The sequence below is a fragment of the Streptomyces sp. NPDC085596 genome (assembly GCF_044541565.1).
Taxonomy (GTDB): Bacteria; Actinomycetota; Actinomycetes; order Streptomycetales; family Streptomycetaceae; genus Streptomyces.
In genome coordinates this window covers 166179-279118 of sequence record NZ_JBITTC010000010.1, presented here as the reverse complement: position 1 = coordinate 279118, position 112940 = coordinate 166179, and the positions used below count along the sequence as shown (strand labels likewise).

General features: G+C 72.3%; 100 protein-coding genes (2 of these 100 cut by a window edge). 28 read left to right on the top strand and 72 right to left on the bottom strand.

Going from position 1 to position 112940, the window contains the following annotated elements; genetic code table 11:
* The 5 genes from ACIGA3_RS26905 to ACIGA3_RS26885 form a co-directional block, all read right to left on the bottom strand.
* Positions 1-432: the start of a GMC family oxidoreductase gene (locus ACIGA3_RS26905; RefSeq protein ID WP_399720488.1), read on the bottom strand. The gene continues 1101 nt to the left of window position 1, outside the view; the window shows 432 of its 1533 coding nt (coding positions 1-432); the start codon lies at positions 430-432; its stop codon lies off the left edge, out of view.
* Positions 433-490: 58 nt separating this feature from the next.
* The gene (locus ACIGA3_RS26900) at positions 491-2011 is read right to left on the bottom strand and encodes an aldehyde dehydrogenase family protein (RefSeq protein WP_399720485.1); all 1521 of its coding nucleotides are present in this window, start codon (positions 2009-2011) and stop codon (positions 491-493) included.
* Between the two features lie 222 nt (positions 2012-2233).
* Positions 2234-3613: a hypothetical protein gene (locus tag ACIGA3_RS26895; protein WP_399720483.1), complete on the bottom strand. Its 1380-nt coding sequence runs from the start codon at positions 3611-3613 to the stop codon at positions 2234-2236.
* 24 nt (positions 3614-3637) lie between these two features.
* A complete protein-coding gene (locus tag ACIGA3_RS26890; protein ID WP_399720480.1) occupies positions 3638-3985 on the bottom strand; it encodes a hypothetical protein in 348 nt (115 codons plus the stop codon).
* Positions 3975-5696, bottom strand: coding sequence for a hypothetical protein (locus tag ACIGA3_RS26885; RefSeq protein WP_399720478.1), 1722 nt, complete (start codon positions 5694-5696; stop codon positions 3975-3977). Before ACIGA3_RS26885 ends, ACIGA3_RS26890 begins: the two co-directional genes overlap by 11 nt.
* A 237-nt stretch (positions 5697-5933) precedes the next feature.
* Between ACIGA3_RS26885 and ACIGA3_RS26880 the strand changes: the two genes are divergently transcribed.
* A complete protein-coding gene (locus ACIGA3_RS26880; protein WP_399720475.1) occupies positions 5934-6620 on the top strand; it encodes a siderophore-interacting protein in 687 nt (228 codons plus the stop codon).
* A 65-nt stretch (positions 6621-6685) separates the two neighbouring features.
* Here ACIGA3_RS26880 and ACIGA3_RS26875 read toward each other — a convergent pair whose 3' ends face one another.
* From ACIGA3_RS26875 to ACIGA3_RS26860, 4 genes are all read right to left on the bottom strand, one after another.
* Complete coding sequence (locus ACIGA3_RS26875; protein WP_399720472.1) at positions 6686-7675, bottom strand: malate dehydrogenase; 990 nt, start codon at positions 7673-7675, stop codon at positions 6686-6688.
* A 308-nt stretch (positions 7676-7983) separates the two neighbouring features.
* Positions 7984-8976: a helix-turn-helix domain-containing protein gene (locus ACIGA3_RS26870; RefSeq protein WP_399720470.1), complete on the bottom strand. Its 993-nt coding sequence runs from the start codon at positions 8974-8976 to the stop codon at positions 7984-7986.
* A 309-nt stretch (positions 8977-9285) separates the two neighbouring features.
* Complete coding sequence (locus ACIGA3_RS26865) at positions 9286-9750, bottom strand: DUF3017 domain-containing protein (RefSeq protein WP_399720467.1); 465 nt, start codon at positions 9748-9750, stop codon at positions 9286-9288.
* Entirely contained in the window at positions 9740-10594 is an 855-nt protein-coding gene (locus ACIGA3_RS26860; protein WP_399720465.1) for a bifunctional methylenetetrahydrofolate dehydrogenase/methenyltetrahydrofolate cyclohydrolase, read from the bottom strand. The genes ACIGA3_RS26865 and ACIGA3_RS26860 overlap by 11 nt, the downstream gene beginning before the upstream one ends.
* Positions 10595-10855: 261 nt before the next feature.
* Here ACIGA3_RS26860 and ACIGA3_RS26855 point away from each other — a divergent pair, with 261 nt between their 5' ends.
* Positions 10856-11452 (top strand): RDD family protein, encoded by a 597-nt coding sequence (locus ACIGA3_RS26855; protein ID WP_399720462.1) that lies wholly within the window; start codon positions 10856-10858, stop codon positions 11450-11452.
* Between the two features lie 78 nt (positions 11453-11530).
* Here the strand turns inward: ACIGA3_RS26855 and purH are convergent, their stop codons facing one another.
* Together purH and purN are read right to left on the bottom strand one after the other, a co-directional pair.
* On the bottom strand, positions 11531-13102 hold the full coding sequence (purH, locus tag ACIGA3_RS26850; RefSeq protein WP_399720460.1) for a bifunctional phosphoribosylaminoimidazolecarboxamide formyltransferase/IMP cyclohydrolase: 1572 nt from the start codon (positions 13100-13102) through the stop codon (positions 11531-11533).
* On the bottom strand, positions 13099-13737 hold the full coding sequence (gene purN / locus ACIGA3_RS26845; protein WP_399720458.1) for a phosphoribosylglycinamide formyltransferase: 639 nt from the start codon (positions 13735-13737) through the stop codon (positions 13099-13101). The genes purH and purN overlap by 4 nt, the downstream gene beginning before the upstream one ends.
* Positions 13738-14006: 269 nt before the next feature.
* Here purN and ACIGA3_RS26840 point away from each other — a divergent pair, with 269 nt between their 5' ends.
* Positions 14007-14756, top strand: coding sequence for a hypothetical protein (locus ACIGA3_RS26840; protein ID WP_399720455.1), 750 nt, complete (start codon positions 14007-14009; stop codon positions 14754-14756).
* A gap of 40 nt (positions 14757-14796) precedes the next feature.
* Here ACIGA3_RS26840 and ACIGA3_RS26835 read toward each other — a convergent pair whose 3' ends face one another.
* Entirely contained in the window at positions 14797-16551 is a 1755-nt protein-coding gene (locus ACIGA3_RS26835) for a DUF6350 family protein (protein ID WP_399720452.1), read from the bottom strand.
* A gap of 96 nt (positions 16552-16647) precedes the next feature.
* Here ACIGA3_RS26835 and ACIGA3_RS26830 point away from each other — a divergent pair, with 96 nt between their 5' ends.
* Positions 16648-17541 carry a sigma factor-like helix-turn-helix DNA-binding protein gene (locus tag ACIGA3_RS26830; RefSeq protein WP_399720449.1) on the top strand — a complete coding sequence of 298 codons (894 nt, stop codon included), beginning with the start codon at positions 16648-16650 and terminating at the stop codon, positions 17539-17541.
* Positions 17542-17622: 81 nt separating this feature from the next.
* On the opposite strand, the gene sucD is transcribed toward ACIGA3_RS26830, so the two are convergent.
* The 5 genes from sucD to ACIGA3_RS26805 form a co-directional block, all read right to left on the bottom strand.
* Positions 17623-18507, bottom strand: coding sequence for a succinate--CoA ligase subunit alpha (gene sucD / locus ACIGA3_RS26825; RefSeq protein WP_399720446.1), 885 nt, complete (start codon positions 18505-18507; stop codon positions 17623-17625).
* A gap of 28 nt (positions 18508-18535) precedes the next feature.
* Positions 18536-19717 (bottom strand): ADP-forming succinate--CoA ligase subunit beta, encoded by a 1182-nt coding sequence (gene sucC, locus ACIGA3_RS26820; protein WP_399720443.1) that lies wholly within the window; start codon positions 19715-19717, stop codon positions 18536-18538.
* Positions 19718-19982: 265 nt separating this feature from the next.
* On the bottom strand, positions 19983-21161 hold the full coding sequence (locus ACIGA3_RS26815) for a VWA domain-containing protein (protein ID WP_399720440.1): 1179 nt from the start codon (positions 21159-21161) through the stop codon (positions 19983-19985).
* A complete protein-coding gene (locus ACIGA3_RS26810) occupies positions 21158-23545 on the bottom strand; it encodes a DUF5682 family protein (RefSeq protein ID WP_399720437.1) in 2388 nt (795 codons plus the stop codon). The genes ACIGA3_RS26815 and ACIGA3_RS26810 overlap by 4 nt, the downstream gene beginning before the upstream one ends.
* Positions 23503-24633, bottom strand: a complete 1131-nt coding sequence (locus ACIGA3_RS26805; protein ID WP_399720434.1) for an AAA family ATPase — start codon at positions 24631-24633, stop codon at positions 23503-23505. Before ACIGA3_RS26805 ends, ACIGA3_RS26810 begins: the two co-directional genes overlap by 43 nt.
* Positions 24634-24765: 132 nt before the next feature.
* On the opposite strand from ACIGA3_RS26805, the gene ACIGA3_RS26800 reads away from it, so the two are divergent.
* Both ACIGA3_RS26800 and ACIGA3_RS26795 read left to right on the top strand, forming a co-directional pair.
* Positions 24766-26121: an SWIM zinc finger domain-containing protein gene (locus ACIGA3_RS26800; RefSeq protein ID WP_399720431.1), complete on the top strand. Its 1356-nt coding sequence runs from the start codon at positions 24766-24768 to the stop codon at positions 26119-26121.
* Positions 26122-26162: 41 nt separating this feature from the next.
* Entirely contained in the window at positions 26163-27779 is a 1617-nt protein-coding gene (locus ACIGA3_RS26795; RefSeq protein WP_399720428.1) for a DUF5691 domain-containing protein, read from the top strand.
* Between the two features lie 7 nt (positions 27780-27786).
* On the opposite strand, the gene ACIGA3_RS26790 is transcribed toward ACIGA3_RS26795, so the two are convergent.
* Entirely contained in the window at positions 27787-28206 is a 420-nt protein-coding gene (locus ACIGA3_RS26790; protein ID WP_399720425.1) for a cobalamin B12-binding domain-containing protein, read from the bottom strand.
* Between the two features lie 239 nt (positions 28207-28445).
* Here ACIGA3_RS26790 and ACIGA3_RS26785 point away from each other — a divergent pair, with 239 nt between their 5' ends.
* On the top strand, positions 28446-29300 hold the full coding sequence (locus tag ACIGA3_RS26785; protein WP_399720422.1) for an esterase/lipase family protein: 855 nt from the start codon (positions 28446-28448) through the stop codon (positions 29298-29300).
* A 342-nt stretch (positions 29301-29642) separates the two neighbouring features.
* The gene (locus ACIGA3_RS26780; RefSeq protein ID WP_399720420.1) at positions 29643-31118 is read left to right on the top strand and encodes a M23 family metallopeptidase; all 1476 of its coding nucleotides are present in this window, start codon (positions 29643-29645) and stop codon (positions 31116-31118) included.
* Positions 31119-31170: 52 nt separating this feature from the next.
* Here the strand turns inward: ACIGA3_RS26780 and pcrA are convergent, their stop codons facing one another.
* Positions 31171-33660: a DNA helicase PcrA gene (pcrA, locus tag ACIGA3_RS26775; protein WP_399720418.1), complete on the bottom strand. Its 2490-nt coding sequence runs from the start codon at positions 33658-33660 to the stop codon at positions 31171-31173.
* A gap of 163 nt (positions 33661-33823) precedes the next feature.
* Here pcrA and ACIGA3_RS26770 point away from each other — a divergent pair, with 163 nt between their 5' ends.
* Positions 33824-34831, top strand: coding sequence for a hypothetical protein (locus ACIGA3_RS26770; RefSeq protein ID WP_399720415.1), 1008 nt, complete (start codon positions 33824-33826; stop codon positions 34829-34831).
* Here the strand turns inward: ACIGA3_RS26770 and ACIGA3_RS26765 are convergent.
* Positions 34809-35162: a hypothetical protein gene (locus ACIGA3_RS26765; RefSeq protein ID WP_399720413.1), complete on the bottom strand. Its 354-nt coding sequence runs from the start codon at positions 35160-35162 to the stop codon at positions 34809-34811. The two genes, ACIGA3_RS26770 and ACIGA3_RS26765, sit on opposite strands and share 23 nt — an antisense overlap.
* 437 nt (positions 35163-35599) lie before the next feature.
* Here ACIGA3_RS26765 and ACIGA3_RS26760 point away from each other — a divergent pair, with 437 nt between their 5' ends.
* The gene (locus tag ACIGA3_RS26760; RefSeq protein ID WP_399720410.1) at positions 35600-36709 is read left to right on the top strand and encodes an NlpC/P60 family protein; all 1110 of its coding nucleotides are present in this window, start codon (positions 35600-35602) and stop codon (positions 36707-36709) included.
* Positions 36710-36765: 56 nt separating this feature from the next.
* On the opposite strand, the gene ACIGA3_RS26755 is transcribed toward ACIGA3_RS26760, so the two are convergent.
* Together ACIGA3_RS26755 and ACIGA3_RS26750 are read right to left on the bottom strand one after the other, a co-directional pair.
* Positions 36766-37527 carry a LuxR C-terminal-related transcriptional regulator gene (locus ACIGA3_RS26755; protein ID WP_399720407.1) on the bottom strand — a complete coding sequence of 254 codons (762 nt, stop codon included), beginning with the start codon at positions 37525-37527 and terminating at the stop codon, positions 36766-36768.
* Entirely contained in the window at positions 37524-38816 is a 1293-nt protein-coding gene (locus tag ACIGA3_RS26750) for a PspC domain-containing protein (protein ID WP_399720404.1), read from the bottom strand. The genes ACIGA3_RS26755 and ACIGA3_RS26750 overlap by 4 nt, the downstream gene beginning before the upstream one ends.
* A 254-nt stretch (positions 38817-39070) precedes the next feature.
* Between ACIGA3_RS26750 and ACIGA3_RS26745 the strand changes: the two genes are divergently transcribed.
* Entirely contained in the window at positions 39071-40675 is a 1605-nt protein-coding gene (locus ACIGA3_RS26745) for a PspC domain-containing protein (protein ID WP_399720402.1), read from the top strand.
* Complete coding sequence (locus tag ACIGA3_RS26740; RefSeq protein ID WP_399720399.1) at positions 40662-40877, top strand: hypothetical protein; 216 nt, start codon at positions 40662-40664, stop codon at positions 40875-40877. The genes ACIGA3_RS26745 and ACIGA3_RS26740 overlap by 14 nt, the downstream gene beginning before the upstream one ends.
* A 99-nt stretch (positions 40878-40976) precedes the next feature.
* On the opposite strand, the gene ACIGA3_RS26735 is transcribed toward ACIGA3_RS26740, so the two are convergent.
* The 4 genes from ACIGA3_RS26735 to guaA form a co-directional block, all read right to left on the bottom strand.
* Entirely contained in the window at positions 40977-41495 is a 519-nt protein-coding gene (locus tag ACIGA3_RS26735) for a DoxX family membrane protein (protein ID WP_399720397.1), read from the bottom strand.
* Between the two features lie 140 nt (positions 41496-41635).
* Positions 41636-42922, bottom strand: coding sequence for a hypothetical protein (locus ACIGA3_RS26730; RefSeq protein WP_399720395.1), 1287 nt, complete (start codon positions 42920-42922; stop codon positions 41636-41638).
* 207 nt (positions 42923-43129) lie between these two features.
* Positions 43130-43924: a class II aldolase/adducin family protein gene (locus ACIGA3_RS26725; RefSeq protein ID WP_399720393.1), complete on the bottom strand. Its 795-nt coding sequence runs from the start codon at positions 43922-43924 to the stop codon at positions 43130-43132.
* A gap of 145 nt (positions 43925-44069) precedes the next feature.
* On the bottom strand, positions 44070-45650 hold the full coding sequence (gene guaA / locus ACIGA3_RS26720) for a glutamine-hydrolyzing GMP synthase (RefSeq protein ID WP_399720391.1): 1581 nt from the start codon (positions 45648-45650) through the stop codon (positions 44070-44072).
* 279 nt (positions 45651-45929) lie between these two features.
* Here guaA and ACIGA3_RS26715 point away from each other — a divergent pair, with 279 nt between their 5' ends.
* Entirely contained in the window at positions 45930-46238 is a 309-nt protein-coding gene (locus ACIGA3_RS26715) for a chorismate mutase (protein WP_399720515.1), read from the top strand.
* Positions 46239-46937: 699 nt separating this feature from the next.
* Here the strand turns inward: ACIGA3_RS26715 and ACIGA3_RS26710 are convergent.
* From ACIGA3_RS26710 to ACIGA3_RS26690, 5 genes are all read right to left on the bottom strand, one after another.
* Entirely contained in the window at positions 46938-48758 is a 1821-nt protein-coding gene (locus ACIGA3_RS26710) for a GMC family oxidoreductase N-terminal domain-containing protein (protein WP_399720388.1), read from the bottom strand.
* Positions 48759-48814: 56 nt separating this feature from the next.
* Positions 48815-50428 (bottom strand): succinic semialdehyde dehydrogenase, encoded by a 1614-nt coding sequence (locus ACIGA3_RS26705; RefSeq protein ID WP_399720386.1) that lies wholly within the window; start codon positions 50426-50428, stop codon positions 48815-48817.
* Positions 50429-50561: 133 nt separating this feature from the next.
* Positions 50562-51419 carry a serine/threonine-protein kinase gene (locus ACIGA3_RS26700; protein ID WP_399720383.1) on the bottom strand — a complete coding sequence of 286 codons (858 nt, stop codon included), beginning with the start codon at positions 51417-51419 and terminating at the stop codon, positions 50562-50564.
* Positions 51420-51484: 65 nt separating this feature from the next.
* Positions 51485-53101, bottom strand: coding sequence for a serine/threonine-protein kinase (locus ACIGA3_RS26695; RefSeq protein ID WP_399720380.1), 1617 nt, complete (start codon positions 53099-53101; stop codon positions 51485-51487).
* An 84-nt stretch (positions 53102-53185) separates the two neighbouring features.
* Complete coding sequence (locus ACIGA3_RS26690) at positions 53186-54775, bottom strand: serine/threonine-protein kinase (protein WP_399720377.1); 1590 nt, start codon at positions 54773-54775, stop codon at positions 53186-53188.
* A 149-nt stretch (positions 54776-54924) separates the two neighbouring features.
* On the opposite strand from ACIGA3_RS26690, the gene ACIGA3_RS26685 reads away from it, so the two are divergent.
* Positions 54925-55182, top strand: coding sequence for a hypothetical protein (locus ACIGA3_RS26685; RefSeq protein WP_399720374.1), 258 nt, complete (start codon positions 54925-54927; stop codon positions 55180-55182).
* Positions 55183-55187: 5 nt separating this feature from the next.
* On the opposite strand, the gene ACIGA3_RS26680 is transcribed toward ACIGA3_RS26685, so the two are convergent.
* From ACIGA3_RS26680 to ACIGA3_RS26670, 3 genes are all read right to left on the bottom strand, one after another.
* On the bottom strand, positions 55188-56759 hold the full coding sequence (locus ACIGA3_RS26680) for a serine/threonine-protein kinase (protein WP_399720371.1): 1572 nt from the start codon (positions 56757-56759) through the stop codon (positions 55188-55190).
* Positions 56760-56927: 168 nt separating this feature from the next.
* Complete coding sequence (locus tag ACIGA3_RS26675; protein WP_399720368.1) at positions 56928-59360, bottom strand: protein kinase; 2433 nt, start codon at positions 59358-59360, stop codon at positions 56928-56930.
* A 160-nt stretch (positions 59361-59520) separates the two neighbouring features.
* Entirely contained in the window at positions 59521-61473 is a 1953-nt protein-coding gene (locus ACIGA3_RS26670) for a protein kinase (RefSeq protein WP_399720365.1), read from the bottom strand.
* A 171-nt stretch (positions 61474-61644) separates the two neighbouring features.
* On the opposite strand from ACIGA3_RS26670, the gene ACIGA3_RS26665 reads away from it, so the two are divergent.
* The gene (locus ACIGA3_RS26665) at positions 61645-62805 is read left to right on the top strand and encodes a serine hydrolase domain-containing protein (protein WP_399720362.1); all 1161 of its coding nucleotides are present in this window, start codon (positions 61645-61647) and stop codon (positions 62803-62805) included.
* 87 nt (positions 62806-62892) lie between these two features.
* Here the strand turns inward: ACIGA3_RS26665 and ACIGA3_RS26660 are convergent, their stop codons facing one another.
* Positions 62893-64599, bottom strand: a complete 1707-nt coding sequence (locus ACIGA3_RS26660; protein ID WP_399720359.1) for a glycerol-3-phosphate dehydrogenase/oxidase — start codon at positions 64597-64599, stop codon at positions 62893-62895.
* 293 nt (positions 64600-64892) lie between these two features.
* Here ACIGA3_RS26660 and ACIGA3_RS26655 point away from each other — a divergent pair, with 293 nt between their 5' ends.
* On the top strand, positions 64893-66101 hold the full coding sequence (locus ACIGA3_RS26655; protein ID WP_399720357.1) for a nucleotide sugar dehydrogenase: 1209 nt from the start codon (positions 64893-64895) through the stop codon (positions 66099-66101).
* A gap of 68 nt (positions 66102-66169) precedes the next feature.
* On the opposite strand, the gene ACIGA3_RS26650 is transcribed toward ACIGA3_RS26655, so the two are convergent.
* The 4 genes from ACIGA3_RS26650 to ACIGA3_RS26635 all read right to left on the bottom strand — a co-directional run bounded on the left by ACIGA3_RS26650 (position 66170) and on the right by ACIGA3_RS26635 (position 71322).
* Positions 66170-67294, bottom strand: coding sequence for a GuaB3 family IMP dehydrogenase-related protein (locus ACIGA3_RS26650; protein WP_399720355.1), 1125 nt, complete (start codon positions 67292-67294; stop codon positions 66170-66172).
* Between the two features lie 137 nt (positions 67295-67431).
* Complete coding sequence (gene guaB, locus ACIGA3_RS26645; RefSeq protein WP_399720353.1) at positions 67432-68940, bottom strand: IMP dehydrogenase; 1509 nt, start codon at positions 68938-68940, stop codon at positions 67432-67434.
* A gap of 247 nt (positions 68941-69187) precedes the next feature.
* Entirely contained in the window at positions 69188-69775 is a 588-nt protein-coding gene (locus tag ACIGA3_RS26640; protein WP_161149924.1) for a sigma-70 family RNA polymerase sigma factor, read from the bottom strand.
* A gap of 935 nt (positions 69776-70710) precedes the next feature.
* Positions 70711-71322 carry a response regulator transcription factor gene (locus ACIGA3_RS26635; RefSeq protein ID WP_003948568.1) on the bottom strand — a complete coding sequence of 204 codons (612 nt, stop codon included), beginning with the start codon at positions 71320-71322 and terminating at the stop codon, positions 70711-70713.
* A 381-nt stretch (positions 71323-71703) separates the two neighbouring features.
* Between ACIGA3_RS26635 and ACIGA3_RS26630 the strand changes: the two genes are divergently transcribed.
* A complete protein-coding gene (locus ACIGA3_RS26630; RefSeq protein ID WP_388996764.1) occupies positions 71704-72027 on the top strand; it encodes a WhiB family transcriptional regulator in 324 nt (107 codons plus the stop codon).
* Positions 72028-72080: 53 nt separating this feature from the next.
* Here ACIGA3_RS26630 and ACIGA3_RS26625 read toward each other — a convergent pair whose 3' ends face one another.
* Positions 72081-72980 carry a LysR family transcriptional regulator gene (locus ACIGA3_RS26625; protein WP_399720349.1) on the bottom strand — a complete coding sequence of 300 codons (900 nt, stop codon included), beginning with the start codon at positions 72978-72980 and terminating at the stop codon, positions 72081-72083.
* A gap of 80 nt (positions 72981-73060) precedes the next feature.
* Between ACIGA3_RS26625 and ACIGA3_RS26620 the strand changes: the two genes are divergently transcribed.
* Both ACIGA3_RS26620 and ACIGA3_RS26615 read left to right on the top strand, forming a co-directional pair.
* Entirely contained in the window at positions 73061-73729 is a 669-nt protein-coding gene (locus ACIGA3_RS26620; RefSeq protein ID WP_399720346.1) for an MOSC domain-containing protein, read from the top strand.
* Between the two features lie 42 nt (positions 73730-73771).
* Complete coding sequence (locus tag ACIGA3_RS26615) at positions 73772-74545, top strand: SDR family NAD(P)-dependent oxidoreductase (RefSeq protein ID WP_399720343.1); 774 nt, start codon at positions 73772-73774, stop codon at positions 74543-74545.
* Positions 74546-74660: 115 nt separating this feature from the next.
* Here ACIGA3_RS26615 and groL read toward each other — a convergent pair whose 3' ends face one another.
* The 4 genes from groL to ACIGA3_RS26595 all read right to left on the bottom strand — a co-directional run bounded on the left by groL (position 74661) and on the right by ACIGA3_RS26595 (position 78745).
* Positions 74661-76289 carry a chaperonin GroEL gene (gene groL, locus ACIGA3_RS26610; RefSeq protein WP_399720341.1) on the bottom strand — a complete coding sequence of 543 codons (1629 nt, stop codon included), beginning with the start codon at positions 76287-76289 and terminating at the stop codon, positions 74661-74663.
* A 118-nt stretch (positions 76290-76407) separates the two neighbouring features.
* Positions 76408-76716 carry a co-chaperone GroES gene (gene groES, locus ACIGA3_RS26605; RefSeq protein ID WP_388996779.1) on the bottom strand — a complete coding sequence of 103 codons (309 nt, stop codon included), beginning with the start codon at positions 76714-76716 and terminating at the stop codon, positions 76408-76410.
* Between the two features lie 284 nt (positions 76717-77000).
* Positions 77001-77822, bottom strand: a complete 822-nt coding sequence (locus ACIGA3_RS26600) for a polysaccharide deacetylase family protein (protein ID WP_399720338.1) — start codon at positions 77820-77822, stop codon at positions 77001-77003.
* Complete coding sequence (locus ACIGA3_RS26595; RefSeq protein WP_399720336.1) at positions 77819-78745, bottom strand: polysaccharide deacetylase family protein; 927 nt, start codon at positions 78743-78745, stop codon at positions 77819-77821. Before ACIGA3_RS26595 ends, ACIGA3_RS26600 begins: the two co-directional genes overlap by 4 nt.
* On the opposite strand from ACIGA3_RS26595, the gene ACIGA3_RS26590 reads away from it, so the two are divergent.
* Positions 78728-80020 (top strand): methyltransferase domain-containing protein, encoded by a 1293-nt coding sequence (locus ACIGA3_RS26590; protein WP_399720334.1) that lies wholly within the window; start codon positions 78728-78730, stop codon positions 80018-80020. The two genes, ACIGA3_RS26595 and ACIGA3_RS26590, sit on opposite strands and share 18 nt — an antisense overlap.
* A gap of 26 nt (positions 80021-80046) precedes the next feature.
* Here ACIGA3_RS26590 and ACIGA3_RS26585 read toward each other — a convergent pair whose 3' ends face one another.
* Positions 80047-81075 carry a LacI family DNA-binding transcriptional regulator gene (locus tag ACIGA3_RS26585; protein ID WP_399720332.1) on the bottom strand — a complete coding sequence of 343 codons (1029 nt, stop codon included), beginning with the start codon at positions 81073-81075 and terminating at the stop codon, positions 80047-80049.
* Positions 81076-81193: 118 nt separating this feature from the next.
* On the opposite strand from ACIGA3_RS26585, the gene ACIGA3_RS26580 reads away from it, so the two are divergent.
* From ACIGA3_RS26580 to ACIGA3_RS26565, 4 genes are read left to right on the top strand one after another with little or no spacing between them, the layout of a single operon-like run.
* Positions 81194-82501: an ABC transporter substrate-binding protein gene (locus tag ACIGA3_RS26580; protein WP_399720329.1), complete on the top strand. Its 1308-nt coding sequence runs from the start codon at positions 81194-81196 to the stop codon at positions 82499-82501.
* The gene (locus ACIGA3_RS26575) at positions 82498-83358 is read left to right on the top strand and encodes a carbohydrate ABC transporter permease (protein ID WP_399720326.1); all 861 of its coding nucleotides are present in this window, start codon (positions 82498-82500) and stop codon (positions 83356-83358) included. Before ACIGA3_RS26580 ends, ACIGA3_RS26575 begins: the two co-directional genes overlap by 4 nt.
* 4 nt (positions 83359-83362) lie before the next feature.
* Complete coding sequence (locus tag ACIGA3_RS26570; RefSeq protein ID WP_399720323.1) at positions 83363-84181, top strand: carbohydrate ABC transporter permease; 819 nt, start codon at positions 83363-83365, stop codon at positions 84179-84181.
* A 33-nt stretch (positions 84182-84214) separates the two neighbouring features.
* On the top strand, positions 84215-86524 hold the full coding sequence (locus ACIGA3_RS26565) for a glycoside hydrolase family 3 N-terminal domain-containing protein (protein WP_399720320.1): 2310 nt from the start codon (positions 84215-84217) through the stop codon (positions 86522-86524).
* 211 nt (positions 86525-86735) lie between these two features.
* On the opposite strand, the gene ACIGA3_RS26560 is transcribed toward ACIGA3_RS26565, so the two are convergent.
* From ACIGA3_RS26560 to tsaB, 4 genes are read right to left on the bottom strand one after another with little or no spacing between them, the layout of a single operon-like run.
* Complete coding sequence (locus tag ACIGA3_RS26560) at positions 86736-86990, bottom strand: hypothetical protein (RefSeq protein WP_399720318.1); 255 nt, start codon at positions 86988-86990, stop codon at positions 86736-86738.
* A complete protein-coding gene (tsaD, locus tag ACIGA3_RS26555; RefSeq protein WP_399720315.1) occupies positions 86987-88084 on the bottom strand; it encodes a tRNA (adenosine(37)-N6)-threonylcarbamoyltransferase complex transferase subunit TsaD in 1098 nt (365 codons plus the stop codon). The genes ACIGA3_RS26560 and tsaD overlap by 4 nt, the downstream gene beginning before the upstream one ends.
* Positions 88077-88559 carry a ribosomal protein S18-alanine N-acetyltransferase gene (gene rimI, locus ACIGA3_RS26550; RefSeq protein WP_399720513.1) on the bottom strand — a complete coding sequence of 161 codons (483 nt, stop codon included), beginning with the start codon at positions 88557-88559 and terminating at the stop codon, positions 88077-88079. Before rimI ends, tsaD begins: the two co-directional genes overlap by 8 nt.
* Positions 88560-88576: 17 nt before the next feature.
* Entirely contained in the window at positions 88577-89233 is a 657-nt protein-coding gene (tsaB, locus tag ACIGA3_RS26545) for a tRNA (adenosine(37)-N6)-threonylcarbamoyltransferase complex dimerization subunit type 1 TsaB (RefSeq protein WP_399720312.1), read from the bottom strand.
* A gap of 131 nt (positions 89234-89364) precedes the next feature.
* On the opposite strand from tsaB, the gene ACIGA3_RS26540 reads away from it, so the two are divergent.
* Positions 89365-89922 (top strand): hypothetical protein, encoded by a 558-nt coding sequence (locus tag ACIGA3_RS26540; protein ID WP_399720309.1) that lies wholly within the window; start codon positions 89365-89367, stop codon positions 89920-89922.
* A 16-nt stretch (positions 89923-89938) separates the two neighbouring features.
* Here the strand turns inward: ACIGA3_RS26540 and ACIGA3_RS26535 are convergent, their stop codons facing one another.
* From ACIGA3_RS26535 to ACIGA3_RS26495, 9 genes are all read right to left on the bottom strand, one after another.
* Positions 89939-90112, bottom strand: a complete 174-nt coding sequence (locus ACIGA3_RS26535) for a hypothetical protein (protein WP_399720306.1) — start codon at positions 90110-90112, stop codon at positions 89939-89941.
* A gap of 128 nt (positions 90113-90240) precedes the next feature.
* A complete protein-coding gene (gene tsaE / locus ACIGA3_RS26530) occupies positions 90241-90762 on the bottom strand; it encodes a tRNA (adenosine(37)-N6)-threonylcarbamoyltransferase complex ATPase subunit type 1 TsaE (RefSeq protein ID WP_399720303.1) in 522 nt (173 codons plus the stop codon).
* Positions 90719-91969 (bottom strand): alpha/beta fold hydrolase, encoded by a 1251-nt coding sequence (locus tag ACIGA3_RS26525; protein WP_399720301.1) that lies wholly within the window; start codon positions 91967-91969, stop codon positions 90719-90721. Before ACIGA3_RS26525 ends, tsaE begins: the two co-directional genes overlap by 44 nt.
* 87 nt (positions 91970-92056) lie before the next feature.
* A complete protein-coding gene (alr, locus tag ACIGA3_RS26520) occupies positions 92057-93223 on the bottom strand; it encodes an alanine racemase (RefSeq protein WP_399720298.1) in 1167 nt (388 codons plus the stop codon).
* A gap of 82 nt (positions 93224-93305) precedes the next feature.
* Positions 93306-94739 (bottom strand): NAD(P)H-hydrate dehydratase, encoded by a 1434-nt coding sequence (locus tag ACIGA3_RS26515; protein ID WP_399720295.1) that lies wholly within the window; start codon positions 94737-94739, stop codon positions 93306-93308.
* 46 nt (positions 94740-94785) lie between these two features.
* On the bottom strand, positions 94786-95157 hold the full coding sequence (locus ACIGA3_RS26510) for a holo-ACP synthase (RefSeq protein ID WP_217461876.1): 372 nt from the start codon (positions 95155-95157) through the stop codon (positions 94786-94788).
* 23 nt (positions 95158-95180) lie between these two features.
* Complete coding sequence (glmS, locus tag ACIGA3_RS26505; RefSeq protein ID WP_399720292.1) at positions 95181-97028, bottom strand: glutamine--fructose-6-phosphate transaminase (isomerizing); 1848 nt, start codon at positions 97026-97028, stop codon at positions 95181-95183.
* 146 nt (positions 97029-97174) lie between these two features.
* Entirely contained in the window at positions 97175-98386 is a 1212-nt protein-coding gene (locus tag ACIGA3_RS26500; RefSeq protein WP_399720290.1) for an acyltransferase family protein, read from the bottom strand.
* Positions 98387-98594: 208 nt separating this feature from the next.
* Complete coding sequence (locus tag ACIGA3_RS26495; protein ID WP_399720288.1) at positions 98595-99383, bottom strand: hypothetical protein; 789 nt, start codon at positions 99381-99383, stop codon at positions 98595-98597.
* A gap of 222 nt (positions 99384-99605) precedes the next feature.
* Between ACIGA3_RS26495 and coaA the strand changes: the two genes are divergently transcribed.
* Both coaA and ACIGA3_RS26485 read left to right on the top strand, forming a co-directional pair.
* Positions 99606-100595: a type I pantothenate kinase gene (coaA, locus tag ACIGA3_RS26490; protein WP_399720286.1), complete on the top strand. Its 990-nt coding sequence runs from the start codon at positions 99606-99608 to the stop codon at positions 100593-100595.
* Positions 100596-100616: 21 nt separating this feature from the next.
* The gene (locus ACIGA3_RS26485; RefSeq protein WP_399720284.1) at positions 100617-101573 is read left to right on the top strand and encodes a DUF389 domain-containing protein; all 957 of its coding nucleotides are present in this window, start codon (positions 100617-100619) and stop codon (positions 101571-101573) included.
* On the opposite strand, the gene glmM is transcribed toward ACIGA3_RS26485, so the two are convergent.
* The 3 genes from glmM to rplM form a co-directional block, all read right to left on the bottom strand.
* Complete coding sequence (gene glmM / locus ACIGA3_RS26480) at positions 101570-102928, bottom strand: phosphoglucosamine mutase (protein ID WP_399720282.1); 1359 nt, start codon at positions 102926-102928, stop codon at positions 101570-101572. The genes ACIGA3_RS26485 and glmM overlap by 4 nt on opposite strands.
* Positions 102929-103107: 179 nt before the next feature.
* A complete protein-coding gene (rpsI, locus tag ACIGA3_RS26475; protein ID WP_399720279.1) occupies positions 103108-103629 on the bottom strand; it encodes a 30S ribosomal protein S9 in 522 nt (173 codons plus the stop codon).
* 42 nt (positions 103630-103671) lie between these two features.
* Positions 103672-104115, bottom strand: coding sequence for a 50S ribosomal protein L13 (rplM, locus tag ACIGA3_RS26470; RefSeq protein ID WP_399720277.1), 444 nt, complete (start codon positions 104113-104115; stop codon positions 103672-103674).
* A gap of 330 nt (positions 104116-104445) precedes the next feature.
* Here rplM and ACIGA3_RS26465 point away from each other — a divergent pair, with 330 nt between their 5' ends.
* The gene (locus ACIGA3_RS26465; RefSeq protein WP_399720274.1) at positions 104446-105324 is read left to right on the top strand and encodes a hypothetical protein; all 879 of its coding nucleotides are present in this window, start codon (positions 104446-104448) and stop codon (positions 105322-105324) included.
* Between the two features lie 19 nt (positions 105325-105343).
* On the opposite strand, the gene truA is transcribed toward ACIGA3_RS26465, so the two are convergent.
* The 11 genes from truA to rplO form a co-directional block, all read right to left on the bottom strand.
* Positions 105344-106198 (bottom strand): tRNA pseudouridine(38-40) synthase TruA, encoded by an 855-nt coding sequence (gene truA, locus ACIGA3_RS26460; protein ID WP_399720271.1) that lies wholly within the window; start codon positions 106196-106198, stop codon positions 105344-105346.
* Positions 106199-106291: 93 nt separating this feature from the next.
* Positions 106292-106777, bottom strand: a complete 486-nt coding sequence (gene rplQ, locus ACIGA3_RS26455; protein WP_399720268.1) for a 50S ribosomal protein L17 — start codon at positions 106775-106777, stop codon at positions 106292-106294.
* A 180-nt stretch (positions 106778-106957) separates the two neighbouring features.
* A complete protein-coding gene (locus ACIGA3_RS26450) occupies positions 106958-107980 on the bottom strand; it encodes a DNA-directed RNA polymerase subunit alpha (protein WP_161182732.1) in 1023 nt (340 codons plus the stop codon).
* A gap of 122 nt (positions 107981-108102) precedes the next feature.
* Positions 108103-108507 (bottom strand): 30S ribosomal protein S11, encoded by a 405-nt coding sequence (gene rpsK / locus ACIGA3_RS26445; protein ID WP_003956432.1) that lies wholly within the window; start codon positions 108505-108507, stop codon positions 108103-108105.
* A 64-nt stretch (positions 108508-108571) separates the two neighbouring features.
* Positions 108572-108952, bottom strand: coding sequence for a 30S ribosomal protein S13 (gene rpsM, locus ACIGA3_RS26440; protein ID WP_388996860.1), 381 nt, complete (start codon positions 108950-108952; stop codon positions 108572-108574).
* A gap of 189 nt (positions 108953-109141) precedes the next feature.
* Positions 109142-109255, bottom strand: a complete 114-nt coding sequence (gene rpmJ, locus ACIGA3_RS26435) for a 50S ribosomal protein L36 (protein WP_003974245.1) — start codon at positions 109253-109255, stop codon at positions 109142-109144.
* A gap of 60 nt (positions 109256-109315) precedes the next feature.
* On the bottom strand, positions 109316-109537 hold the full coding sequence (infA, locus tag ACIGA3_RS26430) for a translation initiation factor IF-1 (RefSeq protein WP_003948620.1): 222 nt from the start codon (positions 109535-109537) through the stop codon (positions 109316-109318).
* Positions 109538-109689: 152 nt separating this feature from the next.
* Positions 109690-110526 carry a type I methionyl aminopeptidase gene (map, locus tag ACIGA3_RS26425; protein ID WP_399720263.1) on the bottom strand — a complete coding sequence of 279 codons (837 nt, stop codon included), beginning with the start codon at positions 110524-110526 and terminating at the stop codon, positions 109690-109692.
* Between the two features lie 104 nt (positions 110527-110630).
* Complete coding sequence (locus ACIGA3_RS26420) at positions 110631-111296, bottom strand: adenylate kinase (protein ID WP_399720260.1); 666 nt, start codon at positions 111294-111296, stop codon at positions 110631-110633.
* The gene (gene secY, locus ACIGA3_RS26415) at positions 111296-112609 is read right to left on the bottom strand and encodes a preprotein translocase subunit SecY (RefSeq protein ID WP_399720258.1); all 1314 of its coding nucleotides are present in this window, start codon (positions 112607-112609) and stop codon (positions 111296-111298) included. Before secY ends, ACIGA3_RS26420 begins: the two co-directional genes overlap by 1 nt.
* Before the next feature lie 189 nt (positions 112610-112798).
* Positions 112799-112940 carry the end of a 50S ribosomal protein L15 gene (gene rplO / locus ACIGA3_RS26410; protein WP_399720256.1) on the bottom strand. It continues 314 nt past the right edge of the window, so only the last 142 of its 456 coding nucleotides appear in the window; the start codon falls outside the window, past its right edge; the stop codon is at positions 112799-112801.

Below are 112940 nucleotides of genomic sequence, written 5' to 3'. Positions count from 1 at the left end.
GATGGCGTTGCGGTCCTTCTCGTCCACCGAGACGATGTTGTTCTTCAGCCGGGCGAAGTACGCCTCCATCGGGACGGCGCCCCAGCCCGTCGCCCCCGCCTGCTCCCACTCGTCCCAGTCGGACGGGAGCGGCTTGAAGGAGATCAGGGTGTTGTGCGAGGAGCAGCCGCCGAGGACGCGGGCCCGGCTGTGCCGGATGTGGGAGTTGCCGCGCGGCTGCTCGGTGGTCGGGTAGTCGTAGTCGAGGTCGCCGCCGAGCAGGCCCATCCAGCGGCGCAGCGTGAGCACGTCGTCGCGGTCGACGTCGCTCGGGCCGCCCTCGATGACGGCGACGGTGACGTCCGGGTTCTCGGTCAGGCGGGAGGCGATGACGGAGCCCGCCGTGCCGCCGCCGACGACGACGTAGTCGTACTCGTGGATGTGTTCGGGCATGGGGTGTCTGACTCCTGGGGGCAGGGAGGTCGTACGAGGAGGTCTCGGGGGGCCGGGATCAGCCCGCGAACCAGCGCACCGGGCTCGGGGCGAGGTTCTGGTACACGTGCTTGGTCTCGCGGTACTCGGCGAGGCCGGCGGGGCCCAGTTCGCGGCCGGTGCCGCTCTTGCCGAAGCCGCCCCACTCCGCCTGCGGCAGGTAGGGGTGGAAATCGTTGATCCACACGGTGCCGTGGCGCAGCCGGCCGGCGACGCGCCGGGCGCGGCCGGCGTCGGCGGTCCAGACGGCGCCCGCGAGGCCGTACTCGGTGTCGTTGGCGAGGGTGATCGCCTCGTCCTCGGTGCGGAAGGTCTCGACGGTGAGGACGGGTCCGAAGACCTCCTCCCGCACTACGCGCATCTCGCGGTGGCAGTGGTCGAGGACGGTCGGCTCGTAGAAGTAGCCGGACTCGGGGCGGTCGGCGGTGGGCTCGGGGCGCTTGCCGCCGCAGACCAGGCGCGCGCCCTCGGCGAGCGCGGAGGCGACGAAGTCCTCGGTCCTGGCGCGCTGCTGCTCGGAGACGAGGGGGCCGCACTCGACACCGGGTACGGTGCCCCGGCCGAGCCTGATCTTCCGGGCGCGCAGGGCGAGTTCGGCGACGAAGCGGTCCCGGACGGACTCCTCGACGATGAGCCGGCCGCCCGCCGAGCAGACCTGGCCGCTGTGGATGAACGCGGCGTTGAGGGCCTGGTCGACGGCGGTGTCGAAGCCCTCCTCGGTGGCGCAGGCGTCGGCGAAGACCACGTTGGGGTTCTTGCCGCCGAGTTCCAGGGCGACCTTCTTCACGCTCGGCGCGGCCGCCTGGGCCACCTTGACGCCGCTGACCAGGCCGCCGGTGAAGGAGACCAGGTCGACGTCGGGGTGGTCGGCGAGGCGGGCGCCCACCGTGTGGCCGGGGCCGGTGACCAGGCCCGCGACGCCCTCGGGGAGTCCGGCCTCCACCAGCAGCTCGATGAGCGCGATGGTGGTCATCGGGGTGATCTCGCTGGGCTTGATCACGAAGGTGTTGCCCGCGGCGAGCGCCGGGGCGATCTTCCAACTTGCCTGGAGCAGCGGATAGTTCCAGGGGGTGATCAGCGAGCAGACACCGACCGGCTCGTGCACGACGACGCTGTGGATGTCGGGCGAGCCGGCGTCGACCACCCGGCCGGGCGCCTCGGCGGCGACCAGGTCCGCGAAGTAGCGGAAGGCGTCGGCGACGCAGTCGATGTCGACGCGGCCCTCCTCGACGGTCTTGCCCGCGTCCCGGCTCTCCAGCAGGCCCAGCTCCTCGCGGTCGCGCACCAGGAGGTCGGCGACGCGGCGCAGCAGGGCGGCGCGCTCGGCGACCGGGGTGTGCGGCCAGGGGCCCTCGTCGAACGCGCGGCGCGCGGCGGCCACCGCACGGTCGACGTCCTTGGCGTCACCCTCCGCGACCACGGCGAAGGGGCGGCCGTCCGCGGGGTCGAGGATCTCGCGGGTCGCGCCGGAGTCTGCTTCCAGCCACTCGCCTCCCGCGTGAATGGTGGCCGTAGCCGGTCGTTCCGTTCTGTCCGCCATGATCGGTTTTGCCTTCCGTTCCTGTTCAGCCGCCCTGCGTGACAGAGCTGCCACGTCCGGGCGGATGACCGCATGCCCTCGGCCGGCGAACCGCATGCGCATTCAGTGGCCGAAAGTGTGCTGCGTCACGGAAATTACGGGAGAAAGGCGGAGGAATCGGACGCGTGAGGGTGGCATAGATCACGACGGCGGTACGCACAGGAGCGAACCGGGTCGATTCGATCAGTCCAGCGCCGCGTTCCCGTCCGGGTCGCAGTTCATGCCGGGCGGGCAGAACCAGGCGAGCGCGGTGGTGAGGAGTTCCAGCTCGTCGTCCCGGCCGTCGGCGTCGGCGCCGTACGCGGCGAGGGCGTAGATCTTGCCGTCCGCCGCGACGAACCGCTCGTCATAGACGTGCCAGGTGCCCACCTCGGGCTCGTCCCGGATGGTGTCGGCCACGTACTCCAGGCGGGAGCCGGTGAAGTCGCCCTCGTCGAGGTTGGTCAGCGCCAGCTTCTCGAAGCCGCGCGGCTTCGCCGTCCCGGCCGACAGATACAGCTCGAAGGAGGCGTCCGGGGACCCCTCCGACACCTCGTACACCTGGAGCCTGCGCTCCCGGTCGGGGCTGCGGAAGTTGACCACGGACATGCCGTACTGGGAGGGCACCTCGGCGCGCGTCCATCCCTCGGGCACCGCGACCCGGAAGCCCTCAGTGTCGTCGCGCACCTCGTATCCGGCGGGGGGTGCGCTGGGCGCGGGGGTGGGTGTGGGTGTGGTGGTGGCGGGGCTCTGACTGCCGGACACCCGGGCGGAGGGGGTGTGCCGGGCGGCGGGACGCTGGTCGTCGCCCTCGTCCTGGCCGACGACCAGCGTCAGCACAAGGCTCACCGCGACCCCGGCCGCCGCCGCACCGACGATCACCGACCAGAGAACCCGGCGACTGGGGCCCTTGGCGGGCGGCACCGGGGCCGGGTCGGCGGGGGGCCAGGGGGCGGTGGCCGGGAGCGCCGAGGTCGAGCCGGCGGGGGGCCAGGAGGCGGTCGGGGGCTCGGCGGGGGGCGCGGGCGGCCAGGCGGAGGTCTGCGGATCGGCATGGTGCGCGGGCGGCCAGGCGGCGGGCGGCGGGTCCACGGGCGCGGAGGGCTCGGCCGGCGGCCAGGGGGCGTGAGGGGGCGTCCGCCGGCCTGCGGGCGGCCAGGAGGATGCCGCCGGGTCGGCCGATGCCGAGGGGGCAGCCGGGGGCAGGGCGGAAGCCGGCGGGTCGGCAGGGGCCGAGGAGTCGGCGGAGGCCGGCGGGTCGACGGAGGCCGAGGGAGCAGTCGGGGGCAGGGCGGAAGTCGGCGGGTCGGCAGGGGCCGAGGAGTCGGCAGAGGCCGGCGGGTCGACGCAGGCCGAGGGGTCGGCCGGGGGCCGGGAGGCGTCAGGGGGTGTGCGTCGGTCTGCGGGTGGCCAGGTGGGGGCTGGGGCGTCGGCGGCCTCCGAGGGCTCGGCCGGGGGCCAGGCGGGAGCCGTGGGCGGGTGGGCCGGGCGGGACGGGGGTGGTGGGGTCGCCCCGGCCCGGGTGGCGGTGCCGTCCTCCCAGCGTTGGGTGTCCTCGTTCCAGTACCGCTCTCCCCCGCTCATCGCGGCCCCCTTCTGGTCTTCCGGTCACATTCCGAGCAGGCCGGCCACGGCGCCCGCCGAGGCGAGCACGCTCAGCAGGGCCTGCGAGTCGTCCAGCAGCTGCCGCAGGCGTTCCCGGCGGGTGGGGCCCGCCTGGCCGGTGCGGGTGATCTCGGTCTCGGTCTCGGCGAGCGCCGCGTCCAGCGCGGCCGTCTGCTCGGTGCCCCGCACCCTCTCCAGGTCGGCACGCAACTCCCGTACCGCACGCAGGAGTTCCTGGTCACCCGAGTCGCCCGAGCCATGGTGGTGACTCTCGGCGTGGGCATGGCTGCCGATGGCGAAGGTGCTCCCTGACACATCGCCGAGGCGTATGTTCGGCTCGTCACCGGCCATTTCCGGCTCCCTTCTGCGGCGCGGGCGCGCTCATGGAGGTGGCGGTGGCGTGGCTGCCGACCGCGAAGGTGCTGCCCTCGACGCGGCCGATGTGCACGTCACCGTTGCGGATGTTGACGATCTTCCGGACGAACTCGCCGGTCTGGTAACCGGATTCGGCGAGCGCGGACCGCACGCCGTCGGCCACCCGGTCCTGCACGCCGCGCAGATAGCGGGCCACGTCCATCTCCTGGAACAGCGAGCCGACGGGCGTGGAGCCCAGTTCGCGCACCGAGAGGGCGGGGCCGTCGGGGAGGGCACCCGCGTAGCCGCCGGTCAGCAGCCGCCAGCCGTGCACCAGGCCCCGGCCCAGCTGGGCGAGCGCCCGGCCCGCCGAGCCCGGTACCAGGACGAGGGCGGTGACGGCCTTGCCGAGGGAGTTGTTGTGGCGGAACCGGTGGGCCATCCGGTCGGCGTCCTTGAAGTCCTCGCGCACCGGAGTCAGCACATGCGGGGCGATCTCCAGCATCAGCATGCCGCCCTGGGTGTGGACGCGGACGTAGACCGTGACGACCAGCTCCTCGTCCCAGCCGCCGACCCGGACGCGCAGGAAGTGCCGCCGCTTCTCGGCCCCCTCCTCCACGGCCCGCGCCCGGTGCTCCTCGAACGCCTCGGGGGTGTACGGCGCCTGGTCGCGGGTGAGGAGCCCCTCCGCCGGGAGGAACACGCACTCGTCGATCTCCAGCCGGCGCAGCCGGTCCCGGACGCCGGGGCCCGCGTACTCGGCCGGGACGCGCAGCTGCTCCAGGCGGGGGCGGATCTTCTCCAGGATCGCCCGGTTGCTCAGCGGCTGCCGCTCCTTCGTCAGCTCGTCCGGCTTGAGTTCCACGGCGAGCACCCAGGTGTCGTACGCGTCTCCGGCACCGCAGAAGGGGCGGGCCTCGTGGTACATGACCAGCGGGGCGTGCTGCTCCAGCCGGATGCGCTGCCTGAGCCGCTGGAAGCGGGGGCTCGGCGCCCGCTCGGCGGGGTCGGCGGTGGCGTCCGGGAAGCGCTGCGGGGACAGCTCGGCGGCGAGGGCCCGGCTGAACTGGGTGCGCTGGGCGTGTACGCACAGCGCGATCAGCGCCAGCACGACGAGCGCGAACCACGCCTGCCAGGTCTCCACGGTGGGGGTGAGCGAGTCGGAGAAGTCCTCGGGGCTGCCGTACCCGTAGGGGTCGTAGGACGGCTCGTCGGCCGCACCCCCGCCGAACGCGGCGAAGACGGTGAGGACGAACAGCGCGGCGAACCACGCGCGCCCCCACCACCGCGCCAGGAAGGCGAAGGCCACGCGGTACAGCGGCGGCCGCGCGGCCCGCCCGCGCAGCCACGGGGCGAGCGCGAGCCAGATGCTGGGCCACAGGTACAGCGCGAGCAGCCCGCCGCTGAGCGGCATGCCCACCAGCCACAGCGCGGCGATCGCGCCCGCCCAGACCAGCTCCTGGCGCCGCGCCCGCAGCGCGTGGGCGAGCACCCTGGCCGCGTCGAAACCGAGCGAAGGCGCCACGATCCGCTGTTCGTTGAGGTGGAGTTCCTCGATGACGCGGTCCCGGTAGCCGGAGTCCAGATAGACGCCCGCGCACAGCAGCCGGGTCGCCTCACTCGCGTGGGGCGGGGTGGGCGGCGGACCGGCCGGCGCCCTCTCGGCCATGGCCCGCTCCGTCTGCGGCGGCACGTGAGCACTGCTCATGCCATCCCCCGATGCATGGAAGTCCCTCGTCCACCAGTGGGCGGACGAGCGCTGAGCATAGAGGGGTGATGGTCGGTCAGGAAACCCGAATCCGCGCTACGCCGGTTTCACCGGGGCGGCCGGAACCGTACCCGCCCCGTGCGCTCCCCCGCCCCGGAGCGCGTAGCATCGCCCTCCCCCCACCGATGATCAACTCCGGTCCGGTAGACCCGAGTTGTCCACTTCTAGGAGCCGTGCATGCCCGCGCTGCTGAACCCTGTCCTCGATCTGCTGATGCTCCGGGGCACCGTGACCGCCGTGGAACGGTTCACCGCGCGGATGCGGCGCCTGCGGATCGAGGGCGACGCGCTGGCCGGGCTCGACGTGCTGCCCGGACAACAGGTCCGGGTGCTGGTGGGCTCCGCGCTCACCCGGCGCACCTACTCGGTGTGGCGCTACGAGTCGTCCGGTGCCGTCGAGTTGTGCGTGCTGGACCACGCCGGGGACGGGCCCGGCGCCCGCTGGGCGCGCGAGGCCACGGTCGGCGACGAGGTGCGGATGGGCAAGCCGGAGGGCTCGTTCACGCTGCGCCCGGACGCCGCGCACCATGTGTTCGTCGGGGACGAGACGGCGTCCGTCGCCTTCGGCGCGATGCTCGCCGCGCTGCCCGCCGGGGCACGGGTCTCGGGCTGCGTGGAGACCGGCACGGCGGCCGACCGGCTCCCGCTGGCCCAGGCGGGACGGCTCGACTGGGTGCTGCGCGGTGAGGTCCCGCTGCCCGAGGCGGTGGGCCGGCTGGCGCCCGCGCCGGGCGGGGTGGCGTACGTCGCCGGTGAGGCGCGCACCGTGCAGGCGGTACGGCATGTGCTGCGGGACGCGGGCTGGGACCGGCGCTCGGTGCTGACCAAGCCGTTCTGGGCGCCGGGCAAGCGCGGCCTGGAGTAGGCGGGACACGGGAACGGGCCCCGTCCGGAAGACCGGAGGGGGCCCGTCACTCGTGCTTATGGGGCTCAGAGGAGGCCGAGACCGCGGACCGCGTCGCGCTCCTCCGCCAGCTCCTGCACGGAGGCGTCGATGCGGGCGCGGGAGAACTCGTTGATGTCCAGGCCCTGGACGATCTCGTACTTGCCGTCCTTGGTGGTGACCGGGAAGGACGAGATCAGGCCCTCCGGGACGCCGTAGGAGCCGTCCGACGGGATGCCCATCGAGGTCCAGTCGCCCTCGTCGGTGCCGTTGACCCAGGTGTACACGTGGTCGATGGCGGCGTTGGCGGCGGAGGCGGCCGAGGAGGCGCCGCGCGCCTCGATGATCGCGGCACCGCGCTTGGCGACGGTCGGGATGAAGTCGTCGGCCAGCCACTGCTCGTCGTTCACGACCTCGGCGGCGTTCTTGCCCGCGACCGTGGCGTGGAAGATGTCCGGGTACTGGGTCGCGGAGTGGTTGCCCCAGATCGTCAGGCGCTTGATCTCGGAGACCGGGGTGCCCGTCTTCTTCGCCAGCTGGGTCAGCGCGCGGTTGTGGTCGAGGCGGGTCATCGCGGTGAAGCGCTCGGCCGGTACGTCCGGGGCGGCGGCCTGCGCGATGAGCGCGTTGGTGTTGGCCGGGTTGCCGACGACGAGGACCTTGATGTCGTCCGCGGCGTTGTCGTTGATGGCCTTGCCCTGCGGCTTGAAGATGCCGCCGTTGGCCTCCAGCAGGTCACCGCGCTCCATGCCCTTGGTGCGGGGGCGGGCGCCGACGAGGAGGGCGACGTTGGTGCCGTCGAAGGCGACGTTCGGGTCGTCGGTGATCGTGATGCCGCTCAGCAGCGGGAACGCGCAGTCGTCCAGCTCCATGGCCGTGCCCTCGGCCGCCTTGAGCGCGGGGGTGATCTCGAGGAGGCGGAGGTTGACCGGCACGTCCGCGCCGAGCAGCTGGCCGGAGGCGATGCGGAAGAGCAGGGCGTAACCGATCTGGCCGGCCGCGCCGGTGACGGTGACGTTCACGGGAGTGCGGGTCATGGCGTTCTCCGTATGACAGCTGGCGGTGGGGCGTCGCTGCCCCGGGCGGATGATCGATCTCTTGGCATCAAGAGAGATCAGCGGTCAGGCTATCGCGCATCCGGCATGCCGGACGTCCGGGGCCCTGTGGCCCGCCCCACAGCGCGACTTCGCGGGCCCGCCGCCACACACGGCGGCGGCCGCCCGTCCGGGAGAGGAGGACGAAGGCGGCCGCCGGTGGGGGTACCGGCTCGCCGGACTCCCGTGGGGGGTACTTGTCCGCGTGCCCCGGTTCCGGCGTCCCATGCGTCCGTCGCCGGAAAACTCGCTCACTTCGTGCAGCCGGTCCGCCCGGCCGCCAGGGTCACACACGCCTCGGCCTCGCCCGCGCCGCCGACGGCGACCATCGGCGTGTACGCGAAGGTGTCCCCGGCGGCGGTGTCACCCCGCTCGGCCGTCCTGCCCGCCGTGATGCGCACCTGGTCGCCCAGGGCGGCGCCGGTGATCCGGCCCCAGGCCGCGCCGCAGGTCCTGCTGTAGCGGACCTCCAGCGTGGCGGCGCCGACGGTGGCGGTCTTGGCGGTGGTCACCAGGTCGCCGCTGCATCCCATGGCCTCGGCGTCCTTGCCCGCGCAGCCGGAGCCCACACACTTCACGCCGGGCGGGAGATCGGCGGCGCCGGTGGCGGACGGCGAGGGGGACTTGGCCGCGTCCGGCTTCTCACCCCCGTCACCCCGGCCGGTGAGCAGGAAGACACCACCGATGACGACGAGTACGGCCACGGCGCCCGCGAGGAAGAGCAGCAGCCGGCGCCTGCCCTCATGAGGCTCGCCGGCCACCGTGCGCGAAGGCCCGGCGTTCCGGGCGTCCCCCTCCCCCGCCCTCGGCTGGGGCGGGATCACCGGCGGAGCACCGGCCGCCCCCGTCCCCGCGCGTGCGGTCCGGACGCCGCCCGCCGCTTCCGCCTCGGCCCGTGCCCCGCCGAAGTCGCCCAGCTCGGCGCGGGCCTGGGTGATCCGGATCTGCTCCATGGTGCGGTCGTGCCGCATCTCCGCGCGGCTCCAGGCGCGTTCGGCCAGCTCCCACATGGTGGTGAGGTGGACCGGACTGGTCCCGGTGACCTCGGCGAGCGCGACGATCGCCCCCTTGGGCGCGAGCAGCCGCCCGTTCAGATACCGCTCCCAGGACGTCTTGCTGTACCCGGTGCGGTCGGCCAGCGCGGCGACGCTCAGACCACCCTGGTCCACGAGCCGCCGCAACTGGCCGGTGAACTCCCCGATCTGCGGATCAAGATCGTCCGGCAGCGCTTTCCAACGAGCCATGGTTCCCCCCTCGTTCCTCCCCCGGCAGGCACCGCGACGCCTCCCCGCGTCACGCCACCGCCCCCGCTCCACGGTAGCCCGCGGGAGGCCGAGGGAGGGGCGCCTTCGTAACGTATCCGGCGAACTGCCCCTGTTCCGGCGTCGATTGCCCGGCTGTGGCAGGGCGCGGACACGGTGGCGGAACGGTCACCTCCGTGCCACAGCGCACGGACAGGCGTTGCCCGGCACGCACGACGGCCGCCAGGGTGAAGTCCCGGTGGCTCGCCCCTGATCGGGGGTGGGGGCGAGCCACCGGCCTTGCCTCAAGGGCTAGTTGGCCACCGTGAAGTGCAGGGTGTCCTTCAGGAACGGGAGCTGCAGCAGGGGATCGGGCTGCGCCATCAGGGCCAGCAGGACGATCACGAGGCCCAGCACCCCGTAGGTGACGATGTCCGTGAACCGGGAGCGGACGGCCAGCATGCCGACGCCGGGGAGCGTCCAGCGCAGGGCGCCGCCCGCCAGCAGGGCGGCGCCCATCAGCAGCAGGCCGACGCGGGTCAGGTCGAAGGCGATCAGCAGCAGGCCGAGGCCGGCCGTGGAGAGCACGACGAGCATGGGCCACTGCCGCGCGGGCGCCGGGGCGTCACCGGCCGCGGCCCGGCCGCCGCCCTCGGGGCGCGCGGTGTCCTTGGTGAACAGCGGGAAGCGGCGGGTGATGCGCCTCGTACGCCCCTGCGCGTCGGGCGCGCTGATCGCGTCCCGCACCTGCGGCTCCCCGGAATCCTCAGCCGGCACGGCGCTCCGCCGCCTCCACGACGTTGACCAGCAGCTGGGCGCGGGTCATGGGGCCCACGCCACCGGGGTTCGGGGAGATCCACCCGGCGACCTCGGCGACGTCCGGGTGGACATCGCCGACGATCTTGCCCTCGGCGTTGCGGGAGACGCCGACGTCCAGCACGGCCGCGCCCGGCTTGATGTCCTCGGCGCGGATCAGGTGCGGGGCACCGGCGGCCGAGATGACGATGTCGGCCCGCTTGAGGTGGAAGGCGAGGTCACGGGTGCCGGTGTGGCACTGGGTGACGGTGGCGTTCTCGCTGCGCCGGGTGAGCAGCAGCGGCATCGAGCGCCCGATGGTCACACCGCGGCCGACGACCACGACCTCGGCACCCTTGGTCTCCACGCCGTACTGGCGCAGCAGGGTGAGCACGCCGTTGGGGGTGCAGGGCAGCGGGGCGGGCTCGTTGAGGACCAGGCGGCCGAGGTTCATCGGGTGGAGGCCGTCGGCGTCCTTCTCCGGGTCCATCAGCTCGAGGATGCGGTTCTCGTCGATGCCCTTGGGCAGCGGGAGCTGGACGATGTAGCCGGTGCAGTCGGGGTCCTCGTTCAGCTCGCGGACGACCGCCTCGATCTCCTCCTGCGTGGCCGTCGCGGGCAGCTCGCGCTGGATGGAGGAGATGCCGACCTGGGCGCAGTCGCGGTGCTTGCCCGCGACGTACTTCTGGCTGCCGGGGTCCTCACCGACCAGGACGGTGCCGAGGCCGGGCGTGATTCCCTTCTCCTTCAGCGCCGCCACGCGGGCGGTCAGATCGGACTTGATCGCGGCTGCGGTGGCCTTGCCATCGAGAATCTGGGCGGTCATGCACCCATCCTCGCGGATGACCGGCCCCCGGTTCCAATCCGGTCCGCGTGGGCTGCGCCACCGTCGCGTCCCAGATGTCCGCCGATGATCGTTGATGTTGCACTTGCACAACACATCGGGAATGCGGCTGGACAAGGAGTTGTGGCTCCACAACGATGAACGGCGCATACATCGCGGTCCGGTGGGGGGCAAACCGCTCAGATCTTGACGTTCCTCCGTGCGTTCCGTGTCGTCCCCGCAGTTCAACGGAGGAAACCAGCCATGAGTTTCGGCTCGCCCCAAAACCCTTACGGTCAGCCGCAGGACCCCCAGCAGGGGTACGGGCAGCCGCAGCAGCCCGGCTACCCGCAGGCGCCGCAGGGCGTGCCGCAGCAGCCGGGTTACGGCTACCCGCAGGCGCCCCCGGTCCCGCAGCAGGCGGGCTACGGCTACCCCGGCTACCCGCAGCAGGCCGGCTACGGCACGCAGCCCCCGTACGCGAACTGGGGCCAGCGGTTCCTGGCCAAGCTGGTCGACATGCTGATCTACGCGGTGCCGTACGGCCTGCTGGTCGCTGGTGCCAAGAACGCGCCGGTGCTGTCGATCATCGGTTTCCTCGCGCTGCTCGGCCTGTTCATCTGGCAGATCATCAGGGAGGGCAGCACGGGCCAGACCATCGGCAAGAAGGTGGTCGGCATCCGCACCCTCAAGGAGGACACGGGCCAGACGATCGGCGGCGGCATGGCGTTCGTGCGCCAGCTGGCGCACTTCCTCGACAGCCTGCCCTGCTACCTCGGCTACCTGTGGCCGGCCTGGGACTCCAAGCGCCAGACCTTCTCCGACAAGGTCTGCGGCACGATCGTCATCCGCAGCAAGTAGGCACCGTACGACAGGCGGCCGCCCGCTCCCCTTCCGCGAGGGGAGCGGGCGGCCGCCTTTTTCACGCCCGGGTGCAGCTCAGTGGAAGAAGTGCCGCGTGCCCGTGAAGTACATGGTCACGCCCGCCTCCTTCGCGGCCTCCACGACCTGCTCGTCCCGGATCGAGCCGCCCGGCTGCACGATGGCGCGCACCCCGGCGTCGATCAGGATCTGCGGTCCGTCCGGGAACGGGAAGAAGGCGTCGGAGGCCGCGAAAGCGCCCTGGGCCCGCTCCTCGCCCGCCCGCTCGACAGCCAGCTTGCAGGAGTCGACGCGGTTGACCTGGCCCATGCCGACGCCGACCGAGGCGCCGTCCTTGGCGAGCAGGATCGCGTTGGACTTCACCGCCCGGCACGCCTTCCAGGCGAAGGCCAGCTCGGCCAGCTCCGCCGGGGAGAGCGCGTCACCGCTGGCCAGCGTCCAGTTGGCCGGGTCGTCCCCGTCCGCCTGGAGCCGGTCGGCCTCCTGGACCAGCACCCCGCCGTCGATCGGCTTGATCTCGACGGTGGCGGCGGGCCCGTGCGGGGCCTTGAGCACCCGGATGTTCTTCTTCCGGGCGAGGGCCTCCAGCGCGCCCTCCTCGTAGTCCGGCGCCACGATGACCTCGGTGAAGATCTCCGCGACCTGCTCGGCCATTTCCTTGCTGACCGGCCGGTTCACCGCGATGACCCCGCCGAACGCGGACAGCGGGTCGCAGGCGTGCGCCTTGCGGTGCGCCTCGGCCACGTCCGCGCCGACCGCGATGCCGCACGGGTTGGCGTGCTTGATGATCGCCACGCAGGGCTCGTCGTGGTCGTACGCGGCACGGCGGGCGGCGTCCGTGTCCGTGTAGTTGTTGTACGACATCTCCTTGCCGTGCAGCTGCTCCGCCTGCGCGAGGCCCTGCGCGCCCGGCTCGACGTACAGCGCGGCCGGCTGGTGCGGGTTCTCGCCGTAGCGCAGGGTGTGCGCGCGGTCCCAGGTGTCCCCGAGGAAGTCGGGGAAGGGGGAGTCGTCGACCGGGGCGTACTCGGTGGCGAACCAGTCGGCGACGGCCACGTCGTACGCGGCGGTGTGCCGGAACGCCTCGGCGGCGAGCCGCTTGCGGGTGGCGAGGTCGAAGCCGCCGTCCTTGACGGCGCCGAGGACGTCGGCGTACCGCTCGGGGCTGGTGACCACGGCGACCGAGGGGTGGTTCTTGGCGGCGGCGCGGACCATGGACGGGCCGCCGATGTCGATCTGCTCCACGCACTCGTCGGGCGAGGCGCCGGAGGCGACGGTCTCCCGGAACGGGTACAGGTTGACCACGACCAGGTCGAACGGCGTGACGCCCAGCTCGTCGAGCTGCTCGCGGTGGCTGTCCAGGCGCAGGTCGGCGAGGATGCCCGCGTGCACCTTGGGGTGCAGGGTCTTGACCCGGCCGTCCAGGCACTCGGGGAAGCCGGTCAGCTCCTCGACCGCTGTGACGGGGACGCCCGCTGCGGCGATACGGCCTGCGGTGGACCCGGTGGAGACGAGCTCCACCCCGGCCTCGTGCAGCCCGCGCGCGAGGTCTTCCAGGCCGGTCTTGTCGTAGACGCTGACGAGCGCCCGGCGAATGGGCCGCTTGGTGCTCTCGGCGGTGGCGGTCACGGGATAACTACCTTTCGTCCCTCAATGCGATGGCCGTTACGGGCGAGCCGCCCCACGACCTCGACGAGCAGCCTTCGCTCGACGTCCTTGATGCGCTCGTGCAGCGCGCTCTCGTCGTCCTCGTCCCGGATCTCCACCACGCCCTGCGCGATGACCGGCCCGGTGTCGACGCCGTCGTCGACGAAGTGGACGGTGCAGCCGGTGACCTTGGCGCCGTACGCGAGCGCGTCCCGTACGCCGTGGGCCCCCGGAAAGCTCGGCAGCAGGGCCGGGTGGGTGTTGACGAACCGCCCGCCGAACCTCGCCAGGAACTCCTTGCCGACGATTCGCATGAACCCGGCCGAGATCACGAGGTCCGGGTCGTGGGCGGCGACCGCCCCGGCGAGGGCCGCGTCCCACTCCTCGCGGCTCGCGTGGTCCCTCACCCGGCACACGAAGGTGGGCAGCCCGGCGCGCTCGGCGCGGGCCAGCCCCTCGATGCCGTCGCGGTCGGACCCCACGGCGACGATCCGCGCGCCGTACGCCTCGGCTCCGACGCGCTCGATCTCGTCCAGCAGGGCCTGGAGATTGGTGCCGGAACCGGAGACCAGCACGACGAGTCGCCGGACCGCTGGACCGGCGGGGTTGGCGGCCACGATGGGGCCCTTTCTCGGGACGGCGATGTGTCCGGCCGGCGTTTGTAGGGTTCTACGAATGCTTCGCGTCCCGCCATACGGGGAAGTCTACGAAGCGGCCGGCCGCCAGCAACGATACCGGCACTCCGGACGGCCCCCACGGGACGGGGGCGTGGCCGGAAGGTAGCGTTCTGGACGAGCCGGCTCGGGAACGCGGTCGTCGTGCGGCGCGTTCACGGGATGACAGCTCACGTCGGACTTTGAACCACCTAGGGGAAGACGCTCCTTTGATGCCCGATCGCAGCCCGCGACTCCTCACGTTCCCGCCGCTGACCGGCCAGGAGGGCGAGCGTGGCGTTGTCCTGCTGCGGGAGCGGCCGACCTCGCCGCCCCAGGCGCCCTCCGGCGGCCGCGACGACGACCGGGGCGGTGACCAGCAGGACGACAACCCCTACGCGCCCCCGCCCGAGGACCGCCCCGACCAGCCCTGGCGCCCGCGCCACCCCGAGGGCGGCTCCGACGACTCGCGCTGGGGCAGCCAGTGGAGCGACCGCCAGCCCGGCGGCGCCCCCGGCGGCTTCGGCGAGCGCCCCGGCTCCGGCCCCGAGGGCCAGGGCGGCGGCAGCGGCAAGCAGCGCTGGGACCCGACGGACCCGGCCCAGCGCCGTGCGCGGTACGCACTGCTGTCCGGAATGTGGGCCGTCTTCTTCGTCCTCCTCGGCTGGCCCTACGTCTCCCTCCTCCTGGGCGCCCTCGCCCTCTACTGGGGCGGCAGCTCCCTGCGGGCCAAGCCCCGCACGCCCTCCCCCGACGAGCCCGCCGCCCTCCAGAGCGTCCGCCCCCGGACCACGGCGGCAATCGCCGGCATGGTCACCGCCGCCCTCGCCCTCGTCCTGGTCGGCGCGGTCTTCACCGTCCAGCTGGTCTACCGCGACTACTACACGTGCGTGAACGACGCCCTGACCCAGCAGTCGAAACAGTCCTGCGACCAGCTCCTGCCGGAGAACCTGCGGGGAGTGCTGGGGTCGACGAACTCCTGAGGGGCGCTGCGCCCGGCTTCGGCGGGGCGGGCCGGGGGGCTCAGGTGGAGGAGTCCGGCTGAGCCGGGTCCGGGGTGCCCTCGGGGGCTTCCGGGGTTCGGGCCGGGGTTCGGCTCAGGGTCAGGGCCTCGGCGACCTCGGGGGCCTCGGGGTTGTGGGGCGCTGCCGCCGCTTCGGGGGCTTCGGGCTCGTCGGGGCTCTGGTGCGGGAAGGTGCCGGCCGGTTCAGGGGGCCGGGGCGGAGACGGGGCTTTCGGGGCTTCCGGGGGTGTCGGGGCTTCCGGAGCTTTCGGGGCTTCCGGGGGTGTCGGGGTGCGCGGCGCGGTCAGGGCGTCGGTTTCGCGGGGGTCCGACTCCAGGAAGTCGTACAGCTCATCCTTCTCGGGCTCCGGGGTGGGCTCGGCGGGCCTCGGGGTCGTCTCCGCCGCTCGGGACGCTTTCGCTCTGGCCAGCCGGCCGGGCTTCTTCGCGGGGCGGGGTCTGCGCGAAGGCAGCGCGCCGCTGCGGCGGAGGGTGTGCAGGCGCCAGGCTCGTGCCGTCAGGGTTACCGGGGTGCCCAGGAGGACGAGCCAGAGGGCGGCTGCCGGGCCGGTCTGCCAGCCGTAGGGGCCGAAGCGGGAGAGCGCGGAGGCGCCCAGTGGGCCGCCGGACAGTTCGGCGAGCAGGGTGAGGACGACGGCGCAGGCCAGGGCCGCCAGCGCCAGTACGCCCATGCTCCGCCCCGCCGACCAGTGCAGCCACGGCCGGGCCGGGGTCACGGCCGCCGACGCCACGAACCAGCCCGCGGTCACCCCGGCCGCGATCGGCACCAGGGCGACCGCCCAGTTCAGCGGGGTGCCGGGGCCCGCGTCGGGGACGGCCGCGAGCAGGGGGAACGGGGGCAGCAGCGGGGCGGGGTCCGAGGTGAGGGGGTGCACCATGTGCCCGGCGCCGAGCGCGAAGCCGGGGCCGAGGGCATAGGAAGCCGACCACACCGCCGCGTTGGGGATCAGGGTGATGGCGAGCAGCAGCACCGTGAACCGTCCGGTCCAGCCCTCCGTCAGCTGGGTGAAGGCCAGCCGGGCGGTGTCCCCGTGCCAGACCAGGGACGCGCCGAGCAGCAGCGCCCCGCCCCCGGTGAGCACGGACGTGGCCGCTCCGGCCGCGCGGGCCGCCGTACCGAGCGCGTCCGCGCCGGACAGCAGCCCGCGTACCCAGCGAGGCAGCAGCCGGGACGAGAGAGGCGGGTGCGGCCGCCCGCAGCCCGCCCAGACACCGACCCCCGCGGCGCCTCCGACGAGCAGCGGCAGACAGACCGTCACCCAGAGCCACTCGGGCCGGGGTTCACCGCCGGACGCGTACAGCGCGGCCGCGGCGCCCACGCCGAGGTAGCCGAGGACGACCCCCGTCCACGCGGTGCGCGCGGGAACCGGCGGCGGGCCGTCGGGTTCGTCGGACGCGTCCATGGCGTCCCGCGCCGCCCGGTACACCAGCCACACCGGCAGCGCGAGCAGCAGCAGCGGGGTCAGCCCGACCGGCTGGGGCACCCCGGAGAGCGTGTCGGCGCGGACCAGTTCGACCCCGTGGGCCAGCAGCCACAGCGCGGCCGCGACATGCAGCGCGCCGCCGGGCCCGCTGTCCGGGTAGGGCGAACTGACCCACAGCACCATCACCAGCGCCGCGCACGCGCCGAGCCCGAGCCCGGCCGCGAGCGCGCCGCCCGCGAGACCGGCGCCCAGGCCTGGTGAACGATCACGCATCCGGGACCGCAGGGACGACGACATGCGACGGAGTGTCAGCTGCATCACGCCCGCCATGCTCCCAACGACACGCGCTTTACCGGCGTAACAGGCGAACCCCGGAAGTGTCGCCCAATATGTGTTTATGTGCCTTTTCACGCAGAGGGGTGAGCTGTGACGCGGAGCACCACCGCCCGCCGGGACCGCACCACGAACCCGACGGGCACTCAGGAAGCCTCCCTCCGGGGCGGGGCGATCCCGAAGACGCCCTCCTTGACCCCCGATCAGTCGTTCGACGCGCTGTACGCGTTCTGCGCCCCCGCCCTGGTCCGGCAGACCTATCTGCTCACCGGGCGGCGGGAGTTGGCCCGCGAGGCGGTGGAGCGGGCCTTCCAGCTGGCCTGGCAGCGCTGGCCCGAGGTGGCCCGCGACCGGGACCCCGGCGGCTGGGTCCGGGCGACGGCGTACGAGTACGCCCTCTCCCCCTGGCACGGCTTCCGCCCCCGCTACCGCACCCCCGAGCCCCCGCCCGCCGACCCGTCCGCGCGTGCCCTGCTGCACGCGCTGCTCCGGCTCCCGCCCTCCTACCGCCGCACCCTCGTGCTGTACGACGGTGTCGGCCTCGACCTCCCCGAGACGGCGGCCGAGACCGAGGCGAGCACCCCGGCGGCGGCGAGCCGGCTGACCCGCGCCCGCGAGGCCGTCGCCGCACAGGTCCCGGAGCTGGCCGACCCGGACGCCCTGCACCGGCGCCTGACCGAACTCGCCGCCACGGAACGGCTCCGCGCCGACGCCCCGAACTCGGTCCGCACCTGCGGCGAGCGCCGCAACGTCTTCTGGACCCGCGCCGCCATCGCCTTCACCGTCGCCATCATCGGCGCGACCGGCCTCACCCTGAGGACGGCGCCCACGCACTACGAGGCGCCCATCGCCCCCGCCCAGGCCGTGCGTGGCGTACCCCCGGCCCCCGCCCTCGGCCCGCTCTCGCGGACCGAGCTGTCGCTGCGCGCCAAGCTGCGCGCGGAGGCGGAGAACGGCCCGGAACGGCTGGTGCCGTCGCCCGGATGACCCCGCGCGCGGAAAACAGCGGCGGGCCCGCCCCCACGAAGGGGACGGGCCCGCCGGTGTGCTGCCCGAAGGGGCCGAGCGTCAGGCGCTCAGGATCTCCCGCGCCAGCTTGGCCGTCTCGGTCGGCGTCTTGCCGACCTTGACGCCCGCGGCCTCCAGGGCCTCCTTCTTCGCCTGGGCGGTACCGGACGAACCGGAGACGATCGCGCCGGCGTGGCCCATCGTCTTGCCCTCGGGCGCGGTGAAGCCCGCGACGTAGCCGACGACCGGCTTGGTCACGTTGTCCTTGATGAACGCGGCCGCGCGCTCCTCGGCGTCGCCACCGATCTCACCGATCATCACGATCAGGTCGGTGTCGGGGTCGTCCTGGAACGCGGCCAGGGCGTCGATGTGCGTGGTGCCGATGATCGGGTCGCCACCGATGCCGACGGCGGTCGAGAAGCCCAGGTCACGCAGCTCGTACATCATCTGGTACGTCAGCGTGCCGGACTTCGAGACCAGGCCGATGCGGCCCGGCTTGGTGATGTCGCCCGGGATGATGCCGACGTTGGACTGGCCCGGCGTGATGATGCCGGGGCAGTTCGGGCCGATGATCCGGGTCTTGTTGCCCTTCTTGCCGGCGTACGCCCAGAAGGCGGCCGTGTCGTGCACGGCGATGCCCTCGGTGATCACGACGGCCAGCGGGATCTCGGCGTCGATCGCCTCGACGACCGCGTCCTTGGTGAACTTCTCCGGCACGAAGATGACGGAGACGTTCGCGCCGGTCTTCTCGACGGCCTCCTTGACGGTCCCGAAGACGGGTACCTCGGTGCCTTCGAAGTCCACGGTCTGACCCGCCTTGCGCGGGTTGACGCCGCCCACGACCTCGGTGCCGTCACCCAGCATGAGCTTGGTGTGCTTCATGCCAGTGGCGCCGGTCATGCCCTGGACGATGACCTTGCTGTCCTTGTTGAGCCAGATAGCCATGGTGTGTTGGTGTCCTCGTCCTGAGTGCTTACTTTGCGGCGTGGGCCAGCTCGGCGGCCTTCGCGGCCGCGCCGTCCATGGTGTCGACGCGCTGGACCAGCGGGTGGTCGGCGTCGGTGAGGATCTTGCGGCCCAACTCGGCGTTGTTGCCGTCGAGGCGGACGACGAGCGGCTTCTCGACCTTCTCGCCGCGCTCCTCCAGGAGCTGCAGCGCCTGGACGATGCCGTTGGCGACCTCGTCGCAGGCGGTGATGCCGCCGAAGACGTTGACGAACACGGACTTGACGTCCGGGTCGCCCAGGATGATCTCCAGGCCGTTCGCCATGACCTGGGCGGAGGCACCGCCACCGATGTCCAGGAAGTTGGCGGGCTTCACGTTGCCGTGGTTCTCACCGGCGTACGCGACGACGTCCAGGGTGCTCATGACGAGACCCGCGCCGTTGCCGATGATGCCGACCTCGCCGTCGAGCTTGACGTAGTTGAGGCCCTTCGCCTTGGCGGCGGCCTCGAGCGGGTTGGCCGCTTCCTTGTCGTGCAGCTCTTCGTACTCGGGGTGACGGAACTCGGCGTTCTCGTCGAGCGACACCTTGCCGTCGAGCGCGAGGACCTCACCGGAGGCGACCTTCGCCAGCGGGTTGACCTCGACGAGGAGGGCGTCCGACTTGATGAAGGTGTCCCACAGCTTGATCAGGACGTTGACGACCTTGTCCCCGACCTCGGCCGGGAACTTGGCGGCCTCGACGATCTCGCGGGCCTTGGCCTCGTCCACGCCGTCGATGGCGTCGATCGCGATCTTCGCGACGGCCTCCGGGCGGGTGGCCGCCACCTCCTCGATGTCCATGCCGCCCTCGACGGAGGCGATGGCGAGGAACGTGCGGTTCGCACGGTCGAGGAGGAAGGAGACGTAGTACTCCTCGACGATCTCCGGAGCGGTCTCGGCGATCATCACCTTGTGGACCGTGTGGCCCTTGATGTCCATGCCGAGGATATCCGTCGCGCGGGCGACGGCCTCGTCCGGGGTGGCGGCGAGCTTGACGCCGCCGGCCTTGCCACGACCACCGACCTTCACCTGCGCCTTGACGACGGACTTGCCGCCCAGACGCTCGGTGATCTCGCGCGCCGCCTCAGGCGTGTCGATGACTTCACCGGCCAGCACCGGTACATCGTGCTTGGCGAAGAGGTCCCTCGCCTGGTACTCGAACAGGTCCACGCGCTTCCGTCCCTATCAGTGATCTCGCGGTCGTTGGATGCGTGGGCGTGCCGCGAAGGGCAACGTGACGTCCGCTTGTCACAAGGGGTGCGCACACGGTGTCCGAGCGCGCGGCATGTCCGTCTCGCAGGTTATCCCTGGTTGCCGGGGGCCTCTAAATCGCGGGTCACACCCAGGCGGTGATACCTGTCACATGATGCCGTTTTCCCTGACACGCCGTGCCTTGTGGGGTGCATTTGTTCGACCGGAGCACGCATCCGCCTTGTCACGCGGTGTCCGGTATGGGCAGCGGCCGCTTCTCGATGGCGGCGGCCATCACCTCCGGGAACAGGTCCGGGGTGCACGCGAACGCCGGTGCCCCGAGAGCGGCCAGCGCGGCCGCGTGCTCCCGGTCGTAGGCGGGCGCCCCCTCGTCGGAGAGCGCGAGCAGGGTCACGAACTGCACGCCGGACGCCTTCATCGCCGCGACCCGCTTGAGCATCTCGTCGCGGATGCCGCCCTCGTACAGATCGCTGATCAGCACGACCACCGTCTCGGCGGGCCGGGTGATCTTCGACTGGCAGTAGGCGAGCGCCCGGTTGATGTCGGTGCCGCCGCCGAGCTGGGTGCCGAAGAGGACGTCCACCGGGTCGTCCAGCTGGTCGGTGAGGTCGACGACGGAGGTGTCGAAGACGACCATGCGCGTACTGATCGACCGCATCGAGGCGAGCACCGCACCGAACACCGACGCGTAGACCACGGACGCGGCCATCGAGCCGGACTGGTCGATGCAGAGGACGACCTCCTTCTTCACCGACTGCGCGGCCCGCCCGTACCCGATGAGCCGCTCCGGCACGATCGTCCGGTACTCCGGCAGGTAGTGCTTGAGGTTGGCCGCGATGGTGCGGTTCCAGTCGATGTCGTGGTGGCGCGGCCGGCTGACGCGGGCGCTGCGGTCGAGGGCGCCGGTGAGGGTGGCCCGGGTGCGGGTCGCCAGCCGCTTCTCCAGATCCTCGACCACCTTGCGCACGACCGCCCGCGCGGTCTCCTTGGTGGTCTCCGGCATCGCCTTGTTGAGCGAGAGCAGGGTGCCGACCAGGTGCACGTCGGCCTCCACCGCCTCCAGCATCTCCGGCTCCAGCAGCAGCGCGGCCAGCCCGAGCCGGTCGATGGCGTCGCGCTGCATGACCTGCACGACGGAGGAGGGGAAGTAGGTGCGGATGTCCCCGAGCCAGCGCGCCACGGAGGGCGCCGAACCGCCGAGCCCTGCCGAACGCTCCCGTCCCGCCGGGCTCTTGCCCGCCTTGTCGCCCCTGCCGTACAGCGCGGTCAGGGTGCCGTCCATCGCCGCGTCCCGGCCGGACAGCGCGACGCCGGTGCCGTCCGCCTGGTCCCCGCCGAGCACCAGCCGCCACCGGCGCAGCCGCTCGGCGTCGCTGTCGTGCAGTGCCGTCCCGGTCGTCATGTACCCACCCCCGCGTAGCTGTTGTCGTCCATCGGTTCCGGCTGCGCGGGCGTCAGGCCGAGCAGCAGGCGCAGCACCGGCAGCACGGCGTCCGCGCGCCCGGTGTCGGGTTCCGGCGCGAAGCCGGGCGAGGTCGCCGGGTGGGCCGTGGCCCCGGTGCCGCTGCCCGGACCGCGCCGGACCAGCTCGCCGAGGGTCCTGCGCACACCGGGCTCGTACGCCGAGAAGGTGCGGCGCAGCAGCGGCAGCACGTCGGTGAACGCGTCGGCGGGTACGGAGGTCAGCCAGGCGTCGACCAGCCCGAGCAGCCGCTCGTCGTGCACCAGCAGCAGCCCTCCCCCGCCGCCCCCGACGAACCCCTCGACCCACGCGGCCGCGTCACCGGGCAAAGTCCCCGGCGACAGCGCCAGCCCCATGAGCCGGGCCACGTCCTCGGCCTCCAGCACCCCGTCGTCCAGCAGCAGCCGCACCGCCCGGCCCCGGATGAGACCGGGCACGGTGTCCCGCCGGGAGAGGGTGCGCAGCACGGCCCGCCAGCGCGGCCGGAGTTCGTCATGCCCGGTGAGCGTCTCGGCCAGCAGCCCGACCGCGCCGTGCACGGCGTCCACATGGCCCCGCATCTCCTGGGCGGCGACGGTGTCCAGGGTGGTGCAGGCGGGCGGGAGGCCGATGAAGACGCGTTCCGCGAGGGCGGCCGCGACGTCGGCGAGGGCGCCGGTGTCGGTGCCGCGTACGTCGCCGTAGCGCAGCGAGCGGACCAGGGCGGGGAGCGCCTGGGCGAGGTGGCCCACGTCGGCGTCGAGGGCCGCGCGGTCGGCGAGCACCCGCATCACCACGGGCAGCGCGTCCGGCAGCCCGGCGAGCAGGCACTGCTCAGCCAGCGCGGTCACCTCGGCGAGGGCCCGCGCGCCGATCGCGTCCGCCTCGGCCTTGGCCGTGGCCGCGCCCAGCACCGTGGTGCCCCACACCCCGGCCTCGGCGATCCGTACCGACAGCTCAGGCTCCCAGCGCAGCCGCCAGGTCTCCCGGAAGGTGCCCGTGCTCCCGCGCGAGCGGGCCGGTTCGCCCCAGCCGACGCCGAGCAGCCGCAGCCGGTGCAGCAGCCGGGCGCGCGCGGCGTCGGTGTCCTTGCGGAGGTCCAGCTCCAGCTCGCGCTCCAGCGCCTCCGGCTTGAGCCGCAGCCGGCGCTGCTCACGGGCCAGGTCACGCTGCAACGGCACGGCGGGCGCGGACTCGGGGACCTCGCCGAGCACGTCCCCGACCACCAGCCGGTCGTACACCAGGGACAGCGGCACGTCCGAGCCCTCGCAGAGCACCGCGCGCACGGCGTCCGTGGTCTCGGTGAGGCCCGGCAGGGGGCGGCCGCGCATCACCGCGAGGGTGTCGGCCAGCCGGACCGCCTCGATGACATGGGCGGAGGACACGATCCGGTCCTCCTCGCGCAGCAGCCCGGCGACCTTGGTGAGCCACCGCTCCACGGGCCGGTCCGGCGCACCGAACAGGTGCGCGTACCAGCCCGGCGAGTCGATCCCGGCGCCGTATCCGCTGGAGCGGGCCAGCCTGCGGTGGGTCCAGGGCACCCAGGTGAGGTCGGTCCTGAGCTTGGGCAGGCCCTTGAGGAGCGCCCGGTCGGCGGTGACGGTGGCCTTCGCGCGGAGGGCGGGCACGTGCCAGGCGCCGCAGACCACGGCCACCTCGTCCCCGGACTCCTTGCGGGCGGCGCGGATCTGGAGCCGCATGTACGCCTCGCGCGCGAGGTCGCGCGGGCGGCCTCCGTCGCCGTACCGCTCCCGCAGGGCGCCCATGGCGTCCTCCAGCGCGGCGAACGGCGCGAACGGCTCGTCCCGGCCCGGACCCCGGTGCTCGACGGCGTCCTCCCACCAGCGCTCGGGGTCGTCGTACCCGGCGGCCTCGGCCAGGGCGGCGAGCGGGTCCACGCGCGCATGCTCGGCCGCCCCCTCCTCGGCACCGGCCGGTTCGGTGTCCTCCTCCCAGGCCAGGCTGTGGGTCGCGGGCAGGTCGATGAAGCGGGCCGGGACCCCCCGCTCGACGGCCCACCGGATCGCCACCCACTCGGGGCTGAACTCGGCCAGCGGCCAGAACGCCGAGCGGCCGGGCTCGTCCACAGCGTGGGCGAGCAGGGCGACCGGCGGACGCAGGCCGGGGTCGGCGGCCAGCGGGATCAGCGGGTCGGCCTCGGGCGGGCCCTCGATGAGGACGACGGCGGGCGAGGCGGCGTCCAGCGCGGCCCGCACCGCCCGCGCGGAGCCCGGCCCGTGGTGCCGGACGCCCAGCAGCAGCGGGCCGGCGTCGAACGCCCCGGCCGGGGGCGGGGCGTCGCTCACGCGCTCACCTCCCGGCAGGCCCGGTAGAAGTCCGTCCATCCGTCGCGCTCGCGTACGACCGTCTCCAGGTACTCCTGCCAGACGACCCGGTCGGCGGCCGGGTCGCGGACCACGGCACCGAGGATGCCCGCGGCGACGTCCCCGGCGCGCAGCACGCCGTCGCCGAAGTGGGCCGCCAGGGCGAGGCCGTTGGTGACGACGGAGATGGCCTCCGCCGTGGACAGGGTGCCGCTCGGCGACTTCAGCTTCGTCCGGCCGTCGGCGGTCACCCCGTCGCGCAGCTCGCGGAAGACGGTGACGACGCGGCGGATCTCGTCCAGGCCCTCGGGCGCCTCGGGCAGGTCGAGCGAGCGGCCCAGCTGGTCGACGCGGCGGCTGACGATGTCGACCTCGGCGTCGGCACTCTCCGGCAGCGGCAGCACCACCGTGTTGAAGCGGCGGCGCAGCGCGCTGGAGAGGTCGTTGACGCCCCGGTCGCGGTCGTTGGCGGTGGCGATGAGGTTGAAGCCGCGCACGGCCTGCACCTCCTCGCCCAGCTCCGGGATCGGCAGGGTCTTCTCGGACAGGATGGTGATCAGGGTGTCCTGCACATCGGCCGGTATCCGGGTCAGCTCCTCGACCCGCGCCGTCATGCCCTCGGCCATGGCGCGCATGACGGGGCTCGGCACGAGGGCGTCACGGCTGGGGCCGTGGGCCAGGAGACGGGCGTAGTTCCAGCCGTAGCGGATGGCCTCCTCCGGGGTGCCGGCGGTGCCCTGCACGAGAAGGGTGGAGTCGCCGCTGACGGCGGCCGCCAGATGCTCCGACACCCAGGTCTTGGCGGTGCCGGGCACGCCGAGCAGGAGCAGGGCGCGGTCGGTGGCCAGCGTGGTGACGGCGACCTCGACGATGCGGCGCGGGCCCACGTACTTGGGTGTGATCACGGTGCCGTCCGGCAGGGTGCCGCCGAGGAGATACGTGGCGACCGCCCACGGCGACAGCTTCCAGCGGGCCGGGCGCGGCCGGTCGTCCTGCGCGGCGAGCGCGGTGAGTTCGGCCGCGAAGGCGTCTTCGGCATGCGGTCGCAACTCCTGCGGCGCCTGGCTCGGGATCGGTTCGACGTTCGTGGGTTCCATGGACACAGTCATGGCTGAGGCCCCCTCCAGCTCGGCCGCGGGTCATCTGGCATCCACCATGCAGCACCCCACTGACAATCACCCTGACCTGCTCAAACGTGCTCGCATGACCGATTGTCAGTGGGGGGTTCTAACGTCGTTGGCATGACTCAGCAGGGGGTGCGCCGGACTGCGGAACAGGTGCTGGCTCTGGCGCCTGACGCGTCGTCGCGCAAAGCGGGAAGCAAACTGGGTGTGGCGGGGCCGTGGTCCGGTGCGGGCAGCGGCCGGGAGGGGGCGGTGTGGGGGCTGTGCAAGGGCAGCGGCAGCAAGCCGTACCAGACGGTGGTGGACCTGTCGGACCCGGCCGGGCCCGCGTACAAGTGCAGTTGCCCGAGCCGGAAGTTCCCGTGCAAGCACGCGCTGGGACTGCTGCTGCTCTGGGCGGGGGACGAGGGCGCGGTGCCCGCCTCGGACGCGGCGCCGGACTGGGCCGAGCAGTGGCTCGCGGGCAGACGCGGGCGGGCGGAGGTCAAGAAGGCGCAGGACAAGGCTGGTTCGGCGGCCGCTCCCGAGGCCGCGCGTCGGCGTGCGGAGCGGCGGGACCAACGGGTCACCGCGGGCGCCACCGAGCTGGAGCGCCGCCTCGCCGACCTGCTCCGCGACGGCCTGGCCTCGGCCGAGCGCGCGGGGTACGGGCTGTGGGAGGAGACGGCGGCCCGCATGGTCGACGCCCAGGCACCCGGACTCGCCTCGCGCGTAAGGGAGCTGGGGGCCATACCGGCGTCCGGTACGGGCTGGCCGGCCCGGCTGCTGGAGGAGTGCGCGCTGCTCCACCTCCTCGACCAGGGCTGGCTGCACCGTGACCGGCTCCCGGACGCCCTCGCGGCCACGGTCCGCACCCGACTCGGCCTGCCCACCTCGGCGGACGGGTCACCGGTGCGCGACCACTGGCAGGTGCTCGCGCAGTACGACACGGCCGACGCCAAGCTGACCACCCGCCGCATCTGGCTGCACGGCGCGGCCTCGGGCCACACCCGCCTGCTCCTCTCCTTCGGAGCGGCGGGCCGTGCCCCCGAACTCTCCCTCCCGGTCGGCCTGTCCCTGGACGCGGACCTGTCCGACTACCCCGGCGCGGGCCGGCTCCGGGCCGCCCTCGGCGAGCGGCACGCCCCGGCGGCCCCCGCCGTTTCCCGCCCACCCGGCATCACCACCACCCAGGCGCTGACGTCCTACGGCGAAGCGCTCCGCGAAGACCCCTGGCTGGAGTCCGTACCGGTCACCCTGGACGCGGTCGTACCCGTCCCGGACGACGCCTCCGGCTCCTGGCACCTGACCGACGCCGGCTCGGACACGGCGCTGCCGCTGGCCTCGGCGTTCCTGTCCCGTCCGGGCCTGTGGCGCCTGGTCGCCCTGGCCGGAGGGACTCCGCTCAAGGTCTTCGGCGAGTGCGGCCACCGAGGCTTCACGCCCCTGACGGCGTGGCCGGAAGGGGCGGCGGAGCCGGTGACCCTGTGCTGAAAACCCCGCCCGCACCGAAGACCTGCCCGGAAGGGAACCCCATGACCCCGGCGCCCACCTGGGACGACCTCCTCACCACCGCCCTCCTCGGCACCGACCGCCGCCCCCTCCCCGTCGGCCCCGTCGCCCCCGCCGGACGCGAGGCCCCGGCCGCCCTGCTGGACGCCGCCGCAGTGGCAGCCGTACAGCGGCGGGCCGGGCTGCGCCCCGGACGGGTAAGCACCCGACCGGACCCAGCGCCCGAAGACACCCGGCCCGCACTCCCGCCCGCCGCGGCCCACCGGCTCACGCTGCTCCTGGCCGACCGCCCCGGCGGAGGCGGCGGCCGCCGTGGCAGCACCCCCGACCTGACCGAGCTCCTCCCCCAGTGGCTGGCGGCGGCCAACGCACAGGGTTACGCGGCACCCCCGCAGACGGTGCCGGCCCTGCTGGACGCGGCCCGCGCCCGTACCGATCTCCGCCCGGCCGCGCTGGAGTTCGCGGGCGCGCGGGCCCTGTGGCTGGCCCGGCTGAACCCGGACTGGCGGTTCGCCCAGCGCTCGGCGTCCGGGGGCACCTCGGCCCTGCCCGGCGCCGAGGACGGGGAGGCGGTGCGACGGCTGTGGCAGGAGGGGCTGTTCGCGGAGCGGGTGGCCCTGCTGACCAGGCTGCGCGCCCGTACGCCCGCCTTCGCGCGGGAGTTGCTCGCGGAGACCTGGGCGCAGGAACGGGCCGAGGACCGGCTGATGTTCCTGGACTCGCTGCGCGCGGGCCTGTCGGCCGACGACGAGCCCTTCCTCGAGCAGGCGCTCGGCGACCGCAGCCGCAATGTCCGGGCCACGGCGGCCGAGCTGCTGTCCACCCTGCCCGGATCGGCGCTCGCCGCACGGATGGCGAAGCGGGCCGCGACCTGCGTGGCCCTGGACCACACCGGCAGCGCGGCCGCGATAGTCGTGGAGGCGCCGGCCGCCTGCGACCCGGACATGGAGCGCGACGGCGTGACCGCCAGACCTCCGGCGGGCCGGGGTGAACGGTCCTGGTGGCTGGGCCAGTTGGTGGAAGCGGCGCCGCTCGGCACCTGGCCGGACCGGCTCGGCGGGCGTACGCCGGAACAGATCGTGGCGCTGCCCGTGACGGACGGCTGGCAGGCCGAGCTGCACGCCGCCTGGTGCCGTGCGGCCGTACGACAGCGGGACGCGCGGTGGGCGCGGGCGCTGCTGGGGTCGCCGTCGGCGCCGGAGGCGGGCGGCCCTGGCGCGGTGTCCCTGGCGGACCGGGCCAAGCTGCTGGCGGCGCTGGAGGCGGACGAACGGGCCGCGTGGGTGGCCGGGTTCATATCCGGGCACGGCCTCTCGGAGGCGTTCCAGCTGCTCGGGGTGTGCGCGCTGCCCTGGACGGCACCGCTGGGCCGCGCGGTCGTGGACGCCCTCGACATCGCGCGGGACGCGGGCAGTTACCCGTGGAGCTTCAGCGGGGTGATGGGCCTGGCCGAGCGCTGTCTCGACCCGGCGGAGACGGCCCGGCTGGACAGTCTGCTGGCCGTACCCGACGAGCGGGAGGACGCCTCCCCCGGCGCCGGGGGCTACTGGGCGGAGGCGTTCCAACGGCTGGCGACCACCCTGCGGCTGCGCGCGGCGATGGCGGGCGAGCTGGCCCCGGACGACCGGGCCGGCCCGTGAGGAGGGCTCAGCCGGAGGCGGCCGGCTGACGCGCGTTCTTCCGCACCCACTCCACGATGGACGTGGTGGTCGCACCGGGCGTGAAGATCTCGGCGACACCCTTCTGCCGCAGCGGCGGGATGTCCTCCTCCGGGATGATGCCGCCGCCGAAGACCAGGATGTCGGCGGCGTCGCGCTCCTTGAGGAGGTCGATGACCGCGGCGAAGAGCGTGTTGTGGGCGCCCGAGAGGATGGACAGGCCGATCGCGTCGGCGTCCTCCTGGATCGCCGTGGCGACGATCTGCTCCGGCGTCTGGTGAAGGCCGGTGTAGATGACCTCCATGCCCGCGTCGCGCAGCGCGCGGGCGATGACCTTGGCCCCGCGATCGTGGCCGTCGAGCCCCGGCTTGGCCACCACCACACGGATCGGACCGGCTGCCACACCCATCACTGCCTCCATCAAGCGACCACCGTCAAGGGACCGCGGAAGCGGCCGCTTCCGTCCCGTACCGACAAGTACCGCACACCTGGCACGTTCCGCCACCTGTCGAGAAGTGAACGAACGTTATCTCCAGCATCCCCCAGCCGACTGTTTTACGGCACGCGGCGAGGGGGAAATCACATGGTGGGACATGAGGGCACGCGGGGGACAGAGCCGCCCCCCTCGTGCCGACAGGAGGTCGGCCAATGAAGGTCACCGGGGTATTGCCACTCTTCCTCCCGATCTGCCGGCGTCTGTGGCCCGGCAGACTGGCCTCCGAGTCCGTCACGCTGGTGAAGGCCACCGCGCTCGAGGCCGCGATCCTGGCCGGTCACATGCTGCTGTACCCGACCGGCCTCACCCAGGAGCGCCGCCAGGCCGCCCTTCCCTCGCCGGCGGGCACGGCGAGGCTCCCTGTCCCGACCGGGCCGCCGGTCGTGCTGCTGCACGGCTTCATCGACAACCGCTCGGTGTTCGTCCTGCTGCGCCGCAGCCTCGCCCAGCACGGCAGGCAGCGCGTGGAATCGCTGAACTACTCCCCGCTGACCTGCGACATCCGCACGGCGGCCGAGCTGCTGGGCAGGCATGTGGAGGAGATCTGCGAGCGCACCGGCAGCGCCCAGGTGGACATCGTGGGTCACAGCCTGGGCGGCTTGATCGCCCGGTACTACGCGCAGTGCCTGGGCGGTGACGTCCGGGTGCGCACCGTGGTCACCCTGGGCACCCCGCACTCCGGGACACGCGCGGTTCCGCTGGCCAACGCGCACCCGATCGTGCGGCAGATGCGCCCCGACTCGCCGGTGATCGAGGAGCTGGCCCGTCCGGCGCCGGGCTGCCGTACGCGGTTCGTGAGCTTCTGGAGCGACCTGGACTCCGTGATGGCCCCGCTGGAGGCGGCCTGCGTCGACCACCCCGACCTGGAGGCGCACAACATCCGGGTGAGCGGCATCGGCCACCTCGCCCTGCCGGTCCACCCCACCGTGGCGGCGGGGATACGGGAGGCACTCGACTCCGAGTCCGCCATGAGGCGACAGGAGGGCGGCGGCCTCACCGTCGCCTGAGCAGACGCCGAGGAGCCTTTCGAGGGAGCGTTTCGGGGCGGATACACACCGTTACGAACTGTGGGCCCGCTGCCCGCTCCCCTCGCATCGCGACTTCCACACTTGGCACGCGGAGTGGCCGGCGGCCCTGTCACAGGCTTCCCATGGGTGACGCAGCGTCACAGATCCTCGAACACTCTTCGAACACAGGGCCAAACTCGCGTCCAGCGAACCCCGAAACACGGCCGAATGCCCGTTTCCCGTCCACATGAAACCAGCGGAAGATTGTCGCGCCCGCATACCGCCGGGTACAGTCGCCGCACTGCTCTGGCAGCCCCTGTTGTCGAGGCGAAAGAGAAGTTGGTGAACGACCGTCACCCGTCGGGGACCATGACCCCGGCTCCGGCTTCCGACGCCTCCCACGCGCACTACGCGCCGTACGGAGCACCGGAAGTCCCGTACGACGACCTCACCACGTACGGCGGTTACGACGCCAACGGTTTCCCTCTGGGCGAGGCGGCCTACGCCGCCGACCCGCACCTCGGCGGCTATCCGGCCGGCCCGCACACCACGGGCGCGTACGACACGACGCACTGGCAGACCGGCGACGGCGGGCACCTCGCCCACGACCCCTACGCGGCCCAGCAGCACACCGGCCACGACACGGGCGCCTACGACACCGCCGCCTGGACCGTCCCCGCGCAGGGCACCCCCGAGGACACCGGCGCCTGGGACCCCAACGCCTGGTCCCAGCAAGGGCAGCAGATCACCCCGGACCCCGCCCAGCAGTGGGACTGGGGCACCCAGACCTTCGACACCGGCGCCTACGACGCCACCCAGTGGAACACCGACGGCACGGCGCCCGAGCACCAGCGGGCCGAGGAGCCGTTCGACCAGCAGGCGACGGCCACCTTCGACCAGGTGACCCACGACCCGTACGGGGACGACGCCGCGTACGCGGAATACGCCGACCACCAGTACGGCGAACACCCCGACGCGGACGACGAGTTGACCGGTACCGGCGAACTCCCCGCCGTGCCCGTCCTCCTGGACGACCAGGAAGAGGTCATCCCGGCACCGCGAGCCGGTTCCCGCGCCGCGGCCCGCTCCCGCCGCCGTACACCGGCCAAGCGTTCCGCCCTGCTGACCGTCGCCGTGCCCTCGGCCTGTGTGATGGGGGTGGCCGGGATCGCCGCCGCCTCGGTCGGTGATCTGACCGGTGACACGCAGGAGGCCGCCGCCTCCGCGGCCGACGCGCACACCGTGAAGCCGTCCGTCGCCAACAGCAAGCTCGACACCCAGCTGCGGACCCTGTCCGCCGGGGCCGACGACTTCACCGACCGGGTGAGCCGGACCCAGGAGCGCATCGACCTCAGGGCGCAGCAGGCGCTGGAGAAGAAGAAGGCCGCCGCCGAGGCCGCGCTCAAGGAGAGACTCCGCCCCAAGTTCGCCATCCCGGTGCTCCAGAAGGGGCTCAGCGCCCAGTTCGGGCAGGCGGGCGTGAACTGGATGTCCGTCCACACCGGCATCGACTTCCCCGTGTCGTACGGCACCACCGTGATGGCCGCGACCGACGGCGTCGTCTCGACCAAGTGGAACAGCGCCTACGGCAACATGCTGGTCCTGACGGCGAAGGACGGCACGGAGACCTGGTACTGCCATCTCTCCAGCTACCGCGTCCCCTCCGGCACCACCGTCAAGGCGGGCGAGCCGGTCGCCTACTCCGGCAACTCGGGCAACTCCACGGGCCCGCACCTGCACTTCGAGGTCCGCCCGGCGGGCGGCGCGGCCATCGACCCGCTCCCCTGGCTGCGCAGCCACGGCCTGGACCCGACCTGATCCCCGCTGTCCTGAAGGACGAGCCCCGCCGGTCCGGCGGGGCTCGTCCTGTCTAGAGCTTCTCCACCGGCGCGTACCGCAGCAGCAGCCGCTTGGCGTTGCCGCCGCCGAAGTCGATCGTGGCCTGCGCCTTGTCGCCATCGCCGGCCACCGCGACCACCGTGCCCAGACCGAACTGGTCGTGGGTGACGCGGTCGCCGATCGCCAGCGACACCACCGGCTTGTCGCCGGTCCTGCGGGTGGCGAACCCGGAGGCACCGGCCGCCGACGAGCGGGACCGGGACGAGGAGAGGGTGGACGCGACCGAGGAGGCGGCCTTGCCGAACGCGGGCGCGGACGAGGCACCGGTCCGCTTCCACTCCAGGTGGGTGGCCGGGATCTCCTCCAGGAACCGGGAGGGCGGGTTGTACGACGGCTGGCCCCAGGCGCTGCGCAGCGCGGCACGGGTGAGGTAGAGCCGCTCCCGCGCGCGCGTGATGCCGACGTAGGCCAGGCGCCGTTCCTCCTCCAGCTCCTTGGTCTGATTGAGGGCGCGCATGTGCGGGAAGACGCCGTCCTCCATGCCGGTGACGAAGACGACCGGGAACTCCAGGCCCTTGGCGGTGTGCAGGGTCATCAGCGTGATGACGCCGTCGCCGTCCTCCTCGTCGGGGATCTGGTCGGAGTCGGCGACGAGCGCGACGCGCTCCAGGAACTCGGCCAGCGTGCCCTGCTCGCCGTCCTCGCGCTCCTGCTCGAACTCCAGCGCCACGGCCGCGAGTTCCTGGAGGTTCTCGATCCGGGTCTCGTCCTGCGGGTCGGTTGACGCCTGCAACTCGGCCAGATAGCCGGTGCGTTCGAGGACCGCCTCCAGCACGGTGGCCGGTCCGGCGCCGGACTCGACGACGGTGCGCAGGTCGTCCATCAGCGCGTTGAACCGCCGCACCGCGTTGGTGGAGCGCGCGGCCATGCCGTACGCCTCGTCCACCCGCTTCAGCGCCTGCGGGAAGCTGATCTTCTCCCGCTGGGCGAGGGCGTCGACCATCGCCTCGGCGCGCTCCCCGATGCCCCGCTTGGGCACGTTGAGGATGCGGCGCATCGGCACCGAGTCCTCGGGGTTGGCGAGGACGCGCAGGTAGGCCAGGACGTCCCGGACCTCCTTGCGCTCGTAGAAGCGCACACCGCCGACGACCTTGTACGGCAGGCCGACGCGGATGAAGATCTCCTCGAACACACGGGACTGCGCGTTGGTGCGGTAGAACACCGCCACGTCCCCGGCCTTGGCGTCGCCCGCGTCGGTGAGGCGGTCTATCTCGTCGGCGACGAACTGGGCCTCGTCGTGCTCGTTGTCCGCGACATAGCCGATGATGCCGGCGCCCTGGCCCGCGTTGGTCCACAGGTTCTTGGGGCGGCGCGACTCGTTGCGCTCGATGACCGCGTTGGCGGCGGACAGGATGGTCTGCGTGGAGCGGTAGTTCTGCTCCAGCAGGATCGTCGTCGCGTCCGGGTAGTCCTCCTCGAACTGGAGGATGTTGCGGATGGTCGCGCCCCGGAAGGCGTAGATCGACTGGTCCGCGTCACCCACGACGCACAGCTCGGCCGGCGGGACGTCGTACTCGCTGGGCGGCACGTCGGCGTCCTCTGCGGCACGGGCACCGGTCCCGACCAGCTCCCGGACCAGCGCGTACTGCGCGTGGTTGGTGTCCTGGTACTCGTCGACCATGACGTGCCGGAAGCGGCGGCGGTAGTGCTCGGCCACGTCGGGGAAGGCGCGCAGCAGGTTGACCGTGGTCATGATCAGGTCGTCGAAGTCGAGCGCGTTGGCCTCGCGCAGCCGCGACTGGTAGAGCGCGTACGCCTGGGCGAGGGTCTTCTCGAAGCCGTCGGTCGCCTGGGCGGCGAAGTCCTCCTCGTCGATCAGCTCGTTCTTGAGGTTGCTGATCTTGGCGCTGAAGGACTTCGGCGGGTAGCGCTTGGGGTCGAGGTCCAGATCGCGGCAGACCAGGGCCATCAGGCGCTTGCTGTCGGCCGCGTCGTAGATCGAGAAGGACGAGGTGAAGCCCAGCCGCTTCGACTCGCGGCGCAGGATGCGGACGCAGGCGCTGTGGAAGGTCATGACCCACATCGCGCCCGCGCGCGGGCCGACGAGCTGCTCGACGCGCTCCTTCATCTCGCCCGCGGCCTTGTTGGTGAAGGTGATCGCCAGGATCTGGCCGGGGTGCACATGCCGCTCGGCCAGGAGGTGGGCGATGCGGTGGGTGAGCACACGCGTCTTGCCGGAACCGGCGCCCGCGACGATGAGCAGCGGGGAGCCCGCGTGGACGACGGCCGCGCGCTGGTTCTCGTTCAGCCCCTCCAGGAGGGCCGCCGCGTCGATCGGGGGGCGCGGGGCGCCGTCGCGGTAGTGGGTGTCCCGGTCCGGGGGCGCGTCGAACTTCCCCCCGAACAGGTCGTCCGGGACCGACTCCGGAGCGTGCTCGTCCTCGGGCGGCGCGGATTCCTCCTCGTGCCCGCGCGGGGGCTGGAGGCTGGCCAGGAAGCTGTCGTCAAAGAGGCTGCTCATCGCTCTACGAGTCTAGGGCGCCCCACCGACAACCGGTCCCCGTCCCGGGAACATGGCCGGATTCCCGGCGGGACGATCTCCGCAGGGGCCGGTCCTCTTTTTTCGAGCCCCACGCGCGCGTGCCCTCCCCGCCGGGGGCGTGCCGCTCCCTAGCATCAAGGACATGTCGGGCATCTCGGGTATGCGCACGTGGGTGGCGGAGCGTCCTCCGGCGGCGGGAACGGCCGTCATGGCGACCGCCGTCGTCTCCATCGGCCTGCGGCTGGCGGGCGTCGAGGTGGTGTCCCGGATCTTTCTGGTACTGGCCTGCCTCGCCTGGCTGGCCCTCGCCGCCACCTTCGCGGTACGGCTGGCGGGACAGCGGGGGCGCTGGGCGGAGGAGGCCCACGACCCGGCCGCGCCCACGGCCGTGGCGGCCACCGCGGTGCTCGGCACCCGGTTCTCGCTGCTCGGCGTCCAGCCTCTGGCCGAGGCCCTGCTGGCCCTGGCGGCACTGCTCTGGCCGGTCCTGATCATCGCCGTCCTACGGCACTGGGGGCAGCGCATGCCGGGCACAGTGTTCATGTGTTGTGTGGCCACACAGGCGCTCGCGGTGCTGGCGGCCACGCTGGCGGGGGCGGAGGCGACGGCGTGGCTCGCGCACACCGCGCTGGTGCTGTTCTGGCTGGGCCTGCTGCTCTACGCGCTGGCCCTGCCCCGCTTCGACACCCGCCAGGTGCTTCAGGGGCCGGGCGACCACTGGATCGCGGGCGGCGCGCTGTCGATCTCGGCGCTGGCCGGGGCCCGGCTGATCTCCGCCGACAGCCCGCGGCTGTATCTGTGGAACAAGGACGACAGCGGCGTCCTGCGCGAGGTGACCGTGATCCTGCTGGTGCTGGACCTCGCCTGCTACGCCGCCCTGGTGCTGGCCGAGCTCGCACGCCCCCGGCCGCGCTACGGCCTGCTGCGGTGGGCGACGGTGTTCTCGATGGGCATGACGGCGGCGGCGACCCTCGCGGTCGCGGCCGCCCTGGACGTGGCCTGGCTGAGCGGACCGGGGAAGGTGCTGGTGTGGGTGGCGGTCGCGGTGTGGCTGGCGGCGGCCCTGGGTGCGGTGCTCGCGGCGCGCGGCGGGAGCACCGGGCCCCAGGGGGCGGGAGCGCCGGACGTCACGTCCACAGCACGGCGATGAAGATGTTCGCCGTGGTCAGGGCGCCGACCAGCCCGAACATGCCCTTGTCGACCGTCTCCTCGTCGCGCTTCACATAGACGAGACCGAGGATCACGATCAGCAGGGCCAGCTTGATGCCGATCTTGATGTTGTTGACGTGGTGGCCGTCCGCCTCGTTGAGGCCGACCAGCACCACGCCGGTGACCAGCATCGTGATCGCGCCGTGCAGCATGGCGGGCACGAAGCGGGCCGTACCCCGGCCCATCGCCTTCATCTGGGTGAGGAAGCCGCCGAGCAGCGCGGCGATGCCGATGATGTGCAGGCCGACGAAGACATGGATGAGTACGGTCATAAAAAGCGAGCCTAGTTCGGGACACCCCGTCACCCCCGTACCGGCCCCGCGTCCGGCTCGCGGCCCCGGTGGATCTCACCCGCTCGCGGGCTGTAGCACCTCCTGCCTCCCTCGGGTCCCGTCTTCCTCTCTTTGATCATCCCGCTGCGGGAAGGCGACTCCTTCACCCCGGTATTCCGGTCAAACACGGTCGCTGCCCGGTCCGTCGAGGACAGTTCCGTACACGCGTTACCGACCCGTCACCATCCGGCCTAGCGTCCTCCCCCAGGTGACCGGCTCCCCACAGCCGCCCGGACCAGGGGCGGCAGCCGGACATCACCGCCGAGGACCGTCCGTCGGCCGCCGTCTCCCCTGTGCGGACGGCCGCCGGACACCGGCCCCGCTGGGGCACGGCGTCCTCGGCCGCACGAGTCCCATGGAAGGACGTGACGGTCCAGGTGGCAGCGCACCGAAAGCTCCGAGCGCGCTCACTCAGCGGCAACACGGCCCGCACGGCCGCCACTCTCGCCCTGGCGGGAGCGGCGACCGCGACGGCCTTCGACGGAACGGGACACGCCGAGCCGCAACTCACCACGGCCCAGGTCAAGAGCAAGGTGGACCGGCTGTACCAGGAGGCGGAGACCGCCACCGAGAAGTACAACGGCGCACACGAGAAGGCGAGCGCCGCCCAGCACCGGCTGAACTCCCTGCGCGACGAGACCGCCCGCCGGCAGACCAGACTCGACACCGCCCGCGGCGCACTGGGTTCCTTCGCCGCCGCGCAGTACCGCGACGGCGCGATCGCCCCGAGCTGGCAGCTCGCCCTCTCCAGCAACCCCGACCGCTACCTGGACGGCGCGGCCTTCGCCGAACGCGCCGGTGACCGCCAGGCCAAGCAGGTGGCCCGCGTACGCGCCCAGCTCCGGGAGATCGAGCAGCTACGCGGTGCGGCCCGCGTCGAGGCGCAGTCGGTACGGTCCCGGCAGGCCGAGCTGAAGCGGCAGAAGGACACCGTCACCACCAAGCTCAAGCAGGCCCGGCACCTGCTCGAACGGCTCACCCCGCCCGAGCGCGCCAAGGCCACCAGCGGCGCCCCCGCGACACTGGCCCGCGCCACCCGCACCGGCACCGGCGGCCGCTCCGCCCCGGCTCCGGCCGTCCCCGCCAAGGCGTCCTCCAGGCGGACGGCCGCGCCCACCGGCCGGGCCACCGCGCCCGACTCCCGTGCCTCGGCGGCCGTCGCCTACGCCTACCGGAAGCTCGGCAGCCCCTACGTCTGGGGCGCGACCGGCCCGAACGCCTTCGACTGCTCGGGCCTGATCCAGGCCGCCTACCGCTCCGCGGGCATCTCCCTCCCCCGCACCACCTACGCCCAGATCAACGCGGGCCGGCGCGTCTCCCGGTCCCAGCTCCAGCCCGGCGACCTGGTGTTCTTCTACTCCGGGATCAGCCACGTGGGCATGTACGTCGGCAACGGCCGCATGATCCACGCCCCCAACCCCTCGGCACCGGTCCGGGTGGCGCCCATCGACCAGATGCCGTTCGCGGGAGCGACTCGGGTGGCCTGAGCGGAGCCGCGCCCCCTGGGGGTTCCGTCGGGGACTTCCGTAAGGGGCCCTCGGGGTCAGACCAGCCTGCGGGCCGTCGCCCAGCGGGTCAGCTCGTGCCGGTTGGACAGCTGGAGCTTGCGCAGCACCGCCGAGACATGGGACTCGACCGTCTTCACCGAGATGAACAGCTGCTTGCCGATCTCCTTGTACGCGTAGCCACGCGCGATCAGGCGCAGCACCTCACGCTCGCGCTGGGTGAGACGGTCCATGTCCTCGTCGACCGGCGGGGCGTCGGTGGAGGCGAAGGCGTCCAGCACGAACCCGGCCAGCCGGGGCGAGAAGACGGCGTCGCCCTCCTGCACGCGGAAGATCGAGTCGATCAGGTCGGACCCGGTGATGGTCTTGGTGACATAGCCGCGCGCCCCGCCCCGGATCACCCCGATCACGTCCTCCGCCGCGTCGGAGACCGAGAGCGCGAGGAAGCGCACGGGCTGCTCGGGGTCCGCCATCAGGGCCGCGCTGCGCCGGAGGACCTCGACCCCGCCGCCGCCGGGCAGATGGACGTCGAGCAGGACCACCTCGGGCCGGGTCGTGGTGATGACCGAGACCGCCTGGTCGACGTCCGCGGCCTCGCCGACCACCTCGACCCCGGTCCGCGCGGTCTGCCCGATCTCCGCCTGCACCCCGGTGCGGAACATGCGGTGGTCGTCCACGAGCACCACCCGGACACGGCGCCCGGCCGTGCCCTCCGCCTCCGCCGGCTCCGCGGTGTCGCGTCCGGGATCGGCCACCTCCGCCTCCCCCGTCGTGCCGTTCGCCTCGGTCGCGTCACTCATGCCGTCTTCTCCGCCCTCTCCATCTCCAACTCGACTTCCGTGCCGACGTCCGGCACCGACCGCAGCCGGGCCGTACCGCCGTTGCGCTCCATACGCCCGATGATCGACTCCCTGACCCCCATGCGGTCGGCGGGTATGGAGTCGAGGTCGAAGCCAGGCCCCCGGTCGCGGACGGACACGAAGACCGTACGGCCCTCGACTTCGGCGTAGACCTGCACGGCACCGCCTTCGCCACCGTACTTGGCGGCGTTCACCATCGCTTCGCGCGCGGCCTGCATCTGCGCGCTCGTCCGGTCGTCCAGAGGGCAGTCGCCCACCACCACGACCTCTATGGGCACTCCGTGCTTGTCCTCCACCTCGGCCGCGTTGCGCCGCACCGCCTCCGCGACCGTGTCCGGTTCGTCGGCCTCGTCCTTGCCGGTGCCCTCCGGCTTGTACAGCCAGGTGCGCAGGTCCCGTTCCTGCGCCCGGGCCAGGCGGCGCACCTCGCCCGCGTTGTCCGCGTTGCGCTGGATCAGGGTGAGGGTGTGCAGCACCGAGTCGTGGACGTGCGCGGCGACCTCGGCCCGCTCCTGGGCGCGGATGCGCATCAGGCGTTCCTCGGACAGGTCCTGGGTCACGCGGACGAGATAGGGACCGGCGAGCAGGGTGATGCCGACGAGGACGGCGAGTGCGGCCTCCAGCACCGCTCCCAGGTGGGCGGCGGAGACCTGCATCACGAAGATGGCGGAGACCCCGGCGGTGACCAGCAGCACGCCCACGCCGGCCCGGAGCAGGGTGAGCGTGCGCCGGTGGCTGCCGACCTCGACCCAGCGGGCCCGGCGGGCGTTGTCCGCCTGACGCCACACCAGGGCGACGCCGGCCGCGACGAGCACGGCCGGCACCAGGTACGCCTTGGCCGTGTTGGTCAGATTGACGCTGCCCAGGAAGACGATGGACACGATGACCATGAGGAGCAGGGCGACCATCTGCCCCTTGTCGGGCTTACGGGCCACCAGTCTGCGGCGCCCGTCCGGCGAGGTCTCGGTGCCGACCAGCGAGGCGGGCTTGTGGTCGCCCACACCGCCCACCCCGAGCGGGACGAAGAACCAGAACGCGGCGTACAGCAGCGCGCCCAGGCCGTTCGCCATGAACAGGCCGGCGAAGGCCAGCCGCACCCACACCACGGGCAGCCCGAGATGCCCGGCGAGGCCCCGCGCCACTCCGCCCAGCCAGCGACCGTCACCGCTGCGGTAGAGCTTGCGCGGCGGCCGCGGGTCTTCGAGTGGGAGTGCTGCGGCTTCCGGCATGCCAACGATGGTCACACGGCGGTGGGTGCCGGGGCATCAGGGTCGTCCCCCGAGACTCCCCTGATCTTCGCCGGGGTTTCCCTGATCTCCGGCAGACCGCACCGGGATCTCCGGCAGACCGCACCGGCCGGAGCGTGGCCCGGAGCGGAGACCCGGAGTCGAACAGATTCCCGTCCCGTCTCAGGGGCGATTTCAGGGTTCGACCAGGGTCGACCCGACTGCCCTGACGGCTCCCGGACCGTCACCATGGACACATGACGGATCACGAGCACGCCGCGACGGGTCCGGGACCCGGCTCCGGCCCACGCCCGGCCTCGGGCACCGGGCCGACGGATGCCGCACCCGCCGCGACGGAGCGGACGGGTCCGGACCAGGCAGACAGTACGGATGCGCAGGAGACGCCCGCCGGAGCGCAGGGCGCGGAGAGAGGAGGTGAAGGAGTGAGGGACTCGGGTGTGAGGGACTCGGGAGCGAAGAACTCGGGTGTGCAGGACACAGCGGAAGCGGGCACCGCGGCAGGGCATCGGCCCGGCACCGCCGAGGCCCCCCGCCGCTTCCGCCGCGACCGGCGGCACAAGACGATCGCGGGTGTGTGCGCGGGCCTCGGCCGGCACACGGACATGGACCCGGTGATCTTCCGCATCACCCTGGCCGTGCTGGCCGCGACCGGCGGCATCGGCCTCGTCTTCTACGGCTTCGCCTGGCTCCTCGTGCCGTGCGACGACGAGGAGGAGAACGAGGTACGCAAACTGCTGACCGGCCGGGTCGACGGGCAGGCGCTGGCCGCCGTCCTGTTCGCCCTGATCGGCTGCGGGGTCATCCTGACCACGCTGCGCAACGGCGGGGTGCTGACCTTCGCCGTGGTGCTCTCCCTGCTGCTGGCCGGGGCCGGGTACTGGTCACGGCACCGGGCCACCACCGACCCCGCCCCCTCCCCGAGTGACGAGCCGAAGTCGCCCAGGGGCCACCCCATAGCCGCGCAGGCGGCGGCAGACGCCCCGCCGGAGACCCAGGCACCGCCGATCTACTACAGCGGGCCCTCCTGGTGGCGGGACCCGATCGTCAAGGACGGCACCCACGTCGGCGGCACCGGGTACTTCTGGGGCCCCGGCGACGCCTACGAAGAGCACGTCATGCCCTCCCCGCCCCTCGACTTCGTCATGCGGCTCCCCTGGCCCCACTCCCTCGCCGGCCGTATACCGGGCGACAAGCGGTCCAAGTCTCGGGGACCACGCTGGATCAGCGGCTGGGTGTTCCTGCTCGCCCTGCTGGCGGGCGGCCTGGGCGGCAGCCGTACCTGGGAGACGCGCCCGCTGGCCACCAGCCTCCAGACCGGACTGGCCTGCGCCCTGGTGGTGTTCGGACTGGGCATAGCCGTCAGCGCCTTCCTCGGGCGCACGGGAGGCGGGTCCGCCTTCCTGGCCCTGATCACGGCGCTGCTGCTGGCCGGAAGTGCCGCGCTGCCGAGCGATGTCACCTCCCACTGGAGGCACACGGCCTGGCGGCCGGCGGCCACGGCGGACGTCCGCCCCGTCTACGAGCTGGGGTCCGGCTCCGCCACCCTCGACCTGACCGAGCTCCACCTGACCAAGGACCAGACGGTGGCCACCAGGGCGGGACTGGGAGCGGGCCGGCTGAGAGTGATCGTCCCGGCGGACGCGACCGCGGTGCTGAGTATCGACGTGGGGGTGGGCGACATCCGGTTGCCCGGTGACGACGGAAAGGACGTGGACGTGCGGCCGGGCAGGCACGAGACGGCGAACCTGGCCCCGGACAAGAGCACCAAGGAGACGGGCGTGCTGCGGATCGATCTGCATGTGGGCGTCGGACAGGTGGAGGTCAGCCGTGCTGCGTCATGAGTTCCAGCCCGGACGGCTGGTCGGCGGAATCTGCCTCACCGTCGCGGGCGCCCTCTACCTGGGGGACGTGCGCGGTCTGTGGGAGGTGCCCTGGTTCACGGCGGTCCCCCTGGCCGTCGGCGGCCTGTTCCTGGCGGGATTGACCACCGCCCTCACCCGCGCCATACGCAGACGGAGCGGCGCGGAGGACGAGAAGGTCTGAGGGCGGCCCGGCCCGGCCCCGCCAGGCCCGGCCCCGCCCGGCCCGGCCCGGCCCCGCCAAGCGCCGCCCAGCCCTATTCCAGCCCCTCCCCGCCCGGCTCTAGCGGTAGCCGCCCGACCGGCGTCGGCGGCGGTCCCGGAGGGAGGCGTCGAGGGAGAGATAGGGGGTGCCGGCGAGGACGAGGGGGAGCCAGGCCATCAGGTAGGCGAGGTCGTTGCCGTAGTAGTAGGGGCTGGAGGCCCAGCTGACGGTCAGCCACAGGCTCAGCGAGATCAGCGCGCCGCCCAGGGCGGCCAGCCGGCCGAGGAGTCCGATCAGGATGCCGATGCCCACGGCCAGCTCACCGAAGGCGATGGCGTAGCCGAAGCCGACGGGGCTCTTCAGGGCCAGGTCGACGAGGGCCGGGATGGCGGAGGAGTCCCGGACCGCGCGCATCGTGTCGCCGAGCGAACCGGCGCCGCCGGCCTTCATGAAGGCGCTGTCGGTGAGCTTGTCCAGGCCCGCGTAGACGAACGTGACACCGAGGAAGATCCGGAGTGGGAGGAGGGCGTAACGGGTGGCGGTGGCCCGCCAGTCACGGTCTCCGTCGAGATGGGAGGTGCGCGTGTCCGTCCGCATACCGTGAGTCATCACTTCATTCGCCTCTCGCCCGCCGTGCCGGACCCCTCACACGACGATACGTATGACGAAGGGAGCCGGTTCAATCCTCCCCCGGAGGTTTTCCGGATATCGGCGCACCGTACGGGGGCGTGGGGGGCTCAGTCCGTCACTTCGATGGGGTAGCGGTTGGTGGCCAGCCCGGCGGCCGTCACCACCTGCACCTCCACCGCGCCGGGCTCCACCTCGACCGGTACCGGGACGGTGAGGATGCTGTCGGTGGGGTTGCGGAAGCCTCCGGCGACCGGGATCAGGGGCACATGGACGTCGACCGCGCCGATGCGGACGACCATGCGGGCGAGGTGGTCGGCGCCCTGGGCGCCGGGCGGGACGAAGCCGGTGCCCCGGATCTCGATGTCGTCCCCGGTGCGGATCGGCCCGTCCAGGTCGCCGGGTTCGCGGGCGCGGACCACGGAGAGGACCACCGGGCGGCCGCCCTCGGCGTACTTGCCCGCCAGGTAGGTGGCCGCAGAGATCAGCACCAGCACGGCCAGCCCCCAGGGCAGGTCGGGCAGTTGGTCGGGGTGGCGGCCGAGGCGGACGGCGGCGAAGACCAGGGCGACGGCGCTGATGACGACGTACTGGATGTCGGCGAAGGCGCCCCGGCCCGCGTCGTCGGTGAGCAGGTCGGCGGCGCGCGGCCGGTGCGCGGGGACCTTCTGGAGCCGCTGACCGAGGACGCGGAGTCCGACCACCCGGCGCACCAGGACGGAGATGCCGCACACCACGGCGAGGACGGTCACCACGCCCGCGCCGCGGGCGAGGTCGAGACCGGCGAGGAGGGCGTCGCGTTCGGCGGGGTGGGAGGCGGCGGCGAGCCGGCCCGCCAGCAGCAGGACGGCGTAGGCGACGAAGAGCACCCAGCAGGCCGCGACCGTGCGGGAGGTCGACATCCGGTTGTCCTCGCCGATCATCGGGGCCAGCGCCCCGCCCCGCGCCCGGTGGAAGAAGCCGGCGAGGGTCAGCGCGCCCGACACGGCCACCGCGGCGAGCAGTCCGGCGGTGCGGGCGCTGCTCCAGCCCGCGCCGATCGCGGTGAGGGCCTGGGCGAGCAGCAGGACCACCACGGCACCCCAGGCCAGGAACGCCGTGCGGGTCCACAGCCCGGCCAGCCAGGCGTCGCCCTCGGCGCGGCCCCGCTCGGCGACCGCCTCGGCCCGCTGGGCCAGTTCGGCGGAGATCCACTGGCGGGACGCCGAGGCCGAGTGCGCCACGGCCGGGGGCAGCCCGCGTCCGGCGGCGAACTCGTCCCGGCCGCGCCTGAAGGCGGCGAGGGCACGGCGGTGCCCCTCGCGCGCCCCGTGCGGGCAGTCCCCGCACGCACAGCCGCCTCCATGGGCCCCCGCGCCGTCCGCTGCCGCGCTCTGCCTCGCCTCCTGCACCGCCACGACCGACGCCCGCCTTCCCCGCTACCGCTACCGCTACCCGAGACCCAAGACGCGGCCGCCGTCACCCACTGTGCATGCTCGGCCGCGCAACTCCCCTTTGACAAAAGCGAATTGTGCCCTACGCCGGGCGGCCGGGGTTCGCCGGTCCACGTCGGGCGGAAAGGACCGCCCATCCTGCTGACCCAGTCGCACGTCTGTCCGAACAGCTCAGCTCAGGAGGTCGGGTTCGCTCTGGCTGATGTCCTGCCACAGGGGCTGGTAGTTGATCCAGGCCACGAGGTCGCCGCCGAGCTGTTCGCGGGTGGCGACCGCCTGCCGGTGTTCGATGAGGACGGGACGGCCGGCGGCCTCGGCGGTGAGCTGGACCTCGCAGGACCGTTCCATGGACATGAACCACCAGGCAGCCGCGTCGACCGAGTCGCCCACGGTGAGCAGGCCGTGGTTGCGCAGCACGAGGGCCTTGCGGGAGCCGAGCACGGACGCGATGCGGCGCCCCTCCTCGGCGTCGACGGTGACGCCGGTGTAGGCGTCGTAGAGCGCGGTGTCCTCGTAGAAGGCGCAGCTCTCCTGGGTGATGGGGTCGGGGACCTCACCGAGGGCGGCGAGCGCGCGGCCGTGGACGGAGTGGCAGTGGGCGACGGCGACGACGTCCGGGCGGGCCGCGTGGACCGCCGCGTGGACGGTGAAGGCGGCCTGGTTGACGTGGTAGCGGCCCTCGACGACCTGGCCGTCCTTGTTGGCCAGGACGAGGTCGCTCACGGTGACGTGCCGGAAGGGCATCCCGAAGGGGTTGACCCAGAAGCAGTCGCTGAACTCCGGGTCGCGGGCGGTGATGTGGCCCGACACGCCGTCCTCGAACCCGGCGCGCCCGAAGAGGCGCAGGGCGCCCGCGAGGCGTTCCTTGCGGTGGCGGCGCTCGTCGTCGACCGACTCGTGCATGGGCGGCATGGCGAACCGCAGCTTGTCGGTGGGCAGCGGCGAGGGAGGGGTGGGCCGGTGCATGAGTCCTCCAGCGCTGGGGTGCTTTACGGACCGGAAGTTACCGTCGGGTGGCGGGGTACCAAAAGAGGCCGGGGTACCAAAAAGAGGTGGAACGGCCGGAGCCGTTCCACCTCGGGCGGCGCCGGTCAGCGGGCCGGCGCCGGGGTCACTCCCACTCGATGGTGCCCGGCGGCTTGGAGGTCACGTCGACGACGACGCGGTTGACGTCGCGGACCTCGTTGGTGATCCGGGTGGAGATCTTCGCGAGGACGTCGTACGGCAGCCGCGACCAGTCGGCGGTCATGGCGTCCTCGGAGGAGACCGGGCGCAGCACGATCGGGTGGCCGTAGGTGCGGCCGTCGCCCTGGACGCCGACCGAGCGGACGTCGGCGAGCAGCACGACCGGGCACTGCCAGATCTCGCGGTCGAGACCGGCGGCGGTCAGCTCCTCGCGGGCGATGGCGTCGGCGTCGCGCAGCAGGTCCAGGCGGTCCTTGGTGACGTCACCGACGATGCGGATGCCGAGGCCGGGGCCGGGGAAGGGCTGGCGCTGGACGATCTCCTCGGGCAGGCCCAGCTCCTGGCCCACCATGCGGACCTCGTCCTTGAACAGCTTGCGCAGCGGCTCGATGAGCTGGAACTCGAGGTCCTCGGGGAGGCCGCCGACGTTGTGGTGCGACTTGATGTTGGCGGTGCCGGTGCCGCCGCCGGACTCGACCACGTCCGGGTACAGGGTGCCCTGGACCAGGAACTCCACGGCCGGGCCCTCGTCCGCGATGATCTCGGCCTGGGCCTGCTCGAAGACGCGGATGAACTCGCGCCCGATGATCTTCCGCTTCTCCTCGGGGTCGGAGACCCCGGCGAGCGCCTTGAGGAAGCGCTCCTCGGCGTCGACGACCTTCAGCTGGACGCCGGTGGCCGCGACGAAGTCCTTCTCGACCTGCTCGGTCTCGCCCTTGCGCATCAGGCCGTGGTCGACGTAGACGCAGGTCAGCTGGGAGCCGATGGCCTTCTGGACCAGGGCCGCGGCGACGGCGGAGTCCACGCCGCCGGACAGGCCGCAGATGGCGCGCTTGTCGCCGACCTGCTCGCGGATCGCGGCGACCTGCTCCTCGATGACGTTGCCCGTGGTCCAGGACGGGGTCAGGCCCGCGCCCCGGTACAGGAAGTGCTCCAGCACCTGCTGGCCGTGCGTGGAGTGCATGACCTCGGGGTGGTACTGGACGCCGTAGAGCTTCTTCTCGTCGTTCTCGAAGGCGGCGACCGGAACCACGTCGGTGGAGGCGGTGACGGTGAAGCCCTCGGGGGCGGCGGAGCAGGCGTCGCCGTGGGACATCCACACGGGCTGCTCGTCCGGGGTGCCCTCGAACAGGGTGGAGCCGGACTTGGAGACGTGCAAGCCGGTACGGCCGTACTCACGGGCGCCGCTGTTGTCGACGGTGCCGCCGAGGGTCTGCGCCATCAGCTGGAAGCCGTAGCACATGCCGAAGACGGGGACGCCGGCCTCGAAGAGGGCGCCGTCGAGCTGGGGGGCGTTCTCCGCGTAGACGGAGGAGGGGCCTCCGGAGAGGATGATCGCCGCGGGGTTCTTGGCGAGCATCTCGGCGACCGGCATGGTGCTGGGCACGATCTCGCTGTAGACCCGCGCCTCGCGGACGCGACGGGCGATGAGCTGGGCGTACTGCGCGCCGAAGTCGACGACCAGGACGGTGTCGGGGGCGGCGGCAGACTGGGTCGCTGATGACACGGGGTGCCTTCCGGCGGTTGGGCGGGGGTCTGTATGACCGATTCTAACGGGGTGGGCGCCGACCCCCTCCCCGATGCCGGAGGGCGATGTCCACAGCCGGTCCGGGGTGACTGGCAGCCGTGGCATACTGACCCCGTGTTCACCCAGACGACCTTCCGCTTTACCTATGGCACCGGGCCCGCCGGCTGCCATGGTCGTTCTGCTTGAGCACATAACAAGCGACTTCCGACAGGCGCTCCGGGCCGACAAGGCCCGGAGCGCCTGTCGTCTTTCCGGGTCCTGCCGGTCCGGGGCGGCCATGAGCACCAGGAGCCCCGAATGACCACTGCCACCCCGCACACCGAGCCGGAGCGGACCATCGACGACGCCCGTGAGCGGATCGACGCGCTGGACGACCGGATCATCGGTCTCGTCCAGGAGCGGATGGCCGTCTCCTCCGTGGTCCAGCGGACCCGGATCGCCTCCGGCGGGCGCCGGGTGAGCCTGTCGCGCGAGATGGAGATCCTCGGCCGCTACCGGGACGCCCTCGGCAAGCCGGGCACGGCGCTCGCCATGACCCTGCTGGAGCTGTGCCGGGGTCGTATCTGAGTTCGGTGCCGCTCTCACCCGTACGGCGCGTGACCGGCTCGCGCACGGCTTCGTTGAGCCCGTTGTCCGTGCCAGCCAGGGGCGGGCCCGACAGAACCACGCGTGGCTCGCCGGGGCGATGAGGGGTACGGGTCGTGCCGTACGCCGTGGGACCTCGTCCCGGAGAAGTGACCGGACGGCAGGGGACAGCAGCCCGGTCACCCAGGAGAAACGGCCGGCTCCGGGGACGCCCGGAGCCGTCCGGCGGACAACTGCACACATGAACCAGTGCCGGGCCGGCGGCCGCGGACGCCTCAGGGCGTGCGGTACGCGGCGCACCCTCCCCCATGTCCCCCGCGCACACCCCGGCACCCTCCCCGCACCACCCCCACCGCCCTCAGGTGCGGGACCACCGAGGCGGGCGGCGCGACCCCCCGGCGCCGCTTCCCCGGCACCGGCACACCTCCCTGACGCCGGTGCCGCCGACAAGGGCCCCGCGGCCGAGTCCCGCGGGGCCCTTCGTCATGCCCGCCCCCACATGTGATCGACGCCACATCGAAATGCGGGGCCGCGCTACAACCCCCGGCCGTCCTCGCGCATCGAACCAGGCACCGGGATCAAGAAAACGGTGAGAATCGAGGGACCTGCGTTCGGAGGGGGACGCAGGTCCCTGTCTCTTTCCCGCAGGACCCCTCAGTGTCTCTTTCCCGCAGGACCCCCTCAGTCCTTCTTGCGCGGCACCTCGGGAACCGCCAGCAGCGGCAGCCGGAGCGCGCCGAAGGCGTCCGCCGGGACCGCGGGAGTGCGCGGCGCCACGGCCTCCAGCCGCTGGTACGCCGCGCCAGGGGCCGGCCGCGGGTCCGCCTCACCCTTGTTCGGCCAGTACGACATGGCCCGCTCGGCCTGCGCGGTGATCGTCAGCGACGGATTCACGCCCAGGTTCGCGGAGACCGCCGCACCGTCGACCACCGAGATGCCGGGGTGGCCGTACAGCCGGTGGTACGGGTCGATCACGCCGGTCTCCGGGGAGTCGCCGATGGGGCAGCCGCCGAGGAAGTGCGCGGTCAGCGGGGTGCCCATCAGCTCGCCGATATTGCTGCCCGCGAAGCCGTTGATCTCGGCGGCGAGCGCGGAGGCGGCCCGGGTGGCGGCCTTGATCTGGGTCGGGTTCGGCGCGCCGTGGCCCTGCCGGGCGGTCAGCAGTCCCTTGCCGACGCCGCCGGGCTTCAGGTACGTCGTCAGGGAGTTGTCCAGCGACTGCATCACCAGGCCGATGATGGTCCGCTCCGACCAGCGCCGGTTGGAGACCGAGCGGGCCAGCTGCACCGGATGCCGGACCGCGTGCGCGAGCCAGCCGAGGACGCGCGAGGAGCCTTCGGCGTAGGGCACCTGGAGGATGGTAAGGCCGCCCATCGAGTTGGAGCCCTTGCCGTAGCGGACCGGCTCGATGTGGGTGTTGGCGTCCGGGTGGACGGAGGACGTGATGGCCACCCCACGCGTGAAGTCGACCTTGTCCGCGCCGTGCGCCTTGCGGTAGCGCCGGTCGTCGGTCTGGGCGCCGACCAGGGCCTCGGAGTTGGTGCGGGTGAGGTCGCCGAGCCGGGTGGAGAGGTGGGGCAGCTGGTGGTTCGCCTTCATGCGGTGCAGCAGGGTCTGGGTGCCGTAGGTACCGGCCGCGAGGACGACTCGGCGGGCGGTGAACAGCCGTCCCTGGCCGGTGCGTTTGCGGTCGGTGGGCAGGGTGGCGACCGCGTAGCCGCCGCGCGAGTCGTCCGTGACGGAGACGACGGTGGTCAGCGGGTGCACCACCGCGCCCGCCTTCTCCGCGAGGTACAGGTAGTTCTCGTTGAGGGTGTTCTTCGCGCCGTGCCGGCACCCGGTCATGCACTCACCGCACTCGGTACAGGCCCGGCGCGCGGGCCCGGCGCCGCCGAAGTACGGGTCCGCGACCTGCTCGCCGGGCCGCGCCTCGGCCGTGCCGTCGGCGTCCTCGCCGTCCCCGAAGAACACGCCGACAGGCGCCATGTGGAAGGTGTCACCGACGCCCATCCGCTGCGCCGCCGCCTTCAGGTGCTTGTCGGACGGGGTGGTCGTCGGGTTGAGCCGGACCCCGAGCATCCGCTTGGCCTGGTCGTAGTACGGCGACAGCTCGTCCTGCCAGTCGGTGATGTGCCGCCACTGGGCGTCCTCGAAGAACGGCTTCGGCGGCACGTACAGGGTGTTGGCGTAGTTGAGGGAGCCGCCGCCGACGCCCGCGCCGGCCAGCACCATGACGTTGCCCAGCAGATGGATGCGCTGGATGCCGTACAGGCCGAGTTTCGGGGCCCAGAGATAGTTGCGCAGGTCCCAGGAGTTGCGGGGCAGGGTGGCGCGGGTGAAGCGGCGGCCCGCCTCCAGTACGCCGACGCGGTAGCCCTTCTCGGTCAGGCGCAGGGCGGTCACCGAGCCGCCGAAGCCGGAGCCGACCACGAGCACGTCGTAGTCGTAACCGTCGTCGCGCCCTTCCTCGTTCCGGGTCTGGACAGTCTTCTCCTGCGACACGTGCTCTCCTCGTCGAGAACGGTGGTGGAACGGCGGGTCGGGCGGCAGTACAGCGGTCAGCGGAAGCGGAGCGCCTTCATCACCTTCAGGCTGCGGCTCATGAAGGCCGCGTACGCGGCGTCGTCCATGCCGAGCGAGGGCGCCATGGGCAGCAGCCGCTGGCGGGCGACGGTCTGGGCCTCGGTGTACTTGAGGATGCCCTCGGAGCCGTGGCGGCGGCCGAGGCCGGAGTCCTTCATGCCGCCCATCGGGGACTGGGCGCTGCCGTAGGCGGATGCGTAGCCCTCGTTGACGTTGACCGTGCCGGTGCGCAGCCGGGCGGCGATGTCCAGGCCGCGCTTCGCGTCGGTCGTCCACACCGAGGCGTTGAGGCCGTACGGCGTGGCGTTGGCGCGCTCCACGGCCTCGTCGTCGGAGCCGAAGCGGTAGACGGAGACGACCGGGCCGAAGGTCTCCTCGGCGCAGACGGACATGGTGTCGTCGACGCCGTCGAGGACGGTCGGCTCGAAGAAGTACGGGCCGATGTCGGGCCGGGCCACCCCGCCCGCGAGCACCTTGGCGCCCTTGGCGACGGCCTCCGTCACATGCGCCTCGACGGCCTTGAGCTGGCGTTCCCCGGCGAGCGAGCCCATGTCGGCGCCGTAGGCGAGGGCGGTGCCGAGCCGCATGGCCTTCGTCCGGGCGGCGAAGCGCTCCAGGAAGGCGTCGGCGACCGACTCGTGGACGTACAGCCGCTCGATGGAGATGCAGAGCTGGCCGGCCGAGGAGAAGCAGGCGCGTACGGCGCCGGCGGCGGCCTTCTCGATGTCGGCGTCGTCCAGGACCAGCATGGCGTTCTTGCCGCCGAGTTCGAGGGAGACGCCGATCAGGCGGGCGGCGGCGCCCTGGGCGACCTCGCGGCCGGTGCGGGTGGAGCCGGTGAAGGAGACGTAGTCGGCGTGCCGGACGATCTCCGGGCCGACCACCGGGCCCTCGCCGAGCACCACTTGGAAGACTCCGGCGGGCAGTCCGGCCTCGATGAGCAGGTCGCGGGCCCACAGGGCGGTCAGGCAGGTCTCGGTGTCCGGCTTCATCACGACCGCGTTGCCGGTGACGAAGGCGGGCAGGGCGTCGCCGACGGAGAGTTCGAGCGGGTAGTTCCAGGGGACGATCTGGCCCACCACTCCACGCGGGTGCCGCAGTTCGGTGACCCTGGTCAGGGTCGGCATGGCGCCGGTGTGCCGCTTGGGCCGCAGATAGGCGGGGGCCCGGCGGCCGTAGTGCCGGGCGGCGACGGCGACGGCCTGCACCTCCTCGTGCGCGTGCAGCCGGGCCTTGCCGGTCTCCAGCTGGATGAGGTCGAGCACCTCCGACTGGCGCTCCAGCAGCAGGTCGTGGAAGCGGAGCAGCACGGCGGCCCGTTCGCGCACCGGGGTCCGCTCCCACACGCGCTGGGCGGCGCGGGCGGCCTCGAAGGCGGCGGTGACGTCGTCCGGGGTGGACTCGGGCAGGTCGGCCAGCCTGGCCCCGGTGAGCGGGGTGTGGTTGCTGGTCCGGCCCGAGCCGGTGACGCCCTTGGTGAGCTGGGCCACCAGTTCCGGGGTGACCACGTCCGAGGCGGTGCGCACGCCCTCGGGGGCCGGGGCGATCGGGTTGGTGCCGGTGACTTCCGGGGCCTGCGAGTCCGTCATGAGCCGCAGGGTATGCCGGGGGGCGGGCTTTCGGTACCCGTCGGTAACGGGGTTTCACCGGCCGCACACATTCCGCCAGTGATCACTGGCGATGAATGCGCTGATCAGGGCGTTGTCGGCCCGGTCAGCCCGGTCACTCGACTCCGGATTTTTTCGACAGCAGCAGCCCGAGGGCCGCGAGCGGGGTACGGCGCACGGCGGGGGCGGGCGTCACGACGGTCTGCGTCAGCTCGACGGGCTCCGGTTCGGCTGCCGCCTCCTCCGCCTTCACTCCGGCACATGTCTCCAGCGCCGCCGCCACCTCCGCCGCGTCCGGCCGGGCGTCGGGGTCCGGGGCGCGCAGGCGGTCCAGCAGCGGGCCGAGCGGGCCGGGGTCGCCGTCGGCCATGGCGGCGAGCAGCGCGCCGAGCGACCACAGGTCGCAGGCGGGGCCGGCACCGCGCCCGGACGCCCGCTCCGGGGCGACGAACCCCTCCGGCGCGTCCTTTGTGTGCCCGTCGCCGATCCCGAAGTCGGTGACGACGACGCGCCCGGTGCCGGACTCGATGAGCACGTTGGCGGGCTTGATGTCCCGGTGCACGATGCCGACCGCGTGCGCGGCGCGCAGGGCGCCCAGTACGGCGAGCCCGATCCGGGCCGCCTCGGCGGGCGGCAGCGGACCGCGCCGTACGGTCTCGCGCAGCGACTCGCCCTCGACCCACTCCATGACGATCCAGGGCAGCCCGTCCTCGCTGACCACGTCCCGGAGCCGGACGGCGGAGGGGTGGCGCACCCGGGCCGCGGCGCCGGCCTCGCGCTGGAGCCGGTGCGCGATCCGCCCACTGGCCTCGTCCCCGGCCGGATCGCCGGGCAGCCGGGGCTCCTTGACGGCGACCGTGTCACCGTCCCGCTCGTCGCGGGCGCGCCAGACGGTGCCGGTCGGCCCGGCCCCGACGCGTTCGAGGAGCCGGTAGCGGCCGCCGACCGCAGGGGGTGCGCCGTCTTCACTCATGCCCCATGAGTACCGCGCGCACCCGGCGCTTGTCGACGCGGTACGCGCCCTCGACTCGGCTGGTTTCAGGGCTTGTCGAAGCGCAGTCCGGCGATGGCCTCCTTGGCCACCTCCTGGCCGCGCGCGGTGAGGTCGCCCTTGCCGGGATAGCCGACGACGAGCTTGTACATGTCGCCCGAGGTGGTGCGGTAGTAGAAGAGCTCCAGCTCGCGCGGGAGCGGGTTCTGGGTGTCGTCGGTGGTGTAGACGACAGTGTTCCGGGCGGCCTTGCGCCCCTGGTAGGTCGCCGAGCCGTCGGGACGGGTCTTCGCGCCGCTGGGCATCTCGAGCTGGTACGCGCCCTGCTTCTTGAACTGCTCGTCGTCGGCGTACATCTGGGCGGCGGCGTTGCTCTGGATGTCGTGCAGGGAGTCGTCGGCCCTGCGGTCCAGGCTCAGCACGACGGAGACGGCTCCGCTCCAGTCGGTGTACGACACCCAGTTCCGGTCGGTGTCGTCCTTCTTGGGGAGCTTCACCTGGTAGCTCTCCGGGACGGCGAGGGTGGCGCCCAGGGCAGGCGCCTTCCGGTTCGTCCAGCCGTCGGGCAGCGGGCCCGCGAACGGGTCGGCGAGCAGCAGCCATCCGGCGACGGCGGCCGCGACCACGACCGCTCCGGCACCCAGCCAGGTCCTGCGGCCCGGACGCCACCTGGGTGCGGACACCACCTCGGTGCGGGTCGGCGGCGAGGGCGCCGGGGGCCTGACAGCCGCCTCCAGCAGGGCCCGTACCTGAGGCGCCGTCGGCCGGGTGGCCGGGTCCTTGCGGAGCAGGCCGTCGATGACCTCGGCCAGCGGACCCCGTGCGGCGGGCGGTGCCGGGGTGGCGTGCAGCACGGACTGGAGGGTGGCCGGGGTGTTGCTGCGGCGGAACGGCGACACGCCCTCGGTGGCCGTGTACAGGACGACCCCGAGGGACCACAGGTCGCTCGCCGGGCCGGGCCGCCGGCCCAGCACCCTTTCCGGCGCGGTGTATTCGGGCGAGCCGACGAAGCCGCCGGTGTCGGTGAGCTGGGTCTCGCCCTCGATCTGGGCGATGCCGAAGTCGGTGAGGACGACGCGGTCGTGCCGGCCCAGCAGGACGTTGTCCGGCTTCACGTCCCGGTGCAGGACGCCCGCCGCGTGCGCGGTCTCCAGCGCGCCGAGCACGTCGAGGCCGATCCGGGCCGCCTCGCGCGAATCCAGCGTGCCTTCCTGGAGGGCGCTGCCGAGGGAGCGGCCGTGCACCAGCTCCATGACGATCCAGGGGCGGCCGTCGACCACGGCGACGTCGTGCACCTCGACCACGGCCGGGTGGTCGAGGCGGGCGGCGGCACGGGCCTCGCGGCGCATCCGCTCGAAGACATTGCCGCGTTCGCGCTCGGAGAGGTGGTCGGGCACACGGGGTTCCTTGACGGCGACCTCGCGTTCCACCGTCTCGTCCCTGGCCCGCCAGACCGTGCCCATGCCGCCGTGCCCGAGCTTGGCGAGCAGCCGGTACCGTCCGGCGATCAGCCGCCCGGCGCCCTGTTCCTCGGGTTCCTCGGGTGGGGGCGGCTGCGCGGGTACGGCGGGCTCGCGCGGTGGGCCGGCGTCCTGGTCCGGCGGGCGCAGTACAAAACTCGTCGTGTCGTCGGCCGCCCGGCCGACTCCCCCGTCGCTGCTCATGGTTCCATCCCTATCGCGCCGTCCACGCGGACAGCCAGGGGGAACGCGAACCGGTCACAGAGCCGTGACCAAGCGGCGGCCGGCTCAGCGGGCCGTGACGGTGAAGGTGTCCACGGCCACGTCGAAGTGCTCGCGGGCCTCGCGCACCTTGCCGACCGGGCCCGACACCCACACGTCGTACATCCGGCCGTCCTCCTCCCAGCACAGGTCGTAGGTGTGCCGGGCGCCCTCGGCGGGGCTGTAGCCGTTCCAGGTGAACTCCCAGAGCGCGGCGGGGTGTTTCTCGTGGCTGGTCTCGGTGACCCGGCCGTCGCGGTAACCGGGGTTGCTGTCCGCGCCCTCGGCCGCGAGGCGCTCCAGGACGGCGGCCGGGCCGCCGGGTTCGGGCGGGGAGATCTTGATGCCGAGGCGGAAGGTCCCTCCGGCGGAGAGGTAGAAGACGCGCTCGCCCTGCCGTTCGCGGGTGAAGCCGTCCGGCACCGCCAGGGTGAAGCCCGCCGGGTCGCGGGCGGTGCGGTACCCGGAGGGTGCCGTGGTACCCGTGGGGCCGGGTGTCCGGGAGGCGGAGGGGGCGCCGGGCGAGTCGTCGCTCCCGCCGCGTTCGTCGTGGAGCATCAGCACCGCCGCCGACACCGCCGCCCCGGCCACCGCGGCGACCAGCAGGGCGGCGATCAGCCTGGCCCGTCTCGGCGGCCGGCGCCAGGACCGCGGGGCCGCTACGGCGGGGCCCTGCGCGGCGTCGGGACCGGCCGGTGGCGGCGTTTCGGACTTGGCGCCGCGTACCCCGCCGAGCAGCCGGAGGGTGCGCGCGGCTGCCGGGACGCCGGACGCGGGCGGCATACGGCCGGTGTCCAGGTAGGTGCGCAGCATCCGCTCGGCGTCGGCCGCGCCGAGCCGCAGCTCGGGGTCGCGCTCCAGCAGGCCCCGGATGACGGGGAGCAGCGGGCCGGCCTCGGCGGGCGGCCGGATCTCGTCGGTGACGACGGCGTGCAGGATGCCGCCGAGCGAGTCGCGCCGGAAGGGCGACTCGCCGCTGAGTACCGCGCACAGCAGCGCGCCGAGCGACCACAGGTCGGACGCGGGCCCGCCGCGCAGCCCCGACATCCGCTCGGGGGCGGTGTATTCGGGCGAGCCGACGAACGAACCGGTCTCGGTGAGGGTCGTGGCGCCCGCGACCCGCGCGATGCCGAAGTCGGTGAGCACGACCCGGTCGGTGCCGGACTCCAGGAGCACGTTGGCGGGCTTGATGTCCCGGTGCAGCACCCCGGCCGCGTGCGCGGTGGCCAGCGCGCTCAGCAGGTCGGCGCCGATCCGGGCGGCCTCGGCGGCGTCCACCGGGCCGTCGGCGGCGATCCGCTCGGCGAGCGAACAGCCATCGATCAACTCCATGACCAGGTAGGGCCGTTCGTCCTGCTCGACCACGTCGTGCACCACGATGATGTGCGGATGCCGCAGCTGGGCGACCGCCCGCGCCTCACGGAAGGAGTGCTCCCGTCGCCTGCGGGCGTCCTCCTCCGACAGGGAGTCGTCCAGGGTGAGTTCCTTGACGGCCACCTGACGGCCCAGCACCAGGTCGTCGGCCCGCCAGACGACGCCCATCCCACCGCGTCCGATGCGCGCCTCAAGGCGGTAACGGCCCGCGATCACACGGAGGTCGTGCCCCTCGGTCCCCATGGGGCCCATCATGCCGTACCGGACGTATCCCCTCCGGGGCGCTGACCGGCCAAGGTGCGAGGGAGGCGGCCGATTCGGCCCTCGCGTGGCCGCCGGCTCCGGCGCCGTGCGGGGAAACGGATGGCTGGAATCACGCTGTCATGTGAATCATGAAAGTAAACATCAGCGGCTGGGTCAAGGACACCGCTGCCGATGGTCACCATGTGGCCATTCGATTCGTTTCCATAGACGAAGGCACCGGATGGGTGACGGAGTGGCCCTGGCATTCCGAATACGACGGAAACGGATCGACGACCTCCTTCACCACCTACGCGTCGCCCTCCGGCGATGACCTCGACCACATCGGCGCCCAGGTGGCGGTCATAGAGGGAAGCAAGATCGTCCGCGTTTGCTCGGACTACGCCTGAGCCGGTCACCCCTCCTGGAAACTCCGCAGAATCCAGTTGAACTGCTTTTTGGTGGTGTCCCAGTCGTCGGCCGGCGAGGACGCGTAGATGGCGTACTCGGTTTCCTCACTGTTCATGTAGCCGACGTCGATCGCGTGGTAGGGCCCCGGAAAGTAGTGCGGCCCGTCCTTGGCCAGCGCGTTCCACGTGTACTCCCAGCGGGCGCCCGGCAGGTCGCGGAAGAGCTCCTCTTTCAGGTTCAGCCGCCTGTAGTCCAGCAGCCGCGGTGAGACCCGCTGGTCCAGGTTGGTCAGGTGCTCGTAGGAGGTGCGGAAGTCCGGCTCGGTGTCGACGGCGACCCGCACCAGGTGCTTGCCCTTGTCGGGCGAGTAGTCGACCTGCCGGATGCCGTCCTGGTCGATGGAGACGGACCGCTTCCACTCCTTGGGCAGCAAGAGGCTGAAACCGACCGGGTCGTCGTACCGCACCCAGTCGTCGGGGACGGTGCCGGGGCTCGCCGTGGCCGACGCGGAGGCGGAGGGGCCTTCGGTGGGGTCGTCCTCGGCCGCCGTGTGGTGGCCGCCGCCCCACTGGAGGTAGCCGGCGGTCAGGCTCGCGCAGAACACCACGACGGCGGCGGCGACCAGCGCGAGCGTCCGGGTATGGCGTCCGCGCCGGGACGGGGCGGGGGCGACGGGCGTGACGGCGGTGTCCCGGGAGGCGGGGACGGCACTGTGCGGACCCGGCGCCGGGGACGGCGGGAACACCGGCACGGTCTCAATCCGCCGGCCCGCGGCCGCGTCGTCCAGCATCCGCTCGGCCGTGTGCAGGTCCGGGCGCCGGGCGGGGTCCTTGTGCAGCAGCGCGGCGATGACCGGGCCGAGCGCACCGGCGTTACGGGGCTCCTCGGCGTTCTCCTCCACGACGGCCTGCATGGTGCCCAGCGCCGAGGTGCGGCGGAACGGCGAACGTCCCTCGACAGCGGTGTACAGCGTCGCGCCGAGCGCCCACAGGTCGGAGGCGGGGCCGGGATCGTGGCCACGTATTCGCTCCGGAGCGAGGTAGTCCACCGAGCCGACGACCTCCCCGGTACGGGTGATGGTGCTGTCGCCCTCGATCTGGGCGATGCCGAAGTCGGTGAGCAGGACCCGGCCGTCCCGGCCGAGCAGGACGTTGCCGGGCTTCACATCGCGGTGCAGCACGCCCGCCGTGTGCGCGGCGCGCAGCGCCCTCAGCACCCACAGGCCGATCCGGGCGGCCTCGCGGGACTCGATCCGGCCCCGCTCCTTGACCGCGTCGGCCAGCGACTCGCCCTCGACCAGCTCCATCACGATCCACGGACGGCCGTCATGTTCGAGGACGTCGTGCACGGTGACGACGGCCGAGTGGTTGATGCGCGCGGCGGCACGGGCCTCGGCGCGGGTGCGGGCCAGCAGGATGTGCTGGTCGCTCTCGGAGACGTAGAGCGCCGCGGTCAGCTCCTTGACGGCGACCTTCCGGTGCAGCACCTCGTCATGGGCGCGCCACACCCGGCCCATGCCGCCGCTGCCGATGGAATCGGTGAGCCGGTAGCGGCCCGCCACGAGCTGGCCCTGCATCTGATTCACGTTGCCCCGCAATGCTCTTGTCAGGGTCAGACTATGGACCGGCCCTCGCACAGGGAACCGGCGGGGTACCACGGAAACAGCACTGTGACTGTTGTCGCTTCCGCACAGTCCGGGGAACCGAACGCCCGCTTCCGCAAAGGGTCCTGTCGGTGTGTCGCCTCAGCCGGTGTAGCGGTAAGTGGCCGTCGCCTGGTCGTAGAGCCGGGTGACCTCGTCGCGCTCCGCCTCCGGGCCGCGGACCTGCACGATGTGGTACCGCCCGTTCAGCAGCATCGCCATGTTGCGCACGAACAGGTCGCGGCCCTGGGCATCGGTCCAGGTGAACTGCCCCTCGGCCATGGTCCGTCCGCCCACCTCGATGGTGCGCAGCCCCGACGCGGTGGCCCAGCTGGAGTCGCGGTACGGCTGCAACTCCCGCTCCTTGTCCCGCTGGTACACCATCGGGTCGCTGCCGTAGGTGGCGGTACTGTCCCGGCCGGGCACGACGACCAACTCGAAGTTCCGGTGCGCATAGACGACTTGGCCGCTGCTGTTGCGCGGCGCGTGGTCCCAGCCCTTGGCGACGGCGACCTTGAAGCCGGCCGGGTCGGTGCGCAGGGTGAACCCGTCCGCGGCCGAACCGCCGCCGGTCTGGGTCTCGGTGGCGGGCGAGGAGGCGGTCGGGCCGTCGCCCGGGGTGCTCTCCTCGCTCGACGGCTGCTGCGCACGGGAGGGCGCGGGACTCGCCGGGCCCGCCGCCCCCCTCCGGTCGCCGCTCTCGCCCTGCTTGGGCATGAACATCACCGCGTAGGCCACGGCTCCGGCCAGCAGCAGGAAGACGAACAGCAGCAGGACACGGCCGAGGCTGCGCGGCGAACCGGCGGCCTCCTGCCGGGCCCGCTTGTGCCTGCCGTGCGGATGGGGCACGGGCGCCTTGTTCCGGCGACGCCACCGGGCCAGCTCACCGCGCCGCCGCACTATCGGCAGCCGGGTCGGGTCGGCGGGCGGCACCGGCACCACATGGGCACCGGCGTCCGGCTCGGGCGCGGACCGCACCAGCGAACGCAGCCAGCCGCTCAGCTCCTCGAAGTCCAGCCGCTCGGTGGGGTCCTGACGCAGCAGTGACTCCACGACCGGGCGCAGCGGGCCGCACTCCTCGGCGTAGGCGGGCGGCTCCGCGCAGACCAGCTGCACCAGCTCGGCGGTGGACTCCTCCGGGTAGGGCGCGTGGCCCTGGACGGCACGGAAGAGGAGCGCGCCGAGCGCCCACAGGTCGGTCGCGGGCCCCACGGGCGCGGCCAGCTGCCAGTTCTCGTGCACCGGACCGGCCTGCTCGGGCGCCCACCGCTCGGTCACCGGCCCCACGACGGTCATCCGCATGTGCCGCGCCCGCTCCGCCGCGATCGCGGTACCGGGACCGCGCCGCGCCCCGGCGGCCTCCGGCTCGTCCCACCCGGACACGCCCGGCCCGCCGTTCTGCGCGGGCAGCGCGGGGCGCGGCGGAGCGGGCACGCCCGGCTGGGCCGGGTTCAGCGGATAGGGCGGCGCCGCTTCCTGCCGGGCGGGGGTGCCGGGGCGGGGTACGGCGCCGTGCCAGGGCCGCCCGGCCACCCCGTACGGGTCAGCCACGGAACCGGGCGGCGTACCGTCCTCCCCCGCGATCTCACCCTCGGCGGGCAGGGCGGTACGGCCGCCCCGCTCCGTCTCCTGTACGCGGGCGGCGGCCCGGGCACCGGCGCGGTACGCGGCGATGGCCCCGGCGCGGGCGGCCCGGATGTCGTCGCCGCTCTCCGGCACCCGTGGCAGGGCCGGGACGACGGCGCCGGAGTCTCCGTTCGAGGCGGGTACGGGCAGTCCGCCGGTCACCCGCGCCTGTATCGCGGCACGCCGTGCGGCCTCGGGGTCCGTGTCGGCGGCGGCTGCGGCGGCCGTGCGGGCAACGGCACCCCCGGCAGCCTGCCGCTGGTCCGGCGCGGGCGGTTCCTCCGGCCCGTCCTGGGCCGGGACGGGGTCGTACCCGCAGAGCGCCTCCTCCGCCGCGCCGACCGCGAGGCCGGTCAGCATGACCCGGCCGTCGTCGCAGACCAGGACCGTGCGGGAGGTGATGTTGCGGTGGGTCCAGCCGTGGGCGTGCAGTACGCGCAGCGCCATCACCACGTCGGCCGCGACCTCGGCGGCCCGGTAGGGCGTCAGCGGCTGCTCGGCGAGGAGCGCGGACAGCGGGCGCGCCGACACCGCCTCGCTGACGATCCACAGCGAACCGCCCTCGGCGAACACGTCGAAGACCTGGTCCAGGCGCGGATGGTCGGGTATCCGGGCCGCCGCCTGCGCGGCCTCCACGGCGCGCCGGACGGCGGGGTCCTTGGGCGTACGGGTGGCGCTGCGGCCCGCCGGGGCACGGCGCCCGCGCTCACGCGCGGTGAACCCCTCGGGCAGTCCCTCGGCGTCGATCACCTCGGCCTCGACGACCTCCGGCAACGGCACCTGACGGACCAGCACCTCCTGCCCGCTGTAGGTGTCGAAGGCGTACGTCTCGGTGAGTTCGTACTCGTCGGAGGGCGGCAGCGGCAGGCGGTAGCGGTCGGCGAGCACCCGTCCCGCGTAGTCGTCCATGCCTGCCACCCCCTGCCGTTCCGGTCGCCCGCGATCGTTCACCGCCCGTCAGGCGTCACACCCGGCTGCGTACGGTTCTCAACCATTCACGATACGTGCCGGAGGCAACCCGCACCGGGGGGATGACCGATTCCCGGCTCCCAACCCGAGCTCGTTCAGGTCACGACTTGGGGTCGAAGGACGTAGTGAACGTCTTCCAGGTGTCCTCGCGCAGCGAGTCGTCCCATCCGGAGCTCTTCGCGGTGTACATCAGCGCGTGCCCGAGGTGGTCGTTGACCACGAAACCCCGGTCGATGGACCGGTACTTGGTGCCGCCGTCGACGTAGGTGAACTCCCAGTCGGCCGTGTTCCAGCCCCGGTAGTCCACCTTCGCTATGCGGATGCGGTCGTACTGGGAGCGGACCATGTACCGCTCCTGGTTCTCCCAGTCCTTCACCGGGTCGCTCTTGGGCGTGCTGGTCCAGCCGACGAGCAGCTTCTGCCCCTCGGGGCCGGTGTAGCGGTCGCCCGCGTCGCTCGTCGACACGTACTTCCAGCCCTTGGGCAGGCCGATCGAGTAGCCCTGGGGGCTCTTGCGCGTCGACACGGCGGACCCGCTGCCGGAGCCCTTGTCCCCGGCGGACCCGGAGGCGGAGTCGTCGTCCGAATCGCCGCTGCTGCCCTTGCCGTCGGAGTCGCCGGCGGTGCTCGCGTCACTGGCCTCGCCGGAGCGGGAGCCGTCGGTGGCGGCCGAGGAGCCCGAGCCGTCCGCGCCGGTGCCGCCGCCCTTGCCCGTGTCCCGCTTGGTGGAGGAACTCGCGCTGGGCGCGGCCTTGGCCCCGCCGTCACCCTTGTCGTCGTCGCCGAGCGTGAGGGCGAGGACGGTGCCGAGCACCAGCACGGCCAGGGCGATCACCACCGCGACGATGACCAGCGTGCGCCTGGGCACCACATCGGTGAGCGATGCCTTCGGCATGGGCCTCGGCGCGAGATCCATGTCCGGCGGCGGCATCACGGGCCAGCCCGAACTTGGCTTGTTCGCGCTGGTGTTCGGCGTGTCGGAACCTCCGCGCCCATTGGCGCCCGTCGACGCCGCGGCGCCGCTCTTCGGCCGGGCGGCAGCGGCGGCCGATGCCACCCCGGCGGCCTTGCGGACCGAGCGCAGCGCCCCGCGCACCTTGTCGCCGGACTCCTCCCGCTTGGTCTCGGGGGAGTCGGGCTGCGCCGGGATCGGCACGACCCGTGTGGCGTCCAGGGGTTCCGGGTCGGCGGCGTGGATGACCTTGGTGAGCATGGCCCGCGCGCCGGCGTCGTCGAGCCGCTGGGCGGGCTCCTTGGTGAGCAGACCCTGGATGACGTCGGCCAGCGGGCCCGCGTTCTTGGGCTCCTCCGGGTTCTCGGTCATCACGGCGGTCAGCGTGGCGATGGCCGACCCCTTGTCGTACGGCGGCACACCCTCGACCGAGGCGTACAGCAGTCCGCCCAGCGACCACAGGTCGGCGGCGGGGCCGGGCTTGTGGCCGCGAGCCCGCTCCGGGGAGATGTAGGAGGGGGCGCCGACGAGCATGCCGGTGGAGGTGATGGACGGGTCGCCCTCGACCTGGGCGATGCCGAAGTCGGTGAGCACGACCCGGCCGTCGTCGGCGATCAGCACGTTGGACGGCTTCACATCGCGGTGCAGGATGCCCTCGCGGTGCGCGGAGCGCAGCACGTCCAGCACGGCGAGCCCGACCTCCGCGGCCCGACGGGGCGTCAGCACACCGTCCTCACGGATGACCTCGGCCAGGGACTTGCCCTCGACCAGCTCCATGACGATCCAGGGCCGGTCGTCCTCGTCGACCACGTCGAAGACCGTCACCGCGCTGTTGTTGCGGATACGGGCGATCGCCTTGGCCTCGCGCAGCGTGCGCGTGATCAGGCGCCGCTTCTCCTCCTCGTCGATGTTCGACGGGAACCGCAGCTCCTTGACGGCCACCGTCCGGCCCAGGGTCTCGTCCTCGGCACGCCAGACCGTGCCCATGCCACCCCGGCCCAGCACGTCCCCCAGCCGGTACCGCCCGGCGAGAAGACGACGCTCGTTCTTGCCCTGACGAGTCTCCTGACGGGGTGACCCCGCCCGCTCCGCCTCCGACATGCGTCCCCTCATGCAACCCGCCCTGACAGAGCCTTCATTGTCCCTCACGCGACAACCGGCCGACGCCCAGGGGGCCCCTGTGGGCGTACCTCGTCCGGAGTGCCGGCGGACCCCCTGAACCAGATGTTCCAGTTGCCGGGATGATGTCCCCCGACACGGAAGGAGCCAGGGATGCCGACCCTTCGGACAGTCTTGTCCATACCGGTTCTCGTGGCTCTGCTGCTCACCCCCACGGCTCCCGGCGCGACCCCCGTCGCCGGATTCTCGGACACTGTGCTTCCGCTGCTGGTCAGCGAGGGTGGAGCCCCCGCCGCGGCCCTGCTCGCGCAGGACCGTCATGGCACACGCCGCGCATGGCGCTACGCGGACGCGGGCCGGGGTGTCGCCCGTGCCGACCATTTCCGCGCCGGGAGCGTCACCAAGACCTTCGTGGCGACCGTCGTGCTGCAACTCGCCGCGGAAAACCGGCTTTCCCTGTCCGACACCGTCGAACAGCACCTCCCCGGTCTCCTGCCCCGGCTCAGCGCCGGGACACGGCACTCCGGCGAGGAATCCGGCCGCGTCGCCCCTGCCGGTCCGATCCGGTCGCCTCAGCGGCCTCCCGGGCCGCACCCGTCCACCGCACCCCGCGTCGACGGCACCCGCATCACACTGCGCGACCTGCTCACCCACACCAGCGGTATCGCCGACTTCGCCGACGCCACCCATGGCGACGTGCCCCTGACCCCGCTTCAGGCCGTCCGTCTCGCGCTCGCCCTCCCTTCCGGCCGCCAGGGCCGCCATTCGTACGCCAGCACCAACTACGTCCTGCTCGGCATGGTGATCCGTCAGGTCACCGGCCGCCCCTACGCCGCCGAGGCACAGCGCAGGATCATCGCCCCGCTGGGCCTGACGGGCACCTCCTTCCCCGGCTCACGCCGCTCCCTTCCCCCACCGCACGGCCGGGCCTACGCCCCCGACGGCTCCGACGTCACCGAACTCGACCCCCGCGTGGCCGGGGCGGCGGGCGAGCTGGTGTCCACGCTCGACGACCTGGACCGCTTCTACGCGGCCCTGCTGGGCGGAGCTCTGCTGCCCTCGCACTGGCTGCGCGAGATGCTGGACACGCGGGCCGCGCATGGCGCGTACGGCATGGGTCTGTATCCGGCCCGGCTTCCGTGCGGGCTCACCGTCTGGGGACACAACGGACGGATCGCGGGAAGCTATGTGCGCACCGCGGCCACCGCCGACGGCAGCCGGGTGCTCACCTTCCGGGTGAACACGGACGCGGAGACGGACCCCCGGCTCGAATCGGCCCTGCTCGCCGCCGAGTTCTGTCCCCGCACCTGGTAGAACGACCGGGCCGGGAACGGAGATCCCGAACCCGGCCACTCGTTCGAGTGAAGCCGCCGGGCGGTCGTCCCGCCCGCTCGAAGCGTCCTACAGCGGCACGATGTCCGGCGCCCCCAGCCGGGCCGCGTCCGCCGTCAGGTCGTCGGGCTGGCGCTGGGACTCCCGCTCGGCCTCGACCCGCTTCTCGTAGTGCTCGACCTCGCGGGCGATCTGGTCCTCGTCCCACCCGAGCACCGGTGCCATCAGCTCGGCGGCCTCGCGGGCGCTGCGGGTGCCCCGGTCGAAGGTCTCGATGGAGATGCGGGTGCGGCGGGTGAGGACGTCGTCCAGGTGCCGGGCGCCCTCATGGGAGGCGGCGTAGACGATCTCGGCGCGCAGATAGTCGTCCGCGTACCGCAGGGGTTCGCCCAGGGTGGGGTCGGCGGCTATGAGGTCGAGGAGCTGGTCGGTCATCGAGCCGTACCGGTTCAGCAGGTGCTCGACCCGGGCCACATGGAGTCCGCTGCGGTCGGCTATGCGCTCGCGGGCGTTCCACATCGCCGGGTAGCCCTCGGCGCCGAGCAGCGGGATCTCCTCGGTGACCGACTCGGCCACCCGCCGGTCCAGACCGTGCACCGCCGCGTCGACGGCGTCCTCCGCCATCACCCGGTACGTCGTGTACTTGCCGCCCGCGACGACCACCAGGCCCGGCACCGGATGCGCCACGGTGTGCTCGCGGGACAGCTTGCTGGTGGCCTCGGACTCGCCGGCCAGCAGGGGCCGCAGGCCCGCGTAGACACCCTCGACGTCGTCCCGGGTGAGCGGCACCGAGAGCACCGAGTTCACATGCTCCAGCAGGTAGTCGATGTCGGCGCTGGAGGCGGCCGGGTGCGCCTTGTCGAGGTCCCACGCGGTGTCGGTGGTGCCGACGATCCAGTGCCGGCCCCAGGGGATGACGAAGAGGACGGACTTCTCGGTGCGCAGGATCAGGCCGGTGCTGGAGTGGATGCGGTCCTTGGGCACGACCAGGTGGATGCCCTTGGACGCCTTGACGTGGAACTGGCCGCGCTCCCCCACCAGCCCCTGGGTGTCGTCGGTCCACACACCGGTGGCGTTGACGACCTGGCGGGCGCGGATCTCGTACTCCCCGCCGCCCTCCACGTCCTCCACCCGGACCCCGACGACGCGCTCGCCCTCGCGCAGGAAACCGGTGACGCGAGCTCGGTTGGCGACCTTGGCGCCGTAGGACGCCGCCGTGCGGACCAGGGTGGCGACGAAGCGGGCGTCGTCCACCTCGGCGTCGTAGTACTGGAGGGCGCCGACCAGGGCGTCCTTGCGCAGGCAGGGAGCGACGCGCAGGGCGCGGTTGCGGCTGAGGTGGCGGTGCGTGGGCAGGCCCCGGCCGTGGCCCCGGGCCATGGACATCACGTCGTAGAGCGCGACGCCCGTGCCCGCGTACAGCCGCTCCCAGCCGCGGTGCTGGAGGGGGTAGAGGAACGGCACCGGTTTGACCAGGTGCGGGGCGAGCCGCTCCAGCAGCAGGCCGCGCTCCTTCAGGGCCTCGCGCACGAGGGGGAAGTCGAGCATCTCCAGATAGCGCAGGCCGCCGTGTATCAGCTTGCTGGACCGGCTGGAGGTGCCGGACGCCCAGTCGCGCGCCTCGACCAGCCCGGTGGACAGGCCACGGGTGGCCGCGTCCAGCGCGGTGCCCGCGCCGACGATGCCGCCGCCGACCACCAGCACGTCCAGTTCACGCTCGGCCATCTCCGCCAGTGCCTCGGCGCGCCGCGCCGGGTCGAGGGTCGCTGTCCTCACCGCTGCCTCCCGCTCTCGCAAACCCGCTGGTGGGCCGCGCCGGTGAAGCGCGGCCCCTTCGTCCCCTCCTCATGCCCAGAACCTCTTGCTCAAAAGTGTGGCGGTGTCGGGCGGCTTCGGCCACCACGGGCTCCCAGCCTGTGGACAACCTGCGTGTATCACCCCGAAGACACACGAACACAATCACACATAACGGTCATATTTGTACCTAGTCTGACTGTGCGCCCGCTCGTCCAGTCCACAGGGCTTGCGCACCATTCCCACTTCGGCTATCGGGAAGGACGGCTCACGCCATGCCCGCAGATCTCGCCGTCATCGGACTCGGTCCCTACGGCCTGCCGCTGGCCCAGGCCGCCGTCACCGCAGGCATCCCCACCATCGGGTACGCCACCGGCCCCGAGGCGGGGTCCCTCAGCCCCGCCGAGCTGCGCCGGATGCGCTCCACCGGCTTCCGGCCCTGCACCGACCCGGCCCAGCTCGGCCGGGTCCGCACCGCCGTCATCTGCGCGCCCACCCCGCGCGGCGCCGACGGCGAACTCGACCTCGGCCAGGTCGAGGCGGCCGCCCGCACCCTGGCCGGGCGGCTGCGCCCGCACACCACGGTCATCCTGGAGTCGCCCGTCCTGCCCGGCACCACCGAGGACTTCCTGCGCCCGATCCTGGAGCAGGGTTCCGGACTGCGCGCCGGACGGGACTTCCACCTCGCCTACTCCCCCAGCCGGGTCGACCCCGGCAGCCGCGACCACACCCAGGCCCACACCCCCAGGGTCATCGGCGGCCTCACCCCCGCCTGCACCGAGTCGGCCGCCGCCTTCTACGGCCGGCTCACCGACAAGGTCGTCCGCGCGCGCGGGCTGCGCGAGGCGGAGGCCGTACGGCTGCTGGAGACCAACTTCCGGCATGTCAACATCGCGCTCGTCAACGAGATGGCCGTCGTCTGCCACGAGCTGGGCGTCGACCTGTGGGACGTGATCCGCTGCGCGGAGACCAAGCCGTTCGGCTTCCAGGCGTTCCGGCCGGGCCCCGGCGTCGGCGGCCACGGCGTGCCGCAGGACCTCACCGGCCACGCGAGCCGGGGCCTGCGCATGGTGGAGCTGGCCCAGCAGGTCAACGAGCGCATGCCGCACTACGTCGTCCAGCGCGCCGCCGCCCTCCTCAACGAGCACGGCAAGTCCGCCCGGGGCGCCCGCGTCCTCCTCCTCGGCGTCACCTACAAGGCCGACCTCGCCGACCAGCAGGGCACCCCCGCCCACGAGATCGCCGTCCGCCTGATGGAACTGGGCGCCTCCATCAGCTACCACGACCCCCACATCCCCGCCTGGCACGTCCTGGACCGCCCGGTCCCCCGCGCCGACTCCCTCTACGAAGCCGCGGCCGCCGCCGACCTCACCCTCCTCCTCCAGCCCCACCGCACCTACGACCTCCAGGGCCTCTCGGTAAAGGCCCAACTCCTCCTGGACACCAGAGGAGCGACCCCAACGGGCGCGGCGCACCGTCTCTGAGCCGACGGCACGCACGCAGAAGGGCCCGGTCACCCCCGTGGTGACCGGGCCCTCTCCGCGAAAAAAAATCAGCGGCGGTGCTGGCTGTCCGCGACCGTGACCTCTACGCGCTGGAATTCCTTCAGCTCGCTGTAGCCGGTGGTGGCCATGGCGCGGCGGAGGGCGCCGAAGAAGTTCATGGAGCCGTCGGGGATGCGGGAGGGGCCGGTGAGGACCTCCTCCAGGGTGCCGACGGTGCCGAGGTCGACCTTCTGGCCGCGCGGCAGCTCCTCGTTGACCGCCTCCATGCCCCAGTGATGGCCCTTGCCGGGCGCGTCCGTGGCACGGGCCAGCGGGGAGCCCATCATCACCGCGTCGGCGCCGCAGGCGATCGCCTTGGGCAGATCGCCGGACCAGCCGACACCGCCGTCCGCGATCACGTGCACGTACCGGCCGCCGGACTCGTCCATGTAGTCGCGGCGGGCGGCGGCCACGTCGGCGACCGCGGTCGCCATCGGGACCTGGATGCCCAGCACGTTGCGCGTGGTGTGCGCGGCGCCGCCGCCGAAGCCGACCAGCACACCCGCCGCGCCGGTGCGCATCAGGTGCAGGGCCGCGGTGTACGTGGCGCAGCCGCCGACGATCACCGGAACGTCCAGCTCGTAGATGAACTGCTTCAGGTTCAGCGGCTCGTGCGAGGAGGAGACGTGCTCCGCCGAGACCGTGGTGCCGCGGATGACGAAGATGTCCACACCCGCGTCGACGACCGCCTTGGAGAACTCGGCGGTGCGCTGCGGGGAGAGCGCGGCGGCGGTGACCACACCGGCGTCGCGCACCTCCTTGATGCGCTGGCCGATCAGCTCCTCCTTGACGGGAGCCGCGTAGATCTCCTGCAGGCGGCGGGTGGCCAGCTCGGCCGGCAGCTCGGCGATCTCGTCCAGCAGCGGCTGCGGGTCCTCGTGCCGGGTCCACAGGCCCTCGAGGTTGAGGACACCCAGGCCGCCCAGCTCACCGATGCGGATCGCGGTGGCCGGGGAGACGACCGAGTCCATGGGAGCGGCCAGGAACGGCAGCTCGAAACGGTAGGCGTCGATCTGCCAGGCGATCGAGACCTCCTTCGGGTCCCGCGTACGGCGGCTGGGGACGACGGCGATGTCGTCGAAGGCGTACGCCCGGCGGCCGCGCTTGCCGCGCCCGATCTCGATCTCAGTCACGTCATGCCTTTCCCTGATGCTTACAGCGTCTTCCAGTATCGCCGACCGGCCGGGCGATGGCCGTCCACGGCGACGAGGAGGGCGGTCCCGGATGCCCCGGAACCGCCCTCGTCACGACCCGCACGCGTGCGCGTGCGTCACTTCTTGCTGCTGTAGTTCGGCGCCTCGACCGTCATCTGGATGTCGTGCGGGTGGCTCTCCTTGAGACCCGCCGAGGTGATCCGGACGAACCGGCCGTTGTCCTGGAGCTCGGGCACGGTCCGGCCGCCGACGTAGAACATCGACTGGCGCAGACCGCCGACCAGCTGGTGCACCACGGAGGACAGCGGACCCCGGTAGGGCACCTGGCCCTCGATGCCCTCGGGGATCAGCGCCTCGTCGGAGGCGACGCCCTCCTGGAAGTAGCGGTCCTTGGAGAACGACCGGCGGTCGCCACGCGTCTGCATCGCGCCCAGCGAACCCATGCCCCGGTACGACTTGAACTGCTTGCCGTTGATGAACAGCAGCTCGCCCGGCGACTCCTCGCAGCCCGCGAGCAGCGAGCCGAGCATCACCGTGTCGGCGCCCGCGACCAGGGCCTTGGCGATGTCGCCGGAGTACTGCAGGCCACCGTCGCCGATGACCGGAACACCGGCCTCCTTGGCGGCGAGCGCGGCCTCGTAGATCGCGGTGACCTGCGGGACACCGACACCGGCGACCACACGGGTGGTACAGATCGAGCCGGGGCCGACGCCGACCTTGATGCCGTCCGCGCCCGCGTCCACCAGCGCCTTGGCGCCGTCGCGGGTGGCGATGTTGCCGCCGATCACGTCGATGCCGGAGGAGTTGGACTTGATCTTGGCGATCATGTCGCCGACCAGGCGGGAGTGACCGTGCGCGGTGTCGACGACGATGAAGTCGGCGCCCGCCTCGATCAGCGCCTGGGCGCGCTCGAAGGAGTCACCGGCCACACCGACCGCCGCGCCGACCAGCAGCCGGCCCTCGGAGTCCTTGGCCGCGTTCGGGTACTGCTCGGCCTTGACGAAGTCCTTGACCGTGATCAGACCCTTGAGCACACCGCGCTCGTCGACCAGCGGCAGCTTCTCGATCTTGTGCTTGCGCAGCAGCTCCATGGCCTCCGGGCCGGAGATGCCGACCTTGCCGGTGACCAGCGGCATCGGCGTCATGACCTCGTGCACCCGCCGAGTGCGGTCGTTCTCGAAGGCCATGTCGCGGTTGGTGACGATGCCGAGCAGCCGCTTGTCGCCGTCGGTGACGGGCACGCCGCTGATGCGGAACTTGGCGCACAGCGCGTCGGCCTCGGCGAGCGTGGCCTCCGGGTGGATCGTGATCGGGTCGGTGACCATGCCCGACTCGGACCGCTTCACCAGGTCGACCTGGTTGGCCTGGTCCTCGATGGACAGGTTCCGGTGCAGCACGCCCACGCCGCCCTGACGGGCCATGGCGATCGCCATGCGGGACTCGGTCACCTTGTCCATGGCCGCGGACAGCAGCGGGATGTTGACCCGCACGTTCCGGGAGACGTACGAGGCGGTGTCGATCTCGTCGGGCGCCATGTCCGACGAGCCCGGCAGCAGCAGCACGTCGTCGTAGGTCAGCCCGAGCGTCTGGAATTTACCGGGCACTCCGTCGACGTTGGCAGTCATGACACCTTCCCCAAATGGCCTTGATCGGTGCGGATGTCCATGCTAACGGGAAGCGTCGTAAGCAAATTCCACGCTATGGGGGCGCTTCAGGCTTCGTATGTTCGTACGGATTCGGCGGCGCGCGTGCTCACGCACGGGTCCGCGCCGGGTCGGCGCCGGGCCCTCTCGGGCCTCTCACCGGCTCGTTCACGCCAGGGCGAATCCGCCGCCGGCACGCCGGGGCGCACCTCGGCATGGCGGTCGCGGGCTACTGCTCGGCCAGGGCGCGCAGGCGGCTCAGCGCGCGATGCTGGGCCACTCGCACCGCTCCTGGTGACATTCCCAACATCTGCCCTGTCTCCTCCGCGGTCAAGCCCACGGCGATCCGGAGCAGCAGCAGTTCGCGCTGGTTCTCGGGGAGGTTTGCCAGCAGCTTCTTCGCCCAGGCGGCGTCGGAGCTGAGCAGGGCGCGCTCCTCGGGACCGAGGGAGTCGTCGGGCCGCTCCGGCATCTCGTCCGAGGGGACGGCGGTGGAGCCGGGGTGGCGCATCGCGGCGCGCTGGAGGTCCGCCACCTTGTGGGAGGCGATGGCGAAGACGAACGCCTCGAAGGGGCGGCCGGTGTCGCGGTAGCGCGGCAGGGCGAGCAGCACCGCCACGCAGACCTCCTGGGCGAGGTCCTCCACGAAGTGGCGGGCGTCGCCGGGCAGCCGGGACAGGCGGGTGCGGCAGTAGCGCAGCGCGAGGGGGTGGACGTGCGCGAGCAGGTCGTGCGTGGCCTGCTCGTCCCCGTCGACGGCACGGTGCACCAGGGCTCCGATCGGCCCGGGGGCCGTGCCCGCCTCGTCGTCGCGCATCGGTCCATGGTGCCTTGCGGCCGTCCGGTCCGTGGCATCGCGTTCGTGGTTGTGCACCGAAGCGTTATGAGCAGGTGCGCCGGCACTCATCTCCTGCGCCCTCCCCTTCCGCTCGTTTTCCGCTCGCTCGACTCGTCCCCGAGAGACTCCACACCTCAAGGATGCGGCATCCCCGCCGAAACAAGCAGCACGCGGTCCCTCGCGGGGCGTGGACAGAGGGGAATCCACCGGGTCCGACGCCCACTGTGCCGGTACGGACGTGCCCGTGAGCACCTGCTTCAGCAGCGCCGCCACCGGTCTGCCGGCCCACGGGGCTCAGCCGCGGCGGGCGGCCCCCGGCGTCGGCCGACGCGGAACCCGTCCGACGAGGGTCCCCGCCACCGATGGACACCGGACGCGGCCGACCGCACCCGGTACCGGGACGGTACGGCCGAGGGACGACCCCGGCGTCGACCGACAGCGGACCCGACGGATCGCGTAGGCAAAGGGCACTTCCGGCGCCCGACCCCGGCCCCGCCGAGTCGCGTCCGGCACCGGCCGGAACTCGACCCGGAACAAGCTCCGCCCGACCGCTCCCACGCGGGGCGCCCCCGGCACCGGCCGAAACCGAGCCGGGCCGGCCGCGTCCGCGAAGGGCACCGCCGACAGCCGGAACCGCCCCCGGCCGGGAGCCCGTCCGGTCGCTTCCGACGCACACACTCTCGGCATCGGCCGAAACCGACCCCGCTGCCGGCGGCCCCGACGGGCCACGCCCATCAGGCACACCGACGGCACCAGCCGAGAGCAGCTCCGCCAGAAAGCCCAACCAGGCAACCGCGACGACGTCAGCGGAGACCGACCCCGCCGCCGGGGCCGACCGCCCGCACACCCGAACACCCTCCGACGCCCGCCGAGAAGCACAGAGCCAAGGCCGGGCGCAGCGGCTGCGCATGCCCTTACCGGACCAGTCCCCAGCGGAAGCCGAGTGCCACCGCGTGGGCGCGGTCCGAGGCGCCGAGCTTCTTGAACAGGCGCCGGGCGTGGGTCTTGACGGTGTCCTCGGAGAGGAACAGCTCGCGGCCGATCTCCGCGTTGGAGCGGCCGTGGCTCATGCCCTCCAGCACCTGGATCTCACGCGCGGTGAGCGTGGGCGCGGCGCCCATCTCGGCCGAGCGCAGCCGGCGCGGGGCCAGCCGCCAGGTGGGGTCGGCGAGGGCCTGCGTCACCGTCGCGCGCAGCTCGGCGCGGGAGGCGTCCTTGTGCAGATAGCCCCGCGCGCCCGCGGCCACCGCGAGGGCGACGCCGTCGAGGTCCTCGGCGACGGTCAGCATGATGATGCGCGCGCCCGGATCGGCGGACAGCAGACGGCGCACGGTCTCGACGCCGCCCAGGCCGGGCATGCGTACGTCCATGAGAATGAGGTCGGAGCGGTCGGCGCCCCACCGGCGGAGGACTTCCTCGCCGTTGGCAGCCGTCGTCACGCGCTCGACGCCGGGCACGGTCGCAACCGCGCGGCGAAGCGCCTCTCGGGCAAGCGGGGAGTCGTCGCAGACGAGGACGGAAGTCATGACCGCCCTCCGCAGCTGATGCGCGTCACCTTGAGCCTCCAGGCTGGTACGGAATCGTCACCTGTGCGGTCGACCGTCTCGGACGCCTGCCCGAGCACTTGTGTTTTCAACCGCCTCCGCACTCTCAACGACGGTCACCCGAAAGAGTTACGGGTCGGCGTACTGACTTCGGCACTCTACGTGAGGGCTCCGACACGGTGCAGACATGCTCGACGGACCCACGGCTTTTCATCACAACCCGTGCCCCATTTAGCCGTTTTTGGTCCCGTTTCTCGGTGTCTGAGGCTAGATTCGCAATGAGTCATATTTTCATCTCCTTAGACCGGAGATGTACGGTCGAAGGCACAGTATCCGCCCAGAACGGCTACAAGGGGTCACGTAATGGCAGATTTCTCCCGCCTTCCCGGACCGAACGCGGACCTGTGGGACTGGCAGCTGCTGGCAGCCTGCCGAGGGGTGGACAGCTCGCTCTTCTTCCACCCGGAGGGCGAGCGCGGTGCGGCGCGGAGTGCACGTGAGAACTCGGCCAAGGAGGTCTGCATGCGGTGCCCGGTCCGAGCGCAGTGCGCGGCCCACGCGTTGGCGGTGCGTGAGCCGTACGGCGTGTGGGGCGGGCTGACCGAGGACGAGCGCGAAGAGCTGATGGGCCGGGCCCGCAACCGTCTGGTGTCCACCACCAGCGGGGGCGTCGGCCCGCACGCCTGAAGGAACGTTTCTGCAATCACCAGGGCGCGCACACGCGTGCCCCTGACCCGTGCCTACGCGCGGGAAGCCGCCCGGCCCAGCTGCTCCAACGTCGCGGCCACGGCCGGGACCTGGGCCAGGTCGGGGAGGGTGAGGGCGACGATCTCCCGTCGTACCGCGGGCTCCAGCCGGACCACGCGCACTCCCCTGGGCCGTACCGACTCCACCGCCAGCCGGGGCAGTACGGCCACGCCCAGGCCGGCGCCGACCAGGCCGACCACGGCCGGGTAGTCGTCGGTGGCGAAGTCGATGCGGGGGGTGAATCCGGCGCCCTCGCAGACCCGCACCAGCTGGCCGCGGCAGCGTGGGCAGCCCGCGATCCAGGGCTCCTCGGCCAGTTCTCCGATGGCGACGGTGTCGGCGCCCGCGAGCCGGTGCCGTTCGGGGACCAGGGCGACCAGACGGTCCGTCAGCAGCCGTCGTACGACCAGGTCGTCCCACTCCTCGGTGGGGGCGGCGCCCTCGTAGCGGAAGGCGAGGGCCAGGTCGCAGTCGCCCTCGCGGAGCAGCTCCACGGATCTCGGCGGTTCGGCCTCCTCCAGGGAGACCCGGGTGCCGGGGTGGGCGGCGCGCAGGGCGGCGAGGGCGGTGGGGACCAGGGTGGAGGTGCCGCTGGGGAAGGAGACGAGCCGGACCCGGCCCGCGCGCAGGCCCGCGATGGCGGCGACCTCCTCCTCGGCGGCGGTGAGCCCGGCGAGGATGCCGGAGGCATGCCTGACCAGGGCTTCTCCGGCCTGGGTCAGTCGCATCTCGCGGCCGCCCCGGACCAGCAGCGGGGTGCCGACGGAGGTTTCGAGCGCCTTCATCTGCTGGCTGACGGCGGGCTGGGTGCAGCCCAGCTCGCGCCCCGCCGCCGAGAAGGAACCGGTGGTGGCGACGGCGCGCAGGACGCGGAGATGGCGGGCCTCGATCACCCTTCGAGCATAAGGCGTGCTTGGGACCGGGTCCCGATATCGCGTCGACGCTTTGGGGAACGGTCACGTACCGTGCGCGCATGAAGCTTCTCTCCGTCAATCTGGGGCGACCCCGCGCGGTGCCGTACACCGACCAGGCCGCGGGGGTGACGGGCATCGACAAGCGCCCCGTCGACGGGCCGGTGCGGGTGGCGGCGCCGGGGCCGAAGGGGGTCGGCGGCAGCGGGCTGGCCGGGGACGCGGTGTGCGAGCTGCGCCATCACGGCGGGGACGACCAGGCGGTGTACGCGTTCGCGCGCGAGGACCTGGACGAGTGGGAACGCGAGCTGGGCCGGCCGCTGGGCAACGGCTTCTTCGGCGAGAACCTCACCACGGCCGGGCTGGACGTGTGCGGCGCGCTGATCGGCGAACGCTGGCGGATCGGTTCCGGGGTGGTGCTGGAGGTGACGTCGGGGCGGATTCCGTGCCGTACGTTCCAGGGCCACATGGCCGAGCGGGGCTGGGTGAAGAGGTTCACCCGGAAGGGCGTCACGGGTGCCTACCTGCGGGTGATCGAGCCGGGCGAGATACGGGCGGGCGACGCGGTGGAGATCGTGCACCGCCCGGACCACGGGGTGACGGCTGCGACGCAGTTCCGCGCGGTGACCACCGAGCGCGAGCTGCTGCCGTCGCTGCTCGCGGCGGGCGACGCCCTGCACGGCGAGACGCTGGCCAGGGTCCACAAGTACCTGGCGGAGCAGGCACGCTGAGCAGCCGTCACGACGGACCGGAGGCCGCCCTACTCTTGGGCCATGACAACGGCTCTGATTACGGGATCGACCGCGGGCATCGGCGCCGCGTTCGCGCGGCGGCTGGCGGCGGACGGGCACGACCTGGTGCTGGTGGCGCGCGACACGGCGCGGCTGCGGGAGCAGGCGACCGAGTTGCACGACCGGCACGGCATCGAGGCGGAGGTGCTGACCGCCGACCTCGCCGAGGACAAGGGCATCGAGACGGTGGCCGAGCGGCTCGGTGACCGCCGGCACCCGGTCGATCTGCTGGTCAACAACGCCGGGTTCGGCAACAAGGGCCGCTATCTCGACGTCTCCATGGCCGACGAGCTGAAGATGATCAAGGTGCACTGCGAGGCGGTGCTCCGGCTGACGTCGGCGGCGGCGGAGGCGATGCGGGAGCGCGGGCGCGGCGGGGTGGTGAACGTCGCCTCGGTGGCGGCCTTCGTCCCGCGCGGCACGTACGGCGCCTCGAAGGCGTGGGTCGTGCAGTTCACCCAGGGCGCGGCGAAGGACCTGGCGGGCAGCGGGGTCCGGCTGATGGCGCTGTGCCCCGGCTTCGTGCGGACCGAGTTCCACGAGCGGGCCGGGATGGGTACGGACAACATCCCCGGCTGGATGTGGCTGGACGCCGACAAGCTGGTCGCCGAGGCGCTGACCGACCTCGCGCGCGGCAAGACCGTCTCCATCCCCGACCCCCGCTACAAGGCCCTGATGGGCCTGGCGAAGGTGGCACCCCGGGGCCTGCTGGGCGGGATCAGCGCCCGCACGGGCCGCAAGTACGGGCCGCGCTGACGGAGGTTGGCCCGGGTCGCCGCCCCGGCCGACGTCATCCCAGTACCGCGGACAGCACTTCGCCCCGCCGGGAGAACCCGACGGGGCGAAGTCGGTGGCCCGAGGGGCCGGTGTGTCAGTGGGAGTGACCGTGGCTGTGGCCGTGGCCCGCCGCGGACTCCTCCTCTTCCTTCTTCTCGACGACCAGGGTCTCGGTCGTGAGGAGGAGGGAGGCGATGGAGGCGGCGTTCTCCAGGGCGGAGCGGGTGACCTTGACCGGGTCGATGACGCCGGCCTTGACCAGGTCGCCGTACTCGCCGGTCGCGGCGTTGTAGCCGTGGCCCTTCTCCAGGTCCTTGACCTTGGAGACGATGACGTAGCCCTCCTGGCCGGCGTTCTCGCCGATCCAGCGCAGCGGCTCGACGACCGCGTTGCGGACGACGCTCACACCGGTGGCCTCGTCGCCGGTCTTGCCGAGACCGTCCTGGAGGACCTTCGCGGCGTGCACCAGCGCGGAGCCACCACCGGAGACGATGCCCTCCTCGACCGCGGCGCGGGTCGCGGAGATGGCGTCCTCCAGACGGTGCTTCTTCTCCTTCAGCTCCACCTCGGTGGCGGCGCCGACCTTGATCACGCACACGCCGCCGGCCAGCTTGGCGAGGCGCTCCTGGAGCTTCTCGCGGTCCCAGTCGGAGTCGGTGTTCTCGATCTCGGCCTTGATCTGCCCGATGCGGCCCTGCACGTCGGCGGAGTCGCCGCCACCCTCGACGATGGTGGTGTCGTCCTTGGTGACGGTCACGCGGCGGGCGGAACCGAGCACGTCCAGGCCGGCCTGGTCGAGCTTGAGGCCGACCTCCTCGGAGATGACCGTGGCGCCGGTGAGGGCGGCCATGTCCTGGAGCATCGCCTTGCGACGGTCGCCGAAGCCGGGGGCCTTCACCGCGACGGCGTTGAAGGTGCCACGGATCTTGTTGACCACCAGGGTCGACAGGGCCTCGCCCTCGACGTCCTCGGCGATGATCAGCAGCGGCCGGGAGGCGTTGGTCTGGATGATCTTCTCGAGCAGCGGGAGCAGCTCGGTGATCGAGGAGATCTTGCCCTGGTTGATCAGGATGTACGGGTCGTCGAGGACGGCCTCCATACGCTCCTGGTCGGTGACGAAGTACGGGGACAGGTAGCCCTTGTCGAAGGCCATGCCCTCGGTGAAGTCCAGCTCCAGACCGAAGGTGTTGGACTCCTCGACGGTGATGACACCGTCCTTGCCGACCTTGTCCATGGCCTCGGCGATCAGCTCGCCGACCTGCTGGTCCTGGGCGGACAGCGCGGCGACGGCGGCGATGTCGGACTTCTCGTCGATCGGGCGGGCCGAGGCGAGCAGCTCCTCGGAGATCGCCTTGACCGCGGCGTCGATGCCCTTCTTCAGGGCGGCCGGGGACGCGCCGGCGGCGACGTTCTTCAGACCCTCGCGGACCAGCGCCTGCGCGAGCACGGTGGCGGTGGTGGTGCCGTCACCCGCGATGTCGTTGGTCTTGGTCGCCACCTCCTTCACCAGCTGGGCGCCGAGGTTCTCGAACGGGTCCTCGATCTCGACCTCACGGGCGATCGTGACACCGTCGTTGGTGATGGTGGGCGCGCCGAACTTCTTGTCGATGACGACGTTGCGGCCACGGGGGCCGATCGTCACCTTCACCGTGTCGGCAAGCTTGTTGACGCCGCGCTCAAGGGCGCGACGGGCGTCCTCGTCGAACTTCAGTGTCTTCGCCATGACAGCGGGAGCCCTCTCGGAAAATCTGGGTGGATGTGCCTGCGCCCCTGGACGCCCGGCTTCTTTAACGGTCGCGGGAACCAGGGGCGCAGTGGTGAAGCAGATGCTTCGGGGTGAACTACTTCTCGATGACCGCGAGAACGTCGCGGGCCGAGAGGACGAGGTACTCGTCGCCGTTGTACTTCACCTCGGTGCCGCCGTACTTGCTGTACAGCACGATGTCGCCGACCTTGACGTCGAGCGGCAGGCGCTCGCCGTTCTCGAAGCGGCCCGGACCGACGGCGAGGACGGCGCCCTCCTGGGGCTTCTCCTTCGCGGTGTCCGGGATGACCAGGCCAGAGGCCGTGGTCTGCTCGGCGTCCAGCGGCTGGACCACGATGCGGTCCTCGAGCGGCTTGATGGCAACCTTGGAGCTGGTGGTCGTCACGATCCGACCTCCCCCTTCTGAGAATTCACGGGGTTGACTGTCTGAGGTGGCGACCAGGTCGATCCGTCGTCGCGGGTGCCGGATCTGCCCGTCGCTTTGTTGGCACTCTCATGTGCCGAGTGCCAGTGCCGAGACTATGACCGGGGTTAGCACTCGGTCAAGCGGAGTGCCAATTGCCGTGCGGCGCGTCGGCGTCGGGTACCTGTTTGGCGTGCCTTCACTGTGCTGTTGGTCCGCTTGCCCCGCCTCGTCCTCGAACGCCGGACGGGCTGGACGGGCTGGACTTACAGGTAGTCCTCCAGGTTTCCCACCGTCAGGGCCCGTTCCTGGACCTCCCTCAGCACGCGGGCTGTGCGCCCGGCAAGGCCGCCCTCGCGCTCCGGGGTGACGCGGATGATGTCGCCGGGGGCCAGGCGCTCGGGGCCGCCGGTGTAGGCGAGGCCGTCCCGTGTGGTCCCGGCGCGCCAGCGGACGAGGGCGGTGATGCCGCAGTCGGCGGCCGCGCGCAGGGTGGTGGTGTCGTACGCGGCCGCACGCGGGCGCAGCAGCCGGGGGCGGGTGCCCAGGCGGGCGGCGAGGCGGCCCTGGCGGGCGCACAGTTCGTCCCGCTGGCGGGCGCGGGACAGTCCGGGCAGGACCGGGCGGCGCGGGAGGCGGCCGCCGACGGTGACGCCCGCCGCGAGGAGCCGGGCGGGGCGGCCGGGGCCGAGGCCGTCGGGGGTCGTGAAGACGGTGACCGGCAGGCGCAGTTCGCCGATCAGCCCGGTCAGGCTCCGGTCGTGTACGGCCGCGTCGTCGTAGGTGAGGAAGACGACGCGGTCGGTGGTGGCGATGCGGTCCACCACGCCGGCGTGGCCGAGCGTGCGGGTGGCCAGGGGGCGGGCCAGGTGGCGGGGCGGGGCGGCGAGCGGGGTCGCCAGGCCCCAGCGGCGGTAGGCGCGTTCGGGGGCCGGGGCCGAGCGGCGGACGCCCTCCGCGGCCTTCTTGCCGAGGCGTTCGATGGGGTCGACCGACTGGGCGCAGCCGGTGAGCAGCAGCACGGCCGAGGCGAGCGCGACGGCCCGCGCCGTAAGGTGGCCGCGGGCCGGCCGCGCCCGGCGCTTCACAGGTAGTCCTCCAGGCGTGCCACGGCGTATCCCTCGCGGGTGACCTTGTCGAGGAAGCGGCGCATGTCGTCGACCATCGTGCCGTCCCACTCGTCGGTGCCCCGGAAGTGGGTGAGGACGATGTCGCCGCGGCGCAGCCGCCTGTCGTCCTCGCGGTACTCCCAGTGGTCGACGAAGACCTCCTCGTTCCAGATCGGCGCGTACTTGATGCCGCAGGACTTGGCGGCGCGCAGGGTGTCCTGGTTGTAGTCGCCGTAGGGCGGGCGCAGGACCTCGGGGCGCTTGCCGTACTGCTTCTCCATGATGTCCTGCATGCCGCAGATCTCCCGCCGCTGCTGCTCGTAGGAAAGGCCGGGCAGATAGGGGTGGGTCAGGGTGTGGTTGTCGAGCGTGTTGCCGTACGACTGGCTCTTGCGGAAGTAGCCGTAGTCGTCCTTCACCAGGTAGTCGCTGAGGAAGGCGGTGTACGGGACCTTCAGCTCGCGCATCATCGAGAGGAACCGGGGGTCTTTCTCGGCGCCGTCGTCGATCGTGAGGAAGACGATCTTCTTGTCGGTGGGGACGGTGGTGAAGACCGGGGGCAGGTTCTCGTCCTCCTGGTGGTCCACCTCGAAGCCGTCGCGGGCGGTGATCCTCGGCTTGACCTTCGGCGGGGCCGGGGCCGTGAGCGGGACCTGGTCGAGCCGCCACTTACGGGCCGCTGCCACCATGCGCCGCTGCTCCGCGAAGCGGGCCGAGGCGGCGTCAGGGGCCTTGGCGGGGCCTCCCTGCCCGGCGGGAGCGGAGCCGGAGGAGCCGGAGTCCGCGCAGCCGGTGAGAGCGGCGGCGGTGGCCAGGGCGGCGACCGAGCAACGGACGGCCAGGGACCGGGACCCGGCCCGAAACCCGGCCCGGGATTTGTCATTTTGTACTACATGTCGCATGGTGCCGGATCTTGGCAGGCACCGGCGCCGATCCCGGCCCGACACCGCCGCCGGAGGCGCGCGGTCCACCGACTGGCCCACAATGAGCCGGTGAACGACCAGCTCTCCGCCCTCCAGGGATTCCACGCGCTGCGCACCGACGAGGGCCGGGCCCTCCTCGACGAGGTGCGCGGCACCGCGCCGGCCGACGAACTCGCCGTGGCCACCCGGCTGCGCCGCACCCACCCGGCAGGACTGGTGTCGGCCGCGCTCGGCCAGGCCCGGCTGCGACAGCGGGCCGCTGCCAAGTTCGGGGCCGAGGACGCGGACCGGATGTTCTTCACCCCGAACGGCGTCGAGCAGTCGACGCGGGCCACCGTGGCGACGTACCGCGCGGAGCGGATGCGGGCGCTCGGCATCACCTCGGTGGCCGACCTGTGCTGCGGGATCGGCGGCGACGCCCTCGCGCTGGCCCGCGCCGGAATCCGGGTGCTCGCGGTGGACCGGGACCCGCTGACGGCGGCCGTGGCGCGCGCCAACGCCGAGGTGCTGGGCCTCGGCGACCTGATCGAGGTGCGCGAGGCCGATGTCACCGAGGTGGACACCGCCGGGTACGACGCGGTGTTCGTGGACCCCGCCCGGCGCGGCGGACGCGGCCGCATCTTCGACCCGGAGGCGTACTCCCCGCCCCTGTCCTGGGCCGTGGCCACCGCGCTCGCCGCGCCCCGCGCCGCCCTGAAGATCGCCCCCGGCATCCCGCACGAGGCGGTGCCCGCCGAGGCCGAGGCCGAGTGGATCTCGGACGGGGGCGATGTGAAGGAGGCCGTGCTGTGGTTCGGCACCGGCGCGCCGGGCGGTGTCCGCGCCACCCTGCTGCCGGGCCCCCGCACCCTTCAGGGCCGGGGCCTGCCCGACCCGGCGGTCCGCCCGCCCGGCCGGTACCTGTACGAGCCGGACGGCGCCGTGATCCGGGCCCACCTGGTCGCGGAGGTCGCCGAGGAGCTGGACGGCGGCCTGCTGGACGAGACGATCGCGTACATCACCGCCGACGGACTCCGCCCGACCCCGTACGCCTCTGCCTACGAGATCACCGACCGGATGCCGTTCAACGTGAAGAAGCTGAAGGCGCTGCTGCGGGAGCGCGGGGTGGGCACGCTGACCGTGAAGAAGCGCGGCTCGGCGGTCGAGCCGGAGGAACTGCGCCGCAAGGTCAAGCCGCAGGGCCCCCACTCGGCGACGGTGTTCATGACCCGCGTGGCGGGCGCCCCGACCATGCTGATCGGGCACCCGGCGTAGGCCCTTCGAAAGTTTCGCCACGCCCCCTAGGGAGCCGGCGCCGCCGTGCTCGACCGCACCACCAGGCTGGTCGCCAGCTCCAGCCGGGTGGTCGTACGCTCCCGTTCCCCGCGCCCCAGCTCCAGCACCAGCCGGGCGGCCGCCTCGGCCATCTCGGTCAGCGGCTGGCGCACGGTGGTCAGCGGCGGCCCCACCCAGCGGGCGACGGGCAGATCGTCGAAGCCGACCACGCTCACGTCCTCCGGGACGCGCAGCCCCAGCTCGCGGGCGGCCTCGTACAGGCCGAGCGCCTGGAGGTCGTTGCCCGCGAAGACGGCCGTGGGCCGGTCCGGGCGGCCGAGCAGGTCGAGGCCGAGGCGGTGGCCGGACTCGTGGTGGAAGTCGCCCTCCCGGATCAGCGCCGGGTCGGCGGGCAGCCCGGCGGTCTCCAGCGCCGAGCGGTAGCCGTCGAGGCGGGCGCGGGCGCACATCATGCGGGAGGGGCCGCCGATCGCGCCGATCCGGGTGTGGCCGAGGTCGATCAGATGCCGGGTGGCGGCGAGTCCGCCCTGCCAGTTGGTGGCGCCGACCGAGGGGACGTCGGCCCCCGGATCGCCCGCCGGGTCCATCACCACGAAGGGCACCGAACGGCTGGTCAGCAGGGCCCGCTGGGACTCGTCGAGCCCGGACAGCACCAGGATCACCCCGTGCGGGCGGCGCCCGGCCACCTGGTCGGCCCAGGTGCGGCCGGGGGTCAGGCGCCCGGCGCTCTCGGAGAGGACCACGCTCAGCCCCGCGTCGCGGGCCACGTTCTCCACGCCCCGGATGACCTCCATCGCCCAGGCGCTCTCCAGCTCGTGGAAGACCAGGTCGATCAGCGGCGAGCGGGTGACCTCGGCCCGCCTGCGCCGGTAGCCGTGGGTGCGCAGCAGCTCCTCGACGCGGGTGCGGGTGGCCGCCGCCACGTCGGCCCGGCCGTTGAGCACCTTCGAAACAGTCGGAGCCGACACCCCGGCCTCTCGGGCGATCTCGGCGAGCGTGGCGCTCCGCTTCGCTGCGGTCTTCGACGGTTCCATGGCCGTGATCGTAGCTCTGCGCGACCTCTTGACGAACCCTCAGGACGGCCTTACGTTCCCGGAACATTCGAGTTGCCGCTCGAAACTTTCGGTCGCGATCGTGAGGGGTGCCCGGCACATGGAGACCTACAGCAGACGCTGGTTCCTCGGCGCGGGCGCCACCGCCCTCGTCTCGGCCGCCGGGCTGACCGCCTGCGGCTCCGGCGGGCCCGGCGGCTCGGACGGCACCCTCACGGCGTTCGTGTACGGCGACGACGCGGCGAAGGTGCAGGCGAAGGCGGTCTCCCGGTTCAACGGCTCGGCGGCGGCCCGCGAGACCAAGGGCAGCCTCCGGCTGGAGAAGGTGCCCGGCGCGGAGTACCCGGCCAAGCTGCGTACCGCGATGGGCTCGCCCAACGCCCCCGACGTGTTCTTCAACTGGGGCGGCGGCTCCATCAAGGCGTACCAGGAGGCCGGCCAGGTCCTCGACCTCACCGGCACCATCGCCGGTGACCCGGTGCTGAAGAACGGCTTCCTGCCCTCCGTCCTCGCCGCCGGGGCGCTCGGCGGCCGGGAGTACGGCATCCCGATGCGCGGCATGCAGCCGGTGATCCTCTTCTACAACAAGACCCTGTTCGCCGAGCACGGCCTGAAGCCGCCCGCCACCTGGGACCAGCTCCTCGACAACAACGCGAAGCTGAGGAAGGCCGGGATCACCCCCTTCGCCCTCGGCGGCGCGGACATCTGGCCCGAACTCATGTGGCTGGAGTACCTGGTGGACCGGATCGGCGGCCCGAAGGTGTTCGACCGGATCAAGAACGGCGACGCGGCCGGCTGGGGCGACCCCGCTGTGCTGGCGGCCGCCCGGACGGTGCGGGAACTCGTCGGCGACGGCGCCTTCGGCAAGGGCTTCAGCTCGGTGGCGTACACCAACGGCGGGGCGCCTGCCGCCCTCGCCAAGGGCCGGGCCGCCATGCATCTGATGGGGTCCTGGGAGTACTCCACCCAGCTCGGCAAGTTCCCGGACTTCGCCCGCAAGCACCTGGGCTGGTGCCCGTTCCCGGAGTTCGACGGCGGCGCCGGCGACATCCGCAACGTGGTCGGCAACCCCACCAACTACTGGTCGGTGAACACCCGTACCCGGAACAAGGACACCGCGCTCGCCTTCCTGCGCACCTGCGCCTCGGACACCTACGCCCGCGAGCTGATCGCCAACGGGGACGTGCCCGCCACCGCGAACGCCGACAAGCTGCTGGACGCCTCCCCCAGCCCCGAGTTCGCCCGCTTCCAGTACCGGATGGTCCGCGAGGCCCCCGCCTTCACGCTGAGCTGGGACCAGGCGGTCGACCCGGACGCGGCCACGCCGATGCTCACCGAGGTCAACAAGCTGTTCGTCGGCAAGTCGTCGCCGGAGGCGTTCGTGGCGGCGCTGAAGAAGCTGAAGTGAGCGCCGGCAGAGGCGCCGGACGCCCGCACCCGTCCTGGGCGCTGCCCGCCGTGCTGTTCTTCGGCTTCTTCGCCCTGGTCCCTATGGCCCTGGCGTTCGGCCTGTCCTTCACCACCTGGAACGGCCTGGGCGAGCCGCGCCCGGCCGGACTCGCCAACTGGCATGCCCTGCTGACCGACGGCCGGCTGACCCGCTCGCTGGCCGTCACCGTCCTGCTGACCGTGGTGAGCTGCGCCTTCCAGACGACCGCCGCCCTGCTCCTCGGGGTGTGGGCGGCGGGCCCGCAGCGCAACCGGGCCGTGCTGTCGGCCATCTTCTTCGTACCGTTCCTGCTCTCCTCGACCGCGGTCTCGCTGCTCTTCTACGCCCTGCTCGACCCCAACTTCGGCATCGTGCCCGGCGACACCCTCGGCACGACCTCCGGAGCCTTCCTCGCCCTCGTCTTCGTCGGCGGCTGGCAGTTCATCCCCTTCCACACCCTCATCTACCAGGGCGGCGCCCGGCAGATCCCCGAGGTCCTCTACCAGGCGGCGGCGATCGACGGCGCCGGACGCCTGCGCCGGTTCCGCTCCATCACCCTGCCCCAGCTCCGCAACACCGCGGCCACCTCCGGTGTGCTGATGGTCGTCGGCTCGCTGACCTACTTCGAGACCGTCCTGATCCTCACCCAGGGCGGTCCGGGCACCGACACCGCGATCCTGCCGTACCTGATGTACGAGGCGGGCTTCAAGGCTTATGACTTCGGCTACGCGAGCGCCATCGCGTCCTTCCTGGTCGTGGCCGCCACCGCGCTGTCGCTGCTGCTGGTCCGGGTGACCGGCTTCGGCGCCATGCGCAGCACCCGGGAAGGGATGTGACGCCGTGACCCGTCCGGCCAACCCGCTGGCGGGCCTGGGCGCGGTGGTCTGGCTCGCCGTCGTCCTCGTCCCGGTCTACGTCATGGTCTCGGTGTCCGTGACCCGCCAGGACGAGGCGCTCGGCGCGAACGCCCTCCGGCCGCCGCGCCACCCCACCCTCGCCAACTACGGCACCGTGCTGGCGGGCGGCTTCGGCCACTTCCTGGCCAACACCGTGCTGGTCGCGGCGGTGGTGGTGGGCATCGTCCTGGTGCTGTGCGTCCCGCTGGCGTACGTGGCCGTGCGCACCCGCGGCTTCTGGTCGGGCGGGGCCTTCCGGCTGTTCCTGCTGGGCGTGGCCGTCCCCGCGCAGGCCGTGGTGGTCCCGCTCTACCTGATGATCACCAAGCTGCATCTGTACGACAGCCTGCTCGCCGTAGCGCTGCCGACCGCGGCCTTCGCCATGCCGGTGTCGGTGCTGGTGCTCACCGGCACCCTGCGGGACATCCCCGAGGAGCTGTACGAGGCGATGGCCCTGGACGGCGCGTCCCCGGCGCGGATGCTGTTCCGGCTCGTCGTGCCCCTGGCCAGGGGCGGCATCGGCACCGTGGTCGTCTACGCGTCCCTCCAGGCGTGGAACGGCTTCCTCTTCCCGCTGATCTTCACCCAGTCCGAGGACAGCCGGGTGCTGACCCTGGGCCTGTTCACCTTCGTCAGCCAGTTCGGCGTGGACATCCCCGCCCTGCTCGCCTCGGTCGTCCTCTCCGGCATCCCCGTGTTCGCCGTCTACCTGGTGGCCCGGCGCACCCTGGTCGGCGGCCTGATGGGCGCGGGCGGCAAGTGACCCCCTCCGTACGACCCTCCCGACTGGAGCTCCATGACCACCACCGCCGCCTGGCGTGATCCCGCCCTGCCCGCCGCCGAACGCGTCGAGGACCTGCTGTCCCGGATGACGCTGCGGGAGAAGACCGCCCAGCTGTACGGCGTCTGGGTGGGCGCCGGTCCGGACGGCGGTGAAGTCGCCCCGCTGCAGAGCGAGATGAGCGCGGTGCCGGACTGGGACGAGCTGATCGCGCACGGCCTCGGCCAGCTCACCCGCTCCTTCGGCACCGCCCCGGTCGACCCCGGGCGGGGCGCCCGCGCGCTCGCCGCCGCCCAGCGCCGGATCGCCGCCGCGAACCGCTTCGGCATCCCGGCGCTCGCCCACGAGGAGTGCCTCGCGGGGTTCACCGCCTGGGGTGCGACCGCCTACCCGGTGCCGCTCGCCTGGGGCGCCTCCTTCGACCCGGCGCTGGTGGCCGAGGTGGGCGCCCGCATCGGCCGGGACCTGCGCTCGGCCGGCGTCCACCAGGGTCTCGCCCCGGTGCTTGACGTCGTCCGCGATCCGCGCTGGGGCCGGGTGGAGGAGACCATAGGCGAGGACCCGTACCTGGTCGGCACGGTCGGCGCCGCCTACGTTCGCGGCCTGGAGTCGGCCGGGATCGTGGCCACGCTCAAGCACTTCGCCGGGTACGCGGCCTCGGCGGGCGCCCGCAATCTCGCCCCGGTGCGGGCGGGCGCGCGGGAGCTGGCGGACGTGACGCTGCCGCCGTTCGAGCTGGCGCTGCGCGAGGGCGGGGCCCGGTCGGTGATGGCGGCGTACACCGAGACCGACGGGGTGCCCGCCTCGGCCGACGCCCGGCTGCTGACCGGGGTGCTGCGCGAGGAGTGGGGCTTCACCGGCACGGTGGTCGCGGACTACTTCGGCGTCGGCTTCCTGCGCACCCAGCACCGGCTGGCCGGGGACCGCGCCGGGGCGGCCCACCTGGCGCTGGCGGCGGGCGTGGACGTGGAGCTGCCCACCGTGGACTGCTACGGAACTCCGCTGGTGGACGCCGTCCAGGCGGGCCGCGTCCCGGAGGCCCTGGTGGACCGGGCGGCCCGCCGGGTGCTGCTCCAGAAGTGCGAGCTGGGCCTGCTGGACCCCGACTGGCGCCCGGAGCCGGCGGGTCCCGTCGTCCTGGACTCCCCCGAGGGGCGGGCGCTGGCCCGGAGGCTGGCGGAGGAGTCGGTGATCCTGCTGGAGAACCCGGCGGGGCTGCTCCCCCTCGCACCGGGCGCCCGGATCGCGGTGGTCGGGCCGCGCGCGGCGGACCCGCTGGCCATGCTCGGCTGCTACTCCTTCCCGGCGCACGTCCTCCCCCATCACCCCGGTGTCGAGCCGGGCATCGCGATCCCGGCCGTGCTGGAGGCGCTGCGGGCCGAACTCCCGGATGCGGAGGTCACGTTCACGCAGGGGTGCGGGGTGTCGGACACGGACACCTCCGGGTTCGCCGGGGCGGTGGCCCGCGCGGCGGAGGCCGATGTGTGCGTGGCGGTGCTCGGCGACCGGGCGGGCCTGTTCGGGCGCGGCACCTCCGGCGAGGGGTGCGACGCGGCCGACCTGCGGCTGCCGGGGGTCCAGGGCGAGCTGCTGGACGCGCTGGTGGCGACCGGTACGCCGGTGGTGCTGGTGCTGCTCACCGGGCGCCCCTACGCGCTGGGCCGCTGGTCGGGGCGGCTCGGCGCGGTGGTGCAGGCGTTCTTCCCCGGCGAGGAGGGCGGCCCGGCGCTGGCCGGGGTCCTGACGGGCCGGGTGAACCCCTCCGGGCGCCTGCCGGTGAGCGTGCCTCGCGGGCCGGGCGGCCAGCCGTGGACCTACCTCCAGCCGCCGCTGGGCCTGGCGAGCGAGGTCAGCAGCCTGGACCCGACCCCGCTGCACCCCTTCGGCCACGGCCTGTCGTACACGGCATTCGCCTGGACGGACTTCGGCGCGGCGGAGGCGGAGACCGGCACCGACGGCTCGTACGACCTCGCGGTGACCGTACGCAACACCGGGGAGCAGGCGGGGGCGGAGGTGGTGCAGCTCTATCTGCACGACCCGGTGGCCTCGGTGACCCGGCCGGACGTACGGCTGGTCGGCTATCAGCGGGTGGAGCTGGCGCCCGGCGAGGCCAGCCGGGTCACCTTCGCCTTCCACGCCGACCTCGCGTCCTTCACCGGGGCCCCGGGGGTACGGGTGGTCGAGCCGGGCCTGCTGGAGCTGCGGCTCGGCCCGTCCAGCACCGAGGTCCGGCACACCACACGGCTGCGGCTGACGGGGCCGGTGCGGGAGGCCGGACCGGGGCGGGTGCTGCGCTGCGGGACCACGGTGGCACCGGCGGGGTGAGCCGGGAACGGCGAAGGCCGCCCCGGTCGAAACCGGAGCGGCCTTCTGATCTGAGCGCTGGGCAGGTCTTGCACCTGCATTTCCCCGCAGGAAGCGGGGCGTCTTGACTTGGACCACCAACGCGCGGCGTTCGTACCGGAGTTGTTCCGGCCGTTCGCTGTGTGATGATCATAACCAGAGATCACCGACGCGCGCCACTCCAGCTCGCGGATCAGTCCGCGACGGGCTCGAACCGCCACCGGTGCACCGGCCGGGACACCAGCCCGGTGTCCGGCGCGGGCAGTTCCGGCACGTCCGCGTCGTAGGCCGCGTCCCACCAGGTGATGACCAGCACCCGGTCGCCCGGCGCGCGGAAGGTCTCGCGGCGCAGCGGGCGCGTGGCCAGTTCCTGCGCGCGGGCCCAGTCCAGCAGCTCCCCGCCCCGGCCCTCGGCGGCCCGCGCCTCCCACATCAGGGCGACGGTCATGAGTAGAGGTTCTCCTTGCTGACCTCGTGCACATGGTCGTGGCTGTGGCCGGTGCCCGGCACATGCGGGTCGGTGACCGGCAGGGAGGAGTCGGCGGACAGGTCCCAGTCGGAGGCGGCCCGGTTGCGGGCGACCATCTCGGCGCCGAGCGCGGCGACCATCGCGCCGTTGTCCGTGCACAGCTTGGGGCGCGGCACGCGCAGCCGGATACCGGCCGCCTCGCAGCGCTCCTGGGCCAGCGCGCGCAGCCGGGAGTTGGCCGCGACACCGCCGCCGATCATCAGGTGGTCGACGCCCTCGTCCTTGCAGGCGCGCACCGCCTTGCGGGTCAGCACGTCCACCACGGCCTCCTGGAAGGACGCGGCCACATCACGCACCGGCACCTCCTCGCCCGCCGCGCGCTTGGCCTCGATCCAGCGGGCCACGGCGGTCTTCAGGCCGGAGAAGGAGAAGTCGTACGCGGGGTCGCGGGGGCCGCTCAGGCCGCGCGGGAAGGCGATGGCCTTCGGGTCGCCCTCGCGGGCGTAGCGGTCGATGACCGGGCCGCCGGGGAAGCCCAGGTTCAGCACGCGGGCGATCTTGTCGAACGCCTCACCGGCCGCGTCGTCGATGGTGGCGCCCATCGGCCGCACGTCGGAGGTGATGTCCGAGGACAGCAGCAGCGAGGAGTGCCCGCCGGAGACCAGCAGCGCCATGGTCGGCTCGGGCAGCGGGCCGTGCTCCAGCTGGTCCACGCAGATGTGCGACGCCAGATGGTTCACACCGTAAAGAGGCTTGCCGAGGGCGTAGGCGTACGCCTTGGCCGCCGAGACGCCGACCAGCAGGGCGCCCGCGAGGCCGGGACCGGCGGTGACGGCGATGCCGTCGAGGTCGCGGGCGGTGACGCCCGCCTCCTTCAGCGCGCGTTCGATGGTCGGGACCATCGCCTCCAGATGCGCGCGGGACGCCACCTCGGGCACGACACCGCCGAAGCGGGCATGCTCCTCGACGCTGGAGGCGACCGCGTCGGCGAGCAGGGTGGTGCCGCGCACGATGCCGACGCCGGTCTCGTCGCAGGAGGTCTCGATGCCGAGGACGAGAGGTTCGTCAGCCATTGATCTCGGTTCCTTGTACGTCTTCCAGCGAGGAAGAGGGGTCGGTCAGGCGCATCACCAGGGCGTCCACATTGCCCGGCTGGTAGTAGCCGCGCCGGAAGCCGATGGGGGCGAAGCCGAAGCGCTCGTAGAGCTTCTGGGCGCGGGTGTTGTCCACCCGGCACTCCAGCATCACCTCGGCGCACTCGAAGGCGGTCGCGGCCCGCAGCAGCTCGGTCAGCAGCCGGGCGCCGAGGCCGGTGCCCTGCTGGTCACGGGCGACGGCGATGGTCTGCACGTCACCGAGGTCGCCCGAGGAGGCGAGCCCGGCGTACCCGACGAGCCGGCCGTCGTTCTCGGCGACGAGGTAGCGGCGGGTGGCGCCGTCGCCCCGGGCGTGGGCCAGCTCGGACCAGAACATGCCCCGCGACCAGGCGTCCTCGGGGAAGAGGTCCTTCTCGAGCCCCAGGACCCGGTCGATGTCCCACCAGCGCATCTCGCGCAGCTGCGCGGTCACTTGGGGGTGACCACCTTGTAGTTCTTGGGCACCTGGGCGTCGGGCCTGCGCAGGTACAGCGGGCGGGGCTCCGGCAGCTCCTCCCCCGCGGCCAGCTTCCCGGCGGCCAGCGAGGCGAGCGCGGCGGCGGACACATGCTCGGGCTCGTGGGCGTCGGGGAAGGTGTCCGGGTAGAGCAGCGCGCCCGCGCCCACGGCGGGCAGCCCCGCGACGCGCTCGGCGATGTCGGCCGGGCGGTCCACGGCCGGGCCGGTGAGCCGGGTGCGGGAGTCGGCGTACGTCGCCCAGTAGACCTCCTTGCGCCGGGCGTCGGTCGCCACGACGAAGGGGCCCTTCTCGATGTCGGCCGCGTAGGCCAGGCCGTCCAGGGTGCACACGCCGTGCACGGGGACGCCGAGGGCGAGCCCGAAGGTGTCGGCGGTCATCAGGCCGACCCGCAGACCGGTGTAGGGGCCGGGGCCGGTGCCGACGACGATGCCGGTGACGGCGTCCAGCCCCAGCCCGGCGGCGGCGAGCACGCGGTCGACGGCGGGCAGCAGCAGCTCTCCGTGGCGGCGGGCGTCCACCTGGCTCGACGAGGCGACGACGTCCGTCCCGTCGTGCAGGGCGACGGTGACGGCGGGGGTGGCGGTATCCAGAGCGAGCAGAAGCACGCGAACAGCCTACGGCGCCGACGGCTCGCGCACGGCCGTCCCGGTCGGACCGTCACTGACTGCTACGGTCTGTATGAAGTACGACATATTCCGCGAACCGTACGGGTCGGTACGAGGCAGAGGTGGCGCACGTGGCAGGGACCAGCTCGGGGATCGTGGCCGGACTCACCGCGGTGGCCGTCGGCACCGTCGGCCTCCTCGCCTACCAGGCCCACGCGGACGTCCCGGCGAGCCTGCGCGCCCCCTCGGCGAGCGCCTCCCCCTCGGTGGCCGTCACCAAGGCCCCGCGCGACCGCCGCCACCCCACGGCCCTGCCGGCGAACTCCGGCAAGGGCGAGCGGGTCGTGTACTCGGTCGACGACGACCGCGTCTGGCTGGTGGACGACCACGGCCGCGTCCGGCGCACCTTCGGCGTCCACCCCGGCGGCGTCGACCCCGCCCCCGGCTCCTACTGGGTCACCTCGCGCTCCAACGCCATCACCGGCAGCGACGGCCTCCCGGTCGAACACGTCGTCCGCTTCACCACGGTCGACGGCGTGACGATCGGCTTCAGCGCCGCCACCCGCAACGAAAACGAACCCGCCGAACCCGGCTCCTCGCGCACCGGCGGCATCCGCGAAACCCGCCCGGACGGCAACGCCATGTGGCAGTTCGCCACGATCGGGGTGCCGGTGGTGGTGATCCGCTGACGCGAGGGCGCGCCGCTCAGGCCGCCTCGCGGTGGTCCGGGGTGCATGCGGCGGGGGCCGGTGCCGGGGGTGGGGTGGAGATCGCTTCTGCCGCCGCGCAGGATGCCAGGAGGTCGCGCATGGGGATCTGCGGGGCCGCCTCGGCGAGCGGCGTGCGCTCGGGGCCGGCCGTGGGACGCGGGACGGACATGGGGCGCCTCCTGAGCTGCGGGGGCGGGCGGAGTTAGGTATGCCTAACCACGGGCTGAGTACCATGTGACCACGCCCGGTACGTCCCGCGCAATACGATTCCGACACCCTGTCGGGATATCGGCGCCCTCAGCCCGCGAGCGAGTCCAGGTCCGCCTTCGCCCAGCGGTCGCCGAGGCCGGTCAGGGTGACGTGGCGGACCTCGTCGGTGGTGTCGCCGACCGCGCGGTGGATGAGGATCTCCAGCCGGTCGTCGGTCAGTTCCTCGACCTTGCCCTCGCCCCACTCCACGACGATCACCGACTCGGGCAGGGACACGTCGAGATCGAGGTCCTCCATGTCGTCGAGCCCGCCGGAGAGACGGTAGGCGTCGACGTGGACCAGCGGTGGGCCGTCGACCAGCGAGGGGTGGACCCGCGCGATCACGAAGGTCGGCGAGGTGACCGCGCCGCGCACCCCGAGACCCTCGCCGAGCCCCCGGGTCAGCGTCGTCTTGCCCGCGCCCAGCTCCCCGGTGAGCATCACCAGGTCGCCCGCGCGCAGCAGCCCGGCCAGTTTCAGGCCCAGCTCCCGCATCTGCTCGGGGGAGGTGACGGTGAGCCGGGTCTCAGCCGGGTTGTGCGGTGCCGCTGCCGCTGGTGCCTCTTCCATAACCGCTTACGGTAGCCCCTGCCGGGACCGCGCCCGCGCGGGTGAGCAGGTCGGCGAGGCGGTCGGTGACGACCTCGGGATGCTCCAGCATCACCAGGTGCCCGGCGTCCGGCACGAGCACCAGCTCGGCGTCGGGGAGCAGGTCCGCGATGGCCTCGCTGTGCTCGCTCGGGGTGACCAGGTCCCGCACCCCGGCCAGCACCAGCACCGGCATGTCCGCGAAGCAGGCCAGCGCCTCGGTCTTGTCGTGGTCGGTGAAGGCCGGGTAGAACTCCGCGACCACGTCGATCGGCGTGGACTCGATCATCCGCTCCGCGAACCGCCCGACCGCCGGGTCGATGTCCCGCCCCGCGAACGAGTACCGCTTGATGACCCCGGCGAACAGCTCGGCGGTGGCCCGGCGCCCCTTCTCCACCAGCTCCGCCTGCTGCCCCAGCGCCTTCAGCACGCCCGGCAGGAACCGGCGCACGGCGTTGACCCCGGCCACCGGCAGCCCGAAGTTGACCTCGCCGAGCCTGCCGGAGGAGGTGCCGACGAACGCGGTGGCGACGACCCGGTCCCGGATGTACTCCGGGTACTGCGCGGCCAGCGCCATCACCGTCATCCCGCCCATCGAGTGCCCCACCAGCACCACCGGCCCCTCGGGCACCGCCGCGTCCAGCACCGCCTTCAGGTCCCGGCCGAGCTGGTCGATGGTGACCGGCAGCCCGTCGCGGGTCTGGGCCACGCCCCGCCCGGACTCGCCGTGGCTGCGCTGGTCCCAGTGGACGGTGCGGACGACGCCGCGCAGGGCGGCCCGCTGGAAGTGCCAGGAGTCCTGGGCGAGGCAGTAGCCGTGGCAGAAGACGACGGTCACCGGGGCGGGCGCCTTGCGGCCGAAGAGCCTGCGGCGGCGCGGCGAGACGCTCGGGCCGGGGTCGGGGTCGATGTCGTCGACCTCGTAGTACAGCTCGGTGCCGTCGTCGGCGACGGCCCTGCCGGGGGTGCCGCGCAGGGTGCCGTAGGGGCCCGTGGAGTCCAGCGCCAGTACGGCCTTGCGGCGTATGTCGCGCCCGACCGTCATCCGCTCGATGGCCACCCCGGCCGCCGCGCCCGCGGCCAGGACGCCTATCGCGGCGCCGGCGAGGCCGGTCGCCTTGCGCCAGCCGCCGGACGCGGCCGTCGCGGCGACCGCGTCCACCACGGCCTCCGCACTGCTCTCGCTCACGTGCCGTTCCTCCTCGCCGTACTGCGGTCCGCCGGGCCGGTGCGCCCAGGGGCTACCGGACGGTAGCGTGCCCGGCCCCCGTACGGGTCATCCGCCCGTCTCGCCGTTCACATGGACGCGGGGCACGCGTGTGCCGATCCGGGTGACGATCTCGTACGCGATCGTCCCGCACACCTGCGCCCAGTCCTCGGCGGTGGGTTCGCCCCCGTCGCCCGGTCCGAACAGCACGGCCCGCGTGCCCGCCCCGGGCTCGTCGCCGCCGAGGTCGACCACGAACTGGTCCATCGCCACCCGCCCCGCGACGGTCCGCAGCTTGCCGTCGATCAGTACCGGCCCGCCGCCCGAGGCGTGCCGGGGGATGCCGTCGGCGTAGCCCAGCGGCACCAGGCCGAGGGTGGTCTCGCCGGGGGTGACGTAGTGGTGGCCGTAGCTGACGCCGTGGCCGCCCGGCACCCGCTTGACCAGCGCCAGCGACGCGCTCAGCGTCATCACCGGGCGCAGCCCGAAGTCGGCCGGGGTACCCAGCTCGGGGCTGGGCGAGATGCCGTACATGGCGATGCCGGTGCGGACCAGGTCGAAGTGGGTCTCCGGAAGGGTCAGCGTGGCCGGGGAGTTGGCGATGTGCCGCACCTCGGGGGCCACGCCCCGCTCCTCGGCGTGAGCCACCATCTCCCGGAACCGGGTCAGCTGGGCGGCGATGGAGGGGTGGCCGGGCTCGTCGGCACAGGCGAAGTGGGACCACAGGCCGGTGACCCGGATCAGCCCGGCGGCCTCGGCCTCCAGCGCCTCGGCGACCAGTTCGGGCCAGTCGTCGGGCTGGCAGCCGTTGCGGCCGAGGCCGGTGTCCGCCTTGAGCTGCACGCGCGCGGGACGGCCCGCCTCACGGGCGGCCGCGGTGACCTCGCGCAGCGCCCACATGCCGCTGACGGACACGTCGAGGTCGGCCTCGATCGCCTGCCGCCAGGGTCCGCCGGGTACCCAGAGCCAGCACATGATCCGGCCCGGCAGCCCGGCCGCGCGCAGCGCGAGCGCCTCCTCCGGGGTGGCCGTGCCCAGCCAGGTCGCCCCGGCGTCCAGGGCGGCGCGGGCGCACGGCACGGCGCCGTGGCCGTAGGCGTCCGACTTGACGACGGCCATCAGGTGCGCGCCCTCGGCACGGGCGCGCAGCGCCCGGACGTTGGCGCGCAGGGCACCCAGATCGATCTCGGCGCGGGCGCGCAGGGGCGCGGTCGGCACAGCAGAAGTCTCACTCATGGCGCCCCCAGTCTCTCAGAGGGCGTCGGCGGCCCCCGGCCGCACTCCTCGGTGATCCGCGCCGGCCGCGCCTGACCGCGCCTCAGTCCCGTACGACGTCCCGCCACGCCTCGGGAACCCGCTCGGCGATGTCCAGCGCGGCGATGGGAGCGCCCCGCGAGGCCAGGCGTCCGGCGAGGCCGTGGAGGTACGCGGCGACGCTGCCCGCGTCCAGCGCCGACAGGTGGGAGGCGAGCAGCGATCCGGCGAGCCCTGACAGCACGTCACCGCTGCCCGCGGTGGCCAGCCAGCCGGTGCCGGTGGAGTTGACCCGGACCGGGCCGCCGCCGGGGTCGGCCACCAGCGTGGTGGAGCCCTTCAGCAGCACCGTCGCCCGGTATTTCGCGGCCAGTTCCCGCACCGAGGCCAGCCGGGCCGCCTCGACCTCCTCGCGGCGTACCCCCAGCAGGGCGGCTGCTTCCCCGGCGTGAGGGGTCATCAGGGTCGGTGCGGTGCGCCCGCGTACGACGTCCCGGCCGGCGAGGCGCAGCCCGTCGGCGTCCAGCAGTACGGGCACGTCCGCGCCGAGCACCTTGGCCACGGTCGGGGCGTCCTCCCCGGCGCCGGGTCCCACCACCCACGCCTGCACCCGGCCCGCGTGATCGGGGCCCTGGTCGGAGACGAGGGTCTCGGGGAAGCGGGCGATGACCGCGTCCCCGGCGGGACCGACGTACCGTACGGCGCCCGCGCCGCCGCGCAGTGCGCCCGAGACGGCGAGGACGGCCGCGCCGGGGTAGCGCGCGGACCCGGCGGCGACGCCGAGCACCCCGCGCCGGTACTTGTCGCTCTCGGCGTCGGGCCGGGGCAGCAGCCGCGCCACGTCCTCGTGCTGGAGGGCCTGAAGCACCGGGTCCGGGGGCAGTTCGAGGCCGATCTCGATGAGGCGCACCGTCCCCGCGTACTCCCGGCCGGGGTCGATCAGCAGGCCGGGCTTGTACGCGCCGAAGGTGACGGTCAGGTCGGCGCGGACGGCGGAGCCGGACACCTCGCCGGTGTCCGCGTCGACCCCGCTGGGCAGGTCCACGGCGACGACCGCGGCCCGCGACCGCTCGGCGGCCGAGGCCAGCCGGGCGGCGTCGGGCCTGAGGCCCCCCTTGCCGCCGATGCCGACGACGCCGTCCACCACGAGGTCGGCCCGCTCGATCGCGCCGAGGGCCCGCTCGGGGCCGATGACGGCGCCGCCGGCCTGGCGCAGCGCGGCGAGGCCGCCCTGGTGGGCGCGGTCGGGCGAGAGGAGGACGGCGGTGACTCCGGCGCCGCGCCGGCGCAGCCGGGCTCCGGCGTACAGCGCGTCGCCGCCGTTGTCCCCGCTGCCGACGAGCAGCACCACCCGGCTGCCGTACACCCGCCCGAGGAACTCGGCGCAGGCGGCGGCCAGTCCGGCGGCCGCCCGCCCCATCAGGGTGCCCTCGGGCAGCCGGGCCATCAGGGCGCGCTCGGCGGCCCGTACCGTCTCCACGCTGTACGCAGTACGCATGGGTCCGAGTCTGCCCCCGAAGCGCGGGGAGGCGCACCCGGATGGTTCACGCCTCGGCGATGACCACGGCGGAGGCGACGCCCGCGTCATGGCTGAGCGAGACGTGCCAGGACCGCACCCCCAGCTCGGCCGCGCGCGCCGCGACGGTGCCCTTCACCCGCAGCCGGGGCTGCCCGCTGTCCTCGACGTACACCTCGGCGTCGGTCCAGAGCAGTCCGGCGGGCGCGCCCAGCGCCTTGGCGAGGGCCTCCTTGGCCGCGAACCGGGCCGCGAGCGAGGCGATCCCGCGCCGCTCCCCGCCCGGCAGCGTCAGCTCCCCCGCGACGAACAGCCGGGCGGCCAGATTGGGCGTACGCTCCAGCGCCGCCCGGAACCGGTCGATCTCGGCCACGTCGATCCCGACCCCGATGATGCTCATGCCGGGAGCCTACGGCCGTCCCCCTACTCGACCGTCACCGACTTCGCCAGGTTCCTCGGCTGGTCCACCTCGTTGCCGCGCGCGGTGGCCAGTTCGCAGGCGAACACCTGGAGCGGCACCGCGGAGACCAGCGGCTGGAGCAGGGTCGGCGTGGCCGGGATGCGGATCAGGTGGTCGGCGTACGGGACGACCGCCTCGTCGCCCTCCTCGGCGATGACGATGGTGCGGGCGCCCCGGGCGCGGATCTCCTGGATGTTGGAGACGATCTTGTCGTGCAGCACGGACCGGCCGCGCGGGGAGGGCACGATCACGACGACCGGCACGTCCTGCTCGATCAGCGCGATCGGGCCGTGCTTCAGCTCGCCCGCCGCGAAGCCCTCGGCGTGCATGTAGGCGAGTTCCTTGAGCTTGAGGGCGCCCTCCAGGGCGACGGGGTAGCCCACATGGCGGCCCAGGAAGAGGACCGTGTTCTTCCCGGCGAGGGAGCGGGCCAGCTCCCGTACCGGCTCCATGGTCTCCAGGACCCGGTCGACCGCGCCGGAGATGTGGGAGAGGTCCCGGATGACGTCCCCGATCTCGTCGCCCCACTTGGTGCCGCGCACCTGGCCCAGATAGAGGGCGACGAGGTAGCAGGCGACCAGCTGGGTCAGGAACGCCTTGGTGGAGGCGACGGCGACCTCGGGGCCGGCGTGCGTGTACAGCACGGCGTCGGACTCGCGCGGGATGGTCGAGCCGTTGGTGTTGCAGATGGCCAGCACCTTGGACCCCTGCTCACGGGCGTGCCTCAGCGCCATCAGGGTGTCCATGGTCTCGCCGGACTGGGAGATGGCGATGACCAGCGAACGCCCGTCCAGGATCGGGTCCCGGTAGCGGAACTCGCTCGCCAGCTCGACCTCGCAGGGGATGCGCGTCCAGTGCTCGATGGCGTACTTGGCGATCAGACCGGCGTGGAAGGCGGTGCCGCAGGCGACGATGACGACCTTGTCCACCTCGCGCAGCTCGGCGGCGCCGATGCGCACCTCGTCCAGGGTGAGCGAGCCGGAGGGGTCGATGCGGCCGAGGAGGGTGTCCGCGACGGCCTTCGGCTGCTCGGCGATCTCCTTGAGCATGAAGTAGTCGTAGCCGCCCTTCTCGGCCGCCGAGGCGTCCCAGTCCACGTGGTAGGCGCGGGTCTCGGCCGGGCTGCCGTCGAAGCCGGTCACCGTGACGCCCTCGCGGCGCAGCTCGACGACCTGGTCCTGGCCCAGCTCGATCGCCTCACGGGTGTGCGCGATGAACGCGGCCACGTCGGAGGCGAGGAACGCCTCGCCCTCGCCGACGCCCACCACCAGCGGGGAGTTGCGCCGGGCGCCCACCACCACGTCCGGCTCGTCGGCGTGCACCGCGACCAGGGTGAACGCGCCCTCCAGGCGGCGGCACACCATCCGCATCGCCTCCGCGAGGTCGGCGCTCGCGGAGAACTCCTCCGCCAGCAGATGCGCGACCACCTCGGTGTCCGTCTCCGAGGCCAGGTCGTGCCCCCGCTCGGCCAGTTCGGCGCGCAGCACGGCGAAGTTCTCGATGATGCCGTTGTGCACGACCGCGACCCGGCCCGCGTTGTCCAGGTGCGGGTGGGCGTTGGCGTCCGTCGGGCCGCCGTGGGTGGCCCAGCGGGTGTGCCCGATGCCGGTGGTGCCGGCCGGGAGCGGGCGTTCGCCCAGTTCCTTCTCCAGGTTGACCAGCTTCCCGGCCCGCTTCGCCGTGGCCAGTCCGCCGTCCGCGAGCACCGCGACACCCGCGGAGTCGTACCCCCGGTACTCCAGCCGCTTCAGCCCGGCCATCACCACATCGAGCGCCGACTGCGCCCCTACGTATCCCACGATTCCGCACATGTGCCGCAGCCTACGGTCCGTCAGCGATCGAAAACCGCCGCCGCGTGCCCGAAATCGGAAATTCCCACGGGGGTACGAAGCCCTGGTTGGCAAAAAAAAGGGGGGCACCGCGGGACGGCTGTCCCCGCGGTGCCCCCCCTTCCGGCTCAGCGCCTGCGCAGCGCCGGCGCCTCCAGGCCGAAGGAGGCGCTGTTCAGCCAGCGCCGCATGTACAGCGCGATCGGGCGCTCGACGAGCCGGTGCACCACGTAGGCCAGCAGGATCAGCGCGGCCGTCGTGGACAGGACCAGGAGGCGGGGGTCGACCCGGTCACCGAAGTGGTGGGCGACGGTCAGACCGATCACGTCGTGCAGCAGGTACAGCGGGAAGGTCATGGTTCCCGCGACGCTCAGCCAGCGCCACTGGATGCGGCTGGTCCAGCCGAGCGCGATCACGGCGATCAGCGCGTAGAAGCCCGTGATCGTCAGCACCAGCCAGCCACGCCACGGGTGCCAGGCGTCCCAGGCGATGCGGCCGCCGTGCGGGGTCAGGATGAAGTGCATCGAGAGCAGCCACGACATGAGGACGATCCCCCACAGCAGCGGGGTCGCCCGGAACCGGTACATCAGGTAGAAGGCCATGCCCGCGATGAAGAACGGCGCGGAGACCGGGTTGACCAGCACCGTCAGCAGCGGGAGGTGGGCGGCGGGCGCGAGCACCGCGGCGACCGTCCAGATGCCGCAGAAGACCGCCACGCGCGTGTAGGTGAGGCCCTTCCACACCACGATCGAGAAGGTCAGGTAGAAGCAGAGCTCGGGCCAGAGCGTCCAGTACACCGAGTCCAGGTTGTCCACACCGAGCGGCTTCTGGAGCATCGTGAGGTTGGCGAAGACCACGCGCGGGTTCGGGTGCCCCATCGGGGTGTCGAACAGGTAGATCACGGCCGCCGACACCAGCACGCCGATCCAGTACATCGGGTACAGCCGGGTGACCCGGGATATGAAGAAGTCCCGCGGGGACCGGCCCCACGCGCTCATGCAGATGACGAAGCCGCTGATCAGGAAGAACAGGTCGACGCCGAGCCGGCCGAAGGCCAGATAGCGGTGCGAGTCGGGGAAGATCGCCTGGTAGGGGCGCCCCCATATGTGCTCCATCGTCTCGGGCACCTGGCCGGTGAAGTGGAAGACCACCACCGCGACGGCCGCCAGGAACCGCAGCCCGTCCAGCGCGGCCAGCCGCTGCCCCTTGCCGCGAGCGCTCGGCGCGGCCTCCTTCGGCTCCGAGGGCGCCTGCGAAACCGGGACATGGACGGTGGTGGCCTCCTCAACGCGTCGCTCATCGGCCGTGGCGGCCACAGCCGTGCCATCCGTCTGGATCATCCATCCACCGTTTCAGTACCAGTCGCTGTGTTCGTGCTGTGCGGACTTAGGTTCACATGACACGTGAGCGGGAGGAAAGTTGTCCTGCCGTCTTCGGACAACCTCCGACGCCGCCCCACACGGCCCTCACACCTTCGCCCTCCGACGGCCGGCGCCGACCGACCCCGCCCACGGGGTACGAGCCCTCGCCGGCCCTCCGCTGGGCCGGTCAGCCCAGCTTGGCCACCTGCGCGGCGATGACGTCGGCCGGGACCTTGTAGTCCTTGCCCGCGGCCATCGCGGCCATGTTGATCGTGCTGAAGGTGGCCACCGTGGCGTCCTTGCGGACGACGACGACCTTGACCGGGGCCTTGACGCCCTCGTCGGCGGCCATGGTCAGGTTCACCGCGACACCTTCGTCCCCGCCCTGCGGTGCGGCGGCCGTGGCGACCTTGAGGAACCGGGTCTTCTCGCCGTCGACGGTGGCCGTGAAGCCGCCCGCGCACTTCTGCGCGGCCGCGCTCAGCCCCTTCAGGGCGGCCTCCGCGGCGCCGCCGTCGTAGGAGGCGAGCCCGATCAGCGTCTTGTTCACGTCGAGCGCGGCCAGCAGCGCGTCCTCGGGCTTGGTGCCGGGCGCCGGCTTCTTCGGCGTGCCGAGCCAGGACCGCTTCGCCGTCGACGCGGGCTCGCCCTGCGCCACGCCCGCATGGGCGCGGGCCAGCGGCAGGCACGCCTCGTTGTCGGCGGTGACCTTGTCCGGGGCGATGTCGTCGCCCGCCGGGAGCTTGGTGGTGACCTTGCCGCTCTTCACGTCCGACTGGGCGAGGGCGGCCTTCTCCAGCTCGGCGGCGGTCAGCGCCTTGGCCGCCGGGGCGGACGCGGCGGCGGACGAGCCGCCCTCGCCCTTGCCCTCGGCTCCCTTGTCCGCGTCGCCGGAGCCACCGCAGGCGGTGGCGAGCAGGGCCAGCGCGGCGGCGGACGCGGCGAGGGCGGTACGGCGGACGGCGGTGGCACTCACGTGAACGCTCTTCTCTTCGAACGGCGGACGACGTCCGCGACAGTTTCCCCGCGCTTTACGCACAGTTGTCACGCACATTACGCACAGCCGACGCACAGATGACGCGCAGATGATCATCGGGGCACCAGCCGGTACCCGACCGTGACGGCCGCGTGATCTTCGGTTCGGCGCGCGTGACGCACCCCACGCCCACCCCCGTTCAAACAGCGTTAACAATGGAATGTGATCTCACCGGTCTCCGCGATTCCCCGGAGCGCCCACCGGCACAGGCCGGAGGCGACTCCCTACGTCGATCTCACCCGCGCCGAATGGAGCGCGCTGCGCCACAAGACGCCGCAGCCGCTCACCGCCGAGGAGGTGGAGAAGCTGCGCGGCCTCGGCGATGTCATCGACCTCGACGAGGTGCGGGACATCTACCTCCCGCTCTCCCGCCTGCTCAACCTCTACGTCGGCGCCACCGACGGCCTCAGAGGCGCCCTGAACACCTTCCTCGGCGAGAAGGGCTCCCAGTCCGGCACCCCCTTCGTCATAGGCGTCGCCGGCTCCGTGGCGGTCGGCAAGTCCACCGTGGCCCGTCTGCTCCAGGCCCTGCTCTCCCGCTGGCCCGAGCACCCCCGCGTCGAGCTGGTCACCACCGACGGCTTCCTGCTGCCCACCAAGGAGCTGCAGGCCCGCGGCCTGATGTCCCGGAAGGGCTTCCCCGAGTCCTACGACCGCCGCGCGCTCACCCGCTTCGTCGCCGACATCAAGGCCGGCAAGGACGAGGTGACCGCGCCCGTCTACTCCCACCTCATCTACGACATCGTCCCCGGCGAGCGCCTCACCGTCCGCCGCCCGGACATCCTCATCGTCGAGGGCCTGAACGTCCTCCAGCCCGCCCTGCCCGGCAGTGACGGCCGCACCCGCGTCGGACTCGCCGACTACTTCGACTTCAGCGTGTACGTCGACGCGAGCGGCGAGGACATCGAGCGCTGGTACCTGGAGCGGTTCAAGAAGCTGCGTCAGACCGCCTTCCAGAACCCGTCCTCGTACTTCCGCAAGTACACCCAGGTCTCCGAGCAGGAGGCGGTGGACTACGCGCGCGGGCTGTGGCGGACCATCAACAAGCCCAACCTGACCGAGAACATCGCCCCCACCCGCGGCCGGGCCACGCTGGTGCTGCGCAAGGGCGCGGACCACACCGTGCAGCGGCTGCGCCTGCGAAAGCTGTAGCGGGGGCGGTTGGATGGGCGCATGCTGCATCTGCGCCTGATCGTCCCGGCCGACCGCACGGACGAGGTGGTGCGCCTGATCGGGGAAACGGTCGGCGCCACCCACCTCGTGGTCCTGCCCGGCGCCGCCCGCGACCCGGCCGGGGACGTGGTCATGTGCGACGTGGCACGGGAGGCGGGCGACGGCCTGCTCTCCCGGCTCCAGCGGCTCGGCCTCGACCGCTCCGGCTCGATCGCCGTGGAGGACATCGACCTGTCACTGTCCCGGCGCGCCGACCGCGCCGAGGAGGAGGCGCCCGGCGAGGCGGCGGACGCCGTGCTGTGGCAGCACCTGGTCGAGGAGACCCACGAGGAGTCGACCCTCTCGGTGACCTACGTCGCCTTCCTCACCATCGCCACGATGCTGGCGGCCTGCGGTGTGGTCCTGGACAACGCGGTGCTGATCGTGGGCGCGATGGCGGTGGGCCCGGAGTTCGGTCCGCTCGCCGGGATCAGCACCGCGCTGGTGCGCCGCAAGCCCCGGCTGGCGTCCCGCTCGCTGCTGGCACTGGTGGTCGGCTTCGCGGCCGCGATGGCGCTGACGGTCGGCTTCAGCGTGCTGATGGACGCCGCCGGACTGTTCACCGAGGCCGGGCTGGAGGGCGACCGGCCCAACACCGGGTTCGTGTACGCGCCGGACGCCTTCTCGTTCGTCGTGGCGCTGCTCGCGGGCGCGGCGGGCACGCTCTCGCTGACCTCGGCCAAGTCCGGCGCCCTGGTCGGCGTGGCCATCTCGGTCACGACGGTCCCGGCCGCCGCGAACGCCGCCGTGGCACTGGCCTACGGGGACACCACGCAGACCGTCGGCTCCAGCGAGCAACTGCTGCTGAACCTGTTCGGCATCGTGGTGGCGGGCGTGCTGACGCTCCTGGCCCAGAAAACGTTCTGGGCCAGGAAGGGCAGGAAGAACCCGCAGAGCCCGAAGGCCGAAACGGCTTAGCCCAGCGCCGACTTGACCGCGTCGGCCAGCCGGCCGGCGATCGTGCGGGCCTGGTCGATGTCGGCGGCCTCCACCATGACCCGGACCAGCGGCTCGGTACCCGAGGGGCGCAGCAACACCCGTCCGGTCTCCCCGAGTTCACGCTCGGCCTCGCCCACGGCGGCCGCGAGGTCGGCCGAGGTGCGCACCCGCGAGCGGTCCACGTCCGGGACGTTGACCAGGACCTGCGGCAGCCGGTCCATCACCGAGGCCAGCTCCCGCAGCGCCCGCCCGGTCTCGGCGACCCGCGCCGCCAGCAGCAGGCCGGTCAGCGTGCCGTCACCGGTGGTGGCGTGGTCCAGGATGATGACGTGCCCGGACTGCTCGCCGCCGAGCGTGAAGCCGTGCTCCTTCATCTCCTCCAGCACGTACCGGTCACCGACGGCCGTCTGCACCAGGCGGATGCCGGCCCGCTCCATGGCGAGCTTGAAGCCCAGGTTGGACATGACGGTGGCCACCACGGTGTCGGAGGCCAGCGCAGAGTGCTCCCGCATCGCCAGCGCGAGCACCGCGAGGATCTGGTCGCCGTCGACCTCCTCGCCGGTGTGGTCCACGGCCAGGCAGCGGTCGGCGTCACCGTCGTGCGCGATGCCCAGGTCCGCGCCGTGCTCCAGCACGGCGGCCTTCAGCAGGCCCAGGTGGGTCGAGCCGCAGCCGTCGTTGATATTGAGACCGTCCGGCTCGGCGCCGATGGTGACGATGGTCGCACCGGCCCGCGAGAACGCCTCCGGGGAGACGCCGGAGGCCGCGCCGTGCGCCTCGTCCAGAACGATCTTCAGCCCGTCCAGCCGGTTCGGCAGCACCGACAGCAGGTGGGTGACGTAGGTCTCGAAGCCCGTCTCGTAGTCACGGACCCGGCCCACCCCGGCGCCGGTGGGGCGCTCCCAGGGCTCGCCGTGGCGGTGCGAGTCGTAGACGGCCTCGATACGGCCCTCCAGCTCGTCCGCCAGCTTGTGGCCGCCACGGGCGAAGAACTTGACGCCGTTGTCCGGCATCGCGTTGTGGCTGGCGGAGAGCATCACACCGAGGTCGGCGCCGAGCACGCCGGTCAGGTGGGCGACGGCGGGCGTCGGCAGCACGCCGACACGCAGCACGTCCACGCCCGCGCTGGCCAGGCCCGCGACCACGGCCGCCTCCAGGAACTCCCCGGACGCACGCGGGTCCCGGCCCACCACCGCGGTCGGCCGATGGCCCTCGAACGTGCCCGCCTCGGCCAGTACGTGAGCCGCCGCGACGGACAGGCCGAGCGCCATCTCGGCCGTCAGGTCCGCGTTGGCGACGCCACGCACGCCGTCGGTACCGAAGAGTCGTCCCACTTGTCCTCCCGAGGAAGCGTCACTGCTGCCAGGAATCATGGCATGCGCCCGAGCGTTCGATCACACAAGCCTTTGAGCGTCTTGTGTCGTTATACGCCCTTGGCGGAGATAAACGAACGCCCCGGCGGCACACAGGGCGTGCCGCCGGGGCGTTCGGAGTACGCGCGAAGCGCCGCTGTTTAGCGCTTGCTGTACTGCGGGGCCTTACGGGCCTTCTTCAGACCGGCCTTCTTGCGCTCGACCGCACGGTCGTCGCGCTTGAGGAAGCCGGCCTTCTTCAGGGCGCCGCGGTTGTTGTCGACGTCCGCCTCGTTCAGCGCACGGGCGACACCCAGACGGAGCGCACCGGCCTGACCGGAGACACCGCCACCCGCGATGCGGGCGACGACGTCGTAGCGGTCGTCCAGCTCGAGCACCTTGAAGGGCTCGTTGACTTCCTGCTGGTGCACCTTGTTCGGGAAGTAGTCCTCGAGGGTGCGACCGTTGATCTTCCACTTGCCGGTGCCCGGAACGATCCGGACGCGGGCGATGGCGTTCTTGCGACGGCCCAGGCCGGCGGCCGGCTGCGGCTCACCGAACTGGGACGCGAGGGACTCCGACGTGTACTCGCCCTCGACGGGGAGCTCGGTCTCGGTGGTGTAGCTCTCGATGTCGACGAGCTCAGTCTCTTCGACCGGCTGCTCGGGGGTGGTCTCGGCCACGATTCTCCTCAGATTCTCTTCAGTCTTAAAGGGTGGCCGGAACTACTGCGCGACCTGGGTGATCTCGAACGGCACCGGCTGCTGGGCAGCGTGCGGGTGCTGGTCACCCTTGTAGACCTTCAGCTTCGAGAGCATCTGACGGCCAAGGGAGTTCTTGGGGAGCATGCCCTTGATGGCCTTCTCGACGGCCTTCTCGGGGTTCTTGTCGAGCAGCTCGTCGTAACGGACCGAGCGCAGACCACCGGGGTAGCCGGAGTGGCGGTAGGCCATCTTCTGGGTCCGCTTGTTGCCGGACAGGTGCACCTTGTCGGCGTTGACGACGATGACGAAGTCACCGGTGTCGACATGCGGCGCATAGATCGGCTTGTGCTTGCCCCGGAGAAGGGTCGCGGCGGTGGTGGCGAGACGACCCAGGACGATGTCCTGAGCGTCGATGACGTACCACTGGCGCGTCACATCGCCGGGCTTGGGGCTGTACGTACGCACGGTTCGTAGCCTTCGCTTCGAGTGAATGGTCCTGAACAGGTCACCGAAACGATCACGACAGCCTCGATCGCACTGCGGTGACGCAACCGCGTGCAGATCGCTGGTCATCGGCCCGGTGGACCGGTGTAAGGGCCCGTCCCGTGAGAATGAGCAAGCCAATACACAACGAGGAGCCAGCCTACCGGCCCGTCCCGGACGGGTCAAAACGAGCTTGCCGGGAATCCCGCCCGGCCGAGATGTTCCCCCGTGCGCCGAAGGTCCCCCTATCGCCTTACGGCCGCCTCACCTCGGGCGTACAGGGACCCTCCGGCCCCCTCTAAGATGCGCCCCATGAGTTATGGGCAGGGGGGTCCCCAGTCTCAGTGGGACCCTTGGACACCTCAATCTGAGCAGCCGTGGAAGAACGGCGGCGACGACGGCACCCCGGACTGGGCCGCGCTCGCGGACGCCTCGGAGAACCGCAAGAAGCGCCGCAAGGTGCTGCTCATCGCGGGCGGCGTGCTCGCCACGGGCGCGGTCGGCACCGCCGTCGCCATGGCCGTGGTGAACGCCGGCGGCGACAACCGGGCCGGCGGTCCCTCCGGCCTGCCCGCCACCGCCTCCCTGCCGGGCGGCACGGCGACCACGGCACCGTCCTTCGCGCCGACCAGCGCGCCACCGCCGCTTGACCCCAAGGACTTCATAGCCAGCGCCAACAAGGACACCGCTCCGCTGAGCCCCGAGACCCTGTTCCCCGGGACCCAGCTCACCATGGGCGAGACGGTGTACAAGAAGGGCGCCACCAGCGACAGCAAGAACTGCGCGTCCGGCGCGGGCGGCACCCTGCCCAAGGCGCTCGCCGCCGGCGACTGCACCCGGCTGATGCGGGTCAGCTACGTCAAGGACGGCGTGGCCGTCACGGTCGGCGTCGCGGTCTTCGACAACGACACCGACGCCCAGCGGTTCAAGGACCGGGCGGACAAGAAGAGCATCGTCGCCGCGCTGCCCGGCAAGGGCGTCAAGTCGTTCTGCGACTCCGCGATCTGCCGCTCCACCACCAACACCCTCGGCCGTTACGCCTACTTCACCATCGCCGGGTTCACCAACGGCAAGGACGTGACGACCAAGGACACCAAGGTCTTCGCCGCCGGCAACGACCTGGCCGAGTTCTCCTTCCGCCAGATCCGGCGACGCGGGGAAGCGCAGGCGTCGGCGGCCGCGGGCCAGTAGCGGCCCGCGCCCCCTCGGCTCAGCAGCACCCCGCCGACGGCAGCGAGCGCCGGTTCCGCGCCTCCTTGTTCCGCGCGGCCAGCAGCTCGTCGGCGGGGTAGCCGACCTCCTCCAGCGTCAGCCCGTGCGGCCGCACCACATGCACGGCGGAGTCCCGCACCCCGGCGCCGAGCACCTTCCCCGGCCACTCGGGCCCCCGGTGCCCGTCACCGACGAACAGCAGCGCGCCGATCAGCGAGCGCACCATGTTGTGGCAGAAGGCGTCCGCGCGCACCGTCGCCGTGATCACCCCGTCCGCCCCGCGCACCAGGCTCAGCTCCTGGAGGGTACGGATGGTGGTGGCGCCCTCGCGCTTCTTGCAGTACGCCGCGAAGTCGTGCTCGCCCAGCAGGGCGCGGGCCGCCTCGTTCATCGCGTCCACGTCCAGCGGCCAGTCGTGCCACAGCACATGGCCGCGCAGCAGCGGGTCGACGCCGCCGGCGTTGTCGGTGACGCGGTAGGCGTAGCGCCGCCAGATGGCGGAGAAACGGGCGTTGAAGCCGGGCGGGGCCTCGGTCAGGGACCAGACCCGTACGTCCTTCGACAGCCGGCCGGCGAGCCGCTTCAGCAGCTTCTCCCGGTGCTCGGCCCACACCGTCTCCGGCAGGTCGACATGGGCGACCTGGCCGCGCGCGTGCACGCCGGCGTCCGTCCGCCCGGCGACCGTCAGCTCGTACGTCTCCTTCGACCGGGTCACCGTGCGCAGGGCGTCCTCGATCTCGCCCTGCACGGTCCGCCTCCCGCCGGCCTGCTTGGCCCACCCGTGGAAGTCGCTGCCGTCGTAGGACAGGTCGAGGCGGATACGGACATGGCCGGGCTGTGCTTCGTCACTCACGGAGAAATCCTCTCAGGGCGCCATGCTGGGAAAAACGTGAGAGCGGGCCCGCCCCGTGAAGGGCGGGCCCGCTCTCAGGCGTCAGGCAGAGCCTCAGGCGTCCTTCGACTCCTCGGCCGGAGCCTCGGTGGCCTCGGTCTGCTCGACCTTCGCCTCGTCGGACTCCTTGACCGCACGCTTGGTGGCGGCCTCGGCCTCACCGGTGGCCTGCTGCGCGACGGTCAGCGCCTCGACCAGCTCGATGACAGCCATGGGCGCGTTGTCGCCACGACGGTTACCGATCTTGGTGATGCGGGTGTAACCACCGGGGCGGTTCTCGTAGCGCGGGCCGATCTCGGTGAAGAGCGTGTGAACGATGCCCTTGTCCGTGATCACCTGGAGCACCTGACGGCGGTTGTGAAGGTCGCCCTTCTTCGCCTTGGTGACCAGACGCTCGGCGTACGGGCGCAGACGGCGCGCCTTCGCCTCGGTGGTGGTGATGCGGCCGTGCTCGAAGAGGCTCTTCGCGAGGTTCGCGAGGAGGAGCTTCTCGTGCGCGGCGCTGCCGCCCAGACGGGCACCCTTGGCGGGCTTCGGCATGGTGTTTCTCCTAAGTGTCTGCCCCGGCCGTGTCAGGTACCGAAGTCAGTATCCGAGCAGACGGTTGTCTGTCGGAGATCCGGGCAGCGCCCCGCAGGGCCTGCTCGGAGGGGGCGCGGGGAACTGCGCGATCAAGCACAGCGCCCCCGCACCCGAGTACGGACCAGAAGGTCCGAGCTCTTAGTACTGCTCGGTCTCGACGAACCCGGCGTCCGCGTCGTCGTCGGCGCCGAAGGCGTCGGCGGCGGCGGTCGGGTCGAATCCGGGCGGGCTGTCCTTGAGCGCCAGGCCCATGCCGGCCAGCTTCGCCTTGACCTCGTCGATCGACTTCGCACCGAAGTTACGAATGTCGAGCAGGTCGGCCTCGGAGCGGGCGACGAGCTCACCCACGGAGTGGATGCCCTCACGCTTGAGGCAGTTGTACGACCGAACGGTGAGCTCGAGCTCCTCGATCGGAAGCGCCAGATCAGCGGCGAGCGCGGCGTCCGTCGGGGACGGACCCATGTCGATGCCCTCGGCGTCGATGTTCAGCTCGCGAGCGAGACCGAACAGCTCGACCAGCGTCTTACCGGCGGAGGCCATGGCGTCACGGGGACGCATCGCCTGCTTGGTCTCGACGTCGACGATCAGCTTGTCGAAGTCGGTGCGCTGCTCGACACGCGTGGCCTCGACCTTGTACGTCACCTTCAGCACCGGGCTGTAGATGGAGTCGACCGGAATACGGCCGATCTCCTGGCCCACCTGCTTGTTCTGCACGGCGGAGACGTAGCCGCGACCGCGCTCGACGGTCAGCTCCATCTCCAGCTTGCCCTTGCCGTTGAGCGTGGCGAGGACCAGGTCGGGGTTGTGCACCTCGACACCGGCCGGGGGCGCGATGTCAGCGGCGGTGACCAGACCCGGACCCTGCTTGCGCAGGTACATCACGACCGGCTCGTCGTGCTCCGAGGAGACGACCAGCTGCTTGATGTTGAGGATCATGTCCGTGACGTCTTCCTTGACGCCCGGCACGGTGGTGAACTCGTGCAGGACGCCGTCGACGCGGATGCTGGTGACAGCAGCGCCGGGGATCGACGACAGGAGGGTACGGCGCAGGGAGTTGCCGAGGGTGTAGCCGAAGCCCGGCTCCAGCGGCTCGATCACGAACCGGGAGCGGAACTCGTCGACGACCTCTTCGGTCAACGAGGGACGCTGAGCGATCAGCATGGTGTGAATCCTTCAGTCAGGGGCGCCCGCTATTTGACGCCCGAGCAGTACTGCAAGGGTACGGGCGGCACGGCCCGAAAGAGCCGTACCGCCCGGAACCACAGCCTGTGAAGCGGCCTGCGTCAGACGCGGCGGCGCTTCGGCGGGCGGCAGCCGTTGTGCGGGGTCGGGGTGACGTCCTGGATGGAGCCGACCTCGAGGCCCGTGGCCTGCAGGGAGCGGATCGCGGTCTCACGACCGGAGCCCGGGCCCTTGACGAACACGTCGACCTTGCGCATGCCGTGCTCCTGAGCGCGGCGGGCAGCCGACTCGGCGGCCATCTGCGCGGCGAACGGCGTCGACTTCCGGGAACCCTTGAAGCCGACGTGGCCGGCGGAGGCCCAGGAGATCACGTTGCCGGACGGGTCCGTGATCGAGACGATCGTGTTGTTGAACGTGCTCTTGATGTGCGCGTGGCCGTGAGCGACGTTCTTCTTTTCCTTGCGGCGCACCTTCTTGGCAGCGCCCTGACGACCCTTGGGGGGCATCTATTACTCCTACGGGAGGTGGTCGGTCCTTCAGCGAAGACCGTGGACAGTCGTCCGCTTCGGACTACTTCTTGCCCGGCTTCTTCTTGCCGGCGATGGCGCGACGCGGGCCCTTGCGGGTACGAGCGTTGGTGCTGGTGCGCTGACCGCGGACGGGCAGACCGCGACGGTGGCGGAGGCCCTGGTAGCAGCCGATCTCGACCTTGCGGCGGATGTCGGCCTGGATCTCGCGACGGAGGTCACCCTCGGTCTTGATGTTGCTGTCGACGAACTCGCGGATCGCGACCAGCTGCTCTTCGGTCAGGTCACGAACGCGGGTGTTCGGGTCGACGCCGGTCGCAGCCAGCGTCTCCTGAGACAGGGTCCGGCCAATGCCGAACACGTAGGTGAGGGCAACCTCCACGCGCTTTTCGCGCGGGATGTCAACACCGGAAACGCGTGCCATTCAATGGCTCCTGGTGATTCTTCGGAGGTCTTCCACAGAACCTGGTCCCGGCCGCCGTACGAGGTACGAACCGGGTCCTCGGCCTCCGACCGAGGGTGTCGAGCTGGTTGGCTCGGGCTCTGCGTATGAACAAATTCAGCTTGCGTCGCGCGAAGACTCTGCGAGGAGTGCAGAGGGTTCGGCCGTGCGTCAGCCCTGGCGCTGCTTGTGGCGCGGGTTGTCGCAGATGACCATGACCCGGCCGTGACGGCGGATCACCCTGCACTTGTCGCAGATCTTCTTGACGCTCGGCTTGACCTTCATGGGGTGAGGTTCTCCGGGTCAGTGCCATCACCCCGGCGTGAACCGGGATGCGGGCAAGATCTACTTGTACCGGTAGACGATCCGGCCACGCGTGAGGTCGTACGGAGACAGCTCCACCACGACCCGGTCATCAGGGAGGATACGGATGTAGTGCATACGCATCTTGCCGCTGATGTGTGCCAGGACCTGGTGGCCGTTCTGGAGCTCGACCTTGAACATGGCGTTCGGCAGAGACTCGACGACAGTGCCCTCGATCTCGATGGCACCTTGCTTCTTGGCCACGCTTTGCCCTTCGAATCGACTACCTTGATCGACTCTCACGCTTTCCCTTACGGGCGCACGCGGACATGCGGGTGCACGAGAGCCGACGAGTCAGTCTACGTCAGCGCACCCGGAAACACGAATCGAGAAAGTCTGCCCCATACCACTGATCCTTATGCAAGCGGATCAGGAGCGACCGTGACGCCGTACTCCGCCAGCTTCGCCCGGCCGCCGTCCGGCGATGTCAGGACCAAGGGGCCCTGCTCGGTGAGGGCGACCGAGTGTTCCCAGTGGGAGGACCAGGTGCCGTCCGTCGTGATGACCGTCCAGTCGTCCTCGAGGACCTTCGTGCGGGGGGTGCCGAGGGAGACCATGGGCTCGATGGCGAGGCAGAGGCCGGGGACCAGCTTGGGGCCCTTGCCGCGGCGGCGCTCGACGTAGTTCAGCAGATGCGGGTCCATGTGCATCTCGGTGCCGATGCCGTGGCCGCCGTAGTCCTCGACGATGCCGTACTTGCCGCCGCCGGGCTTCGGCTGGCGGCGGATGTAGGTCTCGATCGCGCGGGAGATGTCGACCAGCCGGTTGCCCAGCTTCATCGCGGCGATCCCCGCCCACATCGACTCCTCGGTCACGCGGGACAGCTCGATGAGCTCCGGGGCGTGGCCGGAGCCGACGAAGGCGGTGTAGGCCGCGTCACCGTGCCAGCCGTCCACGATCGCGCCGCAGTCGATGGAGATGATGTCGCCGTCACTGAGGACGACGTCCTCGGAGGGGATGCCGTGCACCACCACGTCGTTGACCGACGTGCAGATGGTCGCGGGGAAACCGCCGTACCCGAGGAAGTTCGACTTCGCGCCGTGCTCGTCGAGCACCTTGCGCGCCACGTCGTCCAGGTCCTTGGTGGTCGCGCCGGGCACCGCCGCCTCTCGGGTGGCCGCGTGGATCGCGGCGACGACCAGCCCCGCCGCCCGCATCTTCGCGATCTGCTCGGGGGTCTTGATCTGCACCATGGGGGGCCTGCGCTCTCCGTCACTCGTCACCGACTGGGTTACCTGCACAACACTACGGCCGCGGCGCCCTGGGCGGGCACCGCGGCCGTGAGGACCGGGGGGTCTTACTCGCTGCCGGCCTTCTCGCGCTTGAGAGCCTCCAGCGCCCGCTTGGTGATCTCGTCCACCGGGCCCAGCGAGGAGATCGTCACGACGAGCCCCTGCGCCTTGTAGTAGTCGATGATCGGCTCGGTCTGTGTGTGGTAGACCTCGAGCCGCTTGCGGACGGTGTCCTCGGAGTCGTCGTCACGCTGGTACAGCTCGCCGCCGCACTTGTCGCACACGCCGTCCTGCTCCGGCTTGCTGTACGTCACGTGGAAGACGTGCGAGGAGTCCTTGCGGCAGATGCGCCGGCCGGCGATCCGCTTGACGACCTCTTCCTCCGGGACCTCCAGGTCCAGGACGGCGTCCAGCTTGATGCCCTCGCTCTGAAGCAATTCGTCCAGCGCCTGGGCCTGGGAGACGTTGCGCGGGAAGCCGTCGAGCAGGAAGCCGTTCTCGGCGTCCGGCTGCTCCATGCGGTCCTTGGCCATGGCGATGGTGACCTCGTCCGGAACGAGGTTGCCCGCGTCCATGTAGGACTTGGCCAGCTTGCCCAGCTCCGTCTGCCGGCTGATGTTGGCCCGGAACAGGTCGCCCGTGGAGATGTGCGGGACACCCAGCTTCTCGGCGAGGCGGACGGCTTGCGTTCCCTTACCGGCACCCGGCGGCCCGACGAGGACGATACGCATCAGCGGAGGAACCCTTCGTAATTGCGCTGCTGGAGCTGGCTCTCGATCTGCTTCACCGTCTCGAGGCCGACACCCACGATGATCAGGATGCTGGTCCCGCCGAAGGGGAAGTTCTGACTTGCCCCGAAGCCCACCAACGCCATCGTCGGTACCAGAGCGATCAGACCCAGATACAGCGAGCCCGGCCAGGTGATCCGGTTGAGTACGTAACTCAGGTACTCAGCGGTCGGCCGGCCTGCCCGGATGCCCGGAATGAAGCCACCATACTTCTTCATGTTGTCGGCGACTTCCTCGGGGTTGAAGGAGATCGCCACGTAGAAGAACGCGAAGAACACGATGAGAAGGAAGTACATCGAGATGTAGATCGGGTGGTCGCCCTTGGTCAGGTTCGCCGTGATCCAGCGCTTCCAGCTCGAGTCCCCGCCCGCGAACTGCGCGATCAGAGCCGGGATGTAGAGCAGCGACGAGGCGAAGATGACCGGGATCACACCGGCCTGGTTGACCTTCAGCGGGATGTACGTCGACGTACCCCCGTAGGAACGGCGGCCGATCATGCGCTTCGCGTACTGCACCGGGATGCGGCGCTGGGCCTGCTCCACGAAGACCACGAGCGCGACCATGACCAGGCCGACCAGGATGACGGTGCCGAACTCGATCCAGCCGCCGGCCAGGGTGCCCTGCTTCTTGATGGCCCACAGCGCGGACGGGAAGGTCGCGGCGATCGAGATGAACATCAGGATCGACATGCCGTTGCCGATACCGCGGTCGGTGATCAGCTCACCGAGCCACATCACCAGCGCCGTACCGGCGGTCATGCAGATGACCATGGTGATGGTAGTGAAGATCGCCTGGTCCGGGACGATGTTCCCGGCGACCGTGCAGCCGCTGAACAGGGCGCCGCTGCGGGCGGTGGCCACCAGGCCGGTCCCCTGCAGGATGGCGAGCGCCACGGTCAGATAGCGGGTGTACTGCGTGATCTTCGCGGTGCCGGACTGCCCCTCCTTCTTGAGGGCCTCCAGACGCGGGATCACCACGGTCAGCAGCTGAAGAATGATGCTCGCCGTGATGTACGGCATGATGCCGAGGGCGAAGATCGTGATCTGGAGCAGAGCTCCGCCACTGAACATGTTGACCAGTCCGAACAGGCCCTGGTTGCCGGAAGCCTCGGTCACACAGGTCTGGACGGCCTTGTAGTTGACGCCGGGGATCGGGACGTGGGTACCGACCCGGTAGACCACGATGACGCCCAGCGTGAAGAGCAGCTTCTTGCGCAGGTCGGGCGTCCTGAACGCCCGGGCGAACGCGGTGAGCACGGTGCCTCCTGCGACCCCCGCGCAACTGCGTCAAGGGTGACGGTCTAGAGGTTCGACGAATAAGTGAAAGGGAACAGCGCTGGCCACCTTACCGGCGACACCGCCCCCCTAGGAACGACCAACCGGGGATACCCCATTGTGGGGTATCCCCGGTCGGGATCGTCTATGTCATCGAGAGACCTGAGGGACTCAGACCAGCTCGGTGACCGTACCGCCGGCAGCGGCGATCTTCTCCTTGGCGGAGCCGGAGACGGCGTCGACCGTCACCTGCAGCGCCACGGAGATCTCGCCCTGGCCCAGGACCTTGACGAGGCTGTTCTTGCGAACGGCA

What these genes read in the sequence shown, in the direction of transcription:
- ACIGA3_RS26815 (WP_399720440.1), bottom strand. Translation starts at nt 21,161, where the DNA reads ATGACGACCGGGACGGCACTGCACGACAGCGACGCCGAGCGGCTGCGC.
- ACIGA3_RS26735 (WP_399720397.1), bottom strand. Translation starts at nt 41,495, where the DNA reads ATGCGGACGGACACGCGCACCTCCCATCTCGACGGAGACCGTGACTGG.
- ACIGA3_RS26840 (WP_399720455.1), top strand. Translation starts at nt 14,007, where the DNA reads ATGCCCGATCGCAGCCCGCGACTCCTCACGTTCCCGCCGCTGACCGGC.
- ACIGA3_RS26690 (WP_399720377.1), bottom strand. Translation starts at nt 54,775, where the DNA reads ATGGGGACCGAGGGGCACGACCTCCGTGTGATCGCGGGCCGTTACCGC.
- guaB (WP_399720353.1), bottom strand. Translation starts at nt 68,940, where the DNA reads ATGACTGCCAACGTCGACGGAGTGCCCGGTAAATTCCAGACGCTCGGG.
- ACIGA3_RS26615 (WP_399720343.1), top strand. Translation starts at nt 73,772, where the DNA reads ATGACAACGGCTCTGATTACGGGATCGACCGCGGGCATCGGCGCCGCG.
- ACIGA3_RS26800 (WP_399720431.1), top strand. Translation starts at nt 24,766, where the DNA reads ATGACTCAGCAGGGGGTGCGCCGGACTGCGGAACAGGTGCTGGCTCTG.
- ACIGA3_RS26420 (WP_399720260.1), bottom strand. Translation starts at nt 111,296, where the DNA reads ATGCGTATCGTCCTCGTCGGGCCGCCGGGTGCCGGTAAGGGAACGCAA.
- ACIGA3_RS26900 (WP_399720485.1), bottom strand. Translation starts at nt 2,011, where the DNA reads ATGGCGGACAGAACGGAACGACCGGCTACGGCCACCATTCACGCGGGA.
- rpsM (WP_388996860.1), bottom strand. Translation starts at nt 108,952, where the DNA reads ATGGCACGCGTTTCCGGTGTTGACATCCCGCGCGAAAAGCGCGTGGAG.
- glmS (WP_399720292.1), bottom strand. Translation starts at nt 97,028, where the DNA reads ATGTGCGGAATCGTGGGATACGTAGGGGCGCAGTCGGCGCTCGATGTG.
- rpmJ (WP_003974245.1), bottom strand. Translation starts at nt 109,255, where the DNA reads ATGAAGGTCAAGCCGAGCGTCAAGAAGATCTGCGACAAGTGCAGGGTG.
- ACIGA3_RS26620 (WP_399720346.1), top strand. Translation starts at nt 73,061, where the DNA reads ATGAAGCTTCTCTCCGTCAATCTGGGGCGACCCCGCGCGGTGCCGTAC.
- ACIGA3_RS26450 (WP_161182732.1), bottom strand. Translation starts at nt 107,980, where the DNA reads ATGCTGATCGCTCAGCGTCCCTCGTTGACCGAAGAGGTCGTCGACGAG.
- ACIGA3_RS26810 (WP_399720437.1), bottom strand. Translation starts at nt 23,545, where the DNA reads ATGGACGGACTTCTACCGGGCCTGCCGGGAGGTGAGCGCGTGAGCGAC.
- alr (WP_399720298.1), bottom strand. Translation starts at nt 93,223, where the DNA reads ATGAGTGAGACTTCTGCTGTGCCGACCGCGCCCCTGCGCGCCCGCGCC.
- rimI (WP_399720513.1), bottom strand. Translation starts at nt 88,559, where the DNA reads ATGCGCTGGTGGGACATCGACCGGGTCCTGGGGCTCGAGAAGGACCTC.
- ACIGA3_RS26665 (WP_399720362.1), top strand. Translation starts at nt 61,645, where the DNA reads ATGCCGACCCTTCGGACAGTCTTGTCCATACCGGTTCTCGTGGCTCTG.
- ACIGA3_RS26675 (WP_399720368.1), bottom strand. Translation starts at nt 59,360, where the DNA reads ATGGACGACTACGCGGGACGGGTGCTCGCCGACCGCTACCGCCTGCCG.
- groL (WP_399720341.1), bottom strand. Translation starts at nt 76,289, where the DNA reads ATGGCGAAGACACTGAAGTTCGACGAGGACGCCCGTCGCGCCCTTGAG.
- ACIGA3_RS26795 (WP_399720428.1), top strand. Translation starts at nt 26,163, where the DNA reads ATGACCCCGGCGCCCACCTGGGACGACCTCCTCACCACCGCCCTCCTC.
- rplQ (WP_399720268.1), bottom strand. Translation starts at nt 106,777, where the DNA reads ATGCCGAAGCCCGCCAAGGGTGCCCGTCTGGGCGGCAGCGCCGCGCAC.
- ACIGA3_RS26745 (WP_399720402.1), top strand. Translation starts at nt 39,071, where the DNA reads ATGACGGATCACGAGCACGCCGCGACGGGTCCGGGACCCGGCTCCGGC.
- ACIGA3_RS26630 (WP_388996764.1), top strand. Translation starts at nt 71,704, where the DNA reads ATGGCAGATTTCTCCCGCCTTCCCGGACCGAACGCGGACCTGTGGGAC.
- ACIGA3_RS26700 (WP_399720383.1), bottom strand. Translation starts at nt 51,419, where the DNA reads ATGAGTGAAGACGGCGCACCCCCTGCGGTCGGCGGCCGCTACCGGCTC.
- ACIGA3_RS26790 (WP_399720425.1), bottom strand. Translation starts at nt 28,206, where the DNA reads ATGGGTGTGGCAGCCGGTCCGATCCGTGTGGTGGTGGCCAAGCCGGGG.
- ACIGA3_RS26695 (WP_399720380.1), bottom strand. Translation starts at nt 53,101, where the DNA reads ATGAGCAGCGACGGGGGAGTCGGCCGGGCGGCCGACGACACGACGAGT.
- ACIGA3_RS26670 (WP_399720365.1), bottom strand. Translation starts at nt 61,473, where the DNA reads ATGTCGGAGGCGGAGCGGGCGGGGTCACCCCGTCAGGAGACTCGTCAG.
- ACIGA3_RS26510 (WP_217461876.1), bottom strand. Translation starts at nt 95,157, where the DNA reads ATGAGCATCATCGGGGTCGGGATCGACGTGGCCGAGATCGACCGGTTC.
- ACIGA3_RS26750 (WP_399720404.1), bottom strand. Translation starts at nt 38,816, where the DNA reads ATGCCGGAAGCCGCAGCACTCCCACTCGAAGACCCGCGGCCGCCGCGC.
- ACIGA3_RS26835 (WP_399720452.1), bottom strand. Translation starts at nt 16,551, where the DNA reads ATGGCGGGCGTGATGCAGCTGACACTCCGTCGCATGTCGTCGTCCCTG.
- ACIGA3_RS26465 (WP_399720274.1), top strand. Translation starts at nt 104,446, where the DNA reads ATGAGTTATGGGCAGGGGGGTCCCCAGTCTCAGTGGGACCCTTGGACA.
- map (WP_399720263.1), bottom strand. Translation starts at nt 110,526, where the DNA reads ATGGTGCAGATCAAGACCCCCGAGCAGATCGCGAAGATGCGGGCGGCG.
- sucD (WP_399720446.1), bottom strand. Translation starts at nt 18,507, where the DNA reads ATGGCTATCTGGCTCAACAAGGACAGCAAGGTCATCGTCCAGGGCATG.
- ACIGA3_RS26880 (WP_399720475.1), top strand. Translation starts at nt 5,934, where the DNA reads ATGCCCGCGCTGCTGAACCCTGTCCTCGATCTGCTGATGCTCCGGGGC.
- ACIGA3_RS26870 (WP_399720470.1), bottom strand. Translation starts at nt 8,976, where the DNA reads ATGGCTCGTTGGAAAGCGCTGCCGGACGATCTTGATCCGCAGATCGGG.
- ACIGA3_RS26595 (WP_399720336.1), bottom strand. Translation starts at nt 78,745, where the DNA reads ATGCGACATGTAGTACAAAATGACAAATCCCGGGCCGGGTTTCGGGCC.
- ACIGA3_RS26580 (WP_399720329.1), top strand. Translation starts at nt 81,194, where the DNA reads ATGGAGACCTACAGCAGACGCTGGTTCCTCGGCGCGGGCGCCACCGCC.
- ACIGA3_RS26765 (WP_399720413.1), bottom strand. Translation starts at nt 35,162, where the DNA reads ATGACCGTACTCATCCATGTCTTCGTCGGCCTGCACATCATCGGCATC.
- ACIGA3_RS26770 (WP_399720415.1), top strand. Translation starts at nt 33,824, where the DNA reads ATGTCGGGCATCTCGGGTATGCGCACGTGGGTGGCGGAGCGTCCTCCG.
- ACIGA3_RS26485 (WP_399720284.1), top strand. Translation starts at nt 100,617, where the DNA reads ATGCTGCATCTGCGCCTGATCGTCCCGGCCGACCGCACGGACGAGGTG.
- ACIGA3_RS26685 (WP_399720374.1), top strand. Translation starts at nt 54,925, where the DNA reads ATGAAAGTAAACATCAGCGGCTGGGTCAAGGACACCGCTGCCGATGGT.
- ACIGA3_RS26500 (WP_399720290.1), bottom strand. Translation starts at nt 98,386, where the DNA reads ATGATCCAGACGGATGGCACGGCTGTGGCCGCCACGGCCGATGAGCGA.
- ACIGA3_RS26640 (WP_161149924.1), bottom strand. Translation starts at nt 69,775, where the DNA reads ATGCGCGACGACGAGGCGGGCACGGCCCCCGGGCCGATCGGAGCCCTG.
- ACIGA3_RS26890 (WP_399720480.1), bottom strand. Translation starts at nt 3,985, where the DNA reads ATGGCCGGTGACGAGCCGAACATACGCCTCGGCGATGTGTCAGGGAGC.
- ACIGA3_RS26565 (WP_399720320.1), top strand. Translation starts at nt 84,215, where the DNA reads ATGACCACCACCGCCGCCTGGCGTGATCCCGCCCTGCCCGCCGCCGAA.
- ACIGA3_RS26755 (WP_399720407.1), bottom strand. Translation starts at nt 37,527, where the DNA reads ATGAGTGACGCGACCGAGGCGAACGGCACGACGGGGGAGGCGGAGGTG.
- ACIGA3_RS26885 (WP_399720478.1), bottom strand. Translation starts at nt 5,696, where the DNA reads ATGAGCAGTGCTCACGTGCCGCCGCAGACGGAGCGGGCCATGGCCGAG.
- ACIGA3_RS26895 (WP_399720483.1), bottom strand. Translation starts at nt 3,613, where the DNA reads ATGAGCGGGGGAGAGCGGTACTGGAACGAGGACACCCAACGCTGGGAG.
- ACIGA3_RS26515 (WP_399720295.1), bottom strand. Translation starts at nt 94,739, where the DNA reads ATGCGTACTGCGTACAGCGTGGAGACGGTACGGGCCGCCGAGCGCGCC.
- pcrA (WP_399720418.1), bottom strand. Translation starts at nt 33,660, where the DNA reads ATGAGCAGCCTCTTTGACGACAGCTTCCTGGCCAGCCTCCAGCCCCCG.
- ACIGA3_RS26875 (WP_399720472.1), bottom strand. Translation starts at nt 7,675, where the DNA reads ATGACCCGCACTCCCGTGAACGTCACCGTCACCGGCGCGGCCGGCCAG.
- ACIGA3_RS26635 (WP_003948568.1), bottom strand. Translation starts at nt 71,322, where the DNA reads ATGACTTCCGTCCTCGTCTGCGACGACTCCCCGCTTGCCCGAGAGGCG.
- ACIGA3_RS26855 (WP_399720462.1), top strand. Translation starts at nt 10,856, where the DNA reads ATGAGTTTCGGCTCGCCCCAAAACCCTTACGGTCAGCCGCAGGACCCC.
- ACIGA3_RS26705 (WP_399720386.1), bottom strand. Translation starts at nt 50,428, where the DNA reads ATGACGGACTCGCAGGCCCCGGAAGTCACCGGCACCAACCCGATCGCC.
- ACIGA3_RS26680 (WP_399720371.1), bottom strand. Translation starts at nt 56,759, where the DNA reads ATGCAGGGCCAGCTCGTGGCGGGCCGCTACCGGCTCACCGATTCCATC.
- ACIGA3_RS26655 (WP_399720357.1), top strand. Translation starts at nt 64,893, where the DNA reads ATGCCCGCAGATCTCGCCGTCATCGGACTCGGTCCCTACGGCCTGCCG.
- rpsK (WP_003956432.1), bottom strand. Translation starts at nt 108,507, where the DNA reads ATGCCCCCCAAGGGTCGTCAGGGCGCTGCCAAGAAGGTGCGCCGCAAG.
- tsaD (WP_399720315.1), bottom strand. Translation starts at nt 88,084, where the DNA reads ATGGCTGACGAACCTCTCGTCCTCGGCATCGAGACCTCCTGCGACGAG.
- tsaE (WP_399720303.1), bottom strand. Translation starts at nt 90,762, where the DNA reads ATGGAAGAGGCACCAGCGGCAGCGGCACCGCACAACCCGGCTGAGACC.
- ACIGA3_RS26805 (WP_399720434.1), bottom strand. Translation starts at nt 24,633, where the DNA reads ATGACTGTGTCCATGGAACCCACGAACGTCGAACCGATCCCGAGCCAG.
- ACIGA3_RS26585 (WP_399720332.1), bottom strand. Translation starts at nt 81,075, where the DNA reads ATGGAACCGTCGAAGACCGCAGCGAAGCGGAGCGCCACGCTCGCCGAG.
- ACIGA3_RS26535 (WP_399720306.1), bottom strand. Translation starts at nt 90,112, where the DNA reads ATGTCCGTCCCGCGTCCCACGGCCGGCCCCGAGCGCACGCCGCTCGCC.
- ACIGA3_RS26560 (WP_399720318.1), bottom strand. Translation starts at nt 86,990, where the DNA reads ATGACCGTCGCCCTGATGTGGGAGGCGCGGGCCGCCGAGGGCCGGGGC.
- ACIGA3_RS26785 (WP_399720422.1), top strand. Translation starts at nt 28,446, where the DNA reads ATGAAGGTCACCGGGGTATTGCCACTCTTCCTCCCGATCTGCCGGCGT.
- ACIGA3_RS26725 (WP_399720393.1), bottom strand. Translation starts at nt 43,924, where the DNA reads ATGCACCGGCCCACCCCTCCCTCGCCGCTGCCCACCGACAAGCTGCGG.
- ACIGA3_RS26860 (WP_399720465.1), bottom strand. Translation starts at nt 10,594, where the DNA reads ATGACCGCCCAGATTCTCGATGGCAAGGCCACCGCAGCCGCGATCAAG.